Origin of the sequence: Sphingobacterium lactis, from assembly GCF_011046555.1 — a bacterium.
GTDB classification, from domain to species: Bacteria; Bacteroidota; Bacteroidia; order Sphingobacteriales; family Sphingobacteriaceae; genus Sphingobacterium; species Sphingobacterium lactis.
On the sequence record NZ_CP049246.1, the window covers coordinates 1,211,100 to 1,326,442 of the forward strand.

Annotated in this window: 89 protein-coding genes, 2 tRNA genes and 3 rRNA genes (2 of these 94 cut by a window edge); 44 read left to right on the top strand and 50 right to left on the bottom strand. The window is 46.6% G+C overall.

Annotation, left to right across the window (positions count from 1 at the left end):
* The 3 genes in view from G6N79_RS05285 to G6N79_RS05295 are tightly spaced (at most 57 nt apart) and all read right to left on the bottom strand, a layout consistent with a single transcriptional unit that may run on beyond the window.
* On the bottom strand, window positions 1-261 hold the start of the coding sequence (locus G6N79_RS05285; RefSeq protein ID WP_103905410.1) for a peptidase associated/transthyretin-like domain-containing protein. Its footprint begins 2,271 nt before the window's first position; 261 of the gene's 2,532 nt are visible here — the first part of the coding sequence; it begins with the start codon at window positions 259-261; its stop codon lies beyond the left edge, outside the window.
* 57 nt (window positions 262-318) lie between these two features.
* On the bottom strand, window positions 319-1,035 hold the full coding sequence (locus tag G6N79_RS05290) for a GLPGLI family protein (RefSeq protein ID WP_103905409.1): 717 nt from the start codon (window positions 1,033-1,035) through the stop codon (window positions 319-321).
* A gap of 17 nt (window positions 1,036-1,052) precedes the next feature.
* Window positions 1,053-2,114: a hypothetical protein gene (locus G6N79_RS05295; protein ID WP_146060578.1), complete on the bottom strand. Its 1,062-nt coding sequence runs from the start codon at window positions 2,112-2,114 to the stop codon at window positions 1,053-1,055.
* Window positions 2,115-2,428: 314 nt separating this feature from the next.
* On the opposite strand from G6N79_RS05295, the gene G6N79_RS05300 reads away from it, so the two are divergent.
* Window positions 2,429-5,437 carry a glycosyltransferase family 117 protein gene (locus G6N79_RS05300; RefSeq protein ID WP_160003648.1) on the top strand — a complete coding sequence of 1,003 codons (3,009 nt, stop codon included), beginning with the start codon at window positions 2,429-2,431 and terminating at the stop codon, window positions 5,435-5,437.
* A 60-nt stretch (window positions 5,438-5,497) separates the two neighbouring features.
* Here G6N79_RS05300 and G6N79_RS05305 read toward each other — a convergent pair whose 3' ends face one another.
* Window positions 5,498-7,171, bottom strand: coding sequence for a glutamine--tRNA ligase/YqeY domain fusion protein (locus G6N79_RS05305; RefSeq protein WP_103905406.1), 1,674 nt, complete (start codon window positions 7,169-7,171; stop codon window positions 5,498-5,500).
* Between the two features lie 243 nt (window positions 7,172-7,414).
* Between G6N79_RS05305 and G6N79_RS05310 the strand changes: the two genes are divergently transcribed.
* Complete coding sequence (locus tag G6N79_RS05310; protein ID WP_160003646.1) at window positions 7,415-8,692, top strand: FAD-dependent oxidoreductase; 1,278 nt, start codon at window positions 7,415-7,417, stop codon at window positions 8,690-8,692.
* An 83-nt stretch (window positions 8,693-8,775) separates the two neighbouring features.
* Here G6N79_RS05310 and G6N79_RS05315 read toward each other — a convergent pair whose 3' ends face one another.
* From G6N79_RS05315 to G6N79_RS05325, 3 genes are all read right to left on the bottom strand, one after another.
* A complete protein-coding gene (locus tag G6N79_RS05315; protein WP_103905404.1) occupies window positions 8,776-9,423 on the bottom strand; it encodes a carbonic anhydrase in 648 nt (215 codons plus the stop codon).
* Window positions 9,424-9,489: 66 nt separating this feature from the next.
* Entirely contained in the window at window positions 9,490-11,067 is a 1,578-nt protein-coding gene (locus tag G6N79_RS05320) for a SulP family inorganic anion transporter (protein ID WP_103905403.1), read from the bottom strand.
* A 110-nt stretch (window positions 11,068-11,177) separates the two neighbouring features.
* Window positions 11,178-11,522 (bottom strand): hypothetical protein, encoded by a 345-nt coding sequence (locus tag G6N79_RS05325; protein WP_103905402.1) that lies wholly within the window; start codon window positions 11,520-11,522, stop codon window positions 11,178-11,180.
* Window positions 11,523-11,729: 207 nt separating this feature from the next.
* Here G6N79_RS05325 and G6N79_RS05330 point away from each other — a divergent pair, with 207 nt between their 5' ends.
* From G6N79_RS05330 to G6N79_RS05350, 5 genes are all read left to right on the top strand, one after another.
* Window positions 11,730-13,277: a helicase HerA-like domain-containing protein gene (locus G6N79_RS05330; protein WP_103905401.1), complete on the top strand. Its 1,548-nt coding sequence runs from the start codon at window positions 11,730-11,732 to the stop codon at window positions 13,275-13,277.
* Between the two features lie 54 nt (window positions 13,278-13,331).
* Window positions 13,332-14,246, top strand: a complete 915-nt coding sequence (locus G6N79_RS05335; RefSeq protein WP_103905400.1) for a sugar phosphate nucleotidyltransferase — start codon at window positions 13,332-13,334, stop codon at window positions 14,244-14,246.
* Between the two features lie 200 nt (window positions 14,247-14,446).
* Window positions 14,447-15,124 carry a TIGR02117 family protein gene (locus G6N79_RS05340; protein WP_103905399.1) on the top strand — a complete coding sequence of 226 codons (678 nt, stop codon included), beginning with the start codon at window positions 14,447-14,449 and terminating at the stop codon, window positions 15,122-15,124.
* 87 nt (window positions 15,125-15,211) lie between these two features.
* Window positions 15,212-15,682, top strand: coding sequence for a hypothetical protein (locus tag G6N79_RS05345; RefSeq protein WP_103905398.1), 471 nt, complete (start codon window positions 15,212-15,214; stop codon window positions 15,680-15,682).
* Window positions 15,679-15,879, top strand: a complete 201-nt coding sequence (locus tag G6N79_RS05350; protein WP_103905397.1) for a helix-turn-helix transcriptional regulator — start codon at window positions 15,679-15,681, stop codon at window positions 15,877-15,879. The genes G6N79_RS05345 and G6N79_RS05350 overlap by 4 nt, the downstream gene beginning before the upstream one ends.
* 160 nt (window positions 15,880-16,039) lie before the next feature.
* Here G6N79_RS05350 and dnaK read toward each other — a convergent pair whose 3' ends face one another.
* A complete protein-coding gene (gene dnaK, locus G6N79_RS05355) occupies window positions 16,040-17,962 on the bottom strand; it encodes a molecular chaperone DnaK (RefSeq protein WP_103905396.1) in 1,923 nt (640 codons plus the stop codon).
* A gap of 191 nt (window positions 17,963-18,153) precedes the next feature.
* Here dnaK and G6N79_RS05360 point away from each other — a divergent pair, with 191 nt between their 5' ends.
* Entirely contained in the window at window positions 18,154-18,720 is a 567-nt protein-coding gene (locus tag G6N79_RS05360; RefSeq protein ID WP_103905646.1) for a thioredoxin family protein, read from the top strand.
* 67 nt (window positions 18,721-18,787) lie between these two features.
* Here G6N79_RS05360 and G6N79_RS05365 read toward each other — a convergent pair whose 3' ends face one another.
* The 5 genes from G6N79_RS05365 to G6N79_RS17520 all read right to left on the bottom strand — a co-directional run bounded on the left by G6N79_RS05365 (window position 18,788) and on the right by G6N79_RS17520 (window position 23,330).
* Window positions 18,788-20,371 carry a glycosyltransferase family 39 protein gene (locus G6N79_RS05365; protein ID WP_103905395.1) on the bottom strand — a complete coding sequence of 528 codons (1,584 nt, stop codon included), beginning with the start codon at window positions 20,369-20,371 and terminating at the stop codon, window positions 18,788-18,790.
* Window positions 20,361-20,753 carry a GtrA family protein gene (locus G6N79_RS05370; RefSeq protein WP_234993157.1) on the bottom strand — a complete coding sequence of 131 codons (393 nt, stop codon included), beginning with the start codon at window positions 20,751-20,753 and terminating at the stop codon, window positions 20,361-20,363. Before G6N79_RS05370 ends, G6N79_RS05365 begins: the two co-directional genes overlap by 11 nt.
* Window positions 20,753-21,409: a phosphatase PAP2 family protein gene (locus G6N79_RS05375; protein WP_160003643.1), complete on the bottom strand. Its 657-nt coding sequence runs from the start codon at window positions 21,407-21,409 to the stop codon at window positions 20,753-20,755. Before G6N79_RS05375 ends, G6N79_RS05370 begins: the two co-directional genes overlap by 1 nt.
* Window positions 21,410-21,891: 482 nt before the next feature.
* Entirely contained in the window at window positions 21,892-22,773 is an 882-nt protein-coding gene (locus tag G6N79_RS05380; RefSeq protein ID WP_164527197.1) for an IS3 family transposase, read from the bottom strand.
* A 23-nt stretch (window positions 22,774-22,796) separates the two neighbouring features.
* On the bottom strand, window positions 22,797-23,330 hold the full coding sequence (locus G6N79_RS17520) for a transposase (protein ID WP_206517946.1): 534 nt from the start codon (window positions 23,328-23,330) through the stop codon (window positions 22,797-22,799).
* Window positions 23,331-23,499: 169 nt separating this feature from the next.
* Here G6N79_RS17520 and G6N79_RS05390 point away from each other — a divergent pair, with 169 nt between their 5' ends.
* Window positions 23,500-23,859 (top strand): MmcQ/YjbR family DNA-binding protein, encoded by a 360-nt coding sequence (locus tag G6N79_RS05390; RefSeq protein WP_103907922.1) that lies wholly within the window; start codon window positions 23,500-23,502, stop codon window positions 23,857-23,859.
* Here the strand turns inward: G6N79_RS05390 and G6N79_RS05395 are convergent.
* Window positions 23,856-24,545 carry a LytR/AlgR family response regulator transcription factor gene (locus tag G6N79_RS05395; RefSeq protein ID WP_103907923.1) on the bottom strand — a complete coding sequence of 230 codons (690 nt, stop codon included), beginning with the start codon at window positions 24,543-24,545 and terminating at the stop codon, window positions 23,856-23,858. The genes G6N79_RS05390 and G6N79_RS05395 overlap by 4 nt on opposite strands.
* 3 nt (window positions 24,546-24,548) lie before the next feature.
* Window positions 24,549-25,607: a sensor histidine kinase gene (locus G6N79_RS05400; RefSeq protein WP_103907924.1), complete on the bottom strand. Its 1,059-nt coding sequence runs from the start codon at window positions 25,605-25,607 to the stop codon at window positions 24,549-24,551.
* A gap of 378 nt (window positions 25,608-25,985) precedes the next feature.
* On the opposite strand from G6N79_RS05400, the gene G6N79_RS05405 reads away from it, so the two are divergent.
* The gene (locus G6N79_RS05405) at window positions 25,986-27,116 is read left to right on the top strand and encodes a PCMD domain-containing protein (RefSeq protein WP_103907926.1); all 1,131 of its coding nucleotides are present in this window, start codon (window positions 25,986-25,988) and stop codon (window positions 27,114-27,116) included.
* Window positions 27,116-27,883: a porin family protein gene (locus G6N79_RS05410; protein ID WP_103907927.1), complete on the top strand. Its 768-nt coding sequence runs from the start codon at window positions 27,116-27,118 to the stop codon at window positions 27,881-27,883. The genes G6N79_RS05405 and G6N79_RS05410 overlap by 1 nt, the downstream gene beginning before the upstream one ends.
* 207 nt (window positions 27,884-28,090) lie before the next feature.
* Here the strand turns inward: G6N79_RS05410 and G6N79_RS05415 are convergent, their stop codons facing one another.
* Window positions 28,091-29,053 (bottom strand): isopenicillin N synthase family dioxygenase, encoded by a 963-nt coding sequence (locus G6N79_RS05415; protein WP_103907928.1) that lies wholly within the window; start codon window positions 29,051-29,053, stop codon window positions 28,091-28,093.
* A 260-nt stretch (window positions 29,054-29,313) separates the two neighbouring features.
* On the opposite strand from G6N79_RS05415, the gene G6N79_RS05420 reads away from it, so the two are divergent.
* The 10 genes from G6N79_RS05420 (at window position 29,314) to G6N79_RS05465 (ending at window position 41,100) form a co-directional block, all read left to right on the top strand.
* A complete protein-coding gene (locus G6N79_RS05420) occupies window positions 29,314-29,760 on the top strand; it encodes a MarR family winged helix-turn-helix transcriptional regulator (RefSeq protein ID WP_103907929.1) in 447 nt (148 codons plus the stop codon).
* Window positions 29,761-29,786: 26 nt separating this feature from the next.
* Window positions 29,787-32,213 (top strand): 3-hydroxyacyl-CoA dehydrogenase/enoyl-CoA hydratase family protein, encoded by a 2,427-nt coding sequence (locus tag G6N79_RS05425; protein ID WP_103907930.1) that lies wholly within the window; start codon window positions 29,787-29,789, stop codon window positions 32,211-32,213.
* 111 nt (window positions 32,214-32,324) lie between these two features.
* Window positions 32,325-32,687, top strand: a complete 363-nt coding sequence (locus G6N79_RS05430) for a four helix bundle protein (RefSeq protein ID WP_103907931.1) — start codon at window positions 32,325-32,327, stop codon at window positions 32,685-32,687.
* A 297-nt stretch (window positions 32,688-32,984) separates the two neighbouring features.
* Complete coding sequence (locus G6N79_RS05435) at window positions 32,985-34,157, top strand: acetyl-CoA C-acyltransferase (RefSeq protein ID WP_103907932.1); 1,173 nt, start codon at window positions 32,985-32,987, stop codon at window positions 34,155-34,157.
* A gap of 72 nt (window positions 34,158-34,229) precedes the next feature.
* Window positions 34,230-36,023, top strand: coding sequence for an acyl-CoA dehydrogenase family protein (locus G6N79_RS05440; protein ID WP_103907933.1), 1,794 nt, complete (start codon window positions 34,230-34,232; stop codon window positions 36,021-36,023).
* 126 nt (window positions 36,024-36,149) lie between these two features.
* Window positions 36,150-37,583: a phytoene desaturase family protein gene (locus G6N79_RS05445; protein WP_103907934.1), complete on the top strand. Its 1,434-nt coding sequence runs from the start codon at window positions 36,150-36,152 to the stop codon at window positions 37,581-37,583.
* A 1-nt stretch (window position 37,584) separates the two neighbouring features.
* Entirely contained in the window at window positions 37,585-38,505 is a 921-nt protein-coding gene (locus G6N79_RS05450; RefSeq protein ID WP_103907935.1) for a TIGR01777 family oxidoreductase, read from the top strand.
* 7 nt (window positions 38,506-38,512) lie between these two features.
* Window positions 38,513-39,766: a YeiH family protein gene (locus G6N79_RS05455; RefSeq protein ID WP_103907936.1), complete on the top strand. Its 1,254-nt coding sequence runs from the start codon at window positions 38,513-38,515 to the stop codon at window positions 39,764-39,766.
* Window positions 39,767-39,931: 165 nt separating this feature from the next.
* The gene (locus G6N79_RS05460) at window positions 39,932-40,468 is read left to right on the top strand and encodes an RNA polymerase sigma factor (protein ID WP_103907937.1); all 537 of its coding nucleotides are present in this window, start codon (window positions 39,932-39,934) and stop codon (window positions 40,466-40,468) included.
* Window positions 40,469-40,485: 17 nt separating this feature from the next.
* On the top strand, window positions 40,486-41,100 hold the full coding sequence (locus G6N79_RS05465; protein ID WP_146060682.1) for a hypothetical protein: 615 nt from the start codon (window positions 40,486-40,488) through the stop codon (window positions 41,098-41,100).
* 64 nt (window positions 41,101-41,164) lie between these two features.
* On the opposite strand, the gene G6N79_RS05470 is transcribed toward G6N79_RS05465, so the two are convergent.
* From G6N79_RS05470 to G6N79_RS05505, 8 genes are all read right to left on the bottom strand, one after another.
* The gene (locus G6N79_RS05470; RefSeq protein WP_103907939.1) at window positions 41,165-41,731 is read right to left on the bottom strand and encodes a nitroreductase family protein; all 567 of its coding nucleotides are present in this window, start codon (window positions 41,729-41,731) and stop codon (window positions 41,165-41,167) included.
* Between the two features lie 40 nt (window positions 41,732-41,771).
* Window positions 41,772-43,028, bottom strand: coding sequence for a peptidase T (gene pepT / locus G6N79_RS05475; RefSeq protein WP_103907940.1), 1,257 nt, complete (start codon window positions 43,026-43,028; stop codon window positions 41,772-41,774).
* A gap of 108 nt (window positions 43,029-43,136) precedes the next feature.
* Window positions 43,137-43,931, bottom strand: a complete 795-nt coding sequence (locus G6N79_RS05480) for a DUF4197 domain-containing protein (RefSeq protein WP_103907941.1) — start codon at window positions 43,929-43,931, stop codon at window positions 43,137-43,139.
* Window positions 43,932-44,056: 125 nt separating this feature from the next.
* On the bottom strand, window positions 44,057-44,896 hold the full coding sequence (locus tag G6N79_RS05485) for an endonuclease/exonuclease/phosphatase family protein (protein ID WP_103907942.1): 840 nt from the start codon (window positions 44,894-44,896) through the stop codon (window positions 44,057-44,059).
* Window position 44,897: 1 nt separating this feature from the next.
* The gene (locus G6N79_RS05490; RefSeq protein WP_103907943.1) at window positions 44,898-45,659 is read right to left on the bottom strand and encodes a glycerophosphodiester phosphodiesterase; all 762 of its coding nucleotides are present in this window, start codon (window positions 45,657-45,659) and stop codon (window positions 44,898-44,900) included.
* 17 nt (window positions 45,660-45,676) lie between these two features.
* Window positions 45,677-46,549: a phosphodiester glycosidase family protein gene (locus G6N79_RS05495; RefSeq protein ID WP_234993287.1), complete on the bottom strand. Its 873-nt coding sequence runs from the start codon at window positions 46,547-46,549 to the stop codon at window positions 45,677-45,679.
* Between the two features lie 40 nt (window positions 46,550-46,589).
* Window positions 46,590-47,258 carry an HD domain-containing protein gene (locus tag G6N79_RS05500; RefSeq protein WP_103907944.1) on the bottom strand — a complete coding sequence of 223 codons (669 nt, stop codon included), beginning with the start codon at window positions 47,256-47,258 and terminating at the stop codon, window positions 46,590-46,592.
* Window positions 47,239-48,402 (bottom strand): THUMP domain-containing class I SAM-dependent RNA methyltransferase, encoded by a 1,164-nt coding sequence (locus tag G6N79_RS05505; protein WP_103907945.1) that lies wholly within the window; start codon window positions 48,400-48,402, stop codon window positions 47,239-47,241. The genes G6N79_RS05500 and G6N79_RS05505 overlap by 20 nt, the downstream gene beginning before the upstream one ends.
* A gap of 67 nt (window positions 48,403-48,469) precedes the next feature.
* Here G6N79_RS05505 and G6N79_RS05510 point away from each other — a divergent pair, with 67 nt between their 5' ends.
* Complete coding sequence (locus G6N79_RS05510; RefSeq protein ID WP_103907946.1) at window positions 48,470-48,844, top strand: DUF3127 domain-containing protein; 375 nt, start codon at window positions 48,470-48,472, stop codon at window positions 48,842-48,844.
* Window positions 48,845-48,941: 97 nt separating this feature from the next.
* Here G6N79_RS05510 and G6N79_RS05515 read toward each other — a convergent pair whose 3' ends face one another.
* From G6N79_RS05515 to yiaA, 4 genes are all read right to left on the bottom strand, one after another.
* The gene (locus G6N79_RS05515; protein WP_103907947.1) at window positions 48,942-49,430 is read right to left on the bottom strand and encodes a GDYXXLXY domain-containing protein; all 489 of its coding nucleotides are present in this window, start codon (window positions 49,428-49,430) and stop codon (window positions 48,942-48,944) included.
* Window positions 49,417-50,493 carry a DUF4401 domain-containing protein gene (locus tag G6N79_RS05520; RefSeq protein ID WP_103907948.1) on the bottom strand — a complete coding sequence of 359 codons (1,077 nt, stop codon included), beginning with the start codon at window positions 50,491-50,493 and terminating at the stop codon, window positions 49,417-49,419. Before G6N79_RS05520 ends, G6N79_RS05515 begins: the two co-directional genes overlap by 14 nt.
* Window positions 50,483-51,436 carry a DUF2157 domain-containing protein gene (locus G6N79_RS05525; protein WP_103907949.1) on the bottom strand — a complete coding sequence of 318 codons (954 nt, stop codon included), beginning with the start codon at window positions 51,434-51,436 and terminating at the stop codon, window positions 50,483-50,485. Before G6N79_RS05525 ends, G6N79_RS05520 begins: the two co-directional genes overlap by 11 nt.
* Before the next feature lie 92 nt (window positions 51,437-51,528).
* Complete coding sequence (gene yiaA / locus G6N79_RS05530; protein WP_103907950.1) at window positions 51,529-51,996, bottom strand: inner membrane protein YiaA; 468 nt, start codon at window positions 51,994-51,996, stop codon at window positions 51,529-51,531.
* Window positions 51,997-52,138: 142 nt separating this feature from the next.
* On the opposite strand from yiaA, the gene G6N79_RS05535 reads away from it, so the two are divergent.
* The 3 genes from G6N79_RS05535 (at window position 52,139) to G6N79_RS05545 (ending at window position 55,744) form a co-directional block, all read left to right on the top strand.
* Window positions 52,139-53,650: a hypothetical protein gene (locus tag G6N79_RS05535; RefSeq protein ID WP_103907951.1), complete on the top strand. Its 1,512-nt coding sequence runs from the start codon at window positions 52,139-52,141 to the stop codon at window positions 53,648-53,650.
* 267 nt (window positions 53,651-53,917) lie between these two features.
* Window positions 53,918-54,631 carry a hypothetical protein gene (locus G6N79_RS05540; protein WP_103907953.1) on the top strand — a complete coding sequence of 238 codons (714 nt, stop codon included), beginning with the start codon at window positions 53,918-53,920 and terminating at the stop codon, window positions 54,629-54,631.
* 6 nt (window positions 54,632-54,637) lie between these two features.
* On the top strand, window positions 54,638-55,744 hold the full coding sequence (locus G6N79_RS05545; RefSeq protein WP_103907954.1) for a toxic anion resistance protein: 1,107 nt from the start codon (window positions 54,638-54,640) through the stop codon (window positions 55,742-55,744).
* A 167-nt stretch (window positions 55,745-55,911) separates the two neighbouring features.
* On the opposite strand, the gene G6N79_RS05550 is transcribed toward G6N79_RS05545, so the two are convergent.
* The 3 genes from G6N79_RS05550 to G6N79_RS05560 all read right to left on the bottom strand — a co-directional run bounded on the left by G6N79_RS05550 (window position 55,912) and on the right by G6N79_RS05560 (window position 58,506).
* A complete protein-coding gene (locus G6N79_RS05550; protein ID WP_103907955.1) occupies window positions 55,912-56,445 on the bottom strand; it encodes a fumarate hydratase in 534 nt (177 codons plus the stop codon).
* Between the two features lie 4 nt (window positions 56,446-56,449).
* A complete protein-coding gene (gene fumC, locus G6N79_RS05555; RefSeq protein WP_103907956.1) occupies window positions 56,450-57,847 on the bottom strand; it encodes a class II fumarate hydratase in 1,398 nt (465 codons plus the stop codon).
* Between the two features lie 92 nt (window positions 57,848-57,939).
* Window positions 57,940-58,506 carry a hypothetical protein gene (locus G6N79_RS05560; protein ID WP_103907957.1) on the bottom strand — a complete coding sequence of 189 codons (567 nt, stop codon included), beginning with the start codon at window positions 58,504-58,506 and terminating at the stop codon, window positions 57,940-57,942.
* A 140-nt stretch (window positions 58,507-58,646) separates the two neighbouring features.
* Here G6N79_RS05560 and G6N79_RS05565 point away from each other — a divergent pair, with 140 nt between their 5' ends.
* The gene (locus G6N79_RS05565; RefSeq protein WP_103907958.1) at window positions 58,647-60,269 is read left to right on the top strand and encodes a S41 family peptidase; all 1,623 of its coding nucleotides are present in this window, start codon (window positions 58,647-58,649) and stop codon (window positions 60,267-60,269) included.
* On the opposite strand, the gene G6N79_RS05570 is transcribed toward G6N79_RS05565, so the two are convergent.
* The 6 genes from G6N79_RS05570 to amaB all read right to left on the bottom strand — a co-directional run bounded on the left by G6N79_RS05570 (window position 60,266) and on the right by amaB (window position 67,867).
* The gene (locus G6N79_RS05570) at window positions 60,266-61,366 is read right to left on the bottom strand and encodes an endonuclease/exonuclease/phosphatase family protein (RefSeq protein WP_103907959.1); all 1,101 of its coding nucleotides are present in this window, start codon (window positions 61,364-61,366) and stop codon (window positions 60,266-60,268) included. The two genes, G6N79_RS05565 and G6N79_RS05570, sit on opposite strands and share 4 nt — an antisense overlap.
* On the bottom strand, window positions 61,366-62,241 hold the full coding sequence (locus G6N79_RS05575) for a rhomboid family intramembrane serine protease (RefSeq protein ID WP_103907960.1): 876 nt from the start codon (window positions 62,239-62,241) through the stop codon (window positions 61,366-61,368). Before G6N79_RS05575 ends, G6N79_RS05570 begins: the two co-directional genes overlap by 1 nt.
* Before the next feature lie 27 nt (window positions 62,242-62,268).
* The gene (locus G6N79_RS05580; RefSeq protein ID WP_103907961.1) at window positions 62,269-62,964 is read right to left on the bottom strand and encodes a rhomboid family intramembrane serine protease; all 696 of its coding nucleotides are present in this window, start codon (window positions 62,962-62,964) and stop codon (window positions 62,269-62,271) included.
* An 18-nt stretch (window positions 62,965-62,982) separates the two neighbouring features.
* The gene (mutL, locus tag G6N79_RS05585) at window positions 62,983-64,842 is read right to left on the bottom strand and encodes a DNA mismatch repair endonuclease MutL (RefSeq protein WP_103907962.1); all 1,860 of its coding nucleotides are present in this window, start codon (window positions 64,840-64,842) and stop codon (window positions 62,983-62,985) included.
* 198 nt (window positions 64,843-65,040) lie between these two features.
* The gene (gene lat / locus G6N79_RS05590) at window positions 65,041-66,330 is read right to left on the bottom strand and encodes an L-lysine 6-transaminase (RefSeq protein ID WP_317046390.1); all 1,290 of its coding nucleotides are present in this window, start codon (window positions 66,328-66,330) and stop codon (window positions 65,041-65,043) included.
* 7 nt (window positions 66,331-66,337) lie between these two features.
* On the bottom strand, window positions 66,338-67,867 hold the full coding sequence (gene amaB, locus G6N79_RS05595) for an L-piperidine-6-carboxylate dehydrogenase (protein WP_103907963.1): 1,530 nt from the start codon (window positions 67,865-67,867) through the stop codon (window positions 66,338-66,340).
* Between the two features lie 252 nt (window positions 67,868-68,119).
* Between amaB and G6N79_RS05600 the strand changes: the two genes are divergently transcribed.
* The 14 genes from G6N79_RS05600 (at window position 68,120) to G6N79_RS05665 (ending at window position 90,964) form a co-directional block, all read left to right on the top strand.
* Complete coding sequence (locus G6N79_RS05600) at window positions 68,120-69,274, top strand: acyl-CoA dehydrogenase family protein (RefSeq protein ID WP_103907964.1); 1,155 nt, start codon at window positions 68,120-68,122, stop codon at window positions 69,272-69,274.
* Window positions 69,275-71,050: 1,776 nt separating this feature from the next.
* A 16S ribosomal RNA gene (locus G6N79_RS05605) occupies window positions 71,051-72,579 on the top strand.
* Window positions 72,580-72,702: 123 nt separating this feature from the next.
* Window positions 72,703-72,776: transfer RNA gene (locus tag G6N79_RS05610), tRNA-Ile, on the top strand.
* Between the two features lie 9 nt (window positions 72,777-72,785).
* A tRNA-Ala gene (locus G6N79_RS05615) sits at window positions 72,786-72,859 on the top strand.
* A 198-nt stretch (window positions 72,860-73,057) separates the two neighbouring features.
* Window positions 73,058-75,942: ribosomal RNA gene (locus tag G6N79_RS05620) — 23S ribosomal RNA — on the top strand.
* Window positions 75,943-76,024: 82 nt separating this feature from the next.
* Window positions 76,025-76,136, top strand: a 5S ribosomal RNA gene (gene rrf / locus G6N79_RS05625).
* The 16S, 23S and 5S rRNA genes sit together here with 2 tRNA genes alongside, the layout of an rRNA operon.
* 594 nt (window positions 76,137-76,730) lie before the next feature.
* The gene (locus G6N79_RS05630; RefSeq protein WP_103906699.1) at window positions 76,731-77,351 is read left to right on the top strand and encodes a response regulator; all 621 of its coding nucleotides are present in this window, start codon (window positions 76,731-76,733) and stop codon (window positions 77,349-77,351) included.
* Window positions 77,352-77,501: 150 nt separating this feature from the next.
* Window positions 77,502-78,563, top strand: coding sequence for an efflux RND transporter periplasmic adaptor subunit (locus tag G6N79_RS05635; RefSeq protein WP_103906700.1), 1,062 nt, complete (start codon window positions 77,502-77,504; stop codon window positions 78,561-78,563).
* A 10-nt stretch (window positions 78,564-78,573) separates the two neighbouring features.
* A complete protein-coding gene (locus G6N79_RS05640; RefSeq protein WP_103906701.1) occupies window positions 78,574-81,651 on the top strand; it encodes an efflux RND transporter permease subunit in 3,078 nt (1,025 codons plus the stop codon).
* Window position 81,652: 1 nt separating this feature from the next.
* Window positions 81,653-82,957, top strand: a complete 1,305-nt coding sequence (locus tag G6N79_RS05645) for a TolC family protein (RefSeq protein ID WP_103906702.1) — start codon at window positions 81,653-81,655, stop codon at window positions 82,955-82,957.
* Window positions 82,958-83,221: 264 nt separating this feature from the next.
* Window positions 83,222-84,631, top strand: coding sequence for a Gfo/Idh/MocA family protein (locus tag G6N79_RS05650; RefSeq protein WP_103906703.1), 1,410 nt, complete (start codon window positions 83,222-83,224; stop codon window positions 84,629-84,631).
* 163 nt (window positions 84,632-84,794) lie between these two features.
* Window positions 84,795-85,862: a formylglycine-generating enzyme family protein gene (locus G6N79_RS05655; RefSeq protein ID WP_103906704.1), complete on the top strand. Its 1,068-nt coding sequence runs from the start codon at window positions 84,795-84,797 to the stop codon at window positions 85,860-85,862.
* Window positions 85,863-86,347: 485 nt separating this feature from the next.
* Complete coding sequence (locus tag G6N79_RS05660) at window positions 86,348-89,500, top strand: SusC/RagA family TonB-linked outer membrane protein (protein ID WP_103906705.1); 3,153 nt, start codon at window positions 86,348-86,350, stop codon at window positions 89,498-89,500.
* Between the two features lie 12 nt (window positions 89,501-89,512).
* Entirely contained in the window at window positions 89,513-90,964 is a 1,452-nt protein-coding gene (locus tag G6N79_RS05665; RefSeq protein WP_103906706.1) for a RagB/SusD family nutrient uptake outer membrane protein, read from the top strand.
* Between the two features lie 67 nt (window positions 90,965-91,031).
* Here the strand turns inward: G6N79_RS05665 and carB are convergent, their stop codons facing one another.
* Both carB and G6N79_RS05675 read right to left on the bottom strand, forming a co-directional pair.
* Window positions 91,032-93,851, bottom strand: coding sequence for a carbamoyl-phosphate synthase large subunit (carB, locus tag G6N79_RS05670; protein ID WP_103906707.1), 2,820 nt, complete (start codon window positions 93,849-93,851; stop codon window positions 91,032-91,034).
* A 212-nt stretch (window positions 93,852-94,063) separates the two neighbouring features.
* The gene (locus G6N79_RS05675) at window positions 94,064-96,316 is read right to left on the bottom strand and encodes a glycoside hydrolase family 20 protein (protein WP_103906708.1); all 2,253 of its coding nucleotides are present in this window, start codon (window positions 96,314-96,316) and stop codon (window positions 94,064-94,066) included.
* 142 nt (window positions 96,317-96,458) lie between these two features.
* Between G6N79_RS05675 and lipA the strand changes: the two genes are divergently transcribed.
* Entirely contained in the window at window positions 96,459-97,340 is an 882-nt protein-coding gene (lipA, locus tag G6N79_RS05680) for a lipoyl synthase (protein ID WP_103906709.1), read from the top strand.
* 67 nt (window positions 97,341-97,407) lie between these two features.
* Window positions 97,408-98,355 (top strand): hypothetical protein, encoded by a 948-nt coding sequence (locus G6N79_RS05685; RefSeq protein ID WP_103906710.1) that lies wholly within the window; start codon window positions 97,408-97,410, stop codon window positions 98,353-98,355.
* On the opposite strand, the gene G6N79_RS05690 is transcribed toward G6N79_RS05685, so the two are convergent.
* Complete coding sequence (locus G6N79_RS05690) at window positions 98,305-99,957, bottom strand: amidohydrolase (RefSeq protein WP_103906711.1); 1,653 nt, start codon at window positions 99,955-99,957, stop codon at window positions 98,305-98,307. The genes G6N79_RS05685 and G6N79_RS05690 overlap by 51 nt on opposite strands.
* A 120-nt stretch (window positions 99,958-100,077) precedes the next feature.
* Window positions 100,078-100,488 (bottom strand): BrxA/BrxB family bacilliredoxin, encoded by a 411-nt coding sequence (locus G6N79_RS05695; RefSeq protein WP_103906712.1) that lies wholly within the window; start codon window positions 100,486-100,488, stop codon window positions 100,078-100,080.
* 161 nt (window positions 100,489-100,649) lie between these two features.
* Between G6N79_RS05695 and ahcY the strand changes: the two genes are divergently transcribed.
* A complete protein-coding gene (gene ahcY / locus G6N79_RS05700) occupies window positions 100,650-101,966 on the top strand; it encodes an adenosylhomocysteinase (RefSeq protein ID WP_103906713.1) in 1,317 nt (438 codons plus the stop codon).
* Between the two features lie 76 nt (window positions 101,967-102,042).
* Here ahcY and G6N79_RS05705 read toward each other — a convergent pair whose 3' ends face one another.
* From G6N79_RS05705 to upp, 4 genes are all read right to left on the bottom strand, one after another.
* Window positions 102,043-102,600, bottom strand: a complete 558-nt coding sequence (locus G6N79_RS05705) for an AAA family ATPase (RefSeq protein ID WP_103906714.1) — start codon at window positions 102,598-102,600, stop codon at window positions 102,043-102,045.
* Window positions 102,601-102,611: 11 nt separating this feature from the next.
* Complete coding sequence (gene pnuC, locus G6N79_RS05710) at window positions 102,612-103,214, bottom strand: nicotinamide riboside transporter PnuC (RefSeq protein ID WP_103906715.1); 603 nt, start codon at window positions 103,212-103,214, stop codon at window positions 102,612-102,614.
* 61 nt (window positions 103,215-103,275) lie between these two features.
* Complete coding sequence (locus G6N79_RS05715; protein WP_103906716.1) at window positions 103,276-103,749, bottom strand: ribonuclease H-like YkuK family protein; 474 nt, start codon at window positions 103,747-103,749, stop codon at window positions 103,276-103,278.
* Window positions 103,750-103,851: 102 nt separating this feature from the next.
* Window positions 103,852-104,496, bottom strand: a complete 645-nt coding sequence (upp, locus tag G6N79_RS05720) for a uracil phosphoribosyltransferase (RefSeq protein WP_103906717.1) — start codon at window positions 104,494-104,496, stop codon at window positions 103,852-103,854.
* A 117-nt stretch (window positions 104,497-104,613) separates the two neighbouring features.
* Between upp and uvrB the strand changes: the two genes are divergently transcribed.
* Entirely contained in the window at window positions 104,614-106,644 is a 2,031-nt protein-coding gene (gene uvrB, locus G6N79_RS05725) for an excinuclease ABC subunit UvrB (RefSeq protein ID WP_103906718.1), read from the top strand.
* Between the two features lie 56 nt (window positions 106,645-106,700).
* Here uvrB and G6N79_RS05730 read toward each other — a convergent pair whose 3' ends face one another.
* From G6N79_RS05730 to G6N79_RS05750, 5 genes are all read right to left on the bottom strand, one after another.
* Window positions 106,701-108,230 carry a SusD/RagB family nutrient-binding outer membrane lipoprotein gene (locus G6N79_RS05730; RefSeq protein WP_234993214.1) on the bottom strand — a complete coding sequence of 510 codons (1,530 nt, stop codon included), beginning with the start codon at window positions 108,228-108,230 and terminating at the stop codon, window positions 106,701-106,703.
* 25 nt (window positions 108,231-108,255) lie between these two features.
* Window positions 108,256-111,618, bottom strand: coding sequence for a SusC/RagA family TonB-linked outer membrane protein (locus tag G6N79_RS05735; protein ID WP_234993215.1), 3,363 nt, complete (start codon window positions 111,616-111,618; stop codon window positions 108,256-108,258).
* On the bottom strand, window positions 111,618-112,550 hold the full coding sequence (locus G6N79_RS05740) for a FecR family protein (RefSeq protein WP_103906721.1): 933 nt from the start codon (window positions 112,548-112,550) through the stop codon (window positions 111,618-111,620). The genes G6N79_RS05735 and G6N79_RS05740 overlap by 1 nt, the downstream gene beginning before the upstream one ends.
* A complete protein-coding gene (locus G6N79_RS05745; RefSeq protein ID WP_103906722.1) occupies window positions 112,531-113,139 on the bottom strand; it encodes a sigma-70 family RNA polymerase sigma factor in 609 nt (202 codons plus the stop codon). Before G6N79_RS05745 ends, G6N79_RS05740 begins: the two co-directional genes overlap by 20 nt.
* A 1,805-nt stretch (window positions 113,140-114,944) precedes the next feature.
* Window positions 114,945-115,343, bottom strand: the 3' portion of a protein-coding gene (locus G6N79_RS05750; protein ID WP_103906725.1) for a DUF4833 domain-containing protein. 123 nt of this gene lie beyond the right edge of the window; only the last 399 of its 522 coding nucleotides appear in the window; the start codon falls outside the window, past its right edge; its stop codon occupies window positions 114,945-114,947.

Consider the following 115,343-nt stretch of genomic DNA (forward strand, 5'->3'; position numbering starts at 1 on the left):
TATGGCACTTTCGGAAAGTACTACGTATTCTTGGATATCCACTTTTGTCGTAATTTTCGCGCTGTAGGGCTTGTAAGACATGGATCTTACCTTCAGCAAAAATGGAAATGTCGTTTCCTTCAGCATGACTTTGCCGGCTTGATCGGAGGTGGTATGTGCAAAAGTCACCTCATCCGCCAAATCGTGGATACTGACAATCGCACCTTGAATAGGTTTCCGCTGCGAATCGACAACAGTGAACTGCACTTGCGCAAAACTCATAACAGGAAAAAGAACCAACCAGGTGATTCGGTAAAAATATGCTAGGAATTGCCGCACTTAGTTTATGATATTTTCCTGACTCATGGTTTTCAACAAGGGTTTTACCTCCTTATAATATTCTTGCAAAGAAATACCTTGTTTTGCTGGAAAAGCTGCCATAGATTTCACCACCTTCGCTGGAATCGCCTGTTTTTTGATTTCCTTAACTTGGATGCTGTAATAATCATTCTCCAGGAGGACCACCAACCCCGGAAGCCCATTTCCGATATACGGACCAAAGGGAAGGGGATAGTCTTCCGAAAACCAGGCAATCGTGTGAAATGGATCATCCTTCAAAATTGCCTTTTTACAGGTGAAGTTACCTATGGTAAGGGTTTCTTTTGTAATGAGCCAGTTTAAATTTTTTGGAGTATCCTTAATATTAAATTTCTTGCCGCGAAAGAGGTCTTCAAAATAGAACTGGCTATCGGCCTTATAATAGCTGGTTAACTGTTTAAATGGTGGGGGACCATCGAGCCCATATTCCCTGTCTTCTATAAATATTGATTCCCTTTTTCTAGAATCGATATATAAGGAGTACATAACCTCAAATCCGCTGATGATTTCTGTGAAAGCTTTTAGCATGTCTGGGTCAGAAGCTTCGTTTTGAAGACGGCTCGTCATTGACGCAGATAGCAGTTTACCTGAATAGGTAATTATATATTGATCTTGGGATTTAGCAATACCCGAACTACAAAGTATAGTTAACAGGATAATATATTTGAATAAGTTCATAAGTTTAGGATAAGGGGTTACAATTGGACTTTGAAAGAACTAAATGCTCCCGAAGTATATTTTGTTCCAAATAGCAGGTTATATTCTCCATTGGTGCTGAAATAGGACCAAATTGGAAAGGAGAATTTGGAAAAATCTAAGTCCGGTAATTTAACGTGAAAACTGTTGCGGTATTTTCCATCTAAAATAGCATACGTGTCAAATACAATCTCTTTATTTTTAGAGCTTACAAAATTAGTTCTGATAATTAATTGGTCGTTTTTTACCATTAAATCCTTATAAAGCCCATCGAATTGGGGATTGTAACCTTTGTTGGATTTGTGTTTAAAAGAAAAGGAATCAATTGTTGGTATCTCTTGTATGAAGTTCCCTTGGTTGTCAAAATGGAAAATGCTGGACTTATTGTTAAACAGAAAGAAGATCTGTTCCCCGAAACTATAAAATTTACCACCATATACACCTGGATCGCCATTAGGAGAAAAGGGCAAATCTATACTTTTTAATCGCTTTTTGATATGCCCACCTGCGTCTAAAATGAAGAATCCAAGTGTGTCCGACGCCACTCCACAGGCAAGTATTTCTTGCATGTTGCCCAGCTCAGCGACATTCGTTACGACAAGTTCAGAAAGACTAATAATATTTGTCTTTTTCGATTGGAGTGAATAGGTCGCGAAATCTTTTCCTTTGTTGGCAGAATTGTAGAAGTATAATTTTTCAGCTGATTGTCCAATCAAAAGGCCGAACGGATAAGATTTGTCCACTTTGTGCTCAATGGGATGAATATCTTGTCCCTGCCATGAATAGAAAACAAATTTGTTCTCCTTCAGAAAGAAACGATTGTTTTCTCCCGAATTGTATTGAAAGACAAGATCACCAATTTTAGCATCACTGAGAGAGGCGAGATAGGGCTCATTTGCAAAGTAATTCTTGAAGTTATCGCTCGATTTTATTGGCTCAGCTAACAAAGGTTCACTTGTAAAGTTTCTTTTTTCCTGCAAGAAATTGTTTCCATTCCCATGGCAACTGAAGCAAATTATATGTAAGAGTATAATAGGTAGAATTGGTATGCTTATTTTCATGATTTAAATTTTCTACGCTGTGTAGCTGGTTCCTGTGTAATAATCGGTTAATTTAATATGTTGGCTTATAGTTTATGGCAAGCTTGTTATTAAAAACTGAGTGTTGCCCAATACTTTGGTTAAGATACTGCTTTTTTCGTCGCAAAAAAATTGATTTAAACGTAAAATTTGTCAGTTATTAACTGTGTAGGTACCATTCCATTATCCCAAGTTTTGCCTATTGCCTTCCACATCGTTAAATTATGTTAATGGCATAGCGCTAAAGCTATACTTTACTAAATTTAACTTCATAAACTATACTAACCAAAATGACCATGAGCTATTCCAGAATGAATACGATCTTAGGCTGGGTCTGCGGCATAATTGCCTGCACAGTCTATATCCTGACTACCGAATCTTCCGTGAGTTGGTGGGATACGGGTGAATTTATCGCTTCCGCCTATAAATTGGAGGTTGTCCATCAACCTGGCGCCCCATTATTCCTTATGATCCAGAATATATTCTCCAATCTTGGTTTTGGCAATACGGAACGGATTGCCTATTGGATGAATTTTGGTTCTGCGGTATGCTCCGGTTTGACGATTGTTTTTCTCTTCTGGACCATAACCGCCCTTGCACGGAAACTGCTGTTGGGACAAGGTAACGGTACATCCGTTCAACATATCCAGATCCTTTGCGCGGGTGTAGTTGGTGCCTTGGCTTACAGTTTTACGGATACGTTTTGGTTTTCAGCCGTGGAGTCTGAGGTGTATGCGATGTCCTCCCTATGTACGGCTGTAGTTTTCTGGCTAGCGCTGAAGTGGGAGCGACGTGCGGATGAGGCCGACGCAAATAAATGGCTGCTATTGATCGCATTTGTCATGGGGCTATCCATTGGTGTGCATCTATTAAACTTATTGACCATTCCTGCACTGGCTTTATTGATCTATTTCAGAAAGGCAAAGTCCATTACTTGGCAAGGAGCAGCAAAATCTTTCGGCTGGGGAGTCTTGGTGCTTGCCTTGATCCTGTGGGGTGTCATCCAATATACGGTGCGTTTTGCAGCTTTTTCCGACCTCTTTTTCGTCAATACCCTAGGCCTGCCATTTGGCAGTGGCATAGCGGCATTTGTCCTGTTACTCATCGCGGCTTTGGTCACTGGAATAGTCTATTCCATTAAAAAGAATAAGCCGGTATTGAATCTGGCGCTATTGAGTTTGTGCTTTGTGTATTTTGGCTTTACTTCCTATACCATGTTATTGGTCCGTGCGCAGACCAATATATCCTTGAATAACTACGACCCCGATGATGCTTTTTCTTTTCTGAGCTATCTTTCCAGGGAGCAATATCAATCCGAACCCCTTTTAAAGGGGCCGACGTTTACCTCGCAGGTGGTCGGTGTTGAAGATGGTAAAACATACAGAAAAGATGAAGAGCGCTATGCATCCATCGATTTCGTGAAGGGATATTCCTACGATAAGCAGGTCCTATTTCCGCGGATGTACAGCAGCAAACATGCTGATTTCTACCGCCAGTATTTGGGATTGGGGGCCGATGAGTCACCAAGTTTTGTGGACAACATGAAATTTTTCTTTGGGTATCAAGTGGTGCACATGTACAGTCGGTATTTCTTCTGGAACTTTGTGGGTCGGCAGAACGATGTGCCGAGCCAGGGTGAAGGAACCGCCGGTAATTGGCTTTCAGGGATTGATTTTGTCGATGAAATCCGCCTTCCCGGTATAAGCTCTATTTCTGAAGATATGTGGGATAACCCGAGTCGAGCTACCTATTTTTTCTTGCCGCTCTTGTTGGGGATTGTTGGCATTTTGTGGCAGGTAAAGAAAAATAAACGCGATGCTGGCATTGTGGCATTGCTATTCTTTTTTACCGGTCTGGCCATAGTGTTATATTTGAACCAAACCCCCGTGCAGCCGCGCGAGCGCGATTATGCCTACGCAGGTTCTTTTTATATGTTCGCTATCTGGATCGGACTGGGCGTTTTGGGCGTGATGGATTTTCTGCAACGCCGCAGCAAGCTATCTGTACAGAAGATTACGTATGCGACTGCTGCTATCTGTATGCTGGCTGGACCGGTTTTGTTATTGAAGGAAAATTGGGTCGGACACGACCGATCAGGACGTAAGATGACACGTGAATTGGCTTTAAATACCTTGCAGTCCTGCGATCCAAATGCCATCCTGTTTACCTATGGCGATAACGACACATTCCCGCTGTGGTACTTGCAGGAAGTGGAAGGCATTCGAACGGATGTACGCGTGATCAATTATGGGTACCTCAGTTCGGATTGGTATGTGGAGCAGATGATGCAGGATATGAATGCATCAAAGGCAGTTCCGATCGGGTTCAGCTACGATAAAGTGAAGAAGGGGATCCGTGATGGGATTCATGTCTATGATATGGGCATCGAGGGCTATACAGACGTGGATATGCTCTTGAATGTGATGCTTTCCGATAGCAATGAGAATAAAGTACAGTTGCAGAATGGCAGTTATATCAATGTGCTGCCAACGCGGAAAATGCAGCTAAAGGTCGATAAGGACGCCGTATTGGCACATGTAGGCTTGCCTAAAGAATGGCAGGCCCATATTCCGGAGTATATGCAATGGGAGTTCAATGAGGACGTTGTCAGTCGGGCGGATTTGAGCCTGATGTCCATCTTGGTCAACAACAACTGGGAACGACCGATCTATTATACATCCTTTTCACCCAACAGCATTCACATGGGGTTGGATAAATACCTGGCTTCCGAAGGTTTGGTGAATAAGCTGATGCCGGTGGATGTCGGCCAGCCGAATGACCGCCCAAGCCTAGTGAATGCGGAAAAGCTATATGCCAACGCTATGGACAAATTCCAGTGGTCGGATATTAGTGATCTGGATTATTTTGATGTGGATTCCAATTTCTATTACGACAACTGGATCTATTCAGATGTGTACGAGAGCGGGATGTATGCACTGGTGCAACGGGGAGAGATGGGTAAGGCGAAGCAATTGGCGCTGAAGGCCTATGCATTCCAGCCGAAAAATGTGCGCAGTGCGCGACAATCGTTCTCCAATGTCGTCCTGTTGGATACCTTGGTGAAGGTAAAGGAAATGGATAAAGCTAAAATGCTAGCCACAAAGCATCTCAAAGCCATTGGGGAAAACTTGGATTATCAAGCTGCCATCCTGCAGAAAGCCAACACGGGCTATGATTTATATGCAATCCGGTTGGGAGTCGGTGCCTTGGAACAATACCTCCCGATTCTGAAGGAATTGGGGGATGAACAGCTGTTGGCTACGGCAACACAAATGGACAAGAAATATAAAGCTGTATTTATGTAAAATTGCTATACAGCACAAGCATAGCAAAAGAAAAGGAGGCTTAAAGCCTCCTTTCTTATTTTATCCTTTTTTAGCCTCCTTAGCCCAGGAGTCTTTCAGTGTTACTGTTCTATTGAAAACCAATTTATCGGCAGTCGTATGTTTACTGTCTAGGGTGAAATAACCCAAGCGAATAAACTGATACCCTTTTCCAACCTCGGCATTGGCCAAGTCGGGTTCGATATAAGCTTTTTCAATGATCTGCAGACTATCCGGATTGATGGATGCCTTGAAATCCTCGGCAGCTGCAGGGTTTTCATCTTGGAAAAGACGGTCGTACAGGCGTACTTCCGCTTCCTTGGCATGAGCAACAGATACCCAGTGGATCGTGCCTTTCACCTTGATGCCGGAAGTATCTTCTCCAGATTTGGAGTTCGGCGCATACTCACAGTAAACCTCCGTCACATTGCCTTGCTCGTCTTTCTTGAAGTCAGTACAGGTTACGATGTAACCATGTTTCAGGCGTACGGAAAGCCCAGGTCCCAAACGGAAGAACTTCTTCGGTGCGTCTTCCATAAAGTCCTCACGCTCGATCCATAGCTCCTTTGAGAAAGGGATCATGCGATTGCCCTCACCACCTTCAACTTCTGGATTGTTCTCTCCTTCCAATTCTTCAACCTGTCCTTCTGGATAGTTGGTGATCACCAATTTGATTGGATCCAACACGGCCATTCGGCGCCAAGCGGTCTTGTTCAGATCCTCGCGGATACAGAATTCCAATAAACTGACATCGATCATATTCTCACGCTTCTGGATACCGATCCGCTCACAGAAGTTACGGATACTTTCTGGTGTATATCCACGGCGGCGCAGTCCGGAAATCGTAGGCATGCGTGGGTCATCCCAGCTGTCTACTAATTTCTCGTTCACCAATTGCAGTAACTTGCGCTTGCTCATGACCGTATAGGAAAGGTTCAAGCGTGCAAATTCATATTGTTTTGAAGGGAAGATTTCTAACCTGTCAATCAACCAATCGTATAAAGGGCGATGCGGAATAAACTCCAGCGTACATACCGAATGGGTAATCTTCTCGATCGAGTCCGATTGGCCATGGGCAAAATCGTACATCGGGTAGATTGGCCATTTATCACCTGTACGGTGGTGGTCAGCATGCTTGATACGGTACAGGATCGGGTCACGCATGTGCATGTTCGGGCTGGCCAAGTCGATCTTCGCACGAAGAACCTTCTCGCCATCCTTATATTTCCCTGCACGCATGTCCTCAAATAACTGCAGGTTCTCCTCAATAGAACGGCTGCGGTATACTGTTGGCACACCTGGTTTTGTCGGCGTACCTTTGGAAGCAGCAATTTCCTCGGAGTTGCTATCGTCTACATAAGCTAGATCATGCTTGATCAGCTGTTTTGCATATTCGTATAAAGTATCGAAATAGTCTGAGGTATATAATTCCTCGGCCCACTGGAAGCCCAACCATTGAATATCTTTTTTGATGCTGTCTACGTATTCCACATCCTCCGTTACCGGATTGGTGTCATCGAAACGTAGATTTGTTTTGCCATTGTACTTCTGTGCTAAAGAAAAGTTCAGACAGATTGACTTTGCATGTCCAATATGAAGATAACCATTTGGTTCTGGCGGGAAACGGGTCAGGACACGACCGTCATTCTTCCCATTACGAAGATCCTCTTCGATAATCTCTTCAATAAAATTCAATGATTTTTCTTCTTCTACCATAACGCAAAGTTAGGTATTTCAACGATATATTAAATGCCTTTGCATGGAATGCTGTTTGTTTTTTTATCCGAATGATGGAAGGGCCCATCGATAGGCTATGGGTTACTCGGCATTTATATTAGCTGCGTATTTCACTTGGAATCTCCATCCTTCGAAAAAATCTGTTTACAATATGCAGATAATTAATTATTCACTATTAATTATAATGAATTCATATTAATTTAGGCTAAAATAAACATGATTATGAAATTGAGGATAGTATTCCTGATCTGCTTGTTGCTTCCGGTGCTGGCTTTTTCACAGAAGAAAAAGGGCTCGCCAAAGTTGCTGGTGTATGGATCGGATGTGACGGCGTGGAGTGCGGCAGTTCAGGCGGCGAAGTCAAATGTGGAAACGGTATTGGTGCTGGATTCTCCTTTCTTGGGGAAAGAGCTGACGGATGATCGCTTGGCCATTCAGCATGCATTGGCATTGGATGGCGGGCAGTGGATGTGGCTATTGATGGACATGGCGGGCAGTAAGAGCCGTTCGGATTCCGTGGCCACGATCACCAAGCGCGATTTCAATCCGCAATTGGCGAAGAATGCTTTGGAAAAATCCGTTGATGCGCAGGCCAATCTGACCGTTATCCCCAATCAGCAGGTAATCAAGGCCGACAAGGGTAGACGGGCGTGGGAAATTACGCTTTCCAACAGACAGCGTTATTCCGTGCTCAGTGTCTTGGATGCTAGCGTGGATGGAACTATTGCAAAATCAGCTGGCATACCTGTGGATAGCCTTTCGAAGGGATCCCTTACGGCCATGAAGGATGTGAACCTGGCCATCTCGCGGACAACAGTTGCTGTTGGTGAACTGGATCAACAGCCGCAGCTCGTTTTCTTGCGCGATCTGTTGCAGGGCGAAAAAGAAAATGTGCTGGATATTGGATTGATGCGCAGTATAGCCAAGTCACCAGAAAATATAGGTTTTCGTTCCGCATACGGGCAGGCATTGGGTGCAACGGCCGCGTACCTGGCTTTCTTTAAAACGACTAGCAAGAAAATCGATATCCGTAAATTGCAGGCGGAACTCTTGGCTTTTAATGTTCGCATGACCCCCTATGCCGATGTAGCTACCGATGATCGCGACTTCAAAGCCCTGCAGAAATTCTTTTTAACGGGCGTATTCCTGGGTAGGGAGGAGCAGGGTCAGTACGTGTTCGATCGGAAGGGATATGTTAAGTTTTCTGATATTAAGGATATTCTGAATGATATCTATACACGGAGCCAATTGTGGTTTCTCGACAATTACCGCGATGAAGAGATGACCTGGAAGGATGTCATCGGATTGATCAAGTTTGTGTCCTTTAAGGGTGATGAGGTGGAAAGACAGATTGAAAAGGATTGGAGCACAAAATTTAAATTTGAAGGCACGTATAAGCCGGAAGACAAGATAACCCGTGAACAGTTTGCCATCATCACGGATCTTTTCACGACTTCGTTCGCAAAGGCGATTAACCTGGATGGGACCTTCGTCAAATAGAAGGGAACCATAGGATAAATAAAAGGACAGCCCCTTTACCGATCTGGTAAAGGGGCTGTCCTTTTTCTTTCGAATGGGATATCCTATTTATAAGCGAATACCTGACCTAGGTTTTCGTTGGAATCAAACGTTGTATCCAAGTCGATCAATTGACCGGTACCGATGTTGATGACCATACCATGAACCGCTAGTTCAGCGCCATTTTTCCATGCGTTTTGAACGATGGACGTTGTTGTCAGGTTGAATACCTGTTCCTTAACGTTCAATTCGATCAACCGGTTGACTTTATCATCGTGGTTCTCGATGGCATCAATTTCAGCAGCATGTAAGCGATAAACATCTTTGATGTGGCACAACCAATTGTCGATGATTCCGTATTGCTGGCTGCTCAAAGAAGCAGCAACACCACCACAGCCGTAATGGCCAGCTACGATAATGTGCTTTACCTTCAATACATTCACCGCATAGTCAAGCACTGCCAACATACTCATGTCGGAATGCACGCACATGTTTGCGATATTACGGTGTACAAATACCTCTCCCGGCTTTTTACCGGTCAATTCATTTGCAGGAACTCGGCTATCCGCACAACCAATCCATAACACTTCAGGAGCTTGCCCTTTAGCAAGTTGTTGAAAACGTCCGCTCTCATCTTTGCTGACGAAGTCCATCCAGTCTTTGTTACCTTCTAAAATCTGATTAAATCCAAGTTCTAATTCTTTTTGTCCCATTATATATTTTGATTTAATGTATGGCCAAAAATGACCATACAAGTTTCTACATTATTTTTAAATTAATTAAACTACTTTTTGAAGTTTTTGTTTGCGTGGCATCATTCTGCGCTTGTACGTGACATCATTCAGTTCGATATCCAAGCCCTTGCTCAGTGCATTCTGCTCGAAATCCTTGATGACATCAATGACATCCTTGTCGATAAACTTACTCTTTTGTCCATCGATAACAATGGATTTCACGCTTTTTGGCAAGTTATACAACTTTTGCTGAATAGGCGCCTTATTTAAGAAAGAAACCTCTTCTGCCAAAGTAATGACTGCGGTTTCGCTTTCATCACTTTTTGAAGGTGTGATGTTCAAGTGGTATGCATTGTGCATGTTCGCACGAAGGATGTAGAACGTTGCTACAACAATACCGATACCAACACCTGTCAATAGATCCGTGAATACAACCGCCGCAACAGTAACCACAAATGGAATAAACTGATCCAATCCTTTGGTCAACATCTGCTTGAACAGCGCTGGCTTCGCCAATTTATATCCGGTGTGCAATAGGATAGCTGCCAAGCCCGCCAATGGAATCAAGTTGATGATGCTTGGGATTGCCAATAAAGCAACCAATAACCATAGACCGTGCAACATTGCCGATTGTCTCGTACGGCCGCCCGCATTGGCATTTGCCGAAGAACGAACGATAACCGACGTCATCGGTAGACCACCCAAGAAACCGGAAGTCATATTACCGATACCCTGAGCCAAAAGCTCTCTGTTTGTCGGTGAATTACGCTTCAATGGATCCAGTTTATCTACAGCCTCGATGCTCAAAAGCGTCTCCAAACTCGCAATGATTGCGATGGTAAAGGCTACGATCCATACTTCTTTATTGAAGATCTGCGTAAAGTCAGGGAAGATAAACAAGCCCTTGAATTCAGCGAATGAGTTCACTACGGGAATGGATACAAAGTGATCCGGATTTAGAGCCAATCCAGTTCCCTGGAATGCAAAACCCAATCCAACACCCAATAATACGACGATTAACGGTGCTGGGATTTTGTTCAACTTCTTGATGTTCGGCCAGAAAATCAAAACGGCCAAAGAAAGGAGACAGATAATGGTTGCTCCCCAGTTTACACTGGAAAGGATCGTGCTGGTAAAGGCTGCCATTCCGCCGTTCTCAAAATCGAACGGGTTGGCTTCCGTCATACCGAAAGCTAAAGGGATCTGTTTCAAGATGATCGTGATACCGATAGCGGCAAGCATACCCAAGATCACGGAAGATGGGAAATAGTTTCCGATCATTCCCGCCTTAACGATACCCAGGATAACCTGAATAACACCGGCCAGCAATACAGCAAGAATAAAGGTCTCGTAGGCACCCAATTGCTGGATGGCACCAAGAACGATTACCGTCAGACCTGCTGCAGGACCACTGACGCTCAGCGGGGACCCGGAGATCGATGCGACAACAATACCACCAATAATACCTGTTAAAATACCGGCGAATAATGGCGCGCCGGAAGCCATTGCAATTCCCAAACATAATGGCAATGCCACTAAGAATACTACAATACTTGCTGGGAAGTCATATTTTAAGTCCCTTTTCGAGAGTTTAAGAAAAGCGGACGTACGTGTACCAAACATATACTTATTTTTATAAGATTTTTAAATTCAACGATTAATGTGCTCAATATGCCCATTAAGACGCTCCTGGGGAGGTCAGAAAATGGCATAGAAATTCCATGGGTGTTGAATTACGCGTTTGGAGGCGGGGTGGGGACGGTAGGGTCGAATGCACAGATGCACTTCTCGTTCTTGAGGTAGTGCTTTACTTTTCCGGCATTCTCAACAGTTGGGTTGAAGGCATAGAAATCAATCGCATCGGGTTTGAAGATCTTAATTGCAGATTCGTGCAGATCTTCATTATTGCTGTTGTTTCCTTTTGCCGTGTTCTCAATTTCCAGTTGCATCACCACTTGAAGGACCGTGCCCTTATCAAGTACGTCTACAAACATAGGGGTAATAGAAATCAGCATCTTCGTGAAGAAGATGAAGAAGCATAGCTTCGCCGCTAATATTCTATTATTTTTTGAAAACATGGTTGCCCTTTAATTATAAACTGAACAAAAATAAAATTTAATTTCAAAAAAAATCCTTTTTTAGAATTTTATTATGAAAAAATTACAAAAGTCGTGCCTTTTATCTGATTTCTTAATATTATGGTAATATAAGTTTCTTTGATTTGTTCAGATGAATAATTATATCTTTATTTTTATTTTCAAAGATAGCAAGTAACGCTTAATCGTATGAAAGACCAATTTATTGCGAAGATTACATCTTCATACATTCCCAAGGGGGCATTTATCCAACTTGGGTCAGGCATCCTGAACGGTGAGATTGTCACCGACGCTAAAGTCAATTTAGCATTAAAGATGATGAACCGTCACGGTCTCATCGCCGGTGCGACCGGTACAGGAAAGACCAGGACGCTGCAGTTGATGGCCGAACAGCTGTCGGATGCGGGTGTGCCTGTATTCATGTTGGATGTCAAAGGGGATCTATCTGGCCTTGCCGAAGCTGGCAAAACGAATGATGCCCTTTTGGAACGTGGAAATGCCGTGGGCATTCCTTTTGTGCCTGCAAGCTTTCCCATTGAGCTTTTCTCGCTGTCAGGTAAACTGGGTGCGCCGATGCGCGTGACGGTGGAAGATTTTGGACCTGTGCTGCTGGCCCGTATCCTCGACCTCAACGATACCCAAGCCGGTGTCCTGAGTGCCATTTTTAAATATGCCGCAGATACTCAATTGCCGATCGTGGACTTCCAGGATCTCAAGAAACTGTTGAGCTACCTGTCGGAAGGCCCCGGTGCCGAGGAGATCAAAGCCGATTACGGTAAGATCTCGACCGCCAGTGCAAATACTATTCTTCGGAAAATCGTAGCCATCGAGCAGCAGGGGCTGGCCCATATCTTCGGGGAAAAGGAATTTGATATCCAGGATCTGTTCAATAAAGTGGATGGAAAAGGGGTCATTACCCTGTTGAATATCTCGGACATCCAGGATCAACCTTTATTATTTTCCACCTTCTTGTTGAGCCTTCTGGCGCAGCTATTCAAGAACTTACCGGAGGTTGGCGATTTAGACCAGCCTAAATTGGTGTTTTTCTTTGATGAGGCACATTTATTGTTCAATGGAGCATCGAAGGCGTTTATGACACAGATCGAGCAGATCGTCCGCTTGATCCGTTCAAAGGGTGTGGGTGTTTTCTTCTGTACACAGGCGGCCACGGATATTCCGGAGTCGGTTCTGGGCCAGTTGGGGAACCGGATTCAGCATGCCCTACGGGCATTTACGCCGAATGACGCGGAGAATTTGCGCAAGACGGTAAGGACCTATCCAACTTCGGACTTCTACGAGATCGATAAGGTACTGACCTCTTTGGGAACAGGGCAAGCCCTGGTTACGGTTCTGAACGATAAGGGGATCCCGACGGAAGTGGTAGCGACACATTTGGTGCCGGCACGCGCTGTCATGGGACCTTGTTCACCGCAGTTATATCAGGAGTTGCTGCAGCAGTCGGAATATACCGCAAAATATCAGGAGCGGGTGGAGCGACGGACAGCAGCAGAGATTATTGATGAACGGATGCAGACCCATGCCGCGAAAGAAGAGGCCGAGGAAGCACGTAAGGAGGCTGAAAAGGCAGCAAGCAAACCTGCATCGTCACGCTCCCGCCGGCAGACGCCAATGGAGGCCGCAAAGAATCAAGCAAGCCGCACGTTGGCACGCGAAGGAGCAAAGCTGTTGGGCAAGATTGCAACCGGAATCCTGAACTCCATCTTCAAAAAGAGATAATTTATAAAATAGTATATTTGCGTACTCTAACAACATAAGACTAAAAATATAATTATGGGAAAACCAACTTTGGTAGTTCTGGCAGCAGGTATGGCCAGCCGTTATGGTTCTTTGAAACAGGTAGATGGCTTTGGACCTCATGGAGAATCGATTATTGATTATTCTATTTACGACGCTATCCGTGCTGGATTTGGAAAAGTAGTTTTTATTATTCGCGAGGAATTTGAACAGGTAATGCGTGAAAAATTCGACGCAAAGCTTGCCGGAAAAATAGAGGTAGCTTATGCCTTCCAAGATTTCGATCTGCGCAAATTTGGTGTAGATAGAGATATTGAGCGCACAAAACCGTGGGGAACAGCCCATGCCGTAATGAGTGCAATGAAAGAAGTGGATGGCCCTTTCTGTGTGATCAATGCTGATGACTTCTATGGAGCAGACGCTTTCCAGAAAATGGGGGAGTTCCTAACTTCGGAAGTTGATGACAACCATATGTCCCTGATGGGCTTTGAGTTGGGCAATACCATGTCCGATTATGGATATGTGTCACGTGGCGTTTGTGAAGTGAATGAGCAGGGGCACATGAATTCCGTAACGGAACGTGTGAATATCTATTACGATAAAAATGATAACGGCGATAAAAAGATCGTTTTCGAAGAGAATGGCGTTAAGCATGAATTACCGGCAGATACGCGGGTATCCATGAATTTCTGGGGCTTTACTCCTAAGGTGTTCGAAGTATGTATGAACCTATTTCCGACCTTCGTTGAAGAGAATGCCGATAATCCGAAATCGGAATTCTTTATCCCTACCATCCCAGATTACATGGTGAAACATGGTCTGGCAGATTTTAAGGTTATCCCGACATCGTCGAAATGGTTTGGTGTAACGTATGTAGAGGATAAACCTATCGTACAGGAAAGCATTTCCAAATTGGTTGCTGATGGGGTATATCCTGAGAAGCTTTTCTAAGGGGAAGTCAATCAAGAATTTTTAGTTGTCCCTAGCAGGGAGCAACGCTATATAAACCAATTAATACATGCATAACGGATGTATTAATTGGTTTTTCCGCTTTATGGACAATCACAACATAAACAGAAATGGCAGGGAATTTCCCCGCCATTTCTGTTTTACGCTACTTTTCGCAATATTTAACTTTTAATCTTTAGCTGATGCGTAAAATAATGGTGGTTTTAGGCGCTATATTGGGTGGTATCTTGGTATTCGCAGCGGTTTATTTCGCTGCCGATGCTGTGCTATCCAGGATCAAAAGGGGGCATGCCCACGAGGAAAAGGATGGGCTCATTACAGCATATGTGCTTTCCAATGGCGTGCATACGGATATCGTTCTCCCCATCCGCACCGAATTTCGGGATTGGACTACTGTTTTTCCATTGGCACACACCAAGGGGAAGGCACAAGATCACCGTTATATCTCGATAGGTTGGGGCGATAAGGGGTTTTACCTCAATACCCCGGAATGGAAGGATCTAACCCTAAAGACCGCCCTGATTGCCGGGCTTGGCATTGGCGAAACCGCACTCCATGTCACCTACTATAGGAATATGGTCGAGGATGAACACTGTTACAAGGTCCTGATCGATCGCCAACAGTACCGCGTGCTTGAGCAGTACATTCTGGATGCCTTGGATAAGGACCAGGACGGCAATCCCATCCTGATTGAAACCCAAGCGCAATATGGAGACGATGATGCGTTCTATGAAGCTAAAGGCGCCTATAGCTTATTCTATTCCTGCAATACCTGGACAAATAACGCACTGAAGAAAGCAGATATGCCCTCCGGTATATGGACTGTTTTTGATAAAGGAATTCTTCAGCATTACCGATAATAGTTAGGTATTTTTTACATTTTGTAAAAAATATTTGTCATTGTGTAAAGTTTATTTTACTTTTATCAAACAAATTATAAACACAGTATGAAAAAAATTCCATTATTGCCCGGATATTTCCGATGGATCGGGATAGGGCTGATTTTTCTTTCTTTCGTTTTCTATTTATTGATGCAGTGGTCGGAGAGCAATGCTTTTTTTATGGACACCTTTGTCATCTATTCGGATATTCCGCTGAACAGTGAAATCGTATTTATGAAGATGAAGCGTATGGAAATGTCATTGACGTTATTGCTCGTCCTGTTGATGGGTGGGCTCGCGTGCATTGCATTTGCTAGGACGAAGATTGATGACGAAATGATCAACCATATCCGCCTGTACAGCTGGATGTGGTCCGTAATCGCCATGATTGGCCTCGGTATTATTTTTAGTCTCTTTATTTTTGGGTTGACCTACCTCTCCTTTTCGCTATTTTTTGGGCATGTGTTCCTGGTCTTGTTCATCATTATTTTCTATACCAATTATTTCCGATTGGCACGCGGGGGAGGTGCCGAATGAAGAATACGATTAAAATCCACCGGGTAATCAAGGGGTATTCCCAAGAACAGTTGGCCAACGCCGTACAAGTCAGCCGGCAGACCATTAATGCGCTGGAAGCTGCGAAATATGTGCCATCCACAGTGCTGGCCCTCAAGCTATCCAAAGTGCTGGAAAAAAATATAGAGGAGCTATTCCAATTGGAAGACACCGATTAATCACGGTTCCGCTATAGATCTCAGCCAGGAGTTCAGCCAAGATCTCCACCACATGTCCACCTTTCTATCGCACATCTCCAATCTCACATCTCATATCTCCCCAAAACAAATAAGCCCGATTTCCTAAAAAATCGGGCTTTTTTGTTTTGGAGTCCAGCGACTACTTAACTTCTTCGAAGTCTACATCCTGTACATCATCGGCACCACCACCTTGGTTTCCGCCGTTGTTGTTTGCCTGTCCGGCGTCACCTTGAGGTTGTTGCTGACCCGCACCTTGTTGCGATGCAGCGTACATTTCCTCAGATGCTGCGTTCCATGCGGCTTCCAATTCAGTAGATGCAGTATCGATGTCCGCGAAATTTTTCGCTGCGTATGCCGCTTTCAATTTCTCAAGACCTGCGTCGATAGCAGCTTTCTTATCTGCTGAAATCTTATCGCCATATTCTTTCAACTGTTTTTCAGTAGAGAATACCAGCGCATCAGCTTTATTCAATTTATCAACTTCTTCTTTTACCTTTTTATCGGCTTCAGCATTTGCTTCCGCTTCTTGTTTCATCTTTTTCACCTCCTCGTCAGAAAGACCTGAAGAAGCTTCGATGCGGATGTTCTGCTCTTTATTGGTCGCTTTATCGATCGCTGATACCTTGATGATACCGTTTGCATCGATATCGAATACCACTTCGATTTGCGGGATACCACGTGGTGCCGGTGGAATATCCGTCAATTGGAAACGTCCCAATGTACGGTTCTGTGCAGCCATAGGGCGCTCACCTTGCAATACATGGATCTCTACCGATGGTTGGTTGTCCGATGCAGTGGAGAAGGTCTCCGATTTGCGTGTCGGGATCGTCGTATTCGCTTCGATCAATTTGGTCATCACACCACCCATAGTTTCGATACCTAGAGAAAGAGGAGTTACATCAAGTAACAATACGTCTTTCACTTCACCTGTCAATACACCACCTTGGATTGCAGCACCCAATGCAACAACCTCATCCGGGTTAACACCTTTGGACGGATCTTTACCGAAGAATTTCTTCACGGCGTCTTGAATCGCAGGGATACGGGTTGAACCACCTACCAAGATTACTTCATCAATATCAGATGTGTTGTAACCTGCATTTTTCAATGCGGTACGGCAAGGCTCAATGGTACGCTCGATAAGTGGGCCTACAAGGTTTTCGAATTTAGCACGTGTTAAATTGCGTACCAAGTGTTTCGGACCTGTAGCATCAGCAGTGATGTATGGCAAGTTGATCTCTGTAGATGTTGTGCTGGACAACTCGATCTTTGCTTTTTCAGCAGCTTCTTTCAAACGTTGAAGCGCCATCGCATCTTTTCTCAAGTCAAGACCACCATTCTCATCAGCGAATTCATCCGCCAACCAGTTGATGATAGCGTTATCAAAGTCATCACCACCTAAGTGTGTGTCACCGTCGGTTGCTTTTACTTCGAATACACCGTCACCCAATTCCAATACGGAAACGTCATGTGTACCACCACCACAGTCAAAAACAACGATCTTCATGTCTTTGTCTGCTTTTTCCAAACCGTACGCCAATGCTGCTGCGGTAGGTTCGTTGATGATACGCTCAACTTTCAAACCAGCGATCTCACCGGCTTCTTTGGTTGCTTGACGCTGCGCATCGTTGAAGTATGCAGGCACCGTAATTACAGCGCGGGATACTTCTTGTCCCAAGTAATCTTCCGCCGTTTTCTTCATTTTTTGAAGGATCATGGCTGAAATTTCCTGTGGGGTATATTTACGGTCGTCAATTTCTACGCGTGGCGTATCGTTGTCGCCCTTTACTACTTTATAAGGTACTTTAGCGATTTCGTTCTTCGCTTCTTCATACGTAACACCCATAAAACGTTTAATGGAGTATACCGTTTTATGTGGGTTTGTGATCGCTTGACGTTTCGCAGGATCTCCAACTTTACGTTCTCCACCTTCTACAAACGCAACAATGGAAGGTGTTGTGCGCTTACCTTCATTGTTCGCAATAACTACTGGCTCGTTACCTTCCATAACGGCAACACATGAGTTCGTAGTTCCTAAGTCGATTCCTATAATTTTTGACATATCTTGTTTTGTTATCTTATTAAATGTTTAATCGTTTCCTTCTACTTAACAACGCTTATGCCAAACGGTTTTTTTTAATTTTTTGGCGCGAATTCGGCACGAATTACCGGCAAATGTCATGGGTTCGTGACATTATGTCATTTTTTCAATCTTATTGGAATTATATGTATTTTTGTGAAAATTATTCCAACATGACTTTTGACGAATACCTGAGTTACTTCGAGGATATCTTAAACAATACAGAAGCACACGAAGCATACTCAACTAACGCTGACTATTTAAATTACACCAAATTAAATTGGTCCCGCATGAACAGATGGTTAAGAAAATTTGAACCATCCGCAGAAATGAAAGTTTGCATCGATAGCATCAAAGACCCGCAGCACTGGATCCTGATTACGGAGCCGTGGTGTGGAGACGCCGCGCATTCTGTAGCACAGATCTATCAGATCGTAAAAGATAACGAGTACATCGACTTGGATATTCAATTGCGCGATACGGAACCTTTCCTGATCGACGATTATCTGACCAATGGCGGTAAATCCATTCCGAAATTGATTATCCGGAATGACGTAGGTCATGATAAAGCTATTTGGGGACCTCGTCCGGCTGCCTCCCAGGCTTTGTTCGAAAACATGAAGGCCGAAGGCAAATGCATGGAAGAGATCAAGGAAGCCATCCAACGGTGGTACAACGAGGACAAAGGAATCGAAATCCAAAAAGAATTGATCGAACTTTTGGCTGAATACAACAGCTAAGGAACGTCTTTGCACCAAGATAACCCGGCGGCCCCATCAAGGCCGCCTTTTTTATGGCTTGCGTTCCCTAATTTGGGTACTGCTGAGGCTTGAGGTCGCCCAGGACCTGCTTCGCACCCTTCAACTGGTAGATGTACCAATGCCGAATGACCCGGTTGCCACGTCGCTGTTCGAGAGTCTTGTGCAAACGGATTTCTTCGAAAAGATCCGCATAAAGGGCTACGGGATCCCGAAAGGTGTTCGACGGGGCAATGTAATAGGCATTTTCATGTTGCTGTATGGGTGGCTCCGTCAGGTTCAGCCAGGCAAACTTATGGATGTCGGTCAGTTTCCCGATCGCAATCGTCCGGATGCCCAACGGTCTGGCGATATAAAAATAATAATGCCCAGCGGGGTACCAATTGTCCACCAACAGCACATCTTCCGCCCGCATAGCTCCCTGCTGTATATCCGCCGAGCGGACCTGGGCAAATTCCTCCATCAAGTCCTGCCAACCGAACATATCCAGCGTCACATCACCTTTGCCCAATTCCTCGGCATTGGCGGCAGCAAAGAGGTTTCCCGGATACCACTTGATGGCCAGAACGGCCAGCAGCATCACCACCAAAGTAAAACTCAGCTGCAGGTTGAGGATCTTCCGGATCTTGGGGATGGAATTGAGTTCCACCCGACGGTCGATCCAAAATGCCGATATCAACATCAGCGCAAAGAATCCGGCGCCACTCCAATGCGGTAGGGTCTGCCGGAAGAGGGATAAGCCCATGGTCAGCGCGATAATGGGCAACGAGCAGCACAACAACAGCAGTATGCTCTTTGGAGAGAGCCCATAGATCTTCAGTCTATTCTTGAACAGGAGCACCAAAATCACGACGTACAGGTAGACCAGGAAGGGGTTGTTGTAGAACAACTGACCGAAGAACGCCTGGGCAAAGAAATCCCAACGGAATCCCGAATCGAGGATATTTACGCGCTCGCCGTGGAATTTCCAGGTGATGAACTCATGCTGATAGTTCCAGACCAGGATGGGGAGGATGCAGATGCCGGTGATCAACATGCTGAAATAGAAATTCTTCAAACCGAAAAAGCGCCGGTCGAATATCAGAACGTAGGCGAAAAAACCAACCCACAGACTGATGGCGTGTACCTTGCTAAGGCAGGCCATGCCAATCCATAACCCCAATAGCAACAGTTGATTGTTCTTGGTCCTGCTGTCATCGGCATTGACAATACACAGCATACTCCAAAGGGACGCCAGCCAGAACGTATTGGCCACCGAATCCGGTAGGATAAACAGGCCGGAAATAATACTGGAATACAGCGATGCCGTATAGAGGATTGCGGCGATCAATCCCGCCCGGGGACTCATCAGCTGACACGCGATCCGTGCGATCAGCCAAGTGTTGAAGGCCGATAGAGCAATTGCACCCAAGCGCATGGAAAATTCATTGACCCAATGCAGGTTGAGGGTAAAGAACCGAATCACCAAACCCACCATCGGCGGATGGTCGAAATGATTCCAGTCCAGTTGTTGGGCATAGGTGAAGTAGTAGACCTCATCATTACCCAATTCCATAAAGCTCGCGAAGATACAGCGAATGACCGTGGCAACAATGATGAGCCAGCGCAGTTTTATTCTGTATTCATTTTCCATCGTTAAACGTGAATATGAGATTAGCCGAAAAATTCCAGACAAAGACCATCCCGATGGCCAGCAGCTTGCTGAAATAAAAGTTAAGTTTTAATTTCTGGTGGAATAGGTAGAGGAAGAGGGTGTTCAAGGCCAAGCCGATGCAGCTGATGGTCAAGAAATGCAGGAATTGTTGTAGGACCTGTGGGTTCTTGTTGGCAAAGGTCCAGATGCGGTTCAAGATATAATTGTTGAACACGGCCACCGTGAATCCAATGCCATTGGCAACGAATTTATTGATATGGAGCTTTTCCTTGGCGATCCAGGTAAGGAGAAAGTCGATCCCCATCCCGATCAGGCCCACAAGTCCGAATTTCAACGCGCTAAGGAGTAATTTCCACATCATCAGATCCTGAAATTGTTGGGGAATTGAATGACGGTAAACTTGTTGTCCGTGTAGTACGCCAACAGCACGGCATATAGACAGGTGAAACCCATGCCCAACATGGATCCGAACCAGACATCATCCCAAAAGTGTTGGCCAAGGTAGACCCGGGAATAGCCGGTCAAGCAGGCCAAAACGAAAGCAAGGAGACCAATTTTCTTGTTCTTGGCAAAGAACGCCAAGGTGGCGGCCAGCGCAAAAGCAGAAGTCGTATGCCCGGAAGGGAATGCGTTGTGATGAGCCATCGGCATCCAAGACAGGGCATGGAAGGTCGGGTCATCCTGCAGGAGATAGCCCGGGCGGTAGGCCTGAAAGGTTTTCTTCAATAGGGAACAGATCAGACCCGAACCGATATATGTAACGGCAATCGCCACGCCCAACCGGCGCGACCACACCAGAAAGCAGACCAAGGCGACGGTCATCACAAACAGCCCATCGCCAAACTGCGTGATTACGGTGAAAAAATAATCAAAGAATAAAGAATGATTGGAATTGGTAAGCTGGAAGGCCTGTATATCCGGACGAGAGAAAATATAGCCGCTCAGGATAAAATACCAGGCCAGAAAACAAACGATGAAACCCCTGTTTTCGGAAAAGAGCTTTTGAATACGATTCATCAGGTTAACCTTAAAAATGATTTGTTGAGTTAAAATTAAACTTTCCATGTTATCGGAATGTTAGGTAATGAGGCTCAGTACTTTAAATATTTGTTACCAAATTATAATGAGAACCTAACCGATACTGGAGGAGACCTAATCTGAACGGAAAATAACAGGAGAAACCACCCCCCCAAAAAAAAAGTATTTGCAGCAACAGAGAAGTTGGCAAACCGGGGAGGCGAAGTTACTTAAATCAACACAACAGCGTGCCGGTGCCCAACGCCGGACCTTGTCCGAGGTGCGTCCGAGGTGCGGGCGTATTCCAACCGAGGTGAGACCGTCCTATAGACACGCTCTCACCACGCTCTCACCACGCTCTGACCCCGCTCTGACCACGCTCTCATGTCGGACAAGGTCCTGTCTTGTCCTTATATAGCTATACAAATTATTGGATTAATTCTGAATTGATTATACAGGCAAATTTGGTAATACTATATGTACTATACAAACTCTTTCTGCACTATTGGATATTTTTTCGGTCTCCATCTCTTTCTCAGCGCACCTGACCTCATATGTGCCTGTTCAGGTGTGAGGTAATCACAGCTCGCGTGGGGCCTTAGGTTGTTGTATACCCTGATGTTCTCCCTGATCTTTCTTGTGGTCTCCCTCAGGCCACTCTGTGATGCGTAGAGGTCAAACTCCGCCTTCAGTATGCCGTTCACCCTTTCGGCTATCGCATTCTCATAGGGATCCCCGTTCTCGGTCATGCTGACCCCGATCCCGTTGGTGCGTAGGATATCCACATAGCCTTTGCTACAGTACTGCGAACCCCGATCGGAGTGGTGTATGAGTCCCTTTCCCGGATACTGCCTCTGCTGCAGTGCCATCTGCAGGGCATCGATACATCCCTGTGCCGAGAGGTCGCCCCTGAACGCCCAGCCCACTATCTTTCTGGAATAGGCATCGGTGACCAGGCTCAGATATCCCCAGCGCCGGTTGAGCTGTACATAGGTGATGTCGCTTACCCAGACCTGCTCGGGGCGCTCGACCGCAAGTTCCTTTATCAGGTTTCTGTACTTCTTCATCCAGTGCCGCGAATCGGTGGTGACCGCCTTCCTCTTCCTGACCCTGATCTGTAGGGAATGCTCCCTCATCAGGGCGAAGAGATAGTCGCGGCCGATCCTGATCCCATGTTTTTGCAGGGGGCCGGCGAGCATATGGAGCAGCTTCCGGGTACCGATCCTCTTCTGTTCGCTGCGTATCCGCAGCACGTGCTGCAGGATGATCTCGTCCTTCAGTCCGACATCCTGCACCCGCCACTGGCGGTCATAGTACGCATGCCTTGTTCTGCCAAACAGTCCGCAGATCAAACGGATCCCCATTGCTGGGGATTCCTGTTTGATCTTTACGACCGCTTGGCACCAGACTTTTTTCTGATGTCGATCTTGAGCTGTTCCTCGGCAATATCGATCATGGTATCCAATGCCCTGATCTTCAGGTTTGCATATTCCAGGGCCTTCTTCAGGGCCAGGATCTCTGCCTCTTTGGGGTCTACGGGTTTCTTGTTGGCCATATCATCGGGTTCTGGGGAACTAAGTTCGGTATTTTCCCCCTTATATTCCCTGACCCATCTGGAGACCGTACCGCAGGAGATATCAAAGGTGTTCCCCGCCCGGTAGGCGCTCATCCCGTCCTGGACCGCCCTGATCACTGAACGCTTCAGCTCGGTGGTATACCGCTTTGCCCCAATGGGCTGTCGCCCGAACTTCTTCATCCAGCGGATCAGGCTCACTTCGGAGACACCGTACTGTTCCATCAGGTCCCGGCGGGGGACCCCAAGTTCGATCTGATCCAGCATGTGGAGGATCAAACGCTTGTCGAATGGCTGCTTCTTACTGGTCCGCTCAGCGAACTCAAACTCTCTTTCTATTGTTTCCATACACTTTGTTTTTGTGTATAGCTTTTTTAGGATTGGACATCCACAGGTGATGTGGAAGATTTTTTTGATCTTTTCACGCTGAGGTAACGATGGAAAGCTATAGCAAACCTACTGCAATACGTTTACAAGCTAATAGGTGAATTTTGGTGATAAAGCGTTATATTCGGGTATGAATATTGAAGAATTGCGAGAATATTGCATCAGCAAGAAAGGAACGACCGAGGAAGTGCCATTTGGGCCCGATACGTTGGTGTTTAAGGTCGTGGGCAAGGTTTTCCTGCTGGTTGGTCTGGATCAGGTCGATACGCTATCCTTCAATGTGAAATGTGACCCGGAATATGCGGTGGAGTTACGCGAGCGCTATGAGCATACCGTCCTGCCGGGGTATCACATGAACAAGAAGCATTGGAACACGGTGCATGCAAACCGGCAGATCGATGATGGCGAGCTGTATAAATTGATTGACCACAGCTATGCGCTGGTGGTACAATCACTTCCCAAGCGTAGCCAGGAAGGTTTGCTGGATTAACCTGTGATGCCAAGGGATATCTTCACCTCTTCCTGAAAGCTGCCGCCGACCGGGATTTCCTGGTCGCCGATCCAGATGGCATGCCGATCCAGTTTCGTGATGGCTCCCGTATGGATGACATAGGAGCGATGTACCTGCAGAAATTCAGGGCCGCCCCATTCCGATAGGAATTCCTTAACGGTCATTCTGCCGAGCACCTCCCGATCCTCCAGAACAAAGCGTAGGTAATTGCCTACCGCCTGTATATACTTGATTCGTTGCAGTTCTATTTTAACCTTTTGATAACCATCCTTCACAAAGAAAGAGGGATTGGTATCGATGATCCCCTTCAGCTCCAGCAATTCCTTCGCACGGGCACATGCCTTCTCAAATCGCTCCAGAGTATAGGGCTTGAGCAGGTAATCCACTGCTTCCAGTTCAAAACCCGATAGCGCATATTCCGTATAAGCTGTAGAAAAGATCGCCAATGGTTTCTGTTCCAGGCTTTGGAAGAGATCGATGCCGTTCATGTCGGGCATCCGAACATCCAGAAAAATGAGCGCGATTTCCTCCGCCGCCAGATAGGCCTTGGCCTCATGGGGGTTCAGAAAGGTGCGTTCCAGATTCAGGTAGGGGACCTGCTGGGCAAACCTTTTCAGGATATCCAGGGCTAGGGGTTCGTCGTCGATGGCTATGGCTCGGATCATGATCTATTGGGGATTGGTGGAGGATTGAGTTTTACCGGTGTCCAGATCGATCGTTAGGAAAACAAAATATTCCTGCTGATTCTGTTCGATAACCAACATATAGCGATCCGGATAAGTGAGCTCCAGCCTGTTCCGCACATTCTCCAGGCCAATGCCCGATTTTGTCCGTTCCAGGTCTATTCCTTGCGCCTGATGGATGCTGTTGTATACAGAAAACTTCAGCTGGTTGTCGACCAGATCGGCATTCACCCGGATCCAGGAAGGTTGCGTCATGCTGATGCCATGCTTAAAGGCGTTCTCCACAAAGGGAATCAATAGCATGGGCGTGATGTACAGGTCGCTCAGGGTATCGACGATATCGGATTCGATCTTTACCGTAGGCACGTTTTCCGTACGGAGACTCTGGATGGCGATGTATTCGTTCAGGTAGCTCAGGTCGCGGGACAATAAAATCTGTTCCTGTTGGTTCTCGAAGATCATAAAGCGCATCATCTGACTTAATCGCTGCACGCTATCGGCCGTTTTAGTGGCATTCTCCTGCAGCGCCAACCCATAGATGCTGTTCATCACGTTGAAAAGAAAGTGCGGGTTGACCTGCGATTGCATCAGCTTAAATTCAGCGTCGGTTTGGCCAAGATCCCGCTGCAGCCTAAGGACCTTACTGTTCCTCGCCCTATTCTTGAAATAATAATGGTAGGATAACGAAGTGGCTATCGTGAAGTACAGGATAAAAAAGAAGAGGAATTCCTTATGCCAATAGGGTGCTCCCGCCAACAGAAACAGCACGAAGGGAATCGAAGCTATAAAGCCAAGGCAGCACGCTAAAATCATGTACTCGATTAGGTTAATCCGCTTCTCGTAATGGAAATGCAGGATGTAGTAGGTGTTTACTGCATACAGGATATACGCATAGGGAATCAGCATAAAGAACATCCCCATCGCGGGGCTGATTGCAAAACCAAATAGGGTCAGTGCACCTGTGGATAATAATATGACCAGGATCTCGATGCCTATTTTCTTACGCATGGTAGTTTTCCCGGTGGTTTTTGCTGTAGTTTTCATGTTGCTGTAGGTTTAAAATTAATAAAATAGTTGAGTTAGCGTCAAAAGGATTTTCCGACCGCCGCGCATCCATGTGGTAAATCGGTATGGTATCCACGGTTTGAACGGGTTGGCCTGTGGAAAACAGCTGGAATATGAGTTGAACAAGGGTGTTGAAAATCATCGCTATGTGCATTGTTTCGACAAGAATACGCAGGGAAGGGGATGCATAAAAAAATATGTGACGAACCGGTGGAAAGAAATGATGAATTTGGCCCAATTGTAAAATAGATGTCTTAAAGCACACAATTAGGGGCTACATTTAACCAATAAGGTTACCTTTGGCGAACCTCGGCCACCCAAACGCCGAGGCACTATTTTTTATTAACACGTATTACGATGCCGTACAAACAATTACTCTGGTCCGTACTCGGACTTTTTCTCTTCTTATCAAGCTGTATAAAAGATGAGGCACGGAATATGGAAGCCGATATTACAGCGGTCCATATTGCCGACAGCCTGATCAATGCCCAACCGATCATCAACAACCGCAATATTGTGGTCTATGTGAAGCCAGGAACCCTGAATCTGCAGGAATTTGCCCTGGATTTCGATCTGACAGCAGGCGCCACGTCGGTTCCCGCGGCAGGGTCCGTTCAGGATTTCTCCGTGCCGGTGACCTATGAGGTGACCTCCGAAGATGGGCAATACAAAAAACAATACACCGTTACGCTCCTGGAATCCTCCGTGCCGGAAAACTTCGACTTCGAACTGTTCGGGCAGGATGAAAAGCGCCAATGGGTCTACTTTTACGAAGAGGTAGCCGGGATTCCCCAGAACCTATGGGCTTCCGGAAATTCCGGATTCGCACTCACCGCAGGCAGTAACCCGACCAACGCAACCTACCCAACCCAGGTGACGGATTTGCAGCAATATGTGACCAGTGGAAAACATGCCGCTTACCTGGAGACCAAGTCAACGGGATTCTTAGGCGCCTTGGTCAAAAAGCCCATCGCCGCCGGTAACCTATTCATCGGATCCATGTTCACCAAGAGCATTGTGGACATACAGACACGCTTTGGATTGCCTTTCAATAAAGTGCCTGTTTCCTTAACAGGGTATTACCTGTATGCTCCGGGATCAAAGGTCATCGATAAGGATGGAAATACTGTCAATGTACAGGATGAATGTGATATCTATGCCGTGCTCTTCGATCGGGTTGCCCTCATGGAGGCGACCGCAAAGGATGAGGAATATCCGAATAGAACGTGGCTAGATGATAAAGATGTGCTGACAAGCCCGCATATCATTGCATTGGCGCAGCTGAAAGATGCTGGACCAACAACAGGAACGGGTATGCAGAAATTTGAGCTGCCCTTTGTCTTCAAGCGTGAATATAAACAGGCAGATGTGGATGCCTACCGCTACAGTATAGCGATTGTGCTCTCTTCCAGTAAGCACGGTGCAATATTTCAAGGGGCCGTAGGAAGTAAATTAGTGGTGGATCAATTAAAAATCAACGTAAAATAATGCAATTAATCTTAACATATAGCAAGCCAATGCTGTTCGTTTTTCTTTTGATGGTACTTGGCAGTCGGTTACAGGCTCAGGAGCTGCAAAAGGGACAGCTGACTTTGGATGTAGAAGCAGGAACGAAAATTGGGGGTGCCTCTCCAATGGGTCTACCGGCGGAAATCAGGAAAATAAACAGCTACAAACCGGCATTACCATTCTTTGTCGGAGCAAAGGTCGCATACGGTATTTCCGAAAAGTGGGGAATCCGGACCGGCTTTATCTTCGAAGGAAAAGGAATGAAAACCGATGCCCAAGTGAAGGGCTACAAAACAACTTTCAACGCCGATGAGGATCCGAACCAAAATGTCAGTGGGTATTATTATGGAGATATCACCACCAATGTGGAGAACCTATACCTGACGGTACCCATCTTGGCGAATTACCAATTGAATTCCAACTGGAGCCTGCAAGCAGGACCTTATATTTCGATGGCTGTACAGCGCAAATTCTACGGACTGGCAAAAGAGGGCTATATCCGCGATGGTGACCCTACGGGTGAAAAAGTTGGGATCGTGGATGCCGCATATGACTTCAAGAAACACATCCGAAAAGTAGATGTCGGCATAAGCCTGGGTGGCAAATATGACTTCGCAGAACGCTATTATGCCACAGCCCAATTTGATTATGGCTTTAACAGCATTATGAAAACCGGATTCGAAAGCATCAGCTTCGACCTCCACAATATCTTCTTGAATGTCGGTGTAGGCATGCGCCTCTGGTAACAGCATACACAAATACAAAAATACACCCGCACACCAACAATAGGTTCAAAAAAAGACGCTGGAAGAAATCCCAGCGTCTTTTTTATCTTTTATTTTAACATGCAATTTGAAATTAAGCCATCATCCCCTTCTCTTCCCTTCCCCATCACAATATAAACGCCCCCTTTCTATCTCACATCTCATATCTCAAATCTCACATCTCAAAAACTACATCTTCAACCCAATTTCCCTTAGGCGTTCATCCAGGTATTCGCCAGCGGTATAATCTTCGTAGGCTTTTGGGTGTTCGGCATCGATGCAAGATTCCAAGGAAGCCAAGCTCATGCTGGATTTTGGATGTAAGAAGAATGGAACGGAATAACGTGAGGTTTTCATCAGTTCACGTGGTGGATTGACAACACGGTGTGTTGTTGATTTTAATTTATTGTTGGTCAAGCGTTGCAACATATCGCCTACATTGACTACGATATCTTCCCCTTTTGCTTTAATGGCGAACCATTCACCATCCTTTGTCAAAACTTCGAGTCCATCGGCGCTCGCACCAATTAACAGGGTGATTAGGTTGATGTCCTCATGTGCACCCGCACGAACGGCATCTGCAGGGATGCTGTCCGGATTTTCAATCGGGAAATAGTGAATTGCACGTAATATGGAGTTCCCGTTGATAACATACTGTTCGAAATAGTCTTCGGGTAGGTTTAGGTACGTCGCTATGGCCTTCAGCAAGTTTCTGCCGGCGTCTTCCAATTTTTTATAGATCTCTGCGGTGACTTCATTGAAACGAGGCAGCTCTTCCACTTGAGGGTTGTCCGGAAAATCAGCTTTTGAATATTCTTCACCGACGATCGTTTGTCCGCGTTGCCAAAATTCCTTCAGATCCGGCGTTTTGGAATCCTTGGCTTTTTCCTTACCCTTGGAGGTATAGCCACGCTGTCCAGCAAGTTCAGGAAATTCATATTTCCCCTTGATATCGCTAGGTTGTTCAAAAAAGGCCTTTACTACCTGGTAGAGCTCATCAATCAGTTCGTTGGAGAGGCCATGGTTTGCAATGGTGACGAAACCTGTTTCATTGAAAGCCTTGCCGATGTCCTGGACAAACTGCTGACGTTGTTCAGCAGTACCTTCCGTGTAATGCTGCAAATCTAATCTTGGAATATTTACTAAAGCCATAATTCTTGATATTTAATACAAAGTTAACGTAATAATGAAATCAATGGTTGATAACTGTGGGTAAACCATGGATTATTCCCTATAAATATATGGTTTTCAGTTTATAAAAGTTTTCCACAACTGCTTCGCTGGTGAATTGTTTTACCCTAGTGATTCATTTGTGTCAAGTATTTATTAAAAATTTACAAAAGTGTTTGAATTATCATTTCAAAAATTTAAATTTGTTATGCTTGCATAATAAATAAGTAGATAACCCTGATATGAGCCAAGACAATACCATAGACTATTTTTTGAAGACTGCTTGGCAGACGGTTGCCAATAAGTACAATGTGATTGCCTCTCAGCATGGCTTTACGCAGGCTGCGGGCTATATCCTGATCAATATCCACCGCGATGGAACACCAGTTTCACAGATTGCGAATTCAACCGGTGTGAAGACCACTTCGCTATCCCGGGTGCTGAACAATCTGGAAAGTTTGGGATTCATCTATCGGGAGACGAGCGATACGGATAAACGATCGGTAAAGGTGTACCTGACGGAATTGGGGCGTGAGAAGCGTAAGATCGCCAAGGATGTCGTTCGTGAGTTCAATGAGCACCTGAACACTTCCTTTACGGAAAAAGAAAAAGCCACCTTGGTGAAGTTGCTACAGCGTGTGAACGAAGTGGCCACCAATTATACACCAGCGGTCCAGATAGAATCTTAGATTAAAAAAAAGAAAATATACGTGATATGAATAGAAATATTAAAAAAGTAGCTGTATTGGGATCCGGAGTTATGGGTTCCCGAATTGCCTGCCACTTTGCTAATATCGGTTTAGAGGTCTTGCTGTTGGATATCGTTCCGCGGGAGCTGCTGCCGGCAGAAGAAGCCAAGGGATTGACCTTGGAGAGCCCGGTGGTAAGGAACCGCATTGTGAACCAATCCTTGGACACAGCCATCAAATCAAACCCTGCGCCTTTATTCAGCAAATCATTCGCCAGTCGGATATCGACCGGTAATTTTGACGATGATATGCACAAGATTGCACAGGCAGATTGGGTAATCGAAGTGGTCGTGGAGCGTTTGGATATTAAACAGTCCGTATTTGAAAAAGTAGAGCAACACAGAAAGCCTGGTACCTTGATTACCTCCAATACATCGGGTATTCCGATCCATTTGATGGCGGAAGGCCGTTCCGAGGACTTCAAAGCACATTTTTGTGGGACGCACTTCTTCAACCCGCCGCGTTACCTGCAGCTGTTGGAAATTATTCCAACCCCACATACCAACAAAGAGGTCGTGGATTTCCTAATGGAATACGGCGATAAGATGTTGGGAAAAACAGTGGTGTTGTGTAAGGATACCCCAGCATTCATCGGAAACCGTGTAGGTGTGTATTCCATGCTTGCCGTGACGCACCTCGTGGAGAAGTTGGACCTGAAAGTTGAAGAGGTTGATAAATTTACCGGCCCTGCAATGGGTCACCCGAAATCGGCAACCTTCCGTACTGCGGATGTAGTCGGTTTGGATACATTGGTGAATGTGGCCAAAGGTTTGGAGCAGAATGCGCCGAATGATGAGGCCAAAGGCGTCTTTATCCTCCCTGATTTTATCACCAAGATGGTGGAAAATAAATGGTTGGGGGAGAAGACCAAGAAAGGATTTTACGAAAAGGTTAAGGATGACAAAGGAAACTCTGAAATCCTATCCTTGGATCTGAAGACCCTGACCTATGGCAAACAGGAAAAGGTGAAATCCAGCACCTTGGATGCTACAAAACAAGTGGAAGATATCCGCAAGCGCATGAAGGTATACGAGCAGGGAACGGATAAAGCCGCTACGCTTTTCCGCGCCATGCACTATCCATTGTTCGAGTATGTTTCCAACCGTGTTCCGGAAATTACCGACGACTTTTTCCGTATCGATGACGCCATGCGTGCCGGATTCGGTTGGGAATTGGGGCCTTTCGAGGTATGGGATGCCCTAGGTGTGAAGGAAACCATTGAAAAGATAAAACAAGAAGAGAAGCGTCTTCCTGGTCAGACAGGCGAGGTTGCACAATGGGTCCACGATATGTTGGCCGCCGGTTGCGAAAGCTTCTATAAAGTAGAAAATGGCGTACGCCAGTATTACGATATCGCTTCCAAGTCCTATAAAGCGATCCCGGGTACCGAAGATCTGATTGTCTTGGATAACATCCGTGCGTCAAAAACAATCTGGAAGAACTCCGGCGTGTCCATTATCGACCTTGGTGATGGCATTATAAACTGTGAGTTCCACACCAAAATGAATACCATCGGTGGCGATGTGATCCAGGGCTTGAACAAGGCGATTGATCTAGCAGAAAAAGAATACCGTGGATTGGTGATTTCCAATGATGGAAAGAACTTCTCTGCCGGAGCGAATATCGGGATGATCTTTATGATGGCGGTTGAGCAGGACTACGACGAGTTGAATATGGCCGTTAAGATGTTCCAGGATACGTCGATGCGCCTACGCTACTCCGCGATCCCTGTAGTTGCTGCACCTTTCCAATTGGCATTGGGTGGCGGCTGTGAGTTCTCGATGCATGCTGACTTTGTACAGCTGCATGCCGAGACGTACATGGGATTGGTAGAGTTCGGTGTTGGTGTGATTCCGGGTGGCGGTGGATCCAAGGAGTTCGCATTGCGTGCATCCGATGATTTCCGTCCGGATCAGATCGATCAGAACTTCCTGAAAGACCGTTTCTTGACGATCGGTCAGGCAAAAGTTTCTACCTCGGCGGTTGAAGCGTTCGAGCTGGGCTATCTGCAGGAAGGAAAGTATGCCATCACGATGAACCGTGCACGCCTATTGGCCGATGCGAAAGCAAAAGCATTGGAAATGGCAAACGAAGGCTATGTGCAGCCGGCACGCCGCAAGGACATCAAAGTGTTGGGTAACCAAGGTCTGGGCATCGTCTATGTGGGTGCATCCTCGATGGAAGCCGGCCACTACATCTCCGAGCACGACAAGAAAATCTCCGAGAAACTCGGTTGGGTCATGTGCGGTGGAGACCTGGCACAACCTACCGAAGTCGATGAGCAATACCTCCTGGATATGGAACGCAGAGCCTTCGTGGAGCTATGTGCCGAACGAAAAACCCTGGAAAGAATCCAAGCGATGCTGACAACGGGGAAACCGTTAAGGAATTAAGCGGAGCTTAATTCCAAGTATTGAGAATTGAGATGTGAGATTTGAGATAGAAAGACTGTTATTGGGGGATGGAATAGTGAATTTGGGCAAGGCAGCTAATCAGTAGATATCATGCATAAATTGGAAGAATTAAAGGTATGGCATAGGGCAATGGAACTTACCGTTCTTGTGTTCCAGGTTGTATCAGATCTTCCTCCGGAAGAAAAGTACGGGTTGGCATCTCAAATCAAACGCTCGGTTGTTTCAATAGCTTCAAATATAGCGGAAGGTGCAGGACGAAATACCGATAAGGAATTTTACCATTTTTTAGGAATGGCCTCGGGATCTTCTTATGAGCTATTGACTCAGATACTGATAGCGGCAAAGCTAAATATGATAAATAAGCAACAAGCAGAAGTTATCTATTTGGAGTTGACTCAGATTCAGAAAATGATATATGGTTTCCAAAGGAAACTTGCTAAAAATTTTAAATAAGACAATTTGTGAGGAGCTGATTTTTGGGAATTAATAGCTCAAATCTCATATCTCACATCTAATATCTAAAAAAATACAATCATGTGAGGCGGTGATTTTTGCGAGTTAATATCTCAAATCTCATATCTCACATCTAATATCTAAAAAAATACAATCATGTGAGGCGGTGATTTTTGCGAGTTAATAGCTCAAATCTCCTATCTCACATCTAATATCTAAAAAAATACAATCATGTGAGGCGGTGATTTTTGCGAGTTAATATCTCAAATCTCATATCTCACATCTAATATCTAAAAGATGGAAGCATACATTGTAGCAGGATACCGTACCGCAGTAGGAAAAGCGCCGAGAGGAGGATTCCGATTTACGCGTGCGGATGATTTGGCGGCGGATGTGATCAAGTATTTGATGGCGTCAGTGCCGAATGTTAATAAAGATGATATTGATGACGTCATCGTTGGGAATGCCATGCCGGAGGCTGAGCAGGGTCTTAACGTGGGACGTTTTATTTCCCTGATGGGATTGGATACAGATAAGGTTCCGGGGATTACCGTGAACCGGTACTGTGCCTCGGGTCTGGAGACCATTGCTACGGCGGTGGCTAAGATCAAGTCGGGGATGGCCGATATGATCATCGCCGGTGGTGTTGAGGTGATGTCGGGGATGCCGTTCGGCGGTTGGAAGATCGTGCCGAATCCGGTAGTCTCTAAAAATCACCCGGACTGGTACTGGGGGATGGGCTTAACGGCGGAAGCGGTGGCCAAGGATTATAACGTATCCCGCGAAGATCAGGATAAGTTTGCGCTGAAGTCGAATGAAAAGGCTGTTGCAGCAATCAAAGCCGGTCGTTTCAAGGATCAGATCGTGCCGATTACCATCAAGGAGAATTACGTGAAAGACGGCAAGATGGCGACCCGTGAATATGTTGTGGATACGGATGAAGGACCACGTGCGGACACCTCGTTGGAGGCATTGGGCAAGTTGCGTCCGGTCTTCGATGCAAAGGGATCCGTTACGGCAGGGAATTCCTCGCAGACTTCCGACGGTGCGGCCTTTGTCTTGGTAGTTTCGGAAAAGAAAATGAACGAATTGGGCTTGAAACCGATCGCCAAATTGGTCAGCTATGCCGTTGCAGGCGTGCCGCCACGGATTATGGGTATCGGACCAGTTGTCGCAATTCCAAAGGCGCTGGAACAAGCTGGATTGAAAAAAGAAGATATCGATCTATTCGAATTGAATGAAGCATTTGCTTCGCAATCCCTAGCCGTTATCCGGGAATTGGGATTGGATGAGGAGAAGGTCAATGTGAATGGTGGAGCAATTGCTTTAGGGCACCCACTGGGATGTACCGGAGCGAAGCTGACCGTGCAGGTATTGAATGAACTGAAAGCCCGCGGCAAGAAATATGGTATGGTAACGATGTGTGTCGGAACGGGGCAGGGAGCGGCAGGTATCTTCGAATTGCTATAGGCTGATCAACAAAGAATAATCAAAATTATAAGGATCGGGTGGAAACCCGGTTAGCGCATAAATCCAAATATTATGAGTGAAGAAGTAAAAAACAAGGCCATTAAGGGAGGAGAGTTCGTAATTCGTGAAACTCCCTATACAGATATTTTTATTCCGGAAGAATTTGATGAAGAGGCGAAGATGATTCGTCAGACCTGTCTGGATTTCCTGGATACGGAAGTGTTGAATAAATTGGAGCGCATCGATGCGCAGGAAGAAGGCCTGATGCAGAGCTTAATGGATAAATCCGGCGAGTTGGGCATGTTGGGTGTTTCGATCCCTGAGGAATACGGTGGTTTCGGAAAGAGCTTCAATACATCCATGTTGGTGGCGGATGCTGTAGGCGGAGGATTCTCCTTTGCCGTTGCGCTGTCCGCACATACAGGTATCGGTACTTTGCCGATCCTTTACTATGGAAATGCGGAGCAAAAAGCGAAGTACATCCCTAAATTGGGAACCGGTGAATGGAAGGCAGCTTATTGCTTGACAGAACCCAACTCCGGTTCGGATGCAAACTCCGGCCGTACCTCTGCGAAATTAAATGCCGAAGGAACCCATTACCTGATCAATGGTCAGAAGATGTGGATCACAAACGGTGGTTTTGCCGATGTATTCATCGTATTCGCGAAAATTGACGACGATAAGAACCTTACCGCTTTTATCGTGGAGAAGGATTTCGGTGGCATCACGATGAACCCGGAAGAGCACAAATTGGGAATCAAGGGATCCTCAACACGCCAGATATTCTTTAACGATACACCAGTTCCTGTAGAGAACATGCTTTCCGAACGGGAAAACGGTTTCAAGATTGCCGTGAATATCTTGAATATCGGACGTATTAAACTGGGTGCTGCAACAATTGGTTCGGCGCGCGCGGTATTGTCGACAGCGATCAATTATGCCAATGAGCGTGTACAGTTTAATTTGCCGATTTCCAAGTTTGGTGCTATCCGCTATAAATTGGCAGAAGCAGCAACACGTTTGTTTGCCAATGAGTCTGCAGCGTACCGTGCCGGTCAGAATATCGACGATGCGTACGAAGCATTGGTTGCCGGCGGTATGGACGAGGCGAAAGCAAAACTGAAATCCGTAGAGCAATTCGCGATTGAGTGTGCGATCATTAAAGTATGGTGTTCGGAGATGTTGGATTATACGGTGGATGAAGGTGTGCAGATCTATGGTGGTATGGGCTATTCAGCAGATGCACCGATGGAGCGTGCTTACCGTGATTCACGTATCAACAGAATCTTCGAAGGAACCAACGAGGTTAACCGCCTATTGGTTGTAGATATGTTATTGAAGCGTGCGATGAAAGGTGAATTGGATTTGATGGGTCCAGCACAGGCTGTTGCGGGTGAATTGATGTCCATTCCGGACTTCGGCGCGGAGGATGAAACACCTTTTGCAGCAGAGAAGAAAATCATTGCGAACCTGAAGAAAGCCGGATTGATGATCGCGGGCGCTGCGGTTCAGAAGTTAATGATGTCCCTATCCAAAGAACAGGAGATTTTGATGAATATCGCTGATATTATCGGCTATGTATATGTTGCGGAATCGGTATTGCTACGTGCCGAGAAGCTACAGCATACCCAACCTGGCGAACATGCAGATTATGCTGCCGATATGGCGCGGGTGTACCTGTATGGAGCCGTCGATAAAGTGAATGCCGCTGGTAAAGAAGCGTTGTACTCCTTCGGTGAGGGCGATGAGTTGAACATGATGTTGGTGGGTCTACGCCGCTTTACGAAGGCTGGGCCATTCAATGTGAAGGAAGCTCGTCAGCGCATTGCGAAGAAGTTGATTGAAGAAAATAAATACTGTTTCTAAGTATTAAGGTTGATTATGAGAGAAAGCCCCGGTGACGGGGCTTTTTTCGTTAAGATAATGTGACACGCCAAATGATGGGCATTGAAATTTAAATCTTAATTTTAGCAATCAACAAAACATCGACGATTGGATTCATACGACGCCATAATAATCGGATCGGGGCCCAATGGATTCGCAGCAGCGATTACATTGCAGAAACAAGGCCTGCGCACCTTACTCATCGAAGGTGCCGATACGGTAGGTGGGGGCATGCGAAGCAAGGAATTGACGCTTCCCGGTTTCATCCATGATGTCTGCTCGGCCATCCATCCGCTCGCCTTTGGATCGCCATGGATGAAAAACCTTCCACTGGAAGACTATGGCCTTCAATTTACCCATGCGCCTTATCCGGTTGCCCAGCCGTTGGCCAATGGAGATGCAGTCCTGCTGCACCAGGATCTGGCGTTGATGGCCGAGGAATTGGGCGTTGATTTTTCCGCATATAAGACACTTCTGCAACCGTTCTTGAAAGATTGGGATGCCCTCTCGGCGGATATTTTAGGTCCACTGCGGATCCCGGAATCACCTTTTTTAATGGCAAAATTCGGTTTGCAAGGGCTACGGCCTGCGGCAAGTGTGGCTTCGCGATTTAAAACCGCGCGCGGCAAGGCCCTATGGGCCGGATTGGTGGCACATGGTATGCAGCCTTTCTCCAAAATGACAACGAGTGCCATGGGGATGGTCCTGGCCCTTCTGGGGCATCGATTTGGCTGGCCCATTCCGATCGGCGGCTCCCAGGCCATCGCCGATGCGCTCTTGGCCTACTACCGTTCCTTGGGGGGCGAAGTGCAGCTCAACACCTGGGTGACGGATATCCGGGAACTCCCCAACCATAAACTCCTCTTCCTCGATTTGACACCCCAACAGGTTCTTGAGCTGGAAGGAATCGATCTAGATCCGAAATATCGAAAGCAATTGGCAAACTATCGCTACGGGATGGGTGTCTTTAAGGTAGATTGGGCGCTTTCGGAACCGACTGTCTTTCGGGATGGGCGCAGCCACCTGGCGTCGACCGTACATGTTGGCAACTCCTACCAGGAGATTGCGGAAGCTGAATTGGCGACCTACAACGGGAAGTTGGTCGACCGACCGTTCGTGTTGTTTTCACAACCGAGCCGTTTCGATCCGAGCCGTGCCCCGGAAGGAAAGCATGTTGGGTGGGCGTATTGCCATGTTCCACATGGATCGCGCACGGACAGGACCGATGCCATTGAGGAGCAGATCGAACGTTTTGCTCCCGGTTTTCGGGAGACCATCCTGAAGCGCCATCGCATGGGGCCCGGCCAGCTGCAGGATTACAATCCGAATTATATTGGCGGTGATATCAATGGCGGGCAGCTGGATATCTTTCAGTTATTTACCCGTCCGACCCGCTCGCTGACACCCTATCGGACGTCCAACCCAACGGTTTACCTGGCTTCTTCATCGACGCCACCCGGGGGTGGAGTACATGGCATGTGCGGATTTCATGCCGCACGGGTCGCCCTGCGTGATCATTATCAATTGAACATAACACCATAACATGGCTAAAATAATTCTTGCCGGAGGATCCGGAACATTGGGAAATATGCTCTGTGCAGCGTTTAGAGATGAAGATAACGAAATCATCGTCCTGACCCGTCAGGACATGAAAAGGCATCATCCCCACGTCGACTTTGTCCATTGGGACGGTAAGTCGTTGGGCGATTGGTGCAAGGAACTGGAAGGTGCCGATTATGTGATCAACCTGTCCGGCTCCAATATCAAGACCCGCTTTACCGAAAAGAATAAAGAGCTGCTGGTGCGGTCCAGGGTCGAACCCACCAAGGTATTGGGCGAGGCCATTGCAAAAGCGGAAAACCCACCCAGGGTTTGGATGAACTTCTCGGGGGTTTCCATTTACAACAATGCCCCCACGCTACAGGATGAAACAGGAACCCAGTATGCCGACGATTTCATGAGCTCCATCGTTAAAAAATGGGAGAGGACCTTTCTGGAGGCCAAGACGCCCAGGACCGAAAAGGTGATCCTTCGCATGAGCCCCATTCTGAGCAAAGGTTCCGGCATGTTCCCCGAACTGTACCCAATTACTAAGCTAGGCCTCGGCGGACCTGTGGGTGATGGAAAGCAACTGGTTTCGTGGATACATGAAGATGATTTTGTCGGGTTATTGACCTGGTTGGTCAGCCTGGAAAAGCATGAAGCGATCTACCACCTGTGCAGTCCAAATCCGGTGAGTAATGCCGAATTCATGGCCGCACTGCGAAAAGCTGCAGGTGCGAAATTTGGTCTGCCGCTCCCTGCCTTTATGGCCAAGATCGGATCGGCCGTGAAGGGAATGGATCCAAGCCTGATCCTCGATTCGGTGCCTGTAACAACAATATTAACCTTAAAAAATGGCTATACGTTTAAATTTCCCTATATTCAGCCCGCGTTAAATCAATTAATTAAATCATCAACTTAAACTTTTTATGTCGGGAAAATCTTTTGTTCTTTCCGAAGATTGGGTAGTCGTTATTTTAGGGTTGGGTATCATTGCATTGGCACTGTTCGGTGTCATCGTGCCGGTACCTAAATTTGGCTGGTCCAATGGTTCGGAGCTTAGTGAGAAGGTATTATCAATGCAAAACCTGGGCGCAATGGGATTACAGTTCCTGTTGGTCTATGGAACGGCTATCGTCGGCGCGGTTCTGCTCAAGAAGAGCGTGAAAGCCCTGCTGATTGTCTTTCCAATAATCTATGCACTAACCGTGCTGGCCCTTATACTGGCAGGGAATGTCGGTGTGAAGAGCTTCAACCTCGAAGCCGTTATCTTCAGTTTGGCGATCGGCCTGATCATCAGTAATTTTTTCAAACTTCCCTCTTGGTTCAAGGAGGCTTTGAGTACGGAACTCTATGTCAAGGTGGGTTTGGTTCTCCTAGGTACTACGGTCATCTTCGGCGATATTCTCAAGGCGGGTTCACTTGGTTTAGTTCAAGCCCTTGTTGTGGTGGTCTCCGTATGGTATTTTGCCTTCTGGATCTGTAAGAAATTAAAGATCGATAAGGAGATGTCCCTGATGCTTTCCAGTGCGGTTTCCATCTGTGGGGTATCTGCTGCCATTGCAACTTCAGGAGCCATTCAAGGCGATAACAAAAAGCTGTCCTACGTCATTTCTCTAGTATTGATCACAGCGGTCCCGATGATGATCTTCATGCCCTATATGGCTGAATGGATGGGTCTTTCGCAGGAAGTGACCGGTGCTTGGCTAGGTGGTAGTATCGATACTACTGGCGCCGTGGCTGCATCGGGTACCTTGGTGGGCGAGGAAGCCTTGAAGATCAGTACCATCGTGAAGTTCTCCCAGAATGTCCTCTTGGGTATTGCCGCTTTTTTCATCAGTATCTACTGGACGTATTCGAAATCCGTAGATGAGGAAACGAAACGTGATAAACCTACATTTAAACTGATTTGGGAGCGGTTCCCGAAATTTGTGGTCGGCTTTGTGTTTGTGTCCCTATTGTTTTCCTTTGTGATTTCCCCAGAGGTCAATGCCGGGATAAAAGATAGTTTAAAGAGTCTACAGGGGCTTTGGTTTGCCCTGGCATTCACTTCCATCGGTTTGGAGACGAATTTCAAGGATCTCTTTGTCCAAGAGAATAAAAAGCCACTCTATGCCTTTCTTATCGCACAGACCTTCAATATCGTGGTAACACTCATTCTAGCCTATACCTTATTCGGATAGGTTGCAGTCCTATTATCCCCTGGGCATGGTCCGGCTGGCAGATTTGCCTCCCAAAGCCATACCCAGAAGTTCTTTTTTTAGTCAACCGAACACGAAGAGAAGAAAATCAAAATATTTTATGCAATTTGGCCTGTATATACATCATGTATACGAAAGATAAGGCATATGGATGAAAAAGAGCTCTTACAGTATTATCGGCAGACCGGCAGTTTGGATGCCTTGGGTAAGCTGTATGCTCCCTACATGTCACTCTTATATGGTGTATGCTACAAATACTTGCAGGATGCAGACCAGAGTCAGGATGCAGTTATGCAGATCTTTGATGAACTGATCCAGAAGCTTCGGATCCATGAGGTCGATAATTTCAAGAGTTGGGTGTATGTGTACGCGCGGAATTATTGCCTGATGCAGTTGCGGAAGGATAAGCGGGTCACCAAGGTCGATATCGAAGATCATCTGTATGAATCCGAACAGCGATTGGGCGGAACGGAAGAGAAGAAGTGGGAGGAAAGGGATTTCGAAAAACTGGAAAGTTGCATGTTGACCTTGAACCGAGAGCAGGAGCAATGTATCCGGATGTTTTATCTTGAACAGAAGTGTTACAAGGATATCGCCGACGAAACGGGGTATGGAATTGCGAAAGTAAAGAGTTATATACAGAACGGCCGGCGGAACCTTAAAATATGTATGGAGAGTAAGTGATGGAAAACAATTACCAATTGACAAGAATTCATAATTACGTCATGGGGCTCATGAGTAAGGAGGATATGTATGCGATGGAACGTGAGGCGCTTGAGGATCCCTTTTTACAGGATGCCATTGACGGTTATAGATTGCAGAATGGGGTTGATGCACAGCAATTAAGCTTACTGCAGCAACGTCTGGCAAGAAAGCTGGAAACGAAGGCGGCGGATAAGCACAAGCGTTATTTCAGCTGGCAGCGTCTGACCATCGGTATGGCCGCAGCCGTGCTGTTCTTGGTGGCCTGTTCTTTGGTGTTCTTCAAATACCTCAATCAACAGAAAACTGTTCGTACAACCGAGGTTATCCTGATGGAACAGGATATGCGCGTGCAGATGGAAACCTTGGCAAAGGCAGATGCCGAACCTACCTCAGGTTGGGGAGCGTTTGTGGAGACATTGAATTCCGAAATTCGTGACGTGTCCACGGCTGGCGATGTACAGGTGACGTTTGATGTCGTTGATGGTCGAGCGAAAAATATTTCCGTTCTCAAGACCTCCGATCAAGAATTGGCAACACGCATTTCTTCCTTTATCCAACAACAGGTGGAATGGAAGGGCAAGCAGGGTGGATTGTCCATTCATATTCAATAAACGAACAAAGGCTGCAGTTGAAATTGCAGCCTTTGTTTGTTTATGAATGGTAATGCTTATTCCATTATTCTTCCCAACGGATTTTCTCTTCAATTGGGCTGCGTACAGGCTCTCTAGGCTCAGCTTCGGTATGGCCCATGTAGAAGAAACCGATACAGCGTTGGTTTTCTTCCAGATTTAGGAATGGTCCGATATGGTTGATCAGGCCTGGGCTTGCCCAGTAACCGCCGATACCCATCGATGAAGAAGCCAACCACATGTTTTCTACAGCACATGCCGTTGCAGCCAATTCTTCCCATTCCGGTAAATCACCCGTATAGTTTACGACGATGGCAATGGCAACATTGGATTGTGTCGCTTTCTTCGCCATGTTCTGCTCGGTCATTTCGGTATACTTCTCTGCAGGGGTAACGGATTTATAGATCCGCGCCAATTCCTCGCCCAAACGGTTCAGGCCTTCCTTGCGGAATACCACAAAGCGCCAAGGTTGTGTACGTTTGTGTGTTGGGGCAGCATTTGCTGCCTCCAATATGGTCAGGATATCCTCACGGCTTACTTCTTGATCGGTAAAATTCGCTTGGAATACCGCTCTTCTCAATTGAATAGCTTTTAAAACTTCGTTTTGTTGCATAAATCTTCTATTTAATACGCTTTCGTAAATTTATTTTTCGTTATTGGGATACCTCTTCCCATAGTGCGGCAATATGTAGGATCGTCAAGACTGCTTTCTGCATATCCTGAACGGACACCCATTCCTGCTTACCATGGAAGGCATGTCCGCCCGCAAAGATGTTCGGACAGGGAAGTCCCATGAAGGACAATCTGGATCCATCGGTTCCGCCACGGATGCTACGTTTTTCGGCTTTCATACCTGCACGCTCGATTCCCATCATGGCAATCTCCACAACTCGCGAATGCTGATCCAATACTTCTTTCATGTTGCGGTATTGCTCAGACACCTCAAAGGTATAGGTCGCACCATCGTATCGCGTGACAACACCTTTTACCAACGATTCCAATTCTGCTTCATGTTCCGCCAATTTCGCGGTGTCATGGTCACGGATAATGAAATGTAGGGTCGCTTCCTCCACCGTACCTTCGATATTTGTGGGGTGCACAAATCCTTGCTTTGCATGGGTTGTCTCTGGAGAAAGGCGATCTTTCGGTAAGTTGTCAATGATATCTGCGGCAACTTTAATGGCATTGATCATCTTGCCCTTCGCATATCCAGGGTGAATCGAGATGCCGTGAATCTTGATGGTTACCCCATCGGCTGAAAACGTTTCGTCCTCGAGCGTTCCGGCACGTTCGCCATCCATAGTATAGCCATAATCAGCACCCAATTTCTTCAGGTCTACATGGTCAACACCACGACCGATCTCCTCATCCGGTGTGAACAGGATCTTGATATCGCCATGCTTAATCTCTGGATTTGCCATCAATAACCGTGCGGCGTCCATAATTTCGGCAACACCAGCTTTATCATCGGCGCCTAATAGTGTTTTGCCACTTGCCGTAATCACATCGTTGCCAATTTGATCCTTCAAATCTGGATGTTCTGCCATCTTGATCACGATCTTGGGGTCGTCTGGCAATACCAGGTCCTGACCTTGGTAGTTGGCATGGACCAATGGTTTCACGTTCGTTCCGGATGAATCCGGGGAAGTGTCCACATGGGAACAGAAACAGATGGTCGGCACCTTTTTATCGGTATTGGATGGAATGGTGGCATAGACATAGCCCAGGTCGTCCAGATGAGCATCGGAAATACCCAACTGCTGTAATTCCTGGACAAGGATGCGGCTGAGGTCTTTCTGTTTCTCCGTCGAAGGAACGGTGCTGGATTGCACATCGGATTGTGTGTCAATCTGTACATATCGTTTGAAATTTTCAGCTACCTGAAAATCGGTGATGTTATTAATTTCCATAGCACAAAACTACACAAATAAAAAACTCTTTACGCCAACAACAGCCATCTATTCGTAATAAATGGCTGTTGTATAGGTCTTATCGGACATGGATGGGTACGATTTGAACTATTGTTTATCGACCCAACCGAACACCTTATCCAGGATGCCTGAATTTCGGGCACCGCCAATATTTTTGCGGATTTTCAATTCCTGATCGGCGACTTTCAGAAATAGCCCATCGATTGCCTTCTGCGTCACATACGCATTCAGATCGGTTTCGATCTTATTGCCCAACGGCAGGTTGTTATATGCACTGGTCAACTGTGTCCAGTAAGTTGACACATTGTTCTTGCCCATAGCGGACTGAACAATCGGACTGAATCTACTTGTCAGCTCCGAAGATGTGGTCCGTTTGAAGAAATTCGTCGCCGCATCCTGCTGTCCACTTAGTAAGATATTGAAAGCATCATTCACGGTCATTTTAGCTAATGAATTAACGAAAACTGTCGAAGCTTCCTTTACAGCAGTTTCTGCAGCACGGTTCATGCTCATGATAAATTGATCACATAGTTTGCCCATACCAACTGCACGAAGGGCAGATTCTACCTGTTGCGCTTCTTTGGGCATCAGAATCTTTACCGCAGCATCCCCAAGGAAACCATCCTTAACGGAAAGCGTCTGGATACTTTGTTGCAGTCCGCTGTTCAAGGCTTGCTTGATACCGGTATTTGCTTCTGCTTGAGTAATACTTCCCGTAGAAGAAGATGGGGTCTGTGTTTGTGTCGATCCCGATCCGCCAGTATTTCCTGTGGCCGTACCTGTTCCTTGTGGAGGAAGTGTAAATCCACCTTGATTTAAGGTGTCGCAGCTCGAAAATAATAAGGCTAACGAGCCTGCAGCTAAAATATGTGCTAATTTCATGGTGCAATTTATGTTTTTTCTGTTTGTATTCCTGTCTAAAGCTATTAAAATAAAAAAAGCGATCAATTGTTTTACTCCTATTGAAGTTTTAACAACTAATCGCTTTCCTGCTTATGGAAGCTAAATTATTTTGGCCAGCTCAGCACAGCCATAACCGGGAAGTGATCCGAAGGGAATTTGCCCATGTAGGTATCTGTAAGCACGCCATATTTCTTTGCCTGAAAAGGCTTTGTGATAAAGATATGATCGATTCTGCCTTTTTCCTTGATACCCTTTCCCCAACTGTTGAACGTTGAGTTAGGCTCATAAACGATAGGAGCGATTTCGTGTACATCCTGTACGACACCACTTTTGGATAGGGTGAAATACGCTTCGTTGTTCTCGTCGATATTAAAGTCACCAGTAAGGATCAACGGCAGGTCTTTCGCAAACTCCTTCGCTTTGGCCAGGATCAATTTTGCGCTTTCACGTCTTGCCTCTACACCAATATGGTCGAAGTGGGTGTTCATGAAAATAAACTTCTTCCCGTTTTTGTTGTCCTTGAAGATTCCCCAAGTGCAGATGCGCGGGAGGGCAGCGTCCCAACCTTTATTCGGTTTTTCGGTATCCGTTGCGGACAGCCAGAACGTTCCTGTCTTCTCGGCGGTAAATCTTTTGGTGTTGTAGAAAATGGCCGAATGTTCGCCTTTCTCTGCACCGTCATCGCGGCCAACGCCAACATACTTGAATTCAGGTAGGCTTGCGGACATGTCGTTCAATTGTTCTTTGAATGCTTCCTGAACGCCGAAGATATCAAACTCATGGAATTTGATGAGGTCCGTAACGCGTTCGTGGCGGTCAACCCAAAGGTTGCCAACATCGCCATCCGTTTTTAAACGGATATTGAAGGATGCCACATTCATTTGTTGAGCAAAAACTAGGGTCATGCTCAGTACTAGGTTTAGGGTGATTAGGATTTTTTTCATTTTATTTTTTCAAAACTGTTTTCAGTAATTCGGGTTCATCGGTTGTGATGTAATCGATCTTCTGATCAATAAGGAACTGCATGTCTTCTTCTTTATTGACGGTCCACGCATTTGTCTTCAGGTTCAAGTTCTTGAAATCCTGCACCCAAGTCGGGTTTTTCTTGAAGAGGGAGAAGTGGTAATCGATGCCGTCCAAGTTTGCAGCTTTTACTTCAGCAGGCGTTTTGTCGCCATTCAGGTAATGAACTTTTACCGTTTTGTCCAATTCCCTGAACTTCAAACAAGCGTCCCAATCGAAAGCAATGAATTCCACTAGGGCTTCAGCCTTCATTTTTTTCACGATGGCTAGTGAAAGCTCTACTGTTTTCATGGTTCTTTCCTTGCTGATTTCACTGGTCTTCAATTCATAGATCAATTTGGTGTTCTTTTGTTTAAGTCCTTCTTTCAGGTATTCTTCCACCGTAGGAATGGACTCGCCGTTATCATGTTTTTTAGCCAACAATTCTTTATATGTCAATTGCTCTATATCCAATCCATGGAAATCATGGTCATGGTTGACAACGAGTACATCGTCTTTCGTTAAGTGCACATCGAATTCTGTTCCCCATACACCTTGTTGTATGGCGGCATCCAGGGATGCGATGGAATTCTGAGGTACTTTCGTGTTCTTCCATGCACCGCGGTGAGCGATAATAGAGGTCTGCGCATTTAGTCCTACGTGTGCAACCACAGTCATCATGACAATTAATAGGGTCTTTTTCATGTTATGTATTTGGGTAATTAATTTACGTAAATAATATTTGCCACCTTGCGTTGACCTTCGTGGTCGAATTTTTTATTGTCCGACGGATAGTTTACCACGCCATTTGCTGTTGCGCCTTTGATAAAAAGCGTACTGCTGCCACCACCGTCCAGATTCATCGCGTCCTGGGCACCTAGCCACTTAAATACCTTGGCCAGTTCGGGTAGGCTCATGCCATTCGCCTGGTTACTGCGGCCGTCAACCACCAAGAAAATCAGTTTTCCTTTTTTTGTAAGCGCAACTGCCGTACGCGGGTGGCGGTTGTCGTTAAAGGGATTATTCTTAAGGAGGACATACGTATCGCTTTCCAACAATAGCGGACCTGCCACCATAACCGAATGCGCCGTTGATTCTTCAACAGTTACCTTGTTCGTTTGTTCGATGAAGATTCCTTTTTTGGAGATGCTGAAGACCGCATTTGCTCGATCACTTGGTTTTCCTTCCTTCGATGTGTTGATCTGCTGTCCATTTACTTTGAGGTAATCGACGGATCCTCCATTTTTCATGTCAAAAAATGATGCATTGATGGCTACTAAGGCATTATGTTCGGCAGCAAATGCTGCGGTAGGTTTCAGCGTGGTTGCTTCGGCGGCAATATGAATGTTCTTGCGGTATTTTTTGAGGTCTATTTCCACCCAATTGATTTCTTGGGTGCTGTTGAAAAGGTTATCAAAATGCCCCTGGTGCCAGGTGATTCCCTTTTTGATTTCCTTGCTGTTCCATTTTTTCTGTACAATATGGAGAGAATCCTGATCTTGCGCAGCAAGCAGGTGAGGGGTCAGGCATAGGATGAAAGCGACCAGCTGAAGGAGCTGTTTTACGTTCCGATGGAGCATGTTTTGATGGTACATGCTCCGAATTTACCCATTTAATATTAACAAATTATTAAAGTTACCTTTCGCCGTTCCATTCGCCATAAAATTGTTGCAGAAAGGATTCCATGAATTGATGTCTCCCTGCAGCTATATTTTTTGCCGCTTTGGTGTTCATCTTATCCTTTAGCAACAGCAGCTTTTCATAGAAATGATTGATCGTCGGTGCGGTAGTTTGTTTATAGGCTTCCTTGCTCTGGTTTTCGATTACAGGAATCTCCGGGTTGTAGATCTCCCGGTTCTTATACCCTCCATAATTGAATGCACGGGCTACACCATTGGCACCGATGGCATCCAGTCGGTCGGCATCCTGAACAACTTCTAGCTCTTTGGAATGAAAACCGACTTCACCCAGCGAGGCTTTATAGGACATATTAAGAATAATCTGTTGTACGTGTTCGATTACCGAAGGTTCAACCTGAAGCGAACTTAGGAATTCTCCAGCCACACGGGGACCTACGGTTTCATCCCCACCGTGGAATTTACTGTCCGCGATGTCATGCAACAGGGCGGTCAGCTCACAGACGAACGCATCTGCCTCTTCCTCTTGGAGAATGAGTTTGGTGTTGTTCCACACCCGTAAGATATGCCACCAATCATGGCCGGATTCGGCGTCTTTCAGTTTCTCGGCCACAAAGGCAGCCGTCTTCTCGATGATATCGTTCTGCTTATCTGTCTTTGGAGCCATCGTATAGTTCGTACTGCAATAATCGACAATCTAGTTTTCCATTGAAGAATTCAAATCGGCGAGAAGCCTTCAGTCCGATTTTTTTGGCCAATTCAGGATTCCCGGTGAACACATAACCACGGTAGCCCTTGCAGCTCTTTTTCATAAAATCACCGATACGTGCGTAGGTAAGTTCCAGTTTGCTGTGCACGCCCAAGCGTTCTCCATATTCTGGGTTGAACATGATCACACCATCTCCTTCCGGAATGGTGGTGTCTGCGAAATCACATACCTCAAATTCAATTAAGTGTTCCACGCCTGCAGTCTGTGCATTCATGCGGGCGATTTCCACAGCCTCCGAAGAGATATCCGATGCAATGATATGTGGTAGGTTGCTCTTGTCGGTGATATCCTTCAATTGGCGGCGTTGCTCGAAGAATACCTCCTCGTCATACCCAATGAAATGCATAAAAGAGTAGTTCATGCGCTGCAAGCCTGGTTTACGGTGCTGTGCCATCAGGGCAGCTTCGATCGCTAAGGTTCCGGAACCACACATTGGGTTTACGAAAGGTGTTTTCCCATCCCATTTTGTCGCTAGGATCGTGGCCGTCGCCAGAGCCTCCAGCATCGGGGCTTTCCCCGGATGTTTCCGGTAGCCATGTTTTGCTAAGGTCTCACCCGATGTATCCAAGAAGATCTCCGCACGATCATCTATCCAATGTAAATGGATCACCGCACGGTTCAGGTCCGGACCCGAATTCGGACGCATGCCTTTTTTCTCCTTGATGCGGTCCACAATGGCATCCTTCACCTTCACGTTCGCAAAAAGTGGCGTCGTAATGGTTTCGTTGTGCACATTGGATGTTACGGAAAAATAACCGTCAAATGGAAGGAGATCCTCCCAAGCGATGGTCACCAATTGCTTGTAAAGATCGGTTGCATTATTCGCTCTAAAGGATTTTAATTCATAGAGAACCTGGCTTGCTGTACGCAGGTTCAGGTTCAATTTGATGCATTCATTTACAGAGGCATACAGCTCCACACCGGTGTTGAATGTCCTTTTGATCTCGTATCCTAATTCCGTAATCTCCTGCTCCAGGAAAGGCGATAACCTCCTGTTGCACGTCACGATTACTTTGCTCTTTTTGTTGAAAACTTCTGCCATATTTGTGCAAAGTTACTCAATCCCTTCGCAAAAAAATGCTTAATTTTACGGTTTTAATTGACACGTTATGGAAATAAGAGGAAAAGTACATGAAATAGGGGCAACTCAACAAGTGACGGAATCTTTCAAGAAGAGAGATCTTATTGTTGCCTATGCTGAGAACCCACAATTTGTAGAGTATATTCGTTTTGAAGCGACACAAGATCGCGTGAACATATTTGATAACCTGAATGTAGGTGATGAGGTTGAGGTTTCCTTTAACCTTCGCGGACGTCCTTGGACAAACAAAGAAGGTGTAACGTCCTATTTCAACTCATTGGTTGCATGGAGAGTTACTAAAATGGCAAACACTGCGCAGGCAGCTCCGGCTCCTGGTTATGCAGATATGCCACCGGTAGACATTTCATCTTCTGGTGCAGATGATGACGATTTGCCATTCTAGAAAATAAAAGCATTGACTATATAAAGGCTTCCACGAGTGGAAGCCTTTGTTTTTTATATCGGGAACGCAATGGTTTCAAAGATGCTGACCTGGAATCCTATTTCAATTCCTTTAAATCTTTGTCGTAAAGACCGACGAGCAGGCTGTTTCCTTGGTCATCAACACGAATGGCGCTGTATTTGGCTGCTTCATAGCGTTCGCCGGTACCTTCTTCAAAGAAAAAGGATTCTGCACCAATGTTGATCCGCCAGTTCTGCGGACGGCTATAGTTGATCAGGTATTCACCACGATGCAACGGCGTAGTTTCTTTCTGAAAACGGATGCGTTTTCCAACCTGATTTTTATCCAATTCAACAACCATAAATCCACGTCTTGGCAGGTCATCCAAAGGTAGCTGTTGACCAACGGTATAATCCAACCGCATGTAATCCCCCTGCATCAGGGATCGGGGATCTACAGGTGCGATTTCCAGGAATACCAGTTTTCCTTGATGGAGCAATTTCTCTTTCTGGACGATACTGTAGTTGAAATAGCCCAATAATGCAATCAAATTGATTACGATGAAGATGATGCTAAGCTTTTTCATGTGTTCTCGGTTTTTTGAAGATTATAAAATAAAGCAGAAGAAAGAATACCCCGGATACCATCATGGCTATAGACTTATGCAACAGTGAAATGTTGAGGTCATAATAAAACATACCTACGAAATACAGTATTGCGGCAATGGAAAGAGCAATGCCAGTCTTGTAATTTACTTTGAAGCTCAATAAGAGCAGCAGGATGGAGCCGGAAATGGCAGGATACATCGCTGTAAGCCCTAAACAGATGGTCACGGCCGTGAAAATGAAAATCTTCTTGCCTGTTTCATCACAGTTGAACCTGTTCAAAAGGCAATTGATCACCCACATGGTCATGATGATCAAGAATCCTGAACTCACCAGGTTCCATTGCCACTCGATTTCAAAACCATCTGTTTTGCTCACAAGGTATAGGTAATATAGAATCCCGAAGAGCAGTCCGGTCCGCATGGCCAGGTATCGTTTGTTCTTCATCGACGGCATACTCATCAACCGGGGTTCATTCCAGGTGAGCAGAAGAAATAGAAATGTCCAGATGATGAGTAATATATGGGATAGCGCTGGAATGTCCAGTTCGAAAATTAGGATGGCTGGACTACCGGCGCATACTAGGATTGCAATAAACGTGAGGATGTAACTTTTACTGATCAGCAAGGTAACTATGCCTAAGGCAAAGAAGACGCATGTGATTTCCATCGTAGAAATTCCCGGTAGGGGCTCTAAGCCCATGGCCAAGAGCAGATAGGAAAGGGCATACATGGATACGGAAACAGCATCCAGAATGACCTTGTCATATTTTTTGTTGATCAGGATGGCCGCGGAGAAGAATACCAGGGCAAGAATGAGGAGTAAAGGGACAGTCTGATCGAGCCGTGCAATATAAAGGGATCCCACAAATAGCGCACTCGCAAGAATACCTCCGATGATGGAAATCACCTTGACGGTTAACGAATGGCTGTTTCGATCCTGACTATATGCGGTTTCAAGACCCAATCGGTCGACTTCCAACCGATGTCCGATTGATGATTCCACCGTGGAAATTACCCGATCTATATGTTGGTTATCGTTCATTTTGCACCCTCCTTTGCATTTTTAAGATATTCCATACGATAAAGCTCACTGAGGTGATGATAAAAGCGCTGATAAACAACACCATTCCGGTGCTGTCAGAAATTTTGATCAATACGCCAGATAGGATGATGACACAACTGAATGGTATCAGGCCGAGGTAAAAGGCGCTTTTCTTACGGATGCCGTAACGTATCCCCAAGGCATAAAATAGGGCGGTGGCAGCTAAGATCATAGGGGCGTCCAAATTTCTAGCTTCCAGAATCCAAAATAAATTGGCGTAGATGGACCAAATGGCAGCAGCCAGCCCCAATAGATTGGTGAAATAGGTTGGGATAGATCTGCCCTGTTGTTCTTTTAGCCAAACGGATAGCGCTAAAATTGCCGCATTGAGCACAAAGATACCAGATGCGACGTAGATGAAGTCCATGTGCTGCGCGACCTGTTCGTAAAACAGAAAGATTGTCAGGTTGACCAGGCCAATGTAACACAGCCATAGGGGTGGAAAATTGGCAACTAAGACCCAAAGGGTGATAAAAATTGTCCAGGCCAGGAAAAAATCATACGCATCCGCCCCGGTTTGATATACCTGTCCAAATACGGCGAATAGCACCCCGACCAACAGGGATGCTGCCGTGAGGATGATCTGCTTATAGAGCGGATCTATTCGGAGAACAAGCATCAGGATAATGCACCCAATGACAAGGCCTTGCACGATGCCCAATTTTATGAGCTTGTCGAGGTCCGCCCAATTGTAGGCAAAGAAGAAAACAATTCCCGCGGCCATAAAGCCGATGGCGAGTGTAATCAATGTGATCCGTATAAAGGACGCCCACGCGTCCTGATTCGGATAGATATGTTTTTCAAGCGACGTCTGGATATCTTTCCTGTCCATATCGCTATGGAAGGAGAGGAGTTCGATGTCCTTGCGTTCTAAATCGTTCATGATGTCAAATTAATAGGGAATTTAACGAAAAAATGAATTCGCGAAAAAACCCTACAGGCCCAGTCCTCGGGCACTGCAGGGCAACCGCTAAGTTATAAGATTTCGTCCTTAAATAATTTTGCGTCGCGTGTATTTTTCTGCACAGCAATGGCAGCGAATACACTTAGTATGAACGATATGCCGTAAAATCCTTTTTCACTTAGCAATAGATCGGCATTCCATAGGCCGATGATCAGCAGGATGATGGCCGCGAGTGTAGCGAACCAGCTCAGGCCGTAATACAATTCCGTAACAGGAAGGCCCTCTACCTTATCACGTACACTTTTCTGTACGGAGATCACCGAAAACAGACCGAACAAGAGGATAACAAAATAGTATCCCTTTTCATTCAGCTCCATGGTGGCATTCCACAGACCGATACAATAACCAACTACGCCAACGAGTAAGGCGATCCACGAGGCGCCCACAAAAGCGGAAGTTGGTTTGAATGGTTTTTTGTTGTCATCAACAGGGTTGATGTGTGTTGTCAATTCTTCGATTTTTTTATTTAGCGGTTCCATAACTTTTTGTTTTTAATTTAAATACTGATTAAATACTGACTCAAATTTCCGATAGATTTTTTGCCCCATCAATCAAATAATCGATATAAACTGACGATATAATCTGTATATTTATACCAGTTCATGTCAAAATTTTAGTCGTATGGATACACTGTCGACCTTAATAAATCTGCTTGATGATCAGGATAAAAGTGATTTCAAAACCTTTCTATCCCGTAAAAACACCCGTGCAGACGTAAAGAATATCAAATTGTTCGATTTGTTGAAAACTGACGATATCCATCATGCAAAAAAGTTATATGAACCCGAACAATCTCCTGATGCCTACCATGCGCTACGGAAAAGGCTACAGGATAATCTGCTGCAATACCTGTCCCAGCGGAGCTTCGAGCGCAATAGCCACGAAAGTCTAGAGATCCTGCGTTATTTGGTGGTGTCTCGGTTTCTGTTGGAGAATGATATGGAAAAGATTGGCTTCCGGACCTTGGTACGGGCGGAGCGATTGGCCGAAGAGCACGAACAGTACAGCCTATTGAATGAGTTGCTCATGCTGCGCCTCCAATTTTCCCACATGGACCCCAACCTGGACTTAGAAAAACTGACGGAGCGGTTCAGGATCAATCAGAACCACCTGCAGCGCGAAGCGAAGCTCAATCTTGCCTACGCCTCCTTGCGAAAGGAGTTGAAGGCGATCCATCTGGAAGGTAAGGTGGTCAATCTGACCGACCTGATCGAACGTACCATCAGGCACTACCAGATCAATGTGCTAGATCTGATGAACTATAAATCACTCTATCAGATCCTCTACATTGCTAATGAGTACGCAGCTATCTATCAGAACTACAGTCTAATCGATAAATACCTGGAGCGGAGCCGGAAGTTCATCTCGACACGGCCGCTTGAAAAGACCAATCATGTCTTTTACCACCTGCATATTCTGTACTATCTGGCTAATTTCACCCTTCGGAATCGGGCGTTCGGCGAAAGCGTGGGCTATCTGGATCGGATGACTGCTGTTTTGGCAGACCATAAAGTCTACCTATCCCAGTTTTTTCTGCGGCAGCAAATGCTCTTTGCATTGGATTACCATTTTATGGGGTTGGCAGACCAAGCCTTGGTGGTCCTGGACCATGCTTTTGAGAAAATGCCGCGACAGGCGAAGGATGAGGATGTGGAAGATCTATTGCTGTGCAAAGTCATGTTCCTTGCGCAGCAGAATGATCCTGCAGCGCTCAAGGTGCTGGCCAAGCTGACACACAGTGACGCCTGGTACGAGAAGAAGTTGGGGATGCTCTGGACGATTCGGAAGACCCTGATGGAGGCCATGGTTCATGCCCAATTTGAGAACATGGAGCTTGCATCCTCCCGCTTGACAAGTTTTAAACGAAGGTATCGCGCTTATTTGTCGGAAATAAAGGAAACAAGAGTGCTGGATTTCGTGTCCTTATTAGAACGGTATTTCCAAAAGCCCAGTGTTTCGGAGGATCCCCGATTTCGAGAGTCGGTTTTGCGGATGCTGGAAGTTGCGGAAAATCAGGATATCTTTAACCTGAGCTTTATTGCCTGGGTGATTGCTAGATGGGATAGGAAAGGACAATATGCTGTTGTGCTGGAATTGGTGAACCGAGGAAAGGGTAGCGATTTAGATTCCTAAAAGTTTTCAGAATTGGATGGTACATTCGGTCAACTTCTTTCATGATTGGAGAAAACCAGGAATTCGGTAGGGAAATTCACCGACAAAAATGCCGTAATGGCAGGTGGAAATCCGCCAATTACCTAATTAAGTGGTGGATACAATGCATTGGAATGAGAATTGGTGTATTTTTACAAATAATAATTAAATTAGAGAATGGGTTGGGCAACGAAAAAAAGTAGGCCTTGGGAAATAAGGCAAACGATCTGGACAATATTATCGATATTGATGTTCATTCCATTGCCTATTCACATCTATCCCTTGGTAATGATGTCGCAGGCCAGCAAGGCCAAGGTCCGTTCGTGGATGGGTATTGCTTGGGTGATGTTGGGTATTGAATTGGCTTTGATGGTTTCCTTCTTTTATTTCTTTGGGGCATTGAGTCAGGCGATGTTGTTGACATTGGGCGGATCCATGTTATCCTATGTGGTGGGGAATGCATTGTTGCTGAATCAGTTGAAGCCCTATTTGCGCCGCTTGGAATTGGGCGAAGTGCGGGAGCTGTATTGGATTTCAACCATTGACTCACAAAAACGTCTGGAGATATCCGCACCTACAATCGATACGCCCCAATTTTTCGTCGAGCGCTTGCTGCACTGGCGTAAGGAAATTGATAATACACGAATCCATAAGGACATCGACAATATTTTGCGACTCTTCCAGCTGTTGGAGAAAAAAGATAAACGGGAGGCCGAGAAATTCTTGGTCCGCCATTCCACCATCGTGAATGTGCTGATGCAATACGATGAGCTGGAAAATGCAAAGCTGAATAACCAGGTTACTTTCGACTCCAAGCGCAAATTGGAGGATGTTATCCGTCAGGCTGCTCAGGCTATCGAGCAGGAAGTAACCAATCAGTTTAAAATGGGCATGTTGGATGTTTCGGCAGAGACCGATGTATATATACAGACACTAAAAAGTAGAAACCTCTTAAAAGATTAAGATATTATGGCAAATTTAGATTTGACACATTTAGATGATGAGCAAGGGCAGAACAAGCCCTCGGAAATGAAGGTAAATTTTACCGAAGAAGAGAAAGCGCTCATCCAACAATATAAAGAAAAGATTAACCTAAAGTCAACTACCGATGTGATCCAGTTTGGCGTGGGTGCACAGAGCAATGTCAGCAACTTCTCGAATGAGATCCTGAAGCAGGTGCGCACCAAGGACCTTGGCGGTGCCGAGGATATCCTTGTGAACCTTCGTTCGGAAATCCGGGATTTCGATGAGAAGTTGAACAAGAAACCGTTGTTGCCATTCTTTGATAACATCAAGAAGAAAATCGGCCGCATGCGGACGGAGTATGCTTCCGTAGAGAAGAATATCCATACCATTGAATTGAAACTGGAAGGTCACTACAAGAATTTAGCGAAGGATGTCAATATCTTTGATAAGCTTTTTGTGCAGAACCAGCAGTACTTCAAGGATCTTTCTCTACATATCCAAGCGGGAGAAGAGAAATTGGAAGAGGTATTGAGCACGACCCTGCCTGCGCTGAAAGCCGAAGCGGAAGCAACGGGAGATCAGCATAAAGTACAGGAGTATAAGGATATGGAGCAGCATGTGGTTCGTTTTGAGCGCAAGATCCATGACCTGAAACTGACGCGTATGGTGGTGCTGCAGACCGCCCCTCAGATCCGCATGATCCAGAGCAACAGCTCTTCGCTGATGGAAAAGATCCAATCCAGTATCGTGAATACACTGCCACTGTGGAAGAACCAAATGGTCCTGACCATGGGTATTGCACACGCACAGAGCGCGCTGGAGGCACAACGTGCCATTACCGATGCCACCAATGAGTTGTTGAAGCGCAACTCGGAGATGCTGAAGGAAGCAACCATAAACGTGGCAAAGGAAACCGAGCGCGGTATTATCGATATGGACACCATCAAGAAAGCCAATACGGATATTATTGCCACTATTGAGGAGGTATTGCGCATACAGCGCGAAGGACGTGAGAAACGGAAAGTGGCCGAAGGCGAATTGCAACAGGCAGAAACGGAATTGAAGAACCATATCCTCAAATCATCGGATGAAACCCGATTGATCAACTAAGGATAGCTAGGCTACATAAATTATATTAAAAAGCCGCTTGTGAAAAATCACGAGCGGCTTTTTTAATGTATGGTTTTTCTTCTACTCACTTGGGAAAGTGAAACCTCGTTTTATATGTACTGCTTTGGCTCAACCCGATATCGGGGAGAGTGTGTAGGCAAAATGCCTTACAGTTCCCATCTCTTTTTAGGGACGCATGTGATATCCGCAGTTTTGCGCAGAACAATGGGTCTGCCTTCGAATTTATTCTCCAGGATCAGGCTGTCGCCGCCCTTTGCGGAGATCATGAAGCGGGGGATATATTGGCCATGTTTATGGCAGCCGGAAATCTTCTGCTTGCCATTTGGTTTGGTATATACACCTTCGACGATCATGCTGTCCTGCCGTACGGAGTACACAGCCTTTGCGGTTTCCGTCCAGGTACCATCGCCATAACAGCTGTCAGGAATACTCTTGACCTTGTTATGGACATGCATGGTTACGTAGATGGAATCACAGGTGAACTTCATTTCATGAAGGGTGTAGTTGAGCATCGCTGCTTGACCGGGGATGGAGTCCTGGACCCAGATTCCCTGCAGGTAATCTTCCCCTTCATCCTGCATGTCGGAGTGCCGTTGGCATCCCGCAAAAATAGAGAGCATACCCAAGCAGAGGCTCAGGTATGCTATCCATGGAAAATATGTGCTTTTCGTTCTATTCACTAGATTATTTTAAGCTACCTACCATTTCTTCAGGTTTAACCCACTCGTCAAACTCTTCAGCTGTAACATAGCCCAACTTGATGGCTGTTTCCTTTAAGGTAGAATTGTTCTTATGTGCAGTCTGTGCAATTTCTGCAGCTTTATAATAACCGATCTTGGTGTTTAACGCTGTTACGAGCATCAAGGAATTATCCACCAATTGTTTGATGCGGTCGTAGTTCGGTTCGATACCGATAGCACAGTGTTCTTCAAAAGATACACATGCATCACCGATTAAACGAGCGGATTGCAAGAAATTAGCCGCCATTACCGGTTTGAATACGTTCAGTTCATAATGACCCTGTGTTCCACCGATGGTAATCGCCACATCATTACCCATAACCTGTGCAGCGACCATGGTCAATGCTTCACATTGTGTAGGGTTCACCTTTCCAGGCATAATGGATGATCCCGGTTCATTCTCAGGAATCAAGATCTCACCAATTCCGGAGCGTGGTCCAGAAGCGAGCATACGGATATCATTGGCAATTTTATTCAATGCGACAGCCAATTGCTTCAAGGCACCGTGTGTCTCAACGATAGCATCGTGTGCAGCCAAGGCTTCGAATTTATTTTCAGCAGTAACGAAAGGAAGACCCGTGAATTCAGCAATATATTTCGCTACCAATACGTCGTATCCTTTCGGCGTGTTCAAACCAGTACCTACAGCTGTTCCACCAAGTGCTAATTCGGAAAGGTGTGCCAACGTGTTCTTCACTGCCTTAATACCGTAGTTCAATTGCGCAACATAGCCTGATAATTCCTGACCTAATGTAAGTGGAGTAGCATCCATAAGGTGCGTACGACCGATCTTAACTACGTTCATGAATTCATCAGATTTCTTTTTCAATGTATCGCGAAGCTTCTCAACGCCAGGAATGGTAACTTCAACCACTGCTTTATATGCTGCAATGTGCATACCGGTAGGGAAGGTGTCGTTGGACGATTGGGATTTGTTTACATCATCGTTCGCTTTCAATACCGGCTCACCTTCACCGATCTTGCCGCCAGCAAGAACCTGTGCACGGTTGGCCACAACTTCATTCACGTTCATGTTGGATTGGGTTCCAGAACCTGTCTGCCAGATAACCAAAGGAAATTGATCGTCCAACTTGCCGGCAAGGATCTCATCACATACCGCTGCGATCGCATCGCGTTTTTCCTGCGGCAATACACCTAGCTCGCAGTTTGCGTAAGCAGCAGCTTTTTTAAGGTATGCAAATCCTTCGATGATTTCATGTGGCATGGACGCTGCCGGACCGATCTTAAAGTTGTTTCTAGAACGTTCAGTCTGTGCTCCCCAGTATTTGTCTGCAGGAACCTGAACTTCACCCATGGTGTCTTTTTCTATTCTGAATGACATAATTACAAAGTTTTGATGGGCAAATTTAACAAATTATAGCGTATTAAGCTAAAATACGCCAGCCTATTACGGCATTTCTTTAGGTTAATGTGTTAGGTTAATCGCCGCTGCATGTGCTCCTCGATGTGATGGAAGAGCTGCTTCGGTTTTAACGTCCGCCAAGGGAAGTAGTTCAGGTATTCCCCAAAGTTGATATAATAGTCGATATGGTTGTCCGCAAATTCCTTGATGACATGCTCGCGGAAGTTCAGGCCGACGATCCAGCCATCCTCAATATCATTGAACCATTCCTCGTAATAGGAGTCATCAGACGCATGGAAATTCAGGACGTTTTCTCCGATCAGGATGAACTTCGTAATGCCTTCCCCGATCATCAAGTCGATCAGCTCGCGCTTTAAGATCATGATGTCGTTGTAAATGGCATCGTTCCACTCCCCAATAAGCTCTATTATGGTATATGAAAGATCATAATCAACGTACAGCACCTTCAGGTACAGCGTTTGTGACCCAAAGAAATCCCATTGTGGGTGCAAAAGGTAATTATAGACCTGTTTATCGAATTCAAATTCATTGTATATCGTGCCAAAGAAGGGGCTTCTTTCGTCTTCCGAGGCGATATAATCATCCCGCCAATTGTAATATGGTTCTATTTCATGCATGGTATCCGTAAAATTATCGAAAATTGCGGAATTATTACCAAACCACTTCTGTTTTGGACTGTTAATTGTTACTAAATATTTGTATTAAATTTCTTTTAAACAAACTGTTAAGTCCTTACTTTTGGGAACCGAACCAAAAAATGCAAAAAGGTAGAAAAAGAAACATATTTGTGGCGGCAACTTACGCTGCTACCCTCTTATTGGGGTTAATCCTTGGGCAGAATTATTCTGACCAGCAACGGGTTACTTCAGGGGGGTCTTTGGTGCCTATTGGACTTTCCGATAATGCCTATAAAATCCAACAGGTTGTCGATTTGATTTCCACGCGCTATGTGGACAGCATCAATATGGACAGCGTGCAAAATGGCGCTATCAACCACATTATTTCGCACTTGGATCCCTACTCGACTTTTTTGATGCCCAATGAATCCCAATCGCAAACGGAGATTCTCGAAGGAACCTTTGAAGGGATCGGTATGGAGTATTTCAACCTGAACGATACATTGCTAGTAGTCGGCCTGATTACCAATGGTCCGGCGGATAAAGGTGGCTTCAAGGTGGGCGATCGGATCCTACGCATTGGAAAGAAAGAACTTGCCGGAAAGACGGTGAGCAAGGAAGAGGTCGAGAAATTGATGCGTGGCAAACGGGGCAGCTCCGTGGAAATGGCCGTATTGCGCGATTCCCTAACCACTCCATTGGTGTTAAAGGCTGTCCGCGACCAGATCAATGTCAGTTCCTTGGATGTTGCCTACATGTTGGAGCCTACCGTGGGATTTATCCGTATCCGGAGGTTCTCCCTGAAAACAGCTGAGGAATTTAAAACTGCGGTCATCGACCTAAAAAAACAGGGAGCCAAGAACCTGATTCTCGATCTTCGGGATAACGGTGGTGGTTACTTCCATATTGCCATCAAAATGGCTTCGGAATTCTTTACCGATCAACGCTTGGTGGTATACACCGAAGGTGCCCATGAGTTGCGCCAAGATTACCTTTCCGAAGGGAAGGGGGCGTATGCGCAAGGAAAATTAATTCTCTTGGTGAATGAACGTACGGCTTCCGCCAGTGAAGTGGTCTCGGGTGCTATCCAAGATTGGGATCGGGGGACGCTGATTGGAAGACGAACATACGGGAAGGCAACAGTGCAGGAACTATTCGACTTCTCGGACGGGTCGACCATCAACTTGAGCATCGCCAGATACTATACCCCTTTGGGTCGGAGCATACAACGAAAATACACACCGAATTGGTCGAACATGCAGGATTACGCCTCCATGTACCATGGCCTGTGGTCCCTGGATACCACCTATGCCCACGCCATGTCCTACCAGACCAAGTTAGGTAAGAAATTGTACAGTGGTGGTGGTATCGTGCCGGATGTGATCGTGCCGGTGGACTCCAATGAGGTTAGTTTATTGTACCAAGATCTGATGCGGTCGAGTATGCTGGAGCAATTCGTGTACAGTAGGTTCACTAAGAAATTGCCGGCCTATTCCATAGAGAACTTCCTGCAGGGGTATACTCTCCCTGCTTCTGAATACAATGGGTTCATGCGTTTCCTTGCCGACAAAGGTTGGCGTATTTCGCCAAGAAAGCAGCAGGATCTGCACGACCTGATCCAGTCGGATATCGAAGCCCTGGTAGGCAGGTATTACTTTGGTAGGGAAGCGTACTTTAAGGTGAAAAACCGGAATGATGCTTTTGTGGAGCAAGCATTGGGGCAGATTAAACCTGTCCAAACCCTTGCGAGCAATCGGCGTTAATTGACGCGAAGATCCGCGTAAACAGGGTAGTGGTCCGAAAGTTTCTTCTTCACGATCTGGTAATTGTTGACCATGAAGTTTTTCTCGCAGAAGATATAATCGATCTGTAGGATCGGCAGCATCTCAAAATGCGTTACGCCCCATCCATTTCCTTTTTCCTGGAATGCATTTTTCATATCCTTTCCGATAAGGTTAACGCTATAGGACATCGGTGTGTCGTTGAAATCGCCCATAACGATCTTCGGAAACTTTGTTTCCTTCATGTGTGCAAATAGGGATTCCGCCTGCAAGCTGCGCTGTTCAAAAGCCCATTTTAACTTACGGCCCACCCGCTTGGTCTTGGTCTCCTCATTGCCACCTGCATTTTTGGGGTTCTGGATGAATTCTTTGTCCTCATCCTGCAAGCCAAAGGAACGCAAATGCACATTGTAAACACGCAGCGTATCAGCGTTCTTGACGATATCCACATAGATAATGCGGTTTATGCCGTATTCGTTTTTCTTGATCAATCCCGAGTTGATGATCGGGAATTTGGAAAAGATAACCTGACCATAGGCATTGTACTCATTCTGTTGGGAGGGTGCAAAGTAATAACTGTCAAATTTGGCTCTTTCCTTGATGGTCTCACTGAACCGCTTGGTCCCTTTAATGGTGCTGCTGAACTCCTGGAGGCAGAGGACATCCGGGTTTACCTCCTCGATCACTTCGGCAAACCGTTCCTTTGCCGGTTTATCCGATTTATCTACGGGTGCCAACATGTGTACATTGTAGGTCATGACGCGCAGGCTGGAGTCACCGGTTTTAACCGGATCGGGCGTATGGAAGGTGATATGCTTGCTCATCAGGTTCCAGCCGATGAGAATTGCGACCAAGGAAAAAATGGCGTATTTCGGCTTCCGGAGAACCCAATAGACAATAAAGCCGATATTGATGATCAGGATGGGCAAATAGCCAAGTCCCAAGAAAGAAATAGGCCAGAACGATTTAGGGTTGATCATGGATGCTGAATAGCACAGTAAAAGAACCAGGATTGCGGCGAAGTTGCCGAGCATGATGGTTTTACTGAAGAAACCTAAATTCTTTTTTTTGATTAACATTATTCTTGTTCTTCTCTACTGACCTTGAAAAGGATTTCTTTTTCCCGTGAAGATAGACTTTCATATCCACTTTGTGAAATTTTATCCAATATATCGTCAATCACTTCTTGGTTTGGCAAATCTGCTTTGTAGCTTCTATAACTGGGTGTTTTCGGTGTCTGATGCACGATTTTCAACTTCTGCTTTGGCTTAATCGAAAAGATTGTGCTCCAGTCGTTCCCGTTCTTCAGTTGCTGCATGAACAGGAACCCCCACGCGATGGCAAATCCATAAGCCACTGCGCCCGATCTGTTTGCAAAGATGTAGAATAACAGCTGTAAAGTAAAGAAAATAATGGCGATGGTCCTGAATTTAACAGTTCCGAATAGGAATAACCGAATTTCCATATTGGGTGCCAACAGCAGCAGGCCGGCAACAACAGAGGCCAAACCCATGGCATTTGAAAATAGGAAGGGCATGGATCCTTTGGCTAAGAAGTCGATATTGCCCAGCGCAAGGTAGACCACGCCGGAAAGCAGGAAGCTGCTGAAGAAGACAAACAGAAATTGCCGCTTGTTCAAAAAATTCAAGAAGCTGTTGCCAATCCAGTACAGCCAAAGGCAGTCAAAAACGATGTTGAACAGACCGACATAAAGGAACGGATAGGTGATCAACGACCAAGGTTGGCGGATAAAGGCGGCGAAGGTGTTGGGTAGGCTCAGTTGGCCGACCAACCAATCGTACAGCGGGAATTTGATGACGTTCAGCTCCACCAACAGGTCCGCAATGTGGATGAGCACGAAGAGCAAGACCTGAATCGATAGGATATAAGGGATAGGCGAACCTGTCTGGTAGGTTGTCCTAAAGAACATTTTTATTCCGCTTTCCTTTTTCATTTCTCGCTCGATTATCCTATTAATAGCCTAATAATAGTTTGTCCGTCTGATACCCCACACTTTCAACAATATAAATCCAAATAGAGCACCGCCGACATGGGCTAAATGCGCAATGGAAGAGCCTGAGCTCGAGAAGCCTAATACAACTTCGATAACGATCAGAATAGGGATGAAATATTTTGCCTTGATCGGAACCGGTAGAAAGATTAGCATCAGTTCAGCATTTGGAAATAAATATCCATAGGCCAACAGCAGTCCGTAGATAGCTCCCGATGCACCGACCAATGGTGTGCGGTAAATGGAGGAGATTACATCGGCCTGTTCCATTGTTAGGTTATTCATGAATGCCGTACCGTATTTATGCCAAGGCATGATGGTATTCGTAATTTGGAATACCTCGAAGGCCTGTACGCCATATTGCAGGACTAATGCGCCCAATCCGCAGATGAAATAGTAGTTGAAGAATTTCTTCTGCCCCAATACATTTTCGATAACGGATCCAAACATGACCAAAGCGAACATATTGAAGAATATGTGGCCAATACCGCCGTGCATGAACATATAAGAAATCACTTGCCAAACCTTAAAATTTGGCGAGTCTGGGTAGAAGACACCCAGTAGGCCATATAGCGGTTCGAAAGCTAGCGTGGCCAGGAAAAGAAGCACATTTATGATTAAAAGGTTCTTTGTTATCGTTGGTAAATTTCCCAAAAAGTTGTTCATATCCTATTTTCTTCGATCTTAGTTTGTTCTACCGAATCGCTCGGCCAGTTCCTGCAGGGTAATGGTAATGATGACCGGTTTCCCCGTCAGGGAAATATTCGGAGACTCACACGCAAATAGGCGATCGATCAGATCGGCCATGCCCTCGTTATCCAATTTGGTGCCCGGTTTGATGGAAGCATTCTTGGCCAAACTTTTTGCCAGCCGCTCCCGCTTGCTCAAGCGCAGGTCACTCTGATGTTTAAAATCCTCCAGAAGCTTCTCAATGATCTGACTTTCATTGATGTTCTCCAGGTCTGCGGGGATTCCGTCAACAATATACGTAGTTTTCCCAAAAGGGCGTAACTGAAAACCCAAAGCATGGATCTCCGGCAGTATTTCCTGGACCAGGGCAAAGTCTGCCGGATTCAGGTCTACGGTCTGCGGAAACAAGCTCTGTTGACTAGAACCTTGATTCTGCACTAATTGTTGTTGAAATTGTTCAAAAAGTATACGTTCGTGCGCCGCTTGCTGGTCGATCAGCATAAAACCCGAGTGGATCTGCGAGACAATATAGCGGTTGTGCAACTGAAAGAACTGCTTTTTAGGTTGGTCCGAAGGCTGGATAAATTCTTTTTCGCTACTGCTCTCCTCCGGCAATAGCGATAGCTGTTCCACTTCCTCCGTTTCCGTAATCTGGTACAGGCTATCCCAATTCTGCGGGATACTCGTCTTGCGCTCCAATTGCTCCGGTGCGGTATAGGTACGCGTCGGGCGTGCCGTGCCGTCATCAAAAGGGTTGAAGTTTGGGTTGAAGCTGATGGTCGGTGCCTGGATTTCGTCCAATGGCTTCGGTGTAATCAACGTATCAAACCCGGTCTCCTGATTGAAATCCAGTGTTGGTGCAATATTGAATCGACCCAAGCTGCGCTTTACCGCAGAGCGAAGGATTGCATAGATGGCCTTTTCGTCCTCGTATTTGATTTCCGTTTTTGTCGGATGCACGTTGATATCGATCTTGGAAGGGTCGATATCGATGAACAGCACATACAACGGAAAGGTGTCGGCAGGCAGGATTTCCTCATAGGCGTTTAATACCGCATGGTTGAGGTACGGATCCTTGATAAACCGGTTGTTGACAAAGAAGAACTGCTCGCCGCGCGTTTTCTTCGCAAATTCAGGCTTGCCGATGAAACCTTTGATGTTCAGGATGGTAGTTGTTTCTTCCACGGGCACCAGACGCTGGTTGTAGCTGTTGCCGAACAAGTGGACGATGCGCTGCTTCAGCGCTTCCTTTGGCAGGTGGAACAATTCGTTCCCATCGCTGTGGAAGGAAAAGAAAATCTCCGGATGGGCCAGGGCGATGCGTTGGAACTCGTCAATGACATGGCGCAGCTCCACGGAGTTGCTTTTCAGGAAATTCCGGCGCGCGGGGATATTGTAAAAGAGATTCTTCACCGAAATGCTCGTACCCGCAGGGGCCTGATCGGGAAACTGCTGGATCACTTCAGATCCTTCAATCTCTATTACCGTGCCCAGTTCATTCTCAACGCGACGTGTCTTCAGTTCCACATGAGCAATGGCCGCAATCGAGGCCATGGCTTCTCCACGGAATCCCATCGTGCGGATCGCAAAAAGATCCTCCGCCTTCCGGATCTTGGAGGTCGCATGCCGCTCAAAACAGAGACGTGCATCCGTAACGCTCATCCCACAGCCATTATCGATCACCTGGATCAATGACTTGCCCGCATCTTTTATGATAAGTTTTATATGGTCTGCTCCCGCATCGATCGCATTTTCCATCAGTTCCTTCACCGCTGAGGCTGGTCGCTGTACGACCTCCCCCGCAGCAATCTGATTTGCGACTGAATCTGGAAGCAATTGAATGATATCCGACATAATTTACAAAGGTACGAATTTGACCGTAATCGATAGGGTCTGCCGGGGGCTACTTAACCGATTTTTTGTAAAAATAAGGCGATGGCGTTCCTGAGTGGATATATATACGTGAAAGAGGGAAAAGGGCAGCATAAAAAAAGGCTGCCCACGATCGGGGCAACCTTCAGGTTATATATAGCGTTTATGTGAATAAGGGCTTTATGCGATCGTTTTGTCGATAATCGCCAATGCTTTGTCCAGATCTTCCTTCGTTACGGTCAGGTGCGGACGGAAGCGAATGCTGCGGTCGCCACAGCCCAGGATCAATAGGTTCTCCTTCATCAGGTCGGCAACAAATTTATCCCTCGCTTCTTCTGAAGGGAGGTCAAATGCTGCCAAAAGTCCTTTCCCGCGAACATTGGAAATCGCATCGTGTTTCTCTGCCAGATCCTGCAGTTTGCCCTGTAGATACTCACCCAAAGTAGCTGCTTTCTCCACTAGGTTTTCCTGCTCGATAATTTCCAGGATCAATTTGAATCGGACCATGTCCACCAAGTTTCCACCGAAGGTGGAGTTGATGCGGCTCGATTCCTTGAATACGTTTTTCTCTACGCGGTCGAATTTCTCCTTGCTGGCCAAGATTCCGCATACCTGTGTTTTCTTTCCGAAGGAAATGACATCCGGTACAATGCCATAATGTTGGTAGCACCACATTTTACCCGTCATGGCAATCCCAGTCTGCACCTCATCAAGGATCAGGATGATATCATTTTTATCGCAGATCTCGCGCAACTGCTGGAAAAATTCCTTACGGAAATGGTTGTCGCCACCTTCTGCTTGGATCGGTTCCAGGATCAGACATGCGATATCGTTGGGGTTTTTGGCAATGGCTGCTTCAATTTCCTGAATGGCCTGCTTTTCCACTTCGATGGTTTCATTGATGGTTTCTTCCGTCAACGGGAATTTCAATTTCGGATTGGTGATCCGTGGCCAATCGAATTTTGGGAAGTACATGTATTTCCGAGGGTCCTTGGTGTTGGTCAAGGATAGCGTATAACCCGTGCGGCCATGGAATGCCTGTTTGAAATGGATGACCTGACTGGCTTCCTGATCGATGCCGTTGGCAAGGTTCAGGCGTGTTTTCCAATCGAATGCCGCTTTCAGAGCGTTTTCTACCGCCAGTCCACCGCCGTCGATGAAGAAGCAATATCCCAATTCTTGTGGAATGCCCACACGCTCGAAAGTTTCCAGGAAATCGGCATACTCATCCGGATAGATATCCGATAGGGCAAGTTTATTGACCGATGCCTTTTCCAATTGTGCGGTGTTGGCAAGAATATAGGGGTGGTTGTATCCCACCGGTGATGATGCGAACATGCTGAACATGTCCAGGTATTCCTTGCCATCGATATCCACGATGTACGAACCGTGGGATTTCTCCAGGTCCATCACGACCGGCAGACCGTCTGCCAGAATATGTCTTGCAAGTTTTTGATGCGTTTCTCTCATAATGGTACTATAAATCAAATTTGATACCTTGTGCTAACGGTAGATTGGTTGTATAATTGATGGTGTTTGTCTGTCTTCTCATGTAGATCTTCCAAGCGTCGGAACCGGATTCGCGGCCTCCACCAGTGTCTTTTTCGCCACCGAATGCGCCACCGATTTCAGCACCCGAGGTGCCGATGTTCACGTTGGCAATGCCACAGTCCGACCCGTTCTGGCTCAGGAACAATTCTGATTCGCGCAGGCTATTCGTCATAATGGCTGAGGAAAGCCCTTGTTTCACACCGTTCTGCAAGGCGATGGCGTTGTCCACCTCGCCTGTATATTTGATCAGGTACAGGATCGGGGCAAAGGTTTCATGCTGCACGATCTCGTACTCATTCTCCACCTCTGCAATAACCGGGGTTACATAACAGCCGCTCTCGTAGCCTTTCCCTTTCAGGACTTCGCCCTTCGTCAAAAGCTTGCCGCCTTCGGCCTTTACCTTATCCAAGGCACTTAGGTACATGTCTACCGCTGCCGTATCGATCAATGGACCCATGTGGTTGTTGCTGTCCAACGGATCGCCGATTTTGATCTGTTTGTAAGCATCTACCAATGATTTCTTCACCTTGTCGTAGATGCTTTCATGGATGATCAAGCGTCTGGTGCTCGTACAGCGCTGACCAGCTGTACCTACAGCGCCGAATACCGCGCCGATGATGGTCATCTTAAGGTCTGCACTTGGCGTAACGATGATGGCGTTGTTGCCGCCGAGTTCCAAGAGTGATTTCCCCAAGCGCTGAGCCACGGTTGCAGCCACCTGCTTACCCATGCGCGTAGAGCCTGTTGCGGAAACTAATGGAATGCGCTCGTCCTCAGCAATCCATTTCCCCACTTCGGCATCGCCGGTAATGATCGAAGATATGCCTTCAGGAAGTTTGTTTGCCTTTAGGATGTCAGCGATGATGTGCTGACAGGCAACCGCACATAGCGGTGTTTTTTCCGATGGTTTCCAGACTACCACATCGCCACATACGAGTGCCAATGCTGCATTCCAGGACCAAACGGCAACCGGAAAGTTGAAAGCCGTGATAATGCCGACCGTCCCTAGAGGATGGTATTGGTCATACATGCGGTGTCCTGGTCGTTCCGAATGGATGGTGTTCCCATAGAGCTGACGTGAAAGACCGACTGCAAAATCACAGATATCGATCATCTCCTGTACTTCGCCCAATCCCTCCTGATAGGATTTACCCATTTCATAGGACACCAATTTTCCGAGGATGGGTTTCAGCTCGCGGAGTTTCTCGCCAAGTTGGCGCACGATCTCACCGCGCTTCGGTGCAGGGATATCCCGCCACACCAATTTCGCCTTTTCGGCCTCCTGTATAACTTTCTCGTATTCTTTCTTTGTCGTAGAACGTACTTTACCTATTAATTTGCCGTTTGTAGGGGAGTATGATTCGATCAACTCACCTTTAGCAAACCATTTGTTCCCTGTGGAACCACCCAGGTTCTCGTTTTCTATTCCTAACGCTTTTAATTCTTTTGATGTCATAATATGGTTTATATTATTCGAAATTTCACTAAATATAGAGAATTATTTTTGTTTTGATGAATTGCCGGTCGAATTATTTCGTAATTTAGATGCTAGTTTCCGCTCCTTCCGGAAAACTGGATGGCTAACCCCTGGCTTTGGGCAAGGGGAGGGGATGAGTTCCGCGGCTTGGATAGCGCGATGGAAAACGGTCGCGAAGCGGGGAATACGAGAAAATAACCAATACCTTTATATATACTATATACAAACACCATGGACTACTTAAATCTTGAGGAATTGTTCCTGCCCGAGCATCTTTTGGTTCGGGATACCGTTCGTGAATTTGTGCGGTCTGAAATCCGCCCTGTCATCGATTCCTATGCGCAGGATCACCGGGAGATTCCCGATCTGATGCGGAAGCTGGGAGCGGTCGGTGCCTTGGGTCCGTTCATTCCTGTCGAATATGGCGGCGCGGGCCTTGACCAGATATCGTATGGTTTGATCATGCAGGAGCTGGAGGTCGGTGATTCGGCGATCCGTTCGGCAGCATCGGTGCAGTCCTCGTTGGTTATGTTCCCTATATATAAGTACGGCTCGGAGGAACAGCGTCTCCGCTTCCTGCCGAAGTTGGCAACGGGAGAGCTGATCGGTGCCTTCGGCCTGACTGAACCCAACCATGGTTCCGATCCGGGGAGCATGGAAACGAAATTGGTTCGCGATGGTGATGGCTATCGCCTGTCGGGGGCAAAGATGTGGATCACCAATGCCCCGCTCTGTGATATTGCGGTGGTGTGGGCACGCGACGAGGAAAAGAAGATCCGGGGCGTGATCGTGGAGCGTGGGTTTGCAGGCTTCACAACGCCTGAGACCAAGAATAAATGGTCCCTGCGGGCCTCCAAGACTGGGGAGCTTGTTTTTGAGGATGTATTTATCCCGCAGGCGAATGTCCTTCCCGAGGTCTCCAGTATGCGCGGACCGCTTTCGTGCCTCAATTCCGCGAGGTATGGGATTTCCTGGGGCGCCATCGGAGCGGCGGTGGACTGCTACGAAACAGCCTTGCGCTACGCAAAGGAACGGACGCAGTTCGGAAAGCCCATTGCAGCCTTCCAGCTGCAGCAGAAGAAATTGGCAGAAATGCTGACCGAGATCTGCAAGGCGCAATTGTTATCGCTGCGCGTAGGGCAGCTGAAAGATGAGGACCGCGCAACAGCGGCACAGATTTCCATGGCCAAGCGCAACAATGTGCATATGGCGCTGCAGGTGGCACGGGAAGCCCGTCAGGTGCTCGGCGCCATGGGGATCGTCGGCGATTACCCGATTATGCGGCATATGATGAACTTGGAATCCGTAATAACCTATGAAGGAACCCATGATATCCATTTATTGATCACGGGGATGGACATTACGGGGATTAGTGGATTTCAGTAGCTGCGCAGATGTTAGATGTGAGTATTGAGATATGAGATAGTAAGGCGGCCATTGGGTCGCTTTTGTTTTGTGGGGGAGATGAATTTAGTTTGGATATGTTTGCTGGCGCACGTCTTTTGTGGTGGGCTTTGCGTTGGCGGAATTGTGCCCGGCCTAAACTCGCCGACGGGATCGCTGGCGCACGTCTTTTGTAGTGGGCTGCGCGTTGGCCGACTTGTGCCCGGCCCAAACTCGCAGACGGGATCGCTGGCGCACGTCCTTTGTGATGGGCTGCGCGGTGGCGGACTTGTGCCCAGAGCACCTGCCCGGAGGTAGAGGCTCGTACATGCCCCTGCGTTTTCAACTGATTGCGCCACGTAACCCCGGAGGGGTGCAACTATTTTAGCACTGGTGATAGGATAAAATTGCCCGACCGCCCCGTTTTTTTGTTTGCTTCAGCAAACAAAAAAACGGGGCGGTCGGGCTTTGGGTATGTGTAGGCGCACTGCTAAAATAGTTCAACCCCTCTGGAGCGCATGGCGGATGGAGGTCTATCGCCCAGAAAACCCCCAGACATCCCATTTCCTGCTTTTTCCGGCGTTTGCGGTAATCGCACCGGCCGGAACCCCGATATGAGCGCTTAACCTCCATATTGCTTTTCGGTTGTAAATCGTGCACTGCGTGCGATAAACGGAGATTTTACCTAAAATTTACCTTTTTTCACCCACTTTACCTGTCTGGACCTTGTCCGAGGTGAGAGCGTGGTGAGAGCGTACCGAGAGCGGGGTGAGAGCGTGTCCATGGGACGCTCTCACCTCGGTAGTACCCCGGATGCACCTCGGATGCATGTCGGACAAGGTCCAGGCAAGCCGCAAGGCTGTTCCTGCACCGGTATGAGATTAGGGGAATGGCAACGGGGGCCGTACCCGTTTTGCGGGATGGACAGTGCGAGAGCGTGTTGGGTTTGCGGATTTTTTTATGAAGAGGGGATTCTGCCATGGATCTGGCAACCGGGGATGGTGGCCGCGGAAATGGCGGCCGCCGGAATGAATATAGGGAATATATTTTTGATGGGGTGGATAATAAGCGTTTAATATAATATGGGAGGGGGGCCTTCCGACGGGACCGCGTCGGCCATCCCCCCGGGCACAAGAGATCCGCCGCACTGGCCCTCCGCACAACTCTTGCGCCAGCATCCGCACTGCCCGCGTTCCGTCCCCGGACGGCCCCCTTTACCCCCGCAACCCGCTTTCTGCCGCGCTTCCCCGAAAATTATCCGCCATTGGCATAGGCAGTTACGCGCTGTCCCCGAAAATTCTTTGCCGGGCCCCTTGGAGATATGGATTGTTTTGTCCTATCTTTGCACCACTCCGCAAGGGAGGGACGCCGGAAACGGCACTGACATATGGGTAATTGGAACGGATCGGAAGGTCGCCTTTGGGCACCGGAAGATGACCGGAAAAGAGCCCCCGAAAATTATTTCAAAATAAATTTTGGGGATTAAAAAAAACCTCTTACCTTTGCAGTCCCAACTACGGGGAACGGCACAGGGCGCGACGCCCGGAGCCGGAAAACAATGACAGATCAGGACCCTTCCGGGGTCACGATATACAGGCCGAGGCGCGACGCGGAGGCCGCATAAGTTCTTTAAATGATCATGTAGCGCAGCGATTAGTCGGAAGACGAAAGCTGAAGATTTATTAAGTTAAGTCAATTCAGAAAATCTCGGGAGCGGGAGAACAACATTAATACAGACGATTCTATTTTTATAAATAGTCTCGATCGAAACTTCATTTTACAATGGAGAGTTTGATCCTGGCTCAGGATGAACGCTAGCGGCAGGCCTAATACATGCAAGTCGGACGGGATCCAGGGGGTAGCTTGCTACCTTCTGGTGAGAGTGGCGCACGGGTGCGTAACGCGTGAGCAACCTACCCATATCAGGGGGATAGCCCGGAGAAATCCGGATTAACACCGCATGACACAGCAACCCCGCATGGGGACACTGTTAAATATTCATAGGATATGGATGGGCTCGCGTGACATTAGCTAGTTGGTGGGGTAACGGCCCACCAAGGCGACGATGTCTAGGGGCTCTGAGAGGAGAATCCCCCACACTGGTACTGAGACACGGACCAGACTCCTACGGGAGGCAGCAGTAAGGAATATTGGTCAATGGGGGCAACCCTGAACCAGCCATGCCGCGTGCAGGATGACTGCCCTATGGGTTGTAAACTGCTTTTGTCGGGGAATAAACCCCACTACGTGTAGTGGGCTGAATGTACCCGAAGAATAAGGATCGGCTAACTCCGTGCCAGCAGCCGCGGTAATACGGAGGATCCGAGCGTTATCCGGATTTATTGGGTTTAAAGGGTGCGTAGGCGGCACTTTAAGTCAGGGGTGAAAGACGGCAGCTCAACTGTCGCAGTGCCCTTGATACTGAAGTGCTTGAATGCGGTTGAAGACGGCGGAATGAGACAAGTAGCGGTGAAATGCATAGATATGTCTCAGAACACCGATTGCGAAGGCAGCTGTCTAAGCCGTTATTGACGCTGATGCACGAAAGCGTGGGGATCGAACAGGATTAGATACCCTGGTAGTCCACGCCCTAAACGATGATGACTCGATGTTTGCGATATACAGTAAGCGTCCAAGCGAAAGCGTTAAGTCATCCACCTGGGGAGTACGCCCGCAAGGGTGAAACTCAAAGGAATTGACGGGGGCCCGCACAAGCGGAGGAGCATGTGGTTTAATTCGATGATACGCGAGGAACCTTACCCGGGCTTGAAAGTTACTGAAGCATCCAGAGACGGATGCGTCCTTCGGGACAGGAAACTAGGTGCTGCATGGCTGTCGTCAGCTCGTGCCGTGAGGTGTTGGGTTAAGTCCCGCAACGAGCGCAACCCCTATGTTTAGTTGCCAGCATTTAAGGTGGGGACTCTAAACAGACTGCCTGCGCAAGCAGAGAGGAAGGCGGGGACGACGTCAAGTCATCATGGCCCTTACGTCCGGGGCTACACACGTGCTACAATGGATGGTACAGCGGGCAGCTACACAGCAATGTGATGCCAATCTCGAAAAGCCATTCACAGTTCGGATCGGGGTCTGCAACTCGACCCCGTGAAGTTGGATTCGCTAGTAATCGCGTATCAGCAATGACGCGGTGAATACGTTCCCGGGCCTTGTACACACCGCCCGTCAAGCCATGAAAGCTGGGGGTGCCTAAAGCATGTAACCGCAAGGAGCGTGTTAGGGCAAAACCGGTAATTGGGGCTAAGTCGTAACAAGGTAGCCGTACCGGAAGGTGCGGCTGGAATACCTCCTTTCTAGAGCCCGCCCCGAGAGGTCGCTGCGCGACATCATGATCATATATTGAATAAAAAGAAGACATTCAGAAGAAAGTGCCCGCCCCGCAAGTGGGAGGTACCGAGAGATGAGAGAGATAAGCTAGTCCCGTAGCTCAGTTGGTTAGAGCACTACACTGATAATGTAGGGGTCAGCAGTTCAAATCTGCTCGGGACTACGACGCGAAGGGGAATTAGCTCAGCTGGCTAGAGCACCTGCCTTGCACGCAGGGGGTCAACGGTTCGAATCCGTTATTCTCCACGAATCCTGAACGATCCGGAGATAGTATGTGGACCACGGTCTCACATCTCATATCTCAGGTCTGATATCTGGATAAAGAGTTCTTTGACATATTGGAAGAAAAGAGATAACAAGAGAAGACAACAGAGGCACGGTCATTCCTTCGGGGATGGTACGGCCAAGAGCAACCTACCACTTGGCAAAAGGGGTGGTAGCGTGAAGAAAGTAAACAAGGGCACACGGGGGATGTCTAGGCTCTCAGAGGCGATGAAGGACGTGATAAGCTGCGATAAGCCACGGGGATCGGCAAATGCGAATCGATCCGTGGATTTCCGAATGGGGCAACCCGGCATGTTGAAGACATGCCATCAAATGAGGCGAACGCGCTGAACTGAAACATCTAAGTAGGCGTAGGAGGAGAAAATAACAATGATTTCCCAAGTAGTGGCGAGCGAACGGGAAAGAGCCCAAACCATGTTTGTTACGGCAATCATGGGGTTGTAGGACCACGACATTGTACTGTGCTATGAACTGGAAGCAGGTGGGAAACTGCGCGATAAGGGTGAGAGCCCCGTACAGGCAAAGAATACAGGCATAGTGGTATCCTGAGTACCGCGGGACCGGAGAAATCCTGTGGGAATCCGCCAGCACCATCTGGCAAGGCTAAATACTCCTGAGAGACCGATAGTGGACCAGTACCGTGAGGGAAAGATGAAAAGAACCCCGAACAGGGGAGTGAAAAGAACCTGAAACCGTGTGCTTACAAGCGGTCGGAGCGGAGCGATTCCGTGACGGCGTGCCTTTTGCATAATGAGCCTACGAGTTACTCTTGTCCGGCAAGGTTAATCGATTAAGTCGAGGAGCCGAAGCGAAAGCGAGTCTGAACAGGGCGCATAGTCGGACGAGGTAGACGCGAAACCTTGTGATCTACCCTTGGGCAGGTTGAAGGTGCGGTAACACGTACTGGAGGACCGAACCGATAAACGTTGAAAAGTTTCCGGATGACCTGAGGGTAGGGGTGAAAGGCCAATCAAACTGGGAAATAGCTCGTACTCCCCGAAATGTTTTTAGGAACAGCGTCGGCATATGAGTCTAGCAGAGGTAGAGCTACCGATTGGGTGCGGGGGAGTCAAATCCTACCAAATCCAGACGAACTCCGAATGCTGCTAGATATGGCCGGCAGTGAGGCTTTGGGTGCTAAGGTCCAAGGCCGAGAGGGAAAGAACCCAGACCATCAGCTAAGGTCCCCAAATCCGTTCTAAGTTGAACTAACGAGGTCCGGTTGCCCAGACAGCTAGGATGTTGGCTTGGAAGCAGCCATTCATTTAAAGAGTGCGTAACAGCTCACTAGTCGAGCGGCCGGGCGTGGATAATAAACGGGCATCAAGAACGGTACCGAAGCTATGGATTGCAATTTATTGCACTGGTAGGGGAGCATTCCATCGGGGGCGAATCCGCAGGGTGACCTGTGGTGGACCTGATGGAAAAGCAAATGTAGGCATAAGTAACGATAAGGCGGGTGGGAAACCCGCCCACCGAAAGACCAAGGTTTCCTGATCAACGCTAATCGGATCAGGGTCAGTCGGGACCTAAGGCGCATCCGAAGGGAGGCAGCCGATGGCCAACGGGTTAATATTCCCGTACTGTTGATGACTGCGATGTGGTGACGGAGTAGTGACACTGCCGCGAGCTGACGGAATAGCTCGTTGAAGGGCAAAGGTATTGGACCGGTAGGCAAATCCGCCGGTACAGCTGAAGCCCGATAGTACGGCAAACCCTCGGGGGCGCCGATAGTGCAGGTAAGCAGACTTCCAAGAAAACCCGCTAAGCTTCAGGTCATCAAGACCCGTACCGCAAACCGACACAGGTGGTCGAGGAGAGAATCCTAAGGTGCTCGAGTGAATCATGGCTAAGGAACTCGGCAAAATGGCCCTGTAACTTCGGGAGAAGGGGCGCTTCCTCCAGCGATGGAGAAGCCGCAGTGAAAAGGCCCAGGCGACTGTTTAGCAAAAACATATGGCTTTGCGAAATCGAAAGATGAGGTATAAGGCCTGACACCTGCCCGGTGCTGGAAGGTTAAGAGGGGATGTCATCCGCAAGGAGAAGCATTGAATCGAAGCCCCAGTAAACGGCGGCCGTAACTATAACGGTCCTAAGGTAGCGAAATTCCTTGTCGGGTAAGTTCCGACCTGCACGAATGGTGTAACGATCTGGGCGCTGTCTCAGCCATGAGCTCGGTGAAATTGTGGTATCGGTGAAGACGCCGGTTACCCGCAACGGGACGGAAAGACCCCATGAACCTTCACTATAGCTTAACATTGAAATTGGGTACAGGATGTGTAGGATAGGCGGGAGTATGTGAAGCGGTTTCGCCAGGAATCGTGGATACAACCTTGAAATACCGCCCTTTCTGTATTCGGTTTCTAATCCCGCTAAGCGGGAGACATTGTTTGGTGGGTAGTTTGACTGGGGTGGTCGCCTCCAAAAAGGTAACGGAGGCTTTCAAAGGTAAGCTCAGTACGCTTGGTAACCGTACGCGGAGTGCAATGGCATAAGCTTGCTTGACTGTGAGACCTACAAGTCGACCAGGGTCGAAAGACGGACATAGTGATCCGGTGGTTCTGTATGGAAGGGCCATCGCTCAAAGGATAAAAGGTACTCTGGGGATAACAGGCTGATCTCCCCCAAGAGCTCATATCGACGGGGAGGTTTGGCACCTCGATGTCGGCTCGTCACATCCTGGGGCTGGAGAAGGTCCCAAGGGTTGGGCTGTTCGCCCATTAAAGTGGCACGCGAGCTGGGTTCAGAACGTCGCGAGACAGTTCGGTCCCTATCTGTTGTGGGCGCTGGAAGTTTGAGTGGATCTGACCTTAGTACGAGAGGACCGGGTTGGACGGACCGCTGGTGAACCTGTTATGCCGCCAGGTGTACGGCAGGGTAGCTACGTCCGGGATAGATAAGCGCTGAAAGCATCTAAGTGCGAAACTAGCCACGAGATGAGACTTCCTCATAAGGGTCGTCGGAGATTACGACGTCGATAGGCCACAGGTGTAAAGGTTGAGAGACCAAAGCCGAGTGGTACTAATAGCCCGAAGCTTTCCAATGCGGATAGTCTGTTGTCCTCTCTCTTTTTTGATCTTTTCTTCCAATAACATGTCAATGATGGAATCATCCATCAAAAGGTATTCAGGTGCCTATATCGGCGGTGTCCACCTCTTCCCATTCCGAACAGAGAAGTTAAGCCCGCCAGAGCCGATGGTATTGCCGTAACAGGTGGGAGAGTAGGTCGGTGCCTAATTTTATACAGAAGGCCATCCTTGCAAAGGGATGGCCTTTCTGTTTTTATAGTATTGAGATGTGAGTATTGAGATGTGAGAGGGAGTATTGAGATGTGAGTATTGAGATAAGAGACGCATGCGTGCCGGAAAGGATACCATGGGTCTTTTTACATTTATAGTATTTAGATCTTAGATGTGAGATATGAGGCACATGTGTGCCGGAAAGGATTCGATTTATCTTAATACTTAATACTAGCTGCTAAATACTATTTTGCACTATCCAAGCCTTTCTATCTCAAATCTCACATCTCAAATCTCATAATCTAAGTTTGCTATCTCACATCTCACATCTCACATCTCCCATTTAACTGAAATCTTCCCCATTTTCCTATATTTAGTCGTTAGATTGTATTTTTTTATCCTTAAGTTAGTAAGCAACATGTTTACGCGCGAATCATAAAATATTCTGCTAATCGCGCAATTTTAATTTCTCAATAAATAATAATCCTACTTTTATATATTTTTTCTTTCTTTATTGAATTTCAATAGCTATATTTAACTTTTAGGCCTGCATATTGCTTGTTTTTAAATCAACCGATAAAGTAATTGTATTTATGGATCCAATTAAAGTTGCCATTATTGATGACAATATCTTATGTCGTCAACTCTTGATGTTACAATTGGCTGCAATTGAAACAATAGAAATTGAGGTTGTTTTTCAGACCGATACCCTGGTTGGTATCCATGATCGCCTAAGTACCGATACCAAAATTGATCTCTTTCTGTTGGATATCATGATGCCCGAAATCGATGGTATCGCAGGAATTGGGATCTTAAAGGAGATGTTTCCCCGCATTCCGATATTCATGGTTTCCGATGTACAGGACCTGGCTGTCATCCAGCAATGTATCGTAGCCGGTGCACAGGCCTTTATTCCAAAAGGTTCATCCGTATCCCAATTGATGCGAACGCTGATCGGTATCCTGATGAATAAAGAACACCACATCTGTCCCAAGCTTACCAAATCTATATATCAAGGGATCCATGCGCAAAGTGCCCTGCATATCGATCTGTCGGTAGATGAATTGGAATTGGTGGATCAGGTCTTTCAGGGGAAAAGCTTGGAGGTAATCAGTGAAATTCTGGAAAGACCGTTTTGCTATGTGCAATCGATGATCCTGGAGGTGCTACGGAAAATGAAACTGCCGACAAATGCCTGCTACCTTGCGGGATAAACCGCTCAGCTATTGGGATTTCTACCCATTTTTAAACCGATCAACTGTTCTTAACCCTAGTATAATAATATTATTACACGATATTAATCCTTTTTTCCCTATTTTTCGGTAATTCTGAACTGATTCAGATAGCATTTTTGCAACCTAGGAATGAAAAGAACATCTATTATTGTGATCGTCATATCGGTCCTCATCGTGGCCGGTTTGGTATTTTACAGAATTCATACGAACAAGGAAAAAGAGGAAAAGCAAAATGGACCTGCTGGTCCGCGGACAGCTGCCAAGGTATATGGCAAAGTGATCCAAGGGCAGCCGTTTTCTGATTTCCTGTCCCTTTCCGGCGCCATCGAGGCTGATGAACAGATCGAGATCCATACCGAGATTTCGGGAATCGTGGAGTCCATCAACTTCTCCGAGGGTGGTCGCGTATCGCAAGGTCAGGTGCTGTTGCGCATCAATGATGCCGAATTGCAGGCACAGCTTGCCCAAGCGCAGACCCGCAATAACCTCGCCGCAGAAAATGAGCGCCGAGCGAAATTACTGTTGGAGAAGGAAGCCATCTCTCAGGAAGAATACGATATCGCCAGTGCAGATTTCCGTACGGCGCAGTCCCAGATCCAACTGATCCGGGCGCAGTTGAGCAAAACCGTCGTTAAGGCACCATTTTCCGGAACCATCGGTTTGCGGAACATTTCCAAAGGAAGCTATGTCACACCGACCTTGAATATCGCTCAATTGGTGAATACCAATAGATTGAAGGTTTCATTTTCCATCCCGGAGAAATATGCGAGCAAGGTTCGTGTAAACAACCAGATAAAATTTAATGTGCAGGGTGACTCTTCGGTATATACCGCACGGATCTATGCCACGGAGCCTGCGGTGGAGGCCAATACCAGGACCCTTCTCGTCAAGGCGATGACCTCCAGTCCGAGTGGTCGCCTTATCCCGGGAACCTTCGCCAATATTGTCTTTCCGTTGGAAACCCTTGATGACGGATTGTTGGTACCGGCGGAAGCCTTGATTCCCGTGCAGAATGGAAAGAAGCTATTTGTGATGCGGAATGGCCTGGCTTCGGAAGTCATGGTTGAGACCGGTGCGCGGACAGAAGCCGACGTGCTGATCACATCGGGCATCCAACCCGGCGATACCGTATTGACCTCGGGGGTTATGTCCCTACGAAATAATGTGCCCGTTCAAGTAAATCTACGCTAACTGGATCCGCATGAGTTTATCTACCCTAAGCATAAAACGCCCGGTTCTGACCATCGTCATGAACATATTGCTGATCCTCTTTGGGATTATCGGCTATACGTTCCTGGGGATTCGGGAATTCCCATCCATTGACCCCGCGCAGATCTCCGTTCGGACGAACTATGCCGGTGCCAATGCCGATATCATTGAATCACAGATTACCGAACCTTTGGAGAAATCCATCAACTCCATTGATGGCATCCGGAATATTTCATCCTCCTCCAACCAAGGTTCCAGTAACATCACTATAGAATTTAACCTGGGCAAGGACCTTGAAGAAGCGGCCAACGATGTCCGCGATAAGGTGTCCCAAGCCCTACGGAGTTTGCCGCAGGACATCGATGCGCCTCCGGTGGTATCCAAAGCCGATGCCGATTCGGAGCCCATCATCACCATGACCATGCAGAGCTCCACCAAAAATGTTCTGGAGCTATCGGATTACGCCGAGAATGTGATATCCCAGCGGCTGCAGACCATACCTGGCGTGAGTTCTGTTCAGATTTGGGGGCAGCGCAAGTATGCCATGCGCCTGTGGATCGACCCTGTACGGTTAGCCTCCTATGGATTGACGGTGCTGGATGTCCGGTCTGCCCTGACCACGCAGAACGTGGAACTGCCATCCGGAAAACTGACGGGCGCAAATACGGAACTGGCGATCAAGACCATCGGAAACCTGGCCACCGAAGAAGAATTCAACGATATCATCATCCGTTCGGATAACAACCGGATCGTTCGCCTCTCCGATGTCGGTAATGCCGCATTGGAAGCAGAAAATTTTGAGACCAAGATGTCCGATTCCGGATATCCCATGGTCAGTCTTGCCATTATCCCCCAACCCGGCACCAACTACCTGGAAATCGCCGATCAGTTCTATAAGGAATACGACAAGCTGCAGCAGGAACTGCCGGAGGGATTTGAGCTGAATATCGCCATCGATAATACCCTGTTCGTGAAGAAAGCGGTATTTGAGGTGTTGGAAACGCTTGTGATTGCCATTGTTCTGGTCGTAATAATTATCTATATCTTCTTCCGTAACTGGTCGATCGCTTTCCGTCCGCTCATCGATATTCCAGTATCCCTGATCGCGACCTTCTTTATCATGTACCTGTGTGGGTTTTCCATCAACGTATTGACATTGTTGGCGATTGTCCTAGCAACCGGATTGGTGGTCGATGACGGTATCGTCGTAACGGAAAATATCTTTAAGAAAGTGGAAGAGGGGATGTCGCCAATCGAAGCGGCCATTAAGGGGTCCAACGAAATATTCTTTGCGGTCATTTCCATTTCCATCACCTTGGCCGCCGTTTTCCTGCCGGTTATTTTTCTGGAAGGTTTTGTGGGGCGATTATTCCGCGAATTCGGCGTCGTCATCGGGGCAGCCGTCCTGATATCGGCTTTTGTATCCCTGACCCTGACGCCCATGCTGAATGCCTACCTAATGAAAGGAGGGGAGCAGACTAGGTCCAAATTCTATACCCGTACGGAAAAATATTTTGAACTGATGAACACGGAATATGCAGGTGCACTGAAAGGTTTCCTGCGATTCAAATGGTTGAGTTTTGCCACCATTGCTGTGTGTTTCCTCCTGATCTATTTCTTCTATATGCTGTTGCCGAAAGAAACGGCACCCTATGATGACCGGAGTTACATCAGCTTACGGGCAACTGCTCCTGAGGGTGTATCCTACGATTATATGGATCGGTTTATGACTGACCTGACGATGTTGATCAATGATTCCGTACCGGAGAAAAAGGTCAGTCTGGTGATTACTTCGCCGGGTTTTGGCTCGGCTTCTTCCAACTCCGGATTTGTGCGGCTGGGGCTGGTGCAGCCCGAGGAGCGTGAGCGTTCGCAACAGGAAATTGCCGATCACCTCTCCAAATTGGTGCGCGGTTATTCGGAAGGGCGGGTTTCTGTTTCCCAGCAGCCAACGATTTCCGTGAACCGAAGAGGCGGAATGCCGATACAGTACATAATCCAAGCACCAAATTTCCAAAAACTGGAGGAGAAGATCCCAGAGTTTATGGAAGAATTGGCTAAGGATAAAACGTTTTCTATGACGGATGTCAACCTCAAGTTCAATAAACCGGAGGTGTATGTGAATATCGATCGGGAGAAGGCCCAGACCTTGGGAGTCTCCGTATTGGATGTCGCGCAGGTGCTGCAGATGTCCCTGTCCGGCCAGCGATTCGGTTATTTCATGATGAACGGTAAGCAATACCAGGTGATGGGTCAATTCGATCGGAAAGATCGATCTACGCCCATGGATCTGGCTGCAATCTACGTGAAGAACAACCGTGGTGAATTGATCCAGCTGGACAATATTGTCGATATTGAGGAACGCAGTAGTCCGCCACAATTATTCCATAACAACAGGTACATGTCGGCCACGGTTTCCGCAGGTCTGGCGCCTGGGAAAAGCATGGGTGATGGCATTGATGCCATGGAAGCGGTGAAGGCGAAGGTACTCGACGAAACCTTTACCACGGACCTTGGTGGAGAGTCTCGAGATTTCGTGGAGAGTGGATCCAATACCATGTTTGCCTTTGGTCTGGCGGTGATCCTGATCTTCCTGATCTTGGCGGCGCAGTTCGAGAGTTTCATCGACCCAATCATCATTATCATTACCGTGCCGATGGCCGTGGCGGGAGCCATGTTCTCCCTTTGGCTTTTCGGACAGACCTGGAATATCTTCAGCCAAATCGGAACGATCATGCTGATCGGTCTGGTAACCAAGAACGGAATCTTGATCGTTGAATTTGCGAACCAATTGCGCGAGGAAGGCTATTCGAAATATGACGCTGTTCTACATGCCTCTGAGGCACGACTGCGTCCGATCTTAATGACGTCCCTGACCATTGCACTTGGTGCATTGCCGATTGCGCTCAGCTTGGGTGCCGCATCCACCAGCCGTGTCGGTATGGGGGTTGTGATCGTCGGAGGGACTATGTTTGCATTGGTACTTACGTTGTTCGTGATTCCTGCCTTCTACCTGATGATGTCTCGGGAGAAGAAAGTACATCCAGAACTTAAAGAAATTGAAGAGTAAGATGAAGAAGACCATTAGTATACTATATATATGGCTGTGTGGCTTTGCGGTCTGCTCCGCACAGGGATTGCTAACCGTAAAGGATGCCGTGCAGATCGCATTGGAGAACAATTACGAAATCAAGCTTTCACAGAACGACCTCCGCATTGCGGAAGAAAACACAACACCCGGCAATGCCGGTATGTTACCTAACGTGACGGGAAACTTTTCCCAGAACAACAGTGTGATGAATTCATCACAGGTGCAGGCCAGTGGAGAAACGCGCTCCTTGAGCAATGCGAAGAATAACAATATGTCCTACGGTGTGAGCATCGGCTGGACAATCTTTGATGGCTTGGCGATGTTCTCGCGCTATGACCAACTGAAGGAATTAAAGAAACAGGGTGAATATGAATTGAAGCGGACCATATTGACCAAAGTGTCCGATGTGATCTCAACGTATTATACCATTGTGGAGCAGCAGAACCTGTTGCATGCCATCGATTCGAATATCAATATTTCCAAGGAACGGTTGAAAACCGCCGAAAACAGATTCATGATCGGAAAGGCTTCCCGCTTGGAGGTGCTGAACGTACAGGTGAACCTGAATGAAGACGAATCCAGCAGATTGCGGCAGGCCAATGTGGTGAAGAATCTGAAGATCAACCTGAACAGCCTGATGGCACGCGACCTCGCAGAAGAATTTGATGTTGAACGGGAAGTCGAGTATGACGACACCTTAATCTTTGGGGAGCTATTGGAAAAGGCCAAGGTCTATAATCCCGATCTGCAGATCATCGCAATCAATAAGCGGATCGCTGAGCTGGAGCTGAAGCGTATTAAGGGTGGTCGATATCCGACGATTCGCTTGAACACGGGTTATAATTTCTCCGAATCGGAATCCAGTTTGGGTTTCGTTTCGAGTTCAAATTCACGGGGACTCAATTATGGCGTAACGGCTTCCATCAATATCTTTGATGGTTTTAACCAACGACGCAATGAGCGTGTAGCGCAGATTGCGATTGACAACGCGGACTTGATGATCGATCAGCAGGACCTGCTTATACGCACCGCCATGTCCACCGCTTATGAAACCTACCAGACCAACCTTTCGTTGGCCCGATTGGAGGAGAATAATGCGCAGATCGCCCGGCAGAACCTGAACATCACAATGGAAAAATACCGGATCGGTACGATCTCCGCCGTGGAATTCCGGGATGCGCAGGAGAACTTTATCAATGCGGTTTCACGCTTTAATTCTTCCCGGTTGCAGGCTAAACTATCCGAACTACAGTTGAAGGAAATGATTGGAAATATCAATCTATAGCCTTTGTATCAAGATTATGACAGCAGAGCAAACGGTTGTGCAAATTGGACAAACGTTTGCGTTGGTTAAATGTTTTTGTTTTCATCAAAAAGCTATTATTATTGTAATAGTGCTTTGATACTCAGAGCCGTTGACCAAATTAAACCCTTTGGTAATTTGTGATAAATCAAAATTTGACTGTTTAGTTTGTTTTAAAATAGGTGATTTATAGGGGGACAATGTCCCCCTTAATTTTGTAACTTGTATTGATATTAAATTTATACTATGAATAACTCACGTAGAGATTTTTTGAAAAAGGCATCGATCCTATCCAGTGTAGCGATTACCCTGCCTTCTTTGCAAAATGAGGCTTTTGCAGCTCCTAACTTTAACATGTCTGGATTTGCGGCGCCTAAAATAGATAAAGTGAAGGTGGCCATTATCGGTTTGGGTATGCGCGGACCGGGTGCTGTGGATCGTATTTCCTACATTGAGGGAGCTGAGATCGTAGCCCTATGTGATAAGCATGCAGACCGCGTGACCAAAGCACAAACGATCCTGACGAAAAAAGGATTGAAAGAAGCGAAGGCCTATTCCGGTGAGGATGGTTGGAAAACCATGTTGAAAAATGAGGAATTGGATCTGGTATATATCTGTACGCCTTGGGAATACCACGCACCTATGGCTATTGCTGCCATGAAAGCAGGTGCACATGCTGCAACTGAAGTGCCGATCGGTTTGACGATCTCAGAAATCTGGGAAGTAGTGAAAACATCAGAAGCGACCAAAAAGCACTGTATGATGTTGGAAAACTGTTGCTATGACTTCTTTGAAATGTTGACCTTGAACATGACCCGTCAGGGTATGTTCGGCGAATTGGTGCATGCAGAAGGTGCTTATATCCACGACTTATTGGATCTGAATTTCAATAAGAAAGGGTATGATAACATGTGGCGCTTACGTGAGAACATCAAGATGAACGGTAACCTTTATCCGACACATGGTATCGGTCCGGTAGCACAATGTATGAACATCAACTATGGGGATAAGATGAACCATTTGGTAGCCATGCAGTCCAACGATTTCATGATGGCAGACCGTGCTAAGGAGTTGGCCGCGCAGGACGATTTCTATAAAGAATTTGTAGGCAAGCGTTACAGAGGTAACATGGATACAACCTTGATCAAAACGGAAAAAGGAAAAACCATCATGATTCAACATGACGTTACTTCCCCACGTCCGTATTCCCGTATTCACTTATTGAGTGGTACAAAAGGATTTGCACAGAAATATCCGAAAGAAGGAATCGCATTCGGACACAGTTTTGTGAAACCGGAAGAATTGAAAGCATTGTACGAAAAATACACACCGGAGTTGGTGAAATTCATCGGTGAGCAAGCGAAACAAGTAGGTGGTCACGGTGGTATGGACTTTATGATGGACTGGAGAATGATCGACTGTCTACGTAACGGTTTACCATTGGATCAATCGGTTTACGATGGTGCTTCTTGGAGTGCAATCGTGCCATTGAGTGTTGACTCCGTAGCGAAGAACAGCAGAACGGTGGAGATTCCTGATTTCACACGTGGAAATTGGAAAACCAACAAACCGCACGATATGACATTGAACGGTGGTGGTAACACCAAGATCCGTGCTAAAGTAGAAAGCAAGGACGTTCAATTGAATGTTGGCTAATTAGTCGACAATTAAATTAAAAACAAAGAGGTGGCTTTTAAAGGCCGCCTCTTTGTTTTTATTCCCAAATGCTCCTTGCCACTACCCAACCTGCCGTTGCTTTTTTACGCTTAAGCCCCGCGCTTCTGCGTTAATATTGTTAAATTCGTGAAAACATGCCTTCATGATCATCAACCGTCCGTTTCATATCTTGTTTTTGCTGTTGCTCAGTTTAGGGCTGTCCGCTCAGGTTCCGACGCAATCGGCCATTGATTCGCTGACCTGCCACGACGTTCCTGTTCCGGGTAGACGAACGCTGTTGCAGCAGGACAAGCCGGTTGCTTCAGTTTCGGAAGGAAATGGGGACATGGTGCTGATTAAGGGAGGCGCCTTTCGGATGGGATCTCAGCACTTTGCCGATGCCCAACCTGTGCACGATGTAGTCGTTTCCGATTTTTACATGGATGTACATGAGGTGACGAATGATCAGTTCGCAGCTTTTGTGGAAGCCACGGGATATGTAACGGTGGCCGAACGGCCATTGGATCCAAAAGATTTTCCTGGGGTGGATACATCCATCCTTGTTCCTGGGTCTGCTGTTTTCCGATCGCCAGCTAAAACTGCTGGCTTGAACAACCACCTGCAGTGGTGGGAATATGTGCCGGGAGCAAGTTGGCGACACCCTGAAGGACCTGACAGTAACTTGGAAGGAAGGGGTGACCATCCAGTCACACAGATTGCGTATGCGGATGCTGAAGCGTATGCCGCATGGGCCGGAAAGAGGTTGCCGACTGAGGCCGAATGGGAATATGCCGCTAAGGGGGGCAAACATACGGATGAAGAATACTATTGGGGCAAGGAGAAACTCATTCAGGGAAAGTGGATGGCCAATATTTTTCAGGGCAGATTTCCAGTGGACAACACCAAAGAGGATGACTTTGAAAATACGGCGCCGGTGAAATCCTTTCCGCCCAATCCGTACGGCCTGTATGATATGGAAGGTAATGTATGGGAGTGGTGTGCTGATTATTACCGAGCAGACTATTACGCCGATAGTCCTAGGATCAATCCCCGTGGTCCATCGACAGCGCACGATCCCCAAGAGCCAGGATTGGTCAAGCGCGTCCAAAAAGGTGGATCATTTCTATGTACCGATCAATATTGTGAACGGTATAAGGCGGGAAGTCGAGGCAAGGGAGAAGTCAATTCTCCTACAAATAATGTCGGATTTCGCTGCGTAAAAGATTTGTAATGATACAAATTGTTATAAACCAAGCCGATAAGTCAATCGATTATTAAAAAAATTTGAGATCATTACATTCGACCGCCAATTAATTTTTTAAATTAATAATTTCCCAACTTTCCCATATAATTTACTGCACAACCGATTTTTTTTTGACTGATCAAAATTGCTAAATCTTATTACTGCAATAAAAATATAGAAGTTTTATTCAAAAAAGTTTTCAAATTAAAATATTTTAACTTTCTTTATAATTAAATTTAGGTTTGTATATTTTGACTTTGTTGGACTATACTTCAGGATTCTAAAAAAATATAGTTTATAAAATACTTTAGAATTACATTTTTTTCAAAAAAAATAGCATCTTGCAGTTGTAGAGTTATTTATGGTAAATCTACGCACCAATATTAAGCTGAAAACAATAAACAATTCAAAATAGCAGAACTCTTGTTCTGTTAGGTATTAACCATTTTTTACTAATTAAACTTAACAAGCGAATGAAACAAAAACTTTTACTCCTCTTCGTGGCCTTTGTTTTCTTATCGAGCTATGCTTTTGGGCAAAGTCGGGAAATTACGGGCCGGGTTACCTCTGCCGCTGACTCCAGACCCTTAGCCGGGGTTACGGTCCTTGTGCAGGGTACCAATCAAGGAACGCAGACCAATGCGAATGGTGCGTTCGAAATTACGGTGCCAAGTGCGGATAGCCGTTTGGTGTTTTCCTATGTGGGCTATCAGAATCAGGTGATTACCGTCGGTAGCCGTGCGCAGATCAATGTCGAGTTGGTGAGCGACGACGAAACTTTGGATGAGGTCGTTGTAACGGGCTACCTCGTACAATCCAAAAAGAGCTTTACAGGGTCTTCGGCTAATGTAACCGGTGATAAGGTTGCTAACCGTCCTTTGCAGAGTTTCACGCAGGGTCTGACTGGTCAGGCTTCAGGTGTGAATGTGGTACAACCTTCCGGGGTGTTGAATAACCCGCCAGTTGTCCGTGTTCGCGGTCTGAGCTCCCTGTCCCTCAATTCCTTCCCTTTGGTGGTTGTTGATGGAATTCCAGTGTCGACTTCCGATGTGTCGCAGAACTCGGCTGCCAATAACCCGCTGGGTGATATCAACCCAGAGGACATTGAGTCCGTTAATATCCTGAAGGATGCGGCTTCTACAGCGATCTATGGTTCGCGTGCCGGTGCCGGCGTTTTGGTAATTACCACCAAGCGCGGTAAATCAGGTGATGCAAAGTTCGGTTATGATGGTTGGGTGGGTACTTCCTCGGCAGTGCGCCTACCGGAATTGTTGAATGCTGCACAATACATTCAGCACAAAAACCAAGCGATTGCAAATGCCAGAGCCGTAAACCCAGGGTTGCCACAGGGCTCCTATCCAAGTGAAGGTGGTTTCTTTGAAACCAAAGATGAGAATGGCAATGTGGTCGACACTCGTTGGTATGACTATGTATATCAAAATGCCATTTCCCATAACCATAACCTGAATGTTTCCGGAGGTACGGAAAAAACATCCTACTTCTTCTCTGGAAACGTTTCGGACCAACAGGGGATCTTGGTAAACAATAAATTTATGCGCCGTGCTCTTCGTGCCAACGTGGATCATAAGATTACAGATTGGTTCAAATTGGGTTCATCCATTACCTATACCAACAGTGAGAACAGCTCGCCGAACAGTGGATCTGTTCCGGGGGCAGCATTCAATACTTCCGGATTAGGACGTATTGCCGTGGTACAGGCACCTAACGTGAGCCCGTACCTACCGAATGGTGATTACAGTGTCAATGGAGCATCCATTGGAAAAGGGGCAAACGTATTGGCACCGAACTATCCAAACCCATTGCCTATTATCGACCTTGATAAAAACCTTTCTGAGACGAATCGTTTGTTTGCCAATATCCATGCGGACATCAATATCCTGAAAGATTTGAAATTCAGCAGTAACTATACCTGGGATCTTCGGAACACCAATAACGAGCAGTTCTGGAACCCGATCAATGGTGACGGTCTGGGCTATGGTGGTTATGCCTATAACAACTCCTCCAAAGCCAACAACTGGATTTTCATGAACAACTTGGTGTACAACAAGCGTTGGAACGACCACAATTTTGTGGTTTTGGTGGGTCATGAGTCACAGTTGACCCGTATCGATGATTGGGGTGCAGTACGTACCGGCTTGACAGACCGTTATTTCAACCAATTCCAAGGAGGTTACAAAAACAACCTACCGGGCGGAAATGGAATTTCGGAACATGCATTTGAATCCTACCTGTCATCCATCAACTACGATTATGCAGGTAAATATTACATCACCGGTAACTTCCGTCGTGACGGTAACTCTGCCTTAGCCAAGAAAAATCGTTGGGGTAACTTCGGAGGTGCGTCCATCGGTTGGACAATTTCTGAAGAAAACTTCTTTAAGGATGGCGGATTGGGTAAAGTATTCAGCAACATGCGTTTCAAAGCCAGTTGGGGTCGTGTAGGTAATGGTAATATGCCAATCCTTTACGGTGCTTACAACTTATACACATCTGGGGTATACGGTCAAGATGGCTATGTATTCTTTAACCAAGCTGGAAATGATGACCTGAAATGGGAATCCAGTAGCCAGACCAACGTAGGTGTTGATTTCGGCTTGTTCGACAACCGCTTAACTGCCGAAGTGAACTACTACAACAAGAATATCGACAACATGATTCTGGCTGTTCCGCAAGCACCTTCAAAAGGTGTACCTGGAAACTCCATTCTGATGAACGTAGGTTCCATGTTCAACCGTGGTTTTGAATTCTCGTTGAATTACCGGGCAATTTCCAATGACAACTTCACATGGAACACCAACCTGAACTTTGCAACCAATAAAAACGAGGTGGTGAAATTGTACGAAGGCAGACCGATTATTTCGACTACAGCTGCTTTAGAGACAACCAGTATCACACAAGAAGGAATGTCTGCTGCACAGATTTACGCCGTGCGCACCGCGGGTGTAAACCCAGAGAATGGTCGCCGTATCTTCATCAATAAGAATGGCGAACAGGTGCAGTATCAGCACTTGGCACCGGCAGGAACACCAGCTTACTCTTACCTTGATGGTCGCCCTGCTGCTTCCATTGCCGATCAGGCTGTTGCTTTGGGCAATACCTTGCCTACATGGTTCGGCGGTTTCAACAATAACTTCCAGTACAAGAACTTTGATATGGCATTGAATTTCACCTTCTCCGGTGGTAACTATATCTACAATGGTTCTCGTGCAGGTTTGTTGGATCAACGGATTTGGAACAACTCTACAGAGGTATTGGAAGCATGGTCAGAAACCAATAAAGGAGGAAGCATCCCTAGACCAATCTACGGGGATAACATTTCCAATGGTTCGGCATTTGCAATCGAGGAGAATGTTGAAAAAGGTGATTTCTTACGCCTTCAGACAGCAACCTTGGGTTACCGCTTGCCAAAGAACCTAATCGAGCGTGCGAAATTCAGCAATGTACGGTTATACGTTTCGGTGAACAATGCTTTCTTGATTACGAAGTATACTGGTGTCGATCCGGAAATTTCATCAAATGGTAACAGCAATTTAGCATCTGGTGTTGAGCGTAACTCCATTCCTAATGGACGTACATTCACATTTGGGGTAAATATTGGACTATAATAACAGCGAAAAATGAAAAATACTTTTAAAAATATATATCGATTTTCCAAAGTTGCCCTGGCAATAGCTTTACTGGCAGCGTCGACCTCCTGTGGCAAGGACTTTTTGGACAGAAATTCGGAATTGGATATTCCGGAAGAGCAGATCAGTGCGGAGGCATTGCGTGTAGAGGGTCAGGTTAATGGTCTGTATGCGTCATTGAAAAATGGTGCGCTCTACGGCGGACGGTACTTGATCTATAACGACATCCGTGGGGAAGAATTCCTGAATAGGGGTGGAAACAACGTTACGGGATATTCCGTGTACCAGTTTTCGAACGATCCATCAGATAGTTATGTTGCCGGTTTCTGGATTCAGGCCTACGTGACCATCAACCGTGTGAATATTTTCCTGGATAATATCAGTAAAGTATCAGATGATATCGTTCCAGCGGAGAAGAAAGCGCAATACATTTCGGAGGCGAAATTCATCCGTGCAATTTCCTATTATACGTTGGTCCAATTGTTCGCCAAGCCTTATGCTGCCGATAACGGTGCATCCCAAGGCGTGCCGTTACGCTTGACACCTGAAAAATCGGTGGACAACAATGCCGCACAGCGAGCAACCGTAAAGGCTATTTATGACCAGATCCTGAAGGATTTGAACGAGGCCGAGCCAACTGCAGTGGCAAATTATGGGGATGCCTACAGAAGAGGTACGCGCGTGCACAAAAATACAGTGATCGCGTTGAAGACCAGGGTTTACCTGGCCATGAAGAATTTCCCGAAAGTAATCGAGGAAGCGAATAAAATCGTATCCCCAAATGCACCATTTACTGCAACTTCAGGTGTGCCGCACAAATTATTGGAAAAGATAGAGTCGGTTTTCGCGGATAAGACCAGTGATGAGCGGATTTTGAGTTTCCCTTTTGAATTGACGAATATCCCAGGTACACAGAACCAACTTTCCTACTATTACAACATGGGAAATATTGAGTACTACCTGAATAAAGGCACGACCGGTATTTATGCGAATCCAAACTGGCCAGAAACGGATGCGCGAAAATCTGCATTAACAGGTGTAGCTTCAGGGTTTACCATCCTTAAGAAATATACGGACGTAGGTACGTATCTGGATTGGGTGCCGGCCATCCGCTATGCGGAAGTGTTGTTGAACCTAGCAGAAGCGGAAGCAGAGGTTGGAGACCAAGGACGTGCATTGGCCTTATTGAAAGCCATTCGCAATCGTTCCGATGCCGCCTATACGTTCCCTGCTTTTGCAAGCCGTTCGGCATTGGTGGATGCCATTCTCCTGGAAAGAAGGATAGAGCTTCTGGGTGAAGGATTCAGGGCTCCTGACCTTCAGCGTAGAAATTCTCCGATCAATTCCGTAGGGGCAGGACGCCTTGTGCAGCCGAATGATGATCACTATGTGTTCCCAATTCCATTGCGTGAATTGATTGACAATGTGGATATCAATAAGTAATCTCAAATAACCACAAACAAGAAGAGGAGGGCATTGCCCTCCTCTTTATTTTTATCACGTTTTTAAATTATTGTGCATTTAAGAACATGGATTTTTTGTTGTACAATTCTCTGAAGTGTGGGTCGTTCAAATCATCGATGAAACGGATCGCTTCACCTGTTGATTTCATCTCAGGGCCCAACTGCTTGTCTACTTCTGGGAATTTCGAGAAGGAGAATACAGGTTCCTTGATGGCATAACCCTTCAACTTGCGTTCGATAGTGAAGTCGCTAAGTTTGTTCTCGCCCAGCATGACTTTCGTTGCGATATTGATGTACGGTACGTCGTATGCTTTCGCGATGAAAGGAACGGTACGTGACGCACGTGGGTTGGCTTCGATTACATAGACGTTCTCATCTTTGATCGCGAATTGGATGTTCAGTAGTCCCCTTACATTCAATGCTTTCGCCAATTTTACCGTATATTCTTCCATTTTGTTCTGAACATTTTCAGAAAGACTGAATGGAGGCAATACAGCTGAGGAGTCACCTGAGTGAATACCCGCAGGCTCAATGTGCTCCATCATACCGATGATGTGTACATCCTCGCCATCACAGATGGAATCCGACTCGGCTTCTTCCGCTCTGTCCAAGAAGTGGTCGATCAGGATGTGGTTACCCGGTAGGTTCTTCAATAGGTTCACTACCGCTTTCTCCAAGTCCTCATCATTGATCACGATACTCATGCCTTGTCCACCCAATACGTAGGAAGGACGAACCAATACCGGATATCCAACCTCATTAGCTACCTGGATCGCTTCTTCAGCAGAAGTTGCTACGCCATATTTCGGATAAGGAATATCCAAATCTTTCAATAGATCGGAGAAGCTTCCGCGATCTTCCGCCAAGTCCATGTTGCTGAAGTTGGTACCGATGATCTTCACACCGATCTCTTCCAGCTTTTCAGCCATCTTCAATGCTGTCTGACCACCTAATTGAACAATTACACCTACTGGTTTTTCCAATTCGATGATCTCGCGAACATGCTCCCAGAATACCGGCTCGAAGTATAGTTTATCCGCCATGTTGAAGTCTGTAGAAACCGTCTCCGGGTTACAGTTCACCATGATCGCTTCGTAACCACATTCTTTTGCGGCCAATAGGCCGTGCACACAGGAGTAGTCGAATTCGATACCTTGACCGATACGGTTCGGGCCTGATCCCAATACGATGATTTTCTTGCGGTCTGAAGATACGGATTCGTTCTCGTCCTCAAAGGTCGAGTAGTAATATGGTGTATGCGCCGGGAATTCAGCAGCACACGTGTCAACCATTTTGTAAACACGTTGAATGCCTAATTCCTTACGTCTTGCATATACTTCATCTTCTGTTGTGTTGCCCAATAACCAAGCGATCTGTACATCGGAGTAACCTTTTTGCTTCAAGGTCATGAAGAAATCGCGAGGGATATTGTTCAATTGGTATCTGCGCAATTCGCCTTCCAATTGTACCAATTCCTGGATCTGCACCAAGAACCATTTGTCGATCAAGGTAGCCTTGCGGATGGATTCCAAAGGAACACCAAGCTCGAATGCATCCTTGATGTGGAACAAGCGGTCTGCACTTGGGTGCTCCAAGCTGTGCATGATCTCTTCCAAGTTTCTGGATTGGCGACCGTCAGCACCTAATCCGGCGCGTCCTGTCTCCAGGGATTGAGCTGCTTTCTGTAAAGCCTCGATGAATGTACGGCCAATCGCCATCACTTCACCTACAGCTTTCATCTGCAAGCCTAATTCTTTATTTGCACCTTTGAACTTGTCGAAGTTGAAACGTGGAACCTTAACGATTACGTAGTCTAAAGTCGGTTCAAAGTATGCTGATGTATTTTTAGTGATCTGGTTCTGTAGTTCGTCCAAGTTGTAACCGATCGCCAATTTTGCAGCGATCTTTGCAATTGGGTACCCTGTCGCTTTGGAAGCTAGGGCTGAGGAGCGGGATACACGTGGGTTGATCTCGATCGCAATGATTTCTTCGTTTTCCGGATTAACGGAGAACTGCACGTTACATCCACCTGCAAAGTTACCGATCGAGCGCATCATTTTGATGGCTTGATTACGCATGTCTTGGTAACATTTGTCCGATAGGGTCATTCCCGGTGCTACTGTAATGGAATCGCCGGTATGGATACCCATAGGGTCGAAGTTTTCGATCGTACAGATAATGATTACGTTATCGTTGGTGTCGCGAAGCAATTCAAGCTCGAATTCTTTCCAGCCCAATACCGCTTGTTCTACCAATACCTCGTGGGTAGGGGATGCGTGTAGACCTCTGTTCAGGGCCGCATCAAAATCTTCCTTCTTGTGCACGAAACCACCTCCGGTTCCAGCAAGTGTATAAGAAGGGCGGATTACCAAAGGGAATCCGATAATCTGTGCAGCTTCTTTACCTTCCAAAAAGGAGTTTGCAATCTTGGAAGTTGCTACACCCACGCCGATGTCCACCATCAGTTGGCGGAACTCTTCGCGGTTTTCAGTCTTTTCGATGGCTGCGACATCCACGCCGATTACCTGTACATTGTATTTGTCCCAGATGCCACGGTTTGAAGCTTCAATACAAAGGTTCAAAGCGGTCTGACCACCCATGGTCGGAAGAACGGCATCAATCTGGCGTTCCTGCAAGATCTGCTCGATACTTTCGCATGTTAAAGGTAGCAAGTAAACATGGTCGGCTACGACATTATCGGTCATGATCGTAGCAGGGTTTGAGTTAATAATGGATACGGAGATTCCTTCTTCTTTCAAGGATAAAGCCGCTTGTGATCCTGAATAATCGAACTCACAGGCCTGACCAATGACAATAGGTCCCGATCCAATGATTAATACCGAATTGATGGAGGTGTTTCTAGGCATTATTTTTTAATTCAAATAGTTAAATACAAATAATTATGCGGACTGCTGCAGACAGGATTGCCTTAATGAGAGGTGATTATTCCGACTGCTTTGTCGGAGTGCAAAGTTACATTTTTATTTTAATAATGAACGAATTATTTCATGGAAAAAAATGTGGTTGAATTCGGAAGAGGGGACCGGTAAACCGAACTTTCCAATCCCCTCACTGATCCTTAATAAATGACGATCTCATCCGCGAATAAGTATCCCTTCATGGGATTGGTTGCCTTAATGCGGATATAGCGTGCCATGACGGGTTTGTTGGGCTTGACAGTGAACACCTGAAATTTCAATGCCGGATCGGTCGTGCCAACTTGGTTGATCACGGTGCCCAAATCCCGATACGTCTTGCCGTTATCCGAAACCTGCACCTTGAATTCTCCAGGAAAATACACCCCAGGACCGGGAACCTGCATGAAGCGGAGAGCCACCGATGCGATTTCCTCGCGACGCTCGAAATCCACCGTGACATCGAAATTGTTGATGAAGCCCTGCCATTGTCCATCCTGATACGAAAGGCCACCTTTGGTGCCGTTGGTTAAGGTGGATTTTCCCTGTGCGGGATAGCCTTCCCAAGGGCGATTGTAAATAACTTCTTTCCCGATCGCCTTATGCATATCAAGCTCGACGGTCTCAATGGGACTGACGCGCGTGGAATCTAGGAACGAAGCCGCTTTCACGGTTGCCGTTTTGGCGAGTTCAATCGGAAGATTGTAGGTGGTGGACGATGCGTTCGGATCGGATCCGTCAATCGTATATTTGATATTGGGCACAAATTGCTCGGAAGCAAAGGTAACTGTATTCTTTGCTTGCAGGGAGTCATACGCTACGGTGCTGATTACGTTATAGGATGGTCGGTAGTAATTGACTTCCAACTTTTGGAGAACTGGATAATGGCTCTGCAATCGCTTCTTGAAATCTTTCCACGATTTATTTTCTGGAGAAGTCCATACGACTTCAGATAAGGCAAGAGCTCTCGGGAATGCCATGTACTCCACATGTTGATAGGTGTTCATGTATTCTGTCCATACATTGGCCTGCGCGCCCAGGATATGTTTCCTTTTGTCCTCGGCGATGTCTTCCGGAATAGGGTCATAACTATATACCTTTTCAAGTGGAACAAAGCCGCCGAGTGCTTCGGGTTGTGTCCGCGGGTCAGTTTGGTAGGTGTCGAAGTAAAGGTATCCTCCAGGTGTCATGATCACATCGTGACCTGCATTCGCCGCTTCAATGCCTCCTTTTTCGCCACGCCAGCTCATGACCGTTGCCCCTTCGCTTAAGCCACCCTGCAATATCTCATCCCAGCCGATCAACTTTCTGCCTTTGGACTGCAAGTATTTATCCATTTGCCGAACGGCGTAACTCTGCAATTCCTCTTCCGATTTCAACCCTTCTTTCTGCTTCAAAGCCTGACATTTCGGGCAAGTCTTCCAATGGGATTTATCCGCTTCATCACCACCGATATGGATATAGGTCGATGGGAAGATCGTCATGACCTCGTCCAGCACATTTTTTAGGAAAGTATAGGTTCCTTCGTTTCCAAGGCAGAGCTCACCCTGGGTATAGGGCTTTCCTGTACAGGATAACTCAGGGTAGACAGCTAGTACCTCTTCGGAATGTGCGGGCATTTCAATCTCGGGGATGATCTGGATGCCACGTTTTGCTGCATAGGCCACCAGTTCCCGTGCCTGTTCTTGGGTGTAATATCCACCACTGGCATTTGGGCTCCCTTGATCAACATACTGTCGGCCATTGTTCCACCAGTCCTTCCATGTACTGTGGGTTCTCCAGGCCGCTTTCTGTGTCAGCTCGGGGTATTTTTTAATTTCCAGTCGCCATCCAGCACCGTCCGTGAGGTGCCAATGGAAGTGATTGAATTTGTACAGCGCCATCAGGTCGATGTATTTTTTCAGAAAGGTAAAGGGCATAAAATTTCGGGAAACATCGAGATGAAGTCCTCGATACGGAAAGCGGGGGCTATCCTCAATGCGTGCAAAAGGGAGGTGCTGGCCCTTGTTCAAAAGCGTCAATTGCAAAAGACTCTGCACACCGGAAATCATCCCGCTGGGGTTATGCGCTTTGATCAAGACACCACTTCCATCGATTTCTAGTAAATAGCCTGCTTCCGGAATATGGTCAAAGTCCATGGCTTTGAATAAGCGTATGCCGTTACTGTGTTGCTTCTTTAATTTCTTGACCAGTTCCTGCTCGCCAATCTGAATCCCCTGGATGTTTAGAATCAGGTCCTTGACTTCCGAAAATTCGGCGACATAATATAGATTTAGGGGCGCTGCTAGCGATAACTGCCCTTCCTGAAGCAAGCTTTTTGTAGGTCGTGGTATAATATCGATGTTCGTTTGCTGTGCAGATACGACTAGTGGGAAGCAGAAAATGAAGGCAAGGCAGATCAGCAATTTTGTATTCATGGAAGCTGGAATAGGTGATACAATAGACAAATATCCTAAAAAATTACTACTTGAATAACAATAAATTCGGGCGCTAAGTTTTTATGAGATTAACATAACATTCATTTCCTATTAATAATGTAAATATGATTAACTTTGTGGCATGATTGAACTACCCGTAATTCCTGCAAACCAAACGCAACGTAAACCAGATTGGTTACGTGTTAAATTACCGGTTGGTAAAGAATACCGCCATGTGAGAAGTTTGGTAGATGAGCATAAGCTACATACGATCTGTGAGAGTGGTAACTGTCCTAACATGGGTGAATGTTGGGGAGCAGGTACGGCGACCTTTATGATCCTGGGTAATATCTGTACCCGTTCATGTTCTTTTTGTGCTGTTGCTACGGGTCGTCCACTTCCGGTTGATCTTGATGAACCGAACCGTGTTGCGAATTCCGTGAAGTTAATGGGTGTCAAGCACTGTGTAATTACTTCGGTTGACCGTGACGATCAGAAAGATGGGGGCTCAACGATCTGGGCAGAGACTATTCTGGCCATCCGCCGTGAAAGTCCGGAGACGACACTGGAAACCCTAATTCCCGACTTCAAGGGACAATGGGATAATTTGGACCGCGTTTTGGCGGTACGTCCGGAAGTTGTTTCCCACAACATTGAAACTGTGAGACGCCTGACCCGTGAAGTACGGATCCAGGCAAAATATGACCGTTCCTTGGAATGTCTTCGTCGTATTGCGGAAGCAGGACTTCGTACAAAATCAGGTATCATGCTTGGCCTTGGCGAGACCGAAGAGGATGTTATCGAGACCATGCAGGACCTTTACAACGTCGGTGTGAATATCCTGACCATTGGGCAATATTTACAGCCTACGAAGGCACACCACCCAGTAGTGGATTGGGTAACACCACAGCAATTTGAGAAATACCAGAAAATCGGATTGGAAATGGGATTCAAATATGTAGAATCCGGACCGTTGGTAAGATCATCTTACCATGCGGAAAAACACCTGTTCGACATGCAATAACATAGAAAGATCCTTAGTAAATGCTAAGGATTTTTTATTTTTAAGGATATTTACCAATCCACAGCACATGTTCTGGCGTATAATCCTGATACCTCTGTTTCTTTTTCTTACGCTTGCGCTTGCGGTATCCGCTATCCTATATGCCTTTCTCATCTTGAATTGGGATGTCAATTGGCCAATGTGGGCCACGTGGCTCCTGCCTTTCTCCAGTAGCTTGGTGCTGCTCTGGGTATGTAAAGAACGCCTATTTAAATCGATCCGAAGTAAAATTCAAGTATTCAGCGTGATGGATTTATCTGCCTTGATCCTGTTCAGCAGTCTGCCGCTTTTGGTCAGCAGCCTATTCGGTCCCCTATCCGAAAGCATCCGCTATAACCTGGGACATGTCAAAACCATTCAAGATATTCAAGAGCTGGGACCGCACGAAAGCCCCAGTTTCCTGGAGGTCTCCAATTGGTACACCGATAAACTATTGGTGTTGCCCATTCAGACTGTCGACGAGAAGTTTGGGTTTTTCCAGAAGAAATATGAGCTGTCAAGCTTGTTCCTTGTCCCGATTTTTCAATATGATGATGCTTATAAAACACATGCCCGTGCGTGGATGGCTTTTGAATACAGCGAAGTGCTGACTCAGGAAGAGGTGGAAGGAAAGGGGGCAGAAGAGTTTTTCCGCAGTGCCTTGATCCATTTTCAGCGACTCCAAATCCGTGAATTCCGATACCTGGAGCTGTATCCGCGTAATAAATTTTATGGGGTTTTTCAGCAGTTGGTATATGGGCACAAATTCTTCAGCAGCGGTTTTGCTGCCATCTATAAAGGACAGGACGTAGATCGGGACTATTTATCCGCCTATTACCTGAAGTATTTCTTATTTCTTTTGGCGCTGATCGGTCTGCCGGTCCTGCTGTTGCTATCCGGGTTGCTTTATGCCCTTCAAAGGTATGGGCAAAAAAAGCCACCTACCTTACCCAGCCTTTCGGATGAACACGGATTCCCCGGCGATTACCGTGCGTAGGGTCTTGATGTTGCGTAACTTTGCAACATCCGCAGCCATGATATCTTCTTCCAGGATGATAAAATCCGCATCCTTACCTTTTTCGATGCTTCCCCTTTTCTTCTCTTGAAAGCAGGAGTAAGCGGCCCAGATCGTCATGCCACGAAGGGCTTGTTCCCTACTGATGGCATTTTCCATTTGGAAACCGCCTTCTGGATAGCCTTTGCTATCCACACGTGCCACTGCCGCGTGGAAACCATACAACGGATTGAAATGTTCCACGGGGAAATCACTGCCCAACGCCAGTAGACCATACTCATCCAGTAATTTTTTGTAAGCATAGGCTCCTTTGATCCGGTACGGTCCGATGCGGTCCTCCGCCCAGTACATATCGGATGTGGCGTGGGTAGGTTGTACAGAAGGGATGATATGGAATTGCTTGAATTTATCGAAATCACCCGGTGCGATAATCTGCGCATGCTCGATCCGCCAGCGGCGCTCCTGATTATCCTTCAGGTACTTGCCGTAGGTGTCTAAGATGATGCGGTTTGCTGAATCCCCGATGGCATGGGTGTTCACCTGGAAATTACTGTTGGCTAACCGTTTGATGGTCTTGTCAAATTCCTCGGGATTTTGGAGCAGGAAACCTTGGGTTGGTGCATCATGGTACGGGTGGAGGAGACATGCTCCGCGGGATCCAAGTGCCCCGTCGGCCATCAGTTTAAAGGAGCGTACGGTAAGTTTATCCGACTCGTAGGTGCCTGATCGCAGGAATTCTTTGATGCTTTCAGGTGTCGCCATAACCATGGCATAATCGCGTATGGCCAACGAATCTTCGTTATAGAAAATCTTTAGGGATTCTATTTGATCTTTTGTTAATCCGGCATCTACGATGCTGGTCAGTCCTACGGATAGCAGCGAGTCCTGTGCACGGCGTAGGATCTTGAGCAGGGCGGAATTCTGTTGTTTGGGAATGTGGTTTTTCACCAACTGCATGGCATTGTCCACCAGGATGCCGTCCGGTATGCCTTCCTCATTGATGGAGATCAAGCCGCCATCGACCAGATAGGCACTGTCCAGGCCAGCTTTTTCCAAAGCTTTTCCGTTGACCAAGGCAGCGTGGTAATCCACACGGGTTAAGTAAATAGGTGTTTCAGGGAAGTATTTATCCAGGCTGTCCCGTGTTGGGAAGTCCTTCGTTTCCCAAAGGTTCTGGTCCCAACCGTTTCCGATGATCCATTTCTTATCTGGATTTTTGGTCTTGTAATCCTGTATGCGGGCAATGACCTCATCAAAGGATGTTGATCCCAAGAGACTGACCTCATCCATTGCTTCTGCCAGCATGAAAAAATGGGCGTGGGCGTCGTAAAAACCCGGATAGATAAATTTACCTTGTGCGTCAATCTTATCTTTTGCGTCGTATTTATTCAATAAATCCTGACCATCGCCGAGTTCAACGATTACCCCGTTATTGACGGCAAACGCCTCCACAATGGAAAATGCAGAGTCTACAGTGTACACTTTGGCATTGTAAACGATCAGATCGATTTGCTTATTGGTGGTACAGCTTGCGAAGAAGCCAATGAGAAATAGAAATAGAAGGTTAGTATTAAAATTTTTCATTATCCATACACTGAATAACAAATGTACTAAGAAAAAGGCAGAAAAGGCGGGAATAGAAAAAGCTTCTTTTAAAATTAAAAAGAAGCTTTTTCAGATTCAAAAATCAAAATATAACGATTGTTAGCAGTACTCGTCGAAGGCAGCAACTAGGTTGTCTGCGATCATTTGTGCCGGACGGCCTTCAATCATATGTCTTTCTATCATGTGTACCAATTTACCATCCTTGAACAAGGCCATTGCTGGCGATGACGGTGGGTAAGGCAACATGTACTGACGTGCTTTGTTCACTGCATCTGTCTCCATTCCAGCGAATACAGTGACTAATTTGTCAGGGTGTTTTTCGTTTTTCACCGCGTGTTTTGCTGCTGGGCGCGCATTTGCTGCCGCACAACCACACACCGAGTTCACTACGACGAATACGGTACCTTCAGCAGGGATAGCAGAATCTACTTCCTCAGCTGTTTTCAGTTCTTGGAATCCCGCGTCTACCAATTCCTGACGCATGGGAGCTACTAAATATTCTGGATACATAATTATCTCTTAAAATGATTTCTACAAATATAACCTTAATCAGAGGGTCCGTCAAGACATGAACCTCAAGAAAATGTCAATTTCTGCCGAATAATCGTCGAATGTTTTGAATTCAACTGGCTATCAAGTAATTTTGTGAACTTTAATTTAAATCGAGAACTATGTCATCATTAGAAACAACGTACGTGCCTTACAAAGTAAAAGATATCTCTTTAGCGGAGTGGGGTCGTAAAGAAATAGAATTAGCGGAAGCGGAAATGCCGGGTTTAATGTCCTTGCGTAAAGAATTCGGAGCGAGCAAGCCTTTAAAAGGAGCACGTATCGCCGGATGTTTGCACATGACCATTCAAACTGCGGTTTTGATCGAGACGTTGGTTGAATTGGGTGCTGATGTTTCCTGGTCATCCTGTAACATTTTTTCCACACAGGACCACGCCGCAGCGGCAATCGCAGCAGCAGGAATCCCTGTTTATGCTTGGAAAGGATTGACAGAAGAAGAATTTAACTGGTGTATCGAGCAGACCTTATTCTTCGGTGAAGACCGTCAGCCATTGAACATGATCCTTGATGACGGTGGTGACTTGACGAACATGGTATTCGATCAGTTTCCAGAGCTTATCGATGGCATTAAAGGACTGTCTGAAGAAACAACAACAGGTGTTCACCGTCTGTATGAGCGCATGAAGAACGGTACATTGCACCTTCCTGCCATCAACGTGAACGACTCCGTTACAAAATCTAAATTCGATAATAAATACGGATGTCGTGAGTCATTGGTGGATGCGATCCGCCGTGCTACGGATTTGATGCTTGCCGGAAAAGTAGCTGTCGTTGCCGGATACGGTGATGTAGGTAAGGGTTCTGCAGAATCCCTACGTTCAGCTGGTGTACGTGTGATCGTGACGGAAATCGACCCGATCTGTGCCCTTCAGGCAGCTATGGAAGGTTATGAAGTGAAGAAAATGGAGGATGCCATCAAGGAAGCCAATATTGTGGTAACCACAACAGGTAATAAAGATATTATCCGTCCGGAACACTTCAAAGCAATGAAAGATAAAACGGTGGTTTGTAATATCGGTCACTTCGATAATGAAATCGATGTAGCTTGGTTGAACGGTAACTACGGTACAACTAAAGTGGAGATCAAACCGCAGGTAGATAAATACACAATCGATGGCAAGGATATTATCCTATTAGCTGAAGGTCGTTTGGTGAACTTGGGTTGTGCTACTGGCCACCCATCATTCGTGATGTCTAACTCCTTTACCAACCAGACATTGGCACAATTGGAGTTGTGGACCAACACCGATCAATACGAGAAACAAGTATACACCTTGCCGAAGCACTTGGATGAGAAAGTTGCTCGTTTGCACTTGGCACATATCGGTGTGGAACTTGATGAACTTACTCCAGAGCAAGCTGAATATATCGGGGTAACAGTTGAAGGTCCTTACAAACCTGAAGCTTACCGTTACTAAGACCAGCTTCTTAACACATGGAAAAGCCCGCTTGAATATTTCAAGCGGGCTTTTTTTATGGCATTGCGCTTTATTTCTATGTGTTCCGTATCTTCTTTGTATCGAGGAAACGTGTGACACTTTCCAATCCGTTTTTCAGCCGTTCTTCTCCCAATCCAGAAACGAGGGCGACTTGTGCTCCTAGGTTTGCGAGTTCCTTTTTCCATATCTTCAGGAAATGCTCCCTTTCATTTGGGAAATCGCGTAAGGGGTCATCTTCCCAAGGGAGGTCAATGTCCATGAGCAGGTACAGATCATATTGTCGGCTCTTGATGGCATCGGTAACGACTGCAGGTGTAGAGCCGAAAAGATGGTCGGTCCATATCTTAACCGTTAGGATCGTCGTATCGCAGATCAGTAGGTTCTGCTTTGCCAAGGGGATCAGGGAGTCCTCGAGGGCAATCTGTCCATAGTACATGTTGACCTCATCCTGGACGGTGTATTGATTGTTCAGGTCCTGGCAATAATAGCGCGCATATTCGGGGACACAGATGGTATCCAATTGTTGCGCGAGGTATTGGGCCATGGTTGATTTTCCCGTAGATTCGGGGCCTACCACGGCAATCTTGATCAGACTTGTACTCGATTCCTCCATAGTTGGCAATATTACTGAAAATTCCGATAGGTTTTCTGCCAATCCCGATATCCATTCCAGGCAATGATGGCAAAAGCTAGGTATAGGACGGCAGTTAGCAGAAGGTCCTTGTGGAAATAGAGCGGGATGTAGCAGATATCGACGAACACCCAGAGCAGCCAATTTTGTAGGACCTTCCGCGTCATCAGAAACTGCGCCACAAAGCTGGTCGCCGTACAGAATCCATCGGCATAGGGTACATCCGAGTCGGTGTAGGTGTCCAGTGCATAACCCAACCCTGCAGCAAGCACGAGAATGACCACAACCGTGGCGACCATTTGCTTGGTCGTGAAGGAACTGATGGGCTTGTCTTCCGAATGGGCACGTTTATTCCAATAATACCATCCATATACCGCGGTGCCCAGAAAATAGATCTGCAGGACCGAATCGCCGTATAATTTGTTATGATAGAAAATATAGAGGTAGGTGAGGACCGAGATTATGCTGATGGGCCAATTCCAGATATTTTGCTTGGCAGCCAGGTAAACACAGAGGAAACCGGTGGTGGTTGCGAGCCATTCCAGGGCTGATGTTTGTAGGAATTGCTGGAAAAGTTGAGAGAGAAAATCTTGCATCCTTCAATTACTTTGGGTAACTAAAGATAGCAATAAATAGGAAAGAAAGAGTTTTTTGCGTTTACTGCACTAATTTATTCGCACAGTTTGTACTCGCAAAAGACTCGGGTTTCGCCTTGAAGATAAACCCCATACCCAAGATATAGCCCATGGCTTCTTTCAGGGCGGTATTAGACTGGAAATTTGGATTGGTGTTGATGTCGGCGTGGACCTCCAGGTCAATCTGATATTGGTCTAAGAGTGGGCATAGCTCGTATGCTGTTTCGATGGAGTGCTGTACCTCCAGCAGCATGCGTTCCTTGATGGTCATGTTGTGGGTCTTGCGGTCCTTGTGGATAAACATAAAGCCACCGCGATGTTCCCGAAGGAAGACGATGACGGTAGCAAATTCCACAACGCCACGCTTCACCTGTGAGTCGGTTCCGATATAGACCTTCAGCTTATTGCCGGCATCCTTTTCTCGGATAAGGGTTTCCTCAACTGCTGACCAGATCGGTAGCTTGATGGTTTCTCCATTGTATTTTTGCCATTCCATAATGTAAAAATTTGTTTATTAAATTTACTGATATGTACTTCATTATCTTGTTGTTATATGTTAAGTTATTGATAAGTCTATGTTTACTAATTGCGGATGAACCTATTCCTTGTTGCCATAGGCCAAGTCCCCAGCATCGCCCAGTCCCGGTACGATGTACGACTTGCTGGTCAGTTCATTATCCACTGCACCCACCCAGACATGGGCTTCAGGTAAAAATGCCTTCACATGCTGCAACCCTTCCTCAGAAGCGATCACCGTCGCGATGTGCAGTTCCTTGATGTCGTAGTCGCTCAACAGGTCCTTACAGCAGAGCACCAGGCTACGCCCGGTCGCCAGCATCGGATCCGCCACGATCACAATTTTATCATCCAAGTTAGGACAGTTCTGGTATTTCTTGTGGACCTCGAACTCACCGCTCTTTTTGGTATGGCGGTAGGCAGCAATAAAACCACTGTCGGCCCCATCGAAATAATTCAGAAACCCTTGATGGAAAGGTAATCCCGCCCGAATGATGGTCGCAATCACTGGCTGGTTCAGGATCAGGCTAGTCTCGGCCACCCCCAATGGAGTATCCACCTCCACCTGTGCATATTCGAAGGTCTTGCTGATTTCGTAGGCCATGATTTCCCCAAGGCGTTCCAGGTTTCTTCGGAACCGCATCCTGTCCTGTTGAACGTTTACATTTCTAAGCTCCGCCAAGAAATGGTTGGCGATCGTGTTCTGTTTTGTTAAGATAGTTGCCATGACAAAAAGTCTTGTTGAATACCAAAATACTAATAATTTTTGGGATTTTGTGTTAGTCAGGGCGATATCCGTAGAAGGGAATAATATTTGATTAACTTAGTGTACGAAAGGCAATTTATGAAATTTCAATTGACATCAGAATATAGACCTACCGGCGATCAACCTTCCGCAATCCAACAATTGGTGACGGGCGTTGATCAAGGAGAGGTGTACCAGACCCTATTGGGGGTTACCGGATCAGGTAAGACATTTACCGTGGCCAACGTCATTCAAGAGACGCAGAAGCCAACCCTGATCCTTAGCCATAACAAGACGCTGGCTGCCCAATTGTACGGGGAGTTCAAGCAATTCTTCCCCGATAATGCGGTGAATTACTTTGTGTCCTATTATGACTACTACCAGCCGGAAGCATTCATCGCCAGCTCGAACACGTATATCGAAAAGGATTTGGCAATCAATGAGGAGATTGAAAAGCTCCGATTGGCAACCACATCGGCACTTATGTCGGGCCGTCGCGATGTTATCGTGGTGTCATCGGTATCCTGTATTTACGGTATGGGTAATCCGGAGGATTTCTCCAGATCCATCTTCCGTTTTGGCGTCGGTACGACCATCAGCAGAAATGCTTTCCTCCATAAACTTGTGGAGATTCTGTATGCACGGACGACCGCTGAATTTAAGCGGGGTACATTCCGTGTTAAGGGAGATACCATCGATGTGTATCCGGCATACAAGGATACGGCCTATCGGATTTCCTTCTTTGGCGATGATATCGATGAGCTGAGTGAGATCGATCCAGTATCCGGTAAGACTTTGGAGAAACACGAGACCCTCGCGTTATTTCCGGCGAATCTCTTCGTTACGCCGAAGGAGAAATTCACGCAATCCATCTGGCAGATCCAAGATGAGTTGGTGATGCGCAAGGCGCAACTGGAAAATGATGGGAAGATGTTGGAGGCAAAACGCTTGGAAGAACGGGTAAATTACGACTTGGAGATGATGCGGGAATTGGGATACTGTTCGGGTATCGAGAACTACTCCCGATTCTTCGACGGTCGTCAGCCGGGTATGCGTCCTTTCTGTCTCCTGGATTATTTCCCGGATGATTACCTGTTGGTGATCGATGAAAGCCATGTGACCATTCCGCAGCTGCGCGCAATGTACGGCGGTGACCGTTCGCGGAAAATATCCCTTGTGGAACACGGATTCCGGCTACCGGCAGCCTTGGACAACCGTCCCTTGAACTTTCCGGAGTTTGAATCCCTGACGAATCAGACGATCTATGTTTCGGCCACACCGGGCGATTACGAGCTGCAACAGACCGAAGGTGTTTTTGTGGAACAGGTGATCCGCCCGACCGGTCTACTCGATCCGGTGGTGGAAGTACGACCTGCTATCAACCAAGTCGACGACTTCCTGGAAGAAGTGGATAAAACCATCAAAGAAGGTGGTCGTATCCTGGCAACCACACTGACCAAGCGGATGGCAGAGGAACTGACCAAATACATGACGCGATTGAACATCAAGGTGCGCTACATCCATTCCGAAGTAAAGACCCTGGAACGCGTGGAGATCCTGCGGGGCTTGCGCTTGGGTGAGTTTGATGTGCTGGTTGGGGTTAACCTTCTGCGGGAGGGATTGGACCTGCCGGAAGTGACTTTGGTGGCCATATTGGATGCCGATAAGGAAGGGTTCCTTCGTTCGGAGCGGTCCTTGATCCAGACCATTGGACGGGCGGCACGTAACGACAAGGGACGGGTCATCATGTATGCCGATAAGATGACAGACAGTATGCGTATCACCATCGAAGAGACAGATCGCAGACGGGATAAGCAAATCGCATACAACCAGGAGCATGGCATTACGCCGAGAACGGTAGGGAAAACCAAAGAAGAGATCTTGGAACAGACCTCTGTGGCGAACTTCAATGGGGAAGCGAAAATCTACGTGGAACCTGAACCTGGCGCAACTGTAGCTGCCGATCCGCTTATCGAGTACATGAGCGAAAAGGATATGAAAAAAGCCATCGAAACAGTGAGAAAACGGATGGAAAAAGCAGCCAAGGAAATGGAATTCCTGGAAGCTGCGAAATTGCGGGACGAGATGTTCGCCCTGGAAAAAGCTTTCGACGACAAATTCGGAAAATAACAGTAAAGAGAAAGGCCATTTGCATGCAAATGGCCTTTCTCTTTTATGTCCTGTTATTATTTCAATAACCAGATGAGCTGATTGATGTCATCCGTTCCGTTGAATTGACGTTTTACCGCCTCATCCAAGTGTTGGCTATTGTAATTGTTCTCCACGGCAGGGTACTTCCAACGCACCGGAATCTTCGTTGGTGCTTCGGAATTCAGACTCGTCGAAGGGTTGATCTTCCATTTCGGAAAACCTGTCCTTCTGTAATCGTAATAGGTCATGAATTCAGATTGTAGGAAGCTCGCCAAGTATTTCTCGGTGATGATTTCCTCAATTCGTGCTTCCGTTGCGGTTGGGAATTTACTGCCCATTTTTTGGACATGCGAAGCGATATAGTCATTCGATAGCGGCATGCCATGCGTATACCCTTCCGCGTTCGGCGTATTGGTCTGAATAAATTCCATGGATGCCTGGATACCTTTTTTGTACCAGTCTACCGGTTGATCGGCAATCCATCCGCGTGTGGCGGCCTCAGCGATCACTAAGCATAACTGAGCATAAGATAACTGCTGCGTAGGCTCGCCGGTAGGGATATCCAAATACCTGTTGTTCAATTTCGAGAAGTCTTTCGTATTCTTGATGCTCGTTACGACATCAAAAGGTAAGGATGGATCAATCCCCGCATAGGCATCGAATGCCGCTGGGGATTTCCCCTCGGCAATCCGTTTTTCTGAAGGATTTGCATAGAAGAATAACCTTCTGTCCTCCCGGGATTTCAAAGGTTCTATGATTTCAGAAGATATGATCGGGTAGATCGTGAAATTATTTCCCACTTTGTAGAAAGGGTACAGCTGTCCGCTTTTGTTCGCTCGTTTAAGTTCGTAATTGTCGCTGTTGGACGCAAAGATCGGCTTGTTGGATACGATTGTCCGAAAGCGACTCTTAATATTTAAATCTGCATCCGATTCTTTCTTGCTCAACTGAATCAGGACATGGAGCATAAAACTGTTCGTCAGTTTCCGCCATGAGGTGGTATTGCCCTTGTAGATGGGATCTCCCGAAAAGTTCTCGCCCTCCGAAAAAGCTTTGTCAGCCAATTCCAACTCCTTCAACACACCCAATAGCACATCCTTTTGCGTATCGTATTTAGGGAAGTAGTTCTTGTCGGATTCTCCTTTAAGTGCTTCGGCGTAAGGGATGTCGCCCAGATCCATGGTGGTATTGAAGAATTTCAGGGCACGGGAGAAATACATGAGGCCTTCGTAGGATTTGGCCAGTTTTTCCGTTGGTGCGAATTTGACCATGGATGCAAGGTCATTGATCGAAGTGAAGTTCAATTGGCCGCTATTGAACCCACCATTGTATTGGTAGCTTTCCACAAACTCCGTCCATACGATATTCTTGTTCAATAGATAAGGCATCATAAATGCCTTCTGGCTAGGTTGATTGGCCATATTTACGATTACGCGCGTGGCAATCATGGCCGGGGTAACCACATTGGTGGTTTCCGGATTGGTATTGATTTCCTCAAATTTGGAACATGATCCCAGGGCCAATGTGCTGGCACCGATAAGAAGGAATGTATATAAATTTTTCATTTTCATGTAATACTGATAATGGATGTTAGAAAGTCAAGTTCAGGTTAAAACCTACATAGCGAATGGATGGTGAGTTTAAGTCCTCAGCACCGCGGTCAGGATCGGAGAATTTATACTCCTTGGTCCATAGGAACAGGTTCTGGCCGGTAATGCCGACACTTGCACGCTTCGCTTTGAACCGCTCGGCCGTTTCTTTCGGCAGGTAGTAATTCAGGGAGACCTCTCTCAATTTGATGAATGTCTCGTCCCAGATATTCTGTCTTCCGGAATAGGCGGATTTCCAATAATTTTCATAGGAAACCTTGGTGTCATTTGCCGCAAATACACGGTCATCCTTAATAACCTGGCCATATTTGTCATAGCTTACCGAACCTGATACGATGCGTACGCCATTACCAATAAATGTTTTGTTGCTATTTACCACTTCTTCATAGCGTTCTTTGCTATCCGAATCCGGGTGTGCACCGGTCTGCCATAAACGGGCATTCATATTGGAGTAAGAGAGTCCACCCACACGACCATCTAAGCTGAAGGAAAGTCCGAAATCCTTATAAGTGAATTGGTTGGAAAGACCCCAGAACCATTTCGGTGCCGAGTATCCGAACAATTGCGCCGCGTAATTTGCCGAAACAGGCATACCGGCGGAATTGTGCACGACCTGCCCATCAGGCGAGCGTTCATAATCTCGTACCGTATAGTAATCCGTACGGAGTCCTTTTTTGATATAGAGCGCATCGGCAGAGTATTCTGGGTCCAATTGGTGGAAGAACTCCAGGTTCTGCGATAAGTTGGCCACAACATCCCATTGGAAATCCTGCTTCTTGATGGCTGCACCACCGATCGTAATTTCATGCCCCTTGGTCATCAACTGTTCTGCGGTATTGATCAGGCGTTTGTTGAAACCTGTACCGGAAGAGATCGTTGTTTCAATGGATCTGTTATGCAATAGACGGTAATAACGGGTGTAATTAGCATAGATGCGGTTGTTCAGGAAGGCCATGTCTACACCGATCTCCGTCAGGTCACGCTGGGTAGGGGAAATGGAGTAATCCTTGATGGTGGACGGGTATCCAGCCATGGTGAGCCCATCCCAAGCATTGGAACTGATGTTGTATGCTTGATTGATCACGTATGGATCGAGTACCTGCTTGGAAACGGCCCAAGAGCCTCGTGCTTTCAACATCGTCAACCAAGAAGGTTTGTAGTCTGGCAACAGGTCCGATAGGATAACACTTCCGGAAAGGGAAGGGTAGAAGAACGATCGGGTTTCCTTTGGCAATGCCGAAGACCAATCGTTACGGCCGGTTGCTTCCACGAAGATGGCATTCCGCCAGGATAGGGATGCACGTCCGTAGACACTGTTCAGCATGTTCTTTGTTTTTGACTCTCGTGTCGTGGTCGGGTCGATGGAATTATTCAGGGAATAAAATCCCGGAATTGCCAATCCGTTTACGGTCGAAGCCCAGATGCTGTTGTCCCTAACGTAGCTCACTGCTGCACCGGCAAGTCCTTCGATCGTAAAGTCTCCAAAGGTTTTGTTGGCGGTAAAGATCAGGTCATTGTTCGTCGCAAAACCATCCAGTTTACGGGTCCAGTATTTACCATTACTGTGGTATCCGCTGAAACCGCCGCGGGTACCGTAGATGCCCTGTGGGTTGGTCTGTTCCTGTGTCGTACCGTAATAGTCATATCCGGAGCGCAACATCACTTTCCCCCAATCCGAAAATTTATAATTAAGCGTTACGGCAGCATTCAATTTATTGTGCAGTTTGGACGTTAACTTTTCATGTGCTGAAAGATAAGGGTTATCATACCAAGCATTGTAGTGCCAATTCTGCTTCTGATCTTTTACCAACCAGTAATCCTTGTATTGGGATAGGTCATATTCGGGACCAGACCATACGAGGATGTTGTAGATGAAACCTTGATTACCATAGCCAGCTCCATAATCATTCGGCGCGAAGCTTCTGTTATAACCGAACCTGCTTTCCAAGCTGATCTTCTCGGAGATCTTTGTTTCTCCGGATACGGAGATATTGGTCATGTTCAACGTTTGATTTGGGTATTGCCCCTTGTTGTACACATGGTTGATGGAGGTACGGATGCTACCATATTCCCCCTGATTGGTAAAGCTAACACTGTTGTTGGAGATGATGCCTGGTTCCAAGAAATTCTGGAAGTTGTTCTTTCCGCGCGAAGTGAGCTCCGCCAATTCCATTTGCTTACTGATCGGGTTCCATTGCTCGTATTTGCGACCGATGTCCAACTTGTCTCCCCAGACATAATCGTTGGTATTGTACTTTCCGCCTTCACCCGCAGAGTAAGCACTTTGCACGGATGGCAATGCCAAGTGTCCTGCGAAGAACATGTTATTGGAATTGACATTGATCTCTGTTCCCTTTTTGTTCAAGCCCTTCTTGGTGGTGATCATAATAGCACCTCCGGCACCCTTGCTTCCGTAAAGTGCGGCTGCGGTGGATCCTTTCAAAACCGAGATGTTGGCAATATTATCCACGGGCACATCGCGCAGGTTCAGATTTTCATAGGCCACACCATCTATCACCAATAGGGCACTCATGCCGCGCAAGCTGATGGTCGGCATGGCGTTGAATTCCGTGCTGTTATTCACGCGAAGACCAGCAATGCGGCCTGTCAATGTCGTGCCGACATCGACTCCTTTTACTTTTTGTAACTGATCGCCTTTGATATCCTGAACGGCATAGCCTAGGGCTTTCTGCTCCCGCTTAATCCCCAATGCGGTGACAACAACTTCTTCAATGGATTGGTCGGAGGACGTCAAAGAATAGGTCATGTTATCGCCAGCTACGGCTTCCAACCTGTTGTAGCCCAATGTGGTGATCACGAGAGTAGGATTCGTTTCGCCACTGTGCAGTTGGAATTGGCCGTTTGCATCTGTCTGGCCCGCAACTTCGGTGCCCTTGATGCGAACGGTGACACCCTGTAGTGCTGCCCCGGTTTCCTGATCAACAATCTTTCCTTTAACGACCTGTTGGAGGGCACTGGTTGTGCGTGCGTTAGAGGGCGCATTACCGGTCCGAGGTTGAGCAGGTTTTGCTTTCACTTTCAGGATATAAGCGTTCTGACCAACGATCTCAGCCTCTACCTGATCGAATGTGACATCCTTGATGAAATTCGGCAGATCCGCTTTCTGGATGCGGTTGTTCTGAAAGTCATTCTTGATTTTCACATGCTTCAAGTTGGATTCATAATTGAAGCGGACGTTGAATTTACCCTCCAAGTGTTGGATAAGTTCGATCATGCTCCTGTCCTGAAAAGCAATGAGGTCCATGTTGGATGTGCACGGCGATGCGTGTAGCCCGCTGCACAATGCCAAAGCTAATGCTAATGTAATGGTTGGCTTCTTCATTAATTTTTATTGATAACGAGATTATAATTTTTGAATGTAGATTCTAGGATTTGGATGCTTTCTGGTAGGTTGTTGTCAGGGAGATAGCCTGTGAACCTCAGTCCCTGAAATTGCTTAGGTAACTGTAGGCTTTGTTCAGGGTAATGTCCTTTTAGGGTTTTGAGAACCTCATGAAGTGGCTCATCCGTAAAATAAAGCTGGTGCTCAGTCCAGGCCATATATTTCATGGTGTCGACGGCTGTTTTCTGGATATGCGGATAATCTGCCGTGATATACGCTTTTTCCTGCGGATTCAGGCGCACCTCCTGTGTGCCATGCTTCATGCCCAGTGATCCTTCTGTCAGCACCACCTCCTTGGCCGAAGGTGTAAACTTTAGGTTGAAACGTGTGCCATACACCTGAATGGAAGTTTCAGATTCGGATTGGACCTGAAAAGGCCGACTCGGATCTTTGGCCACGATGAAGAATGCTTCCCCCTGTAGCTTAACCTTCCTGAATGGCTCCGATTGGAAGGCATGGCTCTGGGTGAGTACGGCCTGTGGGCGAAGGAGGATAACTGATCCATCTTCCAAGGCAATCCGTAGGATATCTTCGGTGGTATTCGTGAAAATTTTATATTGGCTTTCCGGCGATTTAAGAAGGAAAAGGGAAGCACAGATGATGCTCAATAGGAGAGCAGCAATTCCTGCTACGGTCGTATATAATTTCCAGGTGTGCTTCTTTGGTTGGGTAATTCGGTTGAATATAGCTTCCGATTGATCTTCAGGTAGCTGATGTTGCAGATCGAATTGCTGGTTGAATTCCTCAGGGTCGAGAAGGTTAGCTGGTTCGTCCTGATCTTTCAAGAGTTCGAGGAACTCCTTCAGTTCACTTTCCGTACATTGATTGGCAAGGTATCTTCTATATAAATAACTAAAGCGGCTTGAATCCATTGAGTATATATGTCTTTAGTATATATACTGTGTTGGGTGACGAAAGGACGATAAGCAATGAAAATATTTTTTTGGGAATCGACTGGCTGTTGCGGAGGATGAAATCCTTGATGTATCTGTTGGATTTGACGATCTGATCCTTTACCGTGTTTTTGGATAATTGCAGCTCAACGGCGATGTCGTCATTGGATAGAAAGCTCTGTCGGCTCATCCTGAAAATCTGCTGTCTTTTTAGCGGCAGGTTGGCAATGGCTTCCTGGTAGAGGGACCACAATTCGCTGTAATTCTGTTGGTCTTCGGTACTGTTTTCACTCGGTGTTCCAGCCTGCTGGATGTAATGGGCATATTGACTGTACCGGTTGTTTTGCTTGAGCTCATCGAACACCAGGTTCTTACAGATACTGTACAGGTAGGCTTTGATATGCTGCTGGGCGTCGAGTTTCTCCTTTTGGTTCCAGAGACGCAGAAAGGCTTCCTGAACAATGTCTGCAGCGGCATCTTTGTCCTTTAAGTGATATACGGCGTAATTGTAAATTTGATTCTTATTTTCTTTATAAAATAAAGCAAAATTGAATGGATGATCATTCATGATATTAACTAAAAATGGGTATTTATTCTTTGAATCAAAGAATTTTTAATTTTTTGCAAATATCAGAACGTCATATTAATTTATGATTAAGTTAATAATATGTACATGTTTAATGTTTTTGGCATAAGGACTTATTTCAAGTGCAAAACGCTGGCGCAAGAGGTATACGGCCGGCTTGTGGGGTGGCTCTCTTGTGCCTTTGATGGAACCCACCACAACGCTGGCGCAAGAGTTGTGAAGAGGGGCATGGGAAACATTTTTTATGTGCCTACGGCATGTTTTTGGCACAAGTCCGCCAACGCACAACCCACATCAAAAGACTTGCACCAGCGTCCGAATTGACGCATTTAGGAGAGATTTTGGGAAGGGAACGGACGCGCTCTGCGCGCCCGTTCCCTTCCCAAAATCTCTCCCTTATATCAAGCCCACAATGCTGGCGCAAGAGTTGTGCGGCAGGCCTGTGCGGAGGATCTCTTGTGCCTTTGGAAATAAAATTGTGAGACGATTATGCGCCATGCAACCCCGCTAGGGGTGTCACTATTTTAGCACGTCACCCAAGATTAAATTGCCCCAACCCCCACATTTTTGGTTTGCTTTAGCAAACCAAAAATGTGGGGGTTGGGGCTTGACGATGTGTAGCCGTGTTGCTAAAATAGTGACACCCCTCCGGGGTTGCATGGCACAAACCTACATAAAGGCGAGTGTCAATATGCTGCGATATGAATGTCACCTAAATTCACGTCGGTTTGGGTGTAGAGGATGAGGGAAGTCTTTTTTTTATGTGCCTACGGCTTGTTTTTTGGCACAAGTCCGCCACCACACAACCCACTACAAAAGACGTGCGCCAGCGGGCGAAACGGCACGTTAAGGGTGGAATTTTTGGAGGGAATGAGCGCGCTCTGCGCGCCCATTCCCTCCAAAAATTCCACCCTTATATGAAGCCCACAATGCTGGCGCAAGAGTTGTGCGGATGGACATGTGCGGTTGATCTCTTGTGCCTTTGGCTTAAACTTATAGTTACACCCCTAGCGGGGTTATTTGGACTACCTAAAATGTTGCTAAAATAGTTACACCCCTCAGGGGTTTCATGGCGCAAACCTACATTAAGGCGAGTGTCAAAATGCTGCGGTATGAATGTCACCGTAATTGACGTAGGTGTTGAGGATGTGGAGGTTTTTTTTTATGTGCCTTTGGCGTTTTTTTAGGATAAAATACACCACCAATTTTTGTCCAAACGCAAAATATACCCATTTCCTTAAAACAGCTAACCAAAACACCCGGATAAGCGTTTAACCCCAATTTTACCATTTTTGCAAAATCAAACGCAACAAGCTGATTGACAATTTTTTACAACAAATCTCCTGTTTATTTCTTCCAAAAACTACCTGGACCTTGTCTGACATGCGTCCGTGGTGAGAGCGTACTGAGAGCGAGGTGAGAGCGTGCCTATAGCACGCTCTCACCTCGCGTACACTTCGGACGCATCTCGGATGCACCTCGGACAAGGTCCAGGCATCCCCCAAGTGGGTTTCTGGGAAAACATCATTTTACAGGAAATGTATTATGAATCGTACACGGAGTACGAAATTCAAAAGGTGAGAGCGTGTTGAGGGTATGAATTCTGTATGGAAATCAGGTGTTTTCTTCCGAATTCCTAATCTGTATGGGAAAGGGTCGATGCGAATGATCGTTTGACTAAATATAGGGAATTACTTTCTGTTCGAGGCCTTATTAAGCGTTTACTTGTGAGAGACGCATGGTGAGTTCTAAAAGGCTTCGACTTGGAAGACGATATAAGCACCGATTTATGGGATCAATTTTTCGATCACCGCCTTATTGTTATGGGTGCCGTAGAAAAGGATATAGTCCACTTTGGTTCCCAATCCGGAGGTGCCGTCCTTCTGCTTGATAAAGATCCGCTTGAGGCGGATTGATTTGCCGTTCACCGTTGTTTCCACGTACGCCGGTTTATGGGCAGGGGTAAACAGGTATAGTTTCTGGCTGGGCATGGAAACGATGGCGGCTTCGTAACCGTGTTGGCGTTTCTTCGTCGAGATGCCATAGGCAAAGGCGCGTTGTACGGCAGACAGCGGTTTGATGGCGCCATCTTCATCGTACAGTTCACGTTGCACCTTGATCGGGTCGTCCTGATCCAATTGGTGCTTGCCCCGATAGTTCAGGGAATAAAAAAACGTATTCTTTCC

Coding starts and splice junctions, on each gene's coding strand:
- G6N79_RS05525 (WP_103907949.1), bottom strand. CDS start 51,436: ATGAACGATTTAGAACGCAAGGACATCGAACTCCTCTCCTTCCATAGC.
- G6N79_RS05650 (WP_103906703.1), top strand. CDS start 83,222: ATGAATAACTCACGTAGAGATTTTTTGAAAAAGGCATCGATCCTATCC.
- G6N79_RS05540 (WP_103907953.1), top strand. CDS start 53,918: ATGTTCATTCCATTGCCTATTCACATCTATCCCTTGGTAATGATGTCG.
- G6N79_RS05690 (WP_103906711.1), bottom strand. CDS start 99,957: ATGAAAAATTTTAATACTAACCTTCTATTTCTATTTCTCATTGGCTTC.
- G6N79_RS05645 (WP_103906702.1), top strand. CDS start 81,653: ATGAAGAAGACCATTAGTATACTATATATATGGCTGTGTGGCTTTGCG.
- fumC (WP_103907956.1), bottom strand. CDS start 57,847: ATGTCATTCAGAATAGAAAAAGACACCATGGGTGAAGTTCAGGTTCCT.
- G6N79_RS05400 (WP_103907924.1), bottom strand. CDS start 25,607: ATGAAAACTACAGCAAAAACCACCGGGAAAACTACCATGCGTAAGAAA.
- upp (WP_103906717.1), bottom strand. CDS start 104,496: ATGGCAACTATCTTAACAAAACAGAACACGATCGCCAACCATTTCTTG.
- G6N79_RS05685 (WP_103906710.1), top strand. CDS start 97,408: ATGTTCTGGCGTATAATCCTGATACCTCTGTTTCTTTTTCTTACGCTT.
- G6N79_RS05505 (WP_103907945.1), bottom strand. CDS start 48,402: ATGGCAGAAGTTTTCAACAAAAAGAGCAAAGTAATCGTGACGTGCAAC.
- G6N79_RS05635 (WP_103906700.1), top strand. CDS start 77,502: ATGAAAAGAACATCTATTATTGTGATCGTCATATCGGTCCTCATCGTG.
- G6N79_RS05360 (WP_103905646.1), top strand. CDS start 18,154: ATGACTTTTGACGAATACCTGAGTTACTTCGAGGATATCTTAAACAAT.
- G6N79_RS05435 (WP_103907932.1), top strand. CDS start 32,985: ATGGAAGCATACATTGTAGCAGGATACCGTACCGCAGTAGGAAAAGCG.
- G6N79_RS05315 (WP_103905404.1), bottom strand. CDS start 9,423: ATGGGACAAAAAGAATTAGAACTTGGATTTAATCAGATTTTAGAAGGT.
- G6N79_RS05730 (WP_234993214.1), bottom strand. CDS start 108,230: ATGAAAAATTTATATACATTCCTTCTTATCGGTGCCAGCACATTGGCC.
- G6N79_RS05630 (WP_103906699.1), top strand. CDS start 76,731: ATGGATCCAATTAAAGTTGCCATTATTGATGACAATATCTTATGTCGT.
- G6N79_RS05310 (WP_160003646.1), top strand. CDS start 7,415: ATGAAATTGAGGATAGTATTCCTGATCTGCTTGTTGCTTCCGGTGCTG.
- G6N79_RS05580 (WP_103907961.1), bottom strand. CDS start 62,964: ATGAACAACTTTTTGGGAAATTTACCAACGATAACAAAGAACCTTTTA.
- ahcY (WP_103906713.1), top strand. CDS start 100,650: ATGTCATCATTAGAAACAACGTACGTGCCTTACAAAGTAAAAGATATC.
- G6N79_RS05490 (WP_103907943.1), bottom strand. CDS start 45,659: ATGAAAAAGACCCTATTAATTGTCATGATGACTGTGGTTGCACACGTA.
- G6N79_RS05660 (WP_103906705.1), top strand. CDS start 86,348: ATGAAACAAAAACTTTTACTCCTCTTCGTGGCCTTTGTTTTCTTATCG.
- G6N79_RS05515 (WP_103907947.1), bottom strand. CDS start 49,430: ATGAAAAAGCTTAGCATCATCTTCATCGTAATCAATTTGATTGCATTA.
- G6N79_RS05345 (WP_103905398.1), top strand. CDS start 15,212: ATGAAAAAAATTCCATTATTGCCCGGATATTTCCGATGGATCGGGATA.
- G6N79_RS05330 (WP_103905401.1), top strand. CDS start 11,730: ATGAAAGACCAATTTATTGCGAAGATTACATCTTCATACATTCCCAAG.
- G6N79_RS05290 (WP_103905409.1), bottom strand. CDS start 1,035: ATGAACTTATTCAAATATATTATCCTGTTAACTATACTTTGTAGTTCG.
- lat (WP_317046390.1), bottom strand. CDS start 66,330: ATGAGAGAAACGCATCAAAAACTTGCAAGACATATTCTGGCAGACGGT.
- G6N79_RS05460 (WP_103907937.1), top strand. CDS start 39,932: ATGGATGAAAAAGAGCTCTTACAGTATTATCGGCAGACCGGCAGTTTG.
- G6N79_RS05740 (WP_103906721.1), bottom strand. CDS start 112,550: ATGGATTCAAGCCGCTTTAGTTATTTATATAGAAGATACCTTGCCAAT.
- G6N79_RS17520 (WP_206517946.1), bottom strand. CDS start 23,330: ATGGAAACAATAGAAAGAGAGTTTGAGTTCGCTGAGCGGACCAGTAAG.
- G6N79_RS05300 (WP_160003648.1), top strand. CDS start 2,429: ATGAGCTATTCCAGAATGAATACGATCTTAGGCTGGGTCTGCGGCATA.
- G6N79_RS05570 (WP_103907959.1), bottom strand. CDS start 61,366: ATGTTAATCAAAAAAAAGAATTTAGGTTTCTTCAGTAAAACCATCATG.
- G6N79_RS05305 (WP_103905406.1), bottom strand. CDS start 7,171: ATGGTAGAAGAAGAAAAATCATTGAATTTTATTGAAGAGATTATCGAA.
- G6N79_RS05365 (WP_103905395.1), bottom strand. CDS start 20,371: ATGGAAAATGAATACAGAATAAAACTGCGCTGGCTCATCATTGTTGCC.
- G6N79_RS05470 (WP_103907939.1), bottom strand. CDS start 41,731: ATGCAACAAAACGAAGTTTTAAAAGCTATTCAATTGAGAAGAGCGGTA.
- G6N79_RS05390 (WP_103907922.1), top strand. CDS start 23,500: ATGAATATTGAAGAATTGCGAGAATATTGCATCAGCAAGAAAGGAACG.
- G6N79_RS05705 (WP_103906714.1), bottom strand. CDS start 102,600: ATGGAGGAATCGAGTACAAGTCTGATCAAGATTGCCGTGGTAGGCCCC.
- uvrB (WP_103906718.1), top strand. CDS start 104,614: ATGAAATTTCAATTGACATCAGAATATAGACCTACCGGCGATCAACCT.
- mutL (WP_103907962.1), bottom strand. CDS start 64,842: ATGTCGGATATCATTCAATTGCTTCCAGATTCAGTCGCAAATCAGATT.
- G6N79_RS05695 (WP_103906712.1), bottom strand. CDS start 100,488: ATGTATCCAGAATATTTAGTAGCTCCCATGCGTCAGGAATTGGTAGAC.
- G6N79_RS05425 (WP_103907930.1), top strand. CDS start 29,787: ATGAATAGAAATATTAAAAAAGTAGCTGTATTGGGATCCGGAGTTATG.
- G6N79_RS05485 (WP_103907942.1), bottom strand. CDS start 44,896: ATGAAAAAAATCCTAATCACCCTAAACCTAGTACTGAGCATGACCCTA.
- G6N79_RS05495 (WP_234993287.1), bottom strand. CDS start 46,549: ATGTACCATCAAAACATGCTCCATCGGAACGTAAAACAGCTCCTTCAG.
- G6N79_RS05575 (WP_103907960.1), bottom strand. CDS start 62,241: ATGAAAAAGGAAAGCGGAATAAAAATGTTCTTTAGGACAACCTACCAG.
- yiaA (WP_103907950.1), bottom strand. CDS start 51,996: ATGGAACCGCTAAATAAAAAAATCGAAGAATTGACAACACACATCAAC.
- G6N79_RS05405 (WP_103907926.1), top strand. CDS start 25,986: ATGCCGTACAAACAATTACTCTGGTCCGTACTCGGACTTTTTCTCTTC.
- G6N79_RS05420 (WP_103907929.1), top strand. CDS start 29,314: ATGAGCCAAGACAATACCATAGACTATTTTTTGAAGACTGCTTGGCAG.
- dnaK (WP_103905396.1), bottom strand. CDS start 17,962: ATGTCAAAAATTATAGGAATCGACTTAGGAACTACGAACTCATGTGTT.
- G6N79_RS05600 (WP_103907964.1), top strand. CDS start 68,120: ATGGACTACTTAAATCTTGAGGAATTGTTCCTGCCCGAGCATCTTTTG.
- G6N79_RS05745 (WP_103906722.1), bottom strand. CDS start 113,139: ATGAATGATCATCCATTCAATTTTGCTTTATTTTATAAAGAAAATAAG.
- G6N79_RS05450 (WP_103907935.1), top strand. CDS start 37,585: ATGGCTAAAATAATTCTTGCCGGAGGATCCGGAACATTGGGAAATATG.
- G6N79_RS05440 (WP_103907933.1), top strand. CDS start 34,230: ATGAGTGAAGAAGTAAAAAACAAGGCCATTAAGGGAGGAGAGTTCGTA.
- G6N79_RS05295 (WP_146060578.1), bottom strand. CDS start 2,114: ATGAAAATAAGCATACCAATTCTACCTATTATACTCTTACATATAATT.
- G6N79_RS05655 (WP_103906704.1), top strand. CDS start 84,795: ATGATCATCAACCGTCCGTTTCATATCTTGTTTTTGCTGTTGCTCAGT.
- G6N79_RS05735 (WP_234993215.1), bottom strand. CDS start 111,618: ATGAAGAAGCCAACCATTACATTAGCATTAGCTTTGGCATTGTGCAGC.
- lipA (WP_103906709.1), top strand. CDS start 96,459: ATGATTGAACTACCCGTAATTCCTGCAAACCAAACGCAACGTAAACCA.
- G6N79_RS05675 (WP_103906708.1), bottom strand. CDS start 96,316: ATGAATACAAAATTGCTGATCTGCCTTGCCTTCATTTTCTGCTTCCCA.
- G6N79_RS05335 (WP_103905400.1), top strand. CDS start 13,332: ATGGGAAAACCAACTTTGGTAGTTCTGGCAGCAGGTATGGCCAGCCGT.
- G6N79_RS05560 (WP_103907957.1), bottom strand. CDS start 58,506: ATGCATGAAATAGAACCATATTACAATTGGCGGGATGATTATATCGCC.
- G6N79_RS05395 (WP_103907923.1), bottom strand. CDS start 24,545: ATGATCCGAGCCATAGCCATCGACGACGAACCCCTAGCCCTGGATATC.
- G6N79_RS05325 (WP_103905402.1), bottom strand. CDS start 11,522: ATGTTTTCAAAAAATAATAGAATATTAGCGGCGAAGCTATGCTTCTTC.
- G6N79_RS05380 (WP_164527197.1), bottom strand. CDS start 22,773: ATGGGGATCCGTTTGATCTGCGGACTGTTTGGCAGAACAAGGCATGCG.
- G6N79_RS05375 (WP_160003643.1), bottom strand. CDS start 21,409: ATGAATCGTATTCAAAAGCTCTTTTCCGAAAACAGGGGTTTCATCGTT.
- G6N79_RS05480 (WP_103907941.1), bottom strand. CDS start 43,931: ATGAAATTAGCACATATTTTAGCTGCAGGCTCGTTAGCCTTATTATTT.
- G6N79_RS05545 (WP_103907954.1), top strand. CDS start 54,638: ATGGCAAATTTAGATTTGACACATTTAGATGATGAGCAAGGGCAGAAC.
- G6N79_RS05565 (WP_103907958.1), top strand. CDS start 58,647: ATGCAAAAAGGTAGAAAAAGAAACATATTTGTGGCGGCAACTTACGCT.
- G6N79_RS05340 (WP_103905399.1), top strand. CDS start 14,447: ATGCGTAAAATAATGGTGGTTTTAGGCGCTATATTGGGTGGTATCTTG.
- G6N79_RS05535 (WP_103907951.1), top strand. CDS start 52,139: ATGGATACACTGTCGACCTTAATAAATCTGCTTGATGATCAGGATAAA.
- G6N79_RS05370 (WP_234993157.1), bottom strand. CDS start 20,753: ATGATGTGGAAATTACTCCTTAGCGCGTTGAAATTCGGACTTGTGGGC.
- G6N79_RS05410 (WP_103907927.1), top strand. CDS start 27,116: ATGCAATTAATCTTAACATATAGCAAGCCAATGCTGTTCGTTTTTCTT.
- G6N79_RS05320 (WP_103905403.1), bottom strand. CDS start 11,067: ATGTTTGGTACACGTACGTCCGCTTTTCTTAAACTCTCGAAAAGGGAC.
- pepT (WP_103907940.1), bottom strand. CDS start 43,028: ATGGAAATTAATAACATCACCGATTTTCAGGTAGCTGAAAATTTCAAA.
- G6N79_RS05715 (WP_103906716.1), bottom strand. CDS start 103,749: ATGGAATGGCAAAAATACAATGGAGAAACCATCAAGCTACCGATCTGG.
- G6N79_RS05640 (WP_103906701.1), top strand. CDS start 78,574: ATGAGTTTATCTACCCTAAGCATAAAACGCCCGGTTCTGACCATCGTC.
- G6N79_RS05350 (WP_103905397.1), top strand. CDS start 15,679: ATGAAGAATACGATTAAAATCCACCGGGTAATCAAGGGGTATTCCCAA.
- G6N79_RS05430 (WP_103907931.1), top strand. CDS start 32,325: ATGCATAAATTGGAAGAATTAAAGGTATGGCATAGGGCAATGGAACTT.
- G6N79_RS05520 (WP_103907948.1), bottom strand. CDS start 50,493: ATGAACGATAACCAACATATAGATCGGGTAATTTCCACGGTGGAATCA.
- carB (WP_103906707.1), bottom strand. CDS start 93,851: ATGCCTAGAAACACCTCCATCAATTCGGTATTAATCATTGGATCGGGA.
- G6N79_RS05500 (WP_103907944.1), bottom strand. CDS start 47,258: ATGGCTCCAAAGACAGATAAGCAGAACGATATCATCGAGAAGACGGCT.
- G6N79_RS05665 (WP_103906706.1), top strand. CDS start 89,513: ATGAAAAATACTTTTAAAAATATATATCGATTTTCCAAAGTTGCCCTG.
- amaB (WP_103907963.1), bottom strand. CDS start 67,867: ATGACATCAAAAGAATTAAAAGCGTTAGGAATAGAAAACGAGAACCTG.
- G6N79_RS05510 (WP_103907946.1), top strand. CDS start 48,470: ATGGAAATAAGAGGAAAAGTACATGAAATAGGGGCAACTCAACAAGTG.
- pnuC (WP_103906715.1), bottom strand. CDS start 103,214: ATGCAAGATTTTCTCTCTCAACTTTTCCAGCAATTCCTACAAACATCA.
- G6N79_RS05415 (WP_103907928.1), bottom strand. CDS start 29,053: ATGGCTTTAGTAAATATTCCAAGATTAGATTTGCAGCATTACACGGAA.
- G6N79_RS05455 (WP_103907936.1), top strand. CDS start 38,513: ATGTCGGGAAAATCTTTTGTTCTTTCCGAAGATTGGGTAGTCGTTATT.